The following is a 115343-nucleotide window of genomic DNA, read 5'->3' on the forward strand; positions in this document are numbered from 1 at the left end:
TGCAGGGGGTCTGTGTTGAGGATGACGGGTCCCTGGCTGTGGGCGGTGCGACAACCCATGCCACGGTGGCGCGCGAGGCCGCCGCGTCGTATCCGGCGCTGGCAGCGCTGGCGGGGCAGATCGGGGATCCGGCGGTACGCAATCGTGGCACAATCGGTGGCTCGGTGGCAAATAACGACCCTGCGGCCTGTTATCCGGCCGGTGTGCTGGGGTCAGGCGCGACCATCGTGACGAATACGCGGCAGATCGCGGCGGATGATTTTTTCCAAGGCATGTTCACCACAGCGCTGGAGGACGACGAGATCATCACCGGCGTCCGCTTTCCGGTGCCGCAGGCGGCGAGTTATCAGAAGTTCCTGCAGCCTGCGTCTCGGTTTGCTTTGGTCGGCGTCTATCTGGCGCGGTTCGCGGATGGCGTACGGGTTGCCGTTACCGGTGCCAGCGAGGATGGCGTGTTCCGCTGGTCCGAGGCAGAGCAGGCTCTGAACACAGAGTTCCGCACCGATGCGCTAATGGACCTGCGTATCAACCCCGCCAACATGATCGGCGATCTGCATGGCAGCAAAGAATACCGCGCACATCTCGTCAGCGTCATGACAAAACGCGCAATCCAAGCCTGCGCATAAATCATTCAAAAGCCCCGATAAAACGGGGCTTTTGTTACGACCCTAGCGTTATGGCATTTCCATTTGCGCTGATGCAAATCGCCGAAGGCTTTCCCTTTGCATTGGACAGCATATCCGTAATTTCTTCTGCAGTCGCATAGCAGAAAGCTGTAGACAAAGCATCGGCTATGGTCGCATCCGATGCTTCGACACTGACGGTTGACCACGCAGGTTTTTGCTCCCCTTTTGTGTTCACTATGTGCAGGTGATCCACCCCTAAGCGCATAGCGCCGGGGCTGGACGTCGCGACCGCGCGATCTTTGGGCCTGATGGTTTTCACGATCCCATGGGCTGGGTCCGAAATGCCAAGGGTCCATTGACGCCCAGAGGCGAAAAACTCGCCGATATTAACCAGAACTTCTGTCCAGCCTGAGCGGCGCAATTCTTGTGTGACTAGATCAGTCGCGAAGCCTTGCGCGATACCATTCAAAGTCACAGCTTGATTTTTGCCCAGAGTAACGCGATCTGACGACAAGCTAACGCGGTGCCAACCGACTTGTTCACGCGCTGTATCCAAGTCGTGCTTTCCAGCAGCGGCAGCAGCCCATAGCGGCTGAACAGTCGGGTCGAACCGGCCATCGGTGACCCGAAACATATCATCACAGGCTTTCAATACGGCGGTAAACTCAGGCTCGGGGTTCAGCAGAAACCCATGCGTATTCAACTGCGATACAGCAGATGCGGGGCGGTACAGGCTAAACAATGCTTCACACCGTTCCAACAGGGCCTGAACGCGTGCGATCGCGCGATCTGCTTCAGCAGGATCGCCATTGAACGTAAGGCTAACCTCCGCCCCCATGGCGTATCCTTGCCATCGGTTTGAACGCGCTGCTGCAGGGGTTGCAAGAGAAGCTGCGGAAATAGCCAAAAAGCGCCGACGGTTCATCATTCTGCGGCTACCTTTCTTGCCTGACGGCGCGCGGCGACGATCAAGGGCACGCAGCGTCTGCTATCATCATGAATTGCAACGCAATCCAAACACTGGAAACACTCATCGTATTGGATTTCCCCGGTCTTCTTAATCGCACCGTATTTGCATTTAACTTTGCACAATTGGCACGGAGACCCGCACTCCGCCCGCCGATCAATCCAGGCATGACCGCGGACCAACCCGCCAATCGCAAGAAGCGCCCCAAGCGGGCAGACGTAACGGCAAAACCCTTTGAACAGAACCATTCCCAGCAACAACCAGAATGCGGCATAAGCGACATAGTACCATTCGCGGACAAAGAAGGTCGTAACGGCGGTTTTGAATGGCTCAACCTCGGCAGCTTTGTCGATCTGGTCAGGGGCAATGAACACTACGCCAATTAGCCAGGCGAGAACTAGGTATTTCAGCCATTTCAGGCGATTGTCCCACACGACCGAAGGCTCAATCTGCTGCAATCGCAGGGCCTTGCCTATATGGTGCGCAAATTCCTGCATCGCACCAAACGGGCATAGCCAACCACAAAACAGCCCCCTGCCCCAGGCAACCAACCCAACCAGCGTCACGGCCCAGATCAACAGCGAAAAGGGATCGTATAGCAGGAAGGCAAAACTGCCGCCCTCGAGCGCCGTGCGCAATGTACCAAGCGCAGTTACGATAGATAGCTGCCCTTGGCCCCACCACCCGACAAACCCAACAACAAAGGCCAGAACGCCAAGCCGGAGAGGCGTAAACAAAGGTTGGGCAGCCAGCGCATTCATACGGAAGCCCAAGCCGACCAAAATTGCGGCTAAAACCGCTGAAAGGACAATCAAGTCACCTTGGCGGTTTCGCAACGCTTCTAGCCAGGGAGGAGCCGGTTTGATCTGAACAGGGCGATCGAAAAACCGCTCGGGGGTTGCGTGCGAAACCTCTAACGTCACAGACCCGGTTTCGGGCTGAAACATCCCATGTTCACGGACAGCGAGGATTTTCAGAACCCATTCACGCGATGGATCAAAACCCAAACGCCTGTCGGTGCGTAAGATCATCGCCGTACCATCGGGCATCCCATCGGCCAGATCCACCAGCAGATCTGCATCCCGCAATGCCACCGGCAAACCGTCTTGTTCGGCTGATATCCAATCGGGTGCCGTGTTGCGAACAAAGTCTTCGCTGACCAGACCGTGACGAGCGGTTTCGATCAAAAGGATCGGTTCATCATGATCTGAAATCTCCAGAAAGTTCTGGAGTTCATCAAAACTGCCCTCGGACAATGCGGCGCGCGCGATGGACTTTGGCCCCAGATCGACAACCCAAAGATCAAGATAAGCTTCGTCGGGATAGTCCTGCGCTTCGGGATCATCGTCCTCCCACAATGTATCTTTGAACAAGGCGTCTACTTCGGCATTCGTGATGACCTTGTGGGTCGCGATACCCTGCTTAACCAAATCATCCCAGCTCAGCGCCTCATCATAATCCGCTTTTGGGAAAGCGGGCGGAGCTGTCGCCAACCCCTGCATCTTTTCGCGTGCAACGGCGAGAGCGGCGCCCATAACGGATTCGTGGGCAATACGAACGCTCGCCGTCGCCTTGGTGACCCCGTCGAGGTAAACAAGCTGTGATCCCGATGCAGCATCTCCGTAAGGTGTGCCCACTACGATCGAGTCCGAAATCGACAATCCTCCGTACTGCTCAAAGTACTTGTGGAAAGGGGCCTGACCCAACCCCGATACAAATATCGGCTCGTTGTGTTCGATCAGTTGGACGTCCAGAAACCGGCCCTCAAGGTCAAGGACGACCAGCATGTTTATCGGTGCTCCGGAAAAACCCGGCAGGGGCGCTAAAGGCTCTGTTTCAAAGACATATCCAGCTTCGATCCCACCTGAGTTCAACAGAGCGTACACGCCGTTTTCGTTCAGTAACTCCCCCAAGGAGAATGGCGCACGAACATAAGGTTCGATCCGCTCACGCGGCAATGGTTCGGCAACTGCCATGAGGCTGCCCAGAACCAAAAGGATCATTGCAAGGATCGCGCGCATGCTCGCGAGATTATAATTCCGACTTGCCAGCGAACATTCGACAAAAGTCCTAGCCAGCCTATCTACGACCTCAAGGTGGTTGACGCAGCAAACAATCGGAATGAAACTACGCCAAATATCGTACGACCAAAGCAGCATTTTCCGAAACTGACGCGGCTTGTACGTTTTATGTTAACGCCAGTCATTAAAGGGAGGCATCTATGACCTGGAGCACACCAAAGCTGAAAGAAGTAAATTGCGGCATGGAGATCAACATGTATTCTCCGTCCGAGGACGAAGGCCGCGAGCACGAGCGCGACCTGTTCTGATCAATTAATCTCAGCGGAGGCCCGAGGTGCATTTTCTGGTTCTTGGGGCTTCTGCCGGCGGTGGATTACCGCAATGGAATTGTGGTTGCCGGAATTGCGAGGATGCCCGAAACGGGGTTATTTCGCCTTCCGGTCAATCGTCGTTGGCAGTATCGCCTGATGGCGAGCGATGGAGCGTTCTGAACGCTTCGCCTGATATCCGGCAGCAGATGCTGGACAATCCCAAACTTCACCCTCGTACCCTGCGAGACACACCAGTTGCGTCAGTTTTGCTGACGAACGGGGACATCGACCATATCGCGGGGTTGCTTAGCCTTCGCGAACAAACGCCGTTTTCATTGTTTGCAACGGGCGACATTCTGAATGTTCTGGCTGAAAACCGTATCTTCGACGCCGTGAACCGCGAGAAAGTTTCCCGTTCAAGAATTACCCTTGATCAGGATTTCGAATTGCAGGACGGCCTGACAGCTCGCATCTTCGCAGTGCCGGGAAAGGTGCCTTTGTTCATGGAAGGTGACACTGTCGAAACCGATTTGATTGGTGAGCAGACGGTTGGCGTACGCCTGACCACTGGCGACAAGGTCGCCTATTACATTCCCGGTTGCGCCCAAGTCACCCCCGAGCTGCTGACGCAGGTGGCCGATGCGGACCAGTTGTTCTTTGACGGCACGCTTTGGGATGACGATGAGATGATCCGATCTGGCACAGGTGTAAAGACTGGGCAGAGAATGGGCCATATTTCCGTAAGCGGTCCCGACGGCTCCATTGAACGTCTTGCGGGTCTCAAGGCTGCAAAGACATTCATCCACATCAACAACACGAATCCAATGCTGCAACCAAATGGGCCCGAACGCGCGTTTGTGGAAAACGCGGGCTGGGACATCGCCTATGACGGGCAGGAGATCATGATATGACGCGCGAAACTCTGGAAGCTCGTTTGCGCCAGATCGGAGACGAGCGCTATCATGACAAACATCCTTTTCATCATCGCTTGCACAGCGGTCAGTGCACGCCCGATCAGGTTCGCGCCTGGGTCGTAAACCGCTGGGCCTATCAGGCGGCGATCCCGATGAAGGACGCGGCCTTTATGTCGCGCTGTACCGATCCTGAAATACGCCGCGAATGGCGTTCCCGGATCGAAGATCACGATGGCGGAACGGACTCTGGCGGCGGCATCAGGCGATGGTTGAAACTGGCCGAAGCGGTTGGTTTGGATCCCGACTATGTCGCGTCAGGCCGGGGTGTGCTGCCAGCAACTCAATTTGCTGTGGATGCCTATATCCACTATGTGCGCGACAAACCTCTCTTACAGGCGGTTGCGTCTTCACTGACCGAACTGTTCGCGCCCAAGATCCATGAACAGCGGATCGAAGGATTGTTGGCCCACTATGACTTTGCCAATGCCGACAGCTTGTCCTATTTCCGCAAACGTTTGACCGAAGCGCCAAAAGACGTGGCATATGGGCTGAACTGGGTGTTGGACCATGCCGATACCGCTGAAAAAGAAGATATGGCCTGCGAGGCGCTGATCTTTAAAACAAACGTGCTTTGGGCCCAGTTAGACGCCCTTTGGTCTGCGTACGTGGAACCTGGCCGTGTTCCGCCAGGTGCATGGACACCAGGGGAAGGCATGTTATGAGCTTGGCTTTCTCGGATACAGATCGCCCTTATCTGCCACGCGGCGTTCGCATTGAGAAAGACACGGTCCGCGACCGCACCGTTTTGATGGCCCCTGAAAAGGTCATCGAGTTAGACGATATAGGCATTGCGATCCTCTCACGCGTCGACGGCAAGGCTGGCTTCGGCGATATCGTTGGTGACCTTGCCACGACCTATGGTGCACCGACTGATGTGATCGAAAAAGATGTGCAACAGTTTCTGCAGGCATTGCGTGGTCGCCTTTACGTTATGGTGAACGCATGACGATTGCGCCCCCTATCGCCATGCTGGCGGAACTAACGCATCGCTGCCCCCTCAGCTGCCCGTATTGCAGCAATCCGGTCGAATTGGAGCGCAAGAATACGGAACTGAGCACGGATGTCTGGAAAGACGTATTTTCGCAAGCACGAGAACTGGGCATCCTGCAATTGCACTTATCAGGCGGCGAACCCGCCTCGCGCAGAGATCTGGAAGACCTGACGCAACACGCCGCTCAGATTGGGCTGTACACCAACCTCATTACTTCGGGTGTAGGATTAACGCCGAAACGTCTGGACCAACTCGAAGAGGCAGGGCTGGATCACGTCCAATTGTCGCTGCAAGGTACCAATGCGGATTTGGCCGACCGCATAGGCGGTTACCGGGGCGGATTCGATCGCAAGATGATCGTCGCCAAGGAAATCCGTGATCGGGGTATTCCGCTGACCCTGAACGCTGTCATGCACCGCCACAATCTGGACGATCTGGACCGCACCATAGAAATGGCTGTCGAACTTGGGGCCAGACGGTTGGAAGTGGCCTGCGTCCAGTTCCATGGTTGGGCATTGAAAAACCGCGCGACACTGCTGCCGTCGCGCGAACAGACAATAGCCGTAAAGGACAAAGTGGCTGAAGCCGCGCAAAGGCTGCTAGGTGTGATGGCCTTCGATTTTGTCCCACCAGACTACTACGCCGATTTTCCCAAGGCCTGTATGGGGGGCTGGGCCTCAACAGGTTTGAATGTAACGCCCAATGGAACGGTCTTACCCTGCCACGCGGCCCAAACGTTGACGCACCTGAATTTCCAGACAGTTCTGGACGCAAGCCTCAAAGACATCTGGTACGACAGCGAAGCCTTCAACGCCTATCGCGGAACGGATTGGATGCCGGAACCCTGCCAAAGCTGCGACCGACGGGACATCGATTTCGGAGGCTGCCGTTGTCAGGCACTTGCATTGGCAGGCGATGCATCCGCAACCGACCCGGTGTGCCGAAAGTCACCACATCACGAACAGGTCCGAGCCATACTAGACGACGAACCGGCACGTGCGCCCGACACCTTTGTGTATCGAAAGTTAGATACCGCCGCACAATAAACGCTTTGCGTTTTCCGCGTTGGTTTAGCCACCCAAATGTATCACTTCATTGTCGTTCGTCCGCACTCTCGGACGATCTGTGCGGGTTTTTGAACGCTCCGGCATGTGGTTCGCGGCCAAGATGCCGATACTGGTGGCAATCAAAAACCAACTGGAGTGTCCCCAATGAAACACCTCTTTACGGCCGCTGTCGTCGCCGTCGCATTCGCTGCACCTGCCGCCGCGCAAGAAATCGCGGACATGAGCGATCTGGAATTCGCGCATATCGCCTATACTGCCGACAATATTGATATCCGTTACGCGCATTTGGCGCTGGCAATTTCTGAAAACCCAGAGATCCACGAGTTTGCCAATACGATGATCCGCGATCACACAGCGGTAAACGCTGCAGCTTTGGGATTGCTGGAAAAGCTTGGTGCGACAGCGCAAGACAATGCGTTCAGCCAAACACTGAATGAAAATGCCGAAGAGATCATAAACAAGCTGTCACAGCTACGTGGTGCAGAATTCGACGAGGCGTACGCTGCGAATGAATTGGCATATCACCAGGCGGTAAACGATCTGGTTGAAAACGCTATGATCCCGAATATCGACAACGCCGAGGTGAAGGCGCTGTTCGTTCAGGGTTTGGAGATTTTCAAAGCGCATGAAGGCCATGCCGAAATGATGGTCGAGGCATTGAATTAATGTCCCGGCTGGTGTCACGTCGTGGTGTCGTGACCGGAGCGGCTGCATCAGCAGCCGCTTTTTCGCTGCAGGTACGACCTGCGAAAGCGACAACCACGCATAAGGTTTCGATACGTCGTTTCGTTTACGAACCATCGCATCTGACGGTGCAGGTGGGTGATCGGATCAGATGGACCAATTTCGATATCGCCCCCCACACAGCCACGGCTGATGCGTTCGGTTGGGACACGCTTGAGTTGGTGCAGAACCAAAGCGCCGAAATAGAGGTCCGCGAAGGGATGGAAACGAGATATTTCTGTGCCTTTCACCCTCACATGAAAGGCTCACTCGAGGTTGTTTGAACTGCGGGTGCGAGATTGTTTCGCCTGAGGGCAGAGCTACTGTCGCCAACACGGCGGCCTTCTGCCTTTAACCTACCACGCAACTTGTCTCGTTGCACGGAAGCCAGACTGAACCGGTTGCGTAGGAACCTTAAATCGGGCCGGCACGTCCACAAGACGACCGGCCCGATATGTTTAGAAATGCGCAGACTTGCTGCCTGCCAGTTTTTCGACAGGAGGTGCAAACCGGGTCAGATCAATGCCGTCGACCGCAGATTTGTACTCGTCGATGTTTGGCGTGCGCCCAAGGATGGCAGACAGAACAACCACAGGCGTCGAAGCCAACAGGGATTCCCCTTTTTTGTCCGCAGAGTCTTCAACGACACGGCCTTGGAACAATCTGGTAGACGTGGCCAGAACGGTATCGCCCTTGGCCGCTTTTTCCTGATTACCCATGCACAGGTTGCAACCGGGACGCTCAAGGTAGAGGATATTTTCGTACTCGGTACGCGCTGCGGTTTTTGGGAACATGTCATCGAACTCAAAGCCCGAATATTCCTGCAACGTGTCCCATTCGCCCTCTTCTTTCAACTCATCGATGATGTTGTAAGTCGGGGCTGCAACGACCAGCGGAGCTTTGAACTCGACCTTGCCGTTTTTCTTTTCGAGGTTTTTCAGCATCTGAGACACGATGATCAGGTCACCTTTGTGAACCATACAGGAGCCGACAAACCCCAGATCAACCTTCTTGTCGCCACCGTAATAAGAAACCGGACGGATCGTATCATGGGTATACCGTTTGGATACGTCGGCGTTATTGACATCCGGGTCCGCGATCATCGGCTCATTGATCTCATCCAGATCAACGACAACCTCGGCAAAGTACTTGGCATTGTCATCAGGCGTCAGCGCGGGAACTTCACCCGACTTAATCTGGGCGATGCGCGCATCCGCACGGTCGATCAGGCCTTGCAGCGTCTTGGCCTCATTCTCCATACCTTTGTCGATCATGATCTGAATGCGGCTTTTGGCGATCTCAAGAGATTCCACAAGCGTCTCGTCCTGCGAGATACAGATCGAGGCCTTTGCCTTCATCTCGGCCGTCCAGTCGGTAAAGGTGAACGCCTGATCCGCCAGTAGGGTACCGATATGAACTTCGATGATGCGCCCTTGGAACACGTTGTCACCAAATTGCTTGAGCATCTGGGCCTGCGTCGCGTGGACCACGTCACGGAAATCCATATGATCGGCCATCTTACCTTTGAAGGTCACCTTGACGGATTCTGGTATGGGCATCGTCGCCTCACCCGTGGCAAGCGCCAATGCAACGGTCCCCGAGTCCGCGCCGAACGCCACACCTTTTGACATACGGGTGTGCGAGTCACCGCCGATGATGATCGCCCGGTCGTCGACAGTAATATCGTTCAGAACCTTGTGGATCACATCCGTCATTGCGTGATATTCGCCCTTGGGGTCGCGCGCCGTGATCAGGCCGAAATTGTTCATGAAGGACATCAGACGTGGAATGTTCGCCTGTGCTTTCTTGTCCCAGACCGACGCTGTGTGACACCCTGATTGGTACGCCCCATCTACAGTCGGAGAGATCACTGTCGCCGCCATCGCCTCAAGCTCTTGCGACGTCATCAAACCGGTCGTGTCCTGCGAACCCACGATGTTCACCTTGACCCGCACATCGGAACCCGCGTGCAGCACTTTGCCGTCTGTCACGCCCACGGCGTTGCGGTTGAATATCTTTTCAACCGCAGTAAGGCCCTGACCTTCGAGGCTGATTTCCTTTGATGGCGCAAAGGCCGATTTCAACTCGATCCCGAGGGTCTGAGAGGCAAACGTCTGAAGTTTCTTGCCGAAAACGATGGCATAGGATCCACCAGCCTTGATGAACTCCAGCTTTTGCGGAGTGAAGGATGACGCAACATCAACCAACTCGTTCTTACCGCCCGCGTCATACAGCTTTTTGTCCGCCGTATTAATGGTCATGACCGTGCCGGTCTCGACCGAGTATTTCTGCTCGAGGATCGGGCTGTCATCGTTGTTCAGGATCGGATTACCTTCGGAATCCACCTTTTTCACCCAATTCTTCAAGTCGATCCCGATACCGCCTGTCACGCCGACCGTGGTCAAAAAGATCGGAGAAATGCCGTTGGTCCCAGCCACAATCGGCGCGATGTTGACGAAGGGGACATAGGGACTGGCTTGCTTACCCGTCCAAAGCGCCACGTTATTCACCCCTGACATCCGTGACGACCCAACGCCCATGGTGCCTTTTTCAGCAATCAGCATTACGCGTTTGTCGGGATGCTGCAGTTTCAGCGCTTCAATTTCTTGCTGTGCCTTTTCCGAGATAAAGCACTTACCATGCAGTTCCCGGTCCGAGCGCGAGTGCGCCTGGTTACCCGGCGACAACAGGTCGGTCGAAATATCACCTTCGGCCGCGACGTAAGTCACGACTTTGATTTCTTCTTCAATGTCGGGCAGTTTCGTAAAGAACTCCGCCTTGGCGTAGCTTTCCAAAACGTCCTTTGCGATCGGGTTTCCTGCCTCAAAGGCTGATTTCAACCGGTCGGTATCTGCATCATACAAAAAGACCTGAGTCTTCAACACTTCGGCCGCTTGCGCCGCGATATCTGCGCCATCCCCCAAAGCCAGGTCCAGCAGAACTTCAACCGAAGGGCCGCCTTTCATATGTGAAAGCAATTCGAACGCAAATTCGGTCGAAATCTCTGCAACATCAGCCTCGCCCAAGATGATCTCTTTCAGGAAGGCGGCTTTTTCTCCCGCGGCGCTCGTGGTGCCGGGCAAGGTGTTGTAGATGAAAAACTGCAGAGAGCCTTCGCGATGCGGATTGCCGGCATCTTTGATCTGGGCAACAATCTCTTTGACCAGCGCACCATCATCAATTGGCTTGGGGTGCAGACCCTGCTCTTTGCGCGTTTCGATTTCAGTAAGATAGTCTGTGTAAAGGCTCATGGCGACCCCGACGAGTAAGCGTTGAACGAAGCGAGCAAACCGGCGGTAATAGGCCTGTGGCGACCGTCCGGATCCTCTTTGTATGCCGCGGTATACTATTTGCGCACACAGATCAATACACCTTTGGGCCAGTTTGGTCGCTAACGTTTCAGAAGGATGTGATCTTTATGGATGGCTGGCGACTTCAAATCGCCGCACCCCTGCTCAACTTAGGCCAAACCGCGCCACGAGGAACGAGGCAATGGCATTCTTGTCGAAATGTTCTCCTGCAATTGAAGAACGGTTGTTTTCAATGCTTCAATCACCAGTTCGCGCCGATTATCGATCAAAGCCGCTGAAAAATGCGGGATCGTCAAAGCAGCGATAACCGTCTTACCAGCGACATGACGGATAGGTGCTGATATTTCACTGATGGCATTGCTCTCAGGGCTATCGAGCGAGATTATCCCCTGCTGCGCGCAAAGCGCGGCCTGGTCGGAAAAACTGTTCAAGGCGTCCGGGTTTTCACCCGGCACCAACCTTTCCAGATAGGCGAACCGATCTTTGGCAGAGTCGATTTCCGACAGAAAACACGCGCCCACAGAGGTCGGATAGATTTGGTTCGTATAACCAACCTGAACGTTGACCCCATAGTTCTGAGGGGATGCCACGCTGTTAATGACAGTCAACTTGCCTGCATTACCGGGCGCCCAAAGATGGTTTGACAAGTCGGTCTCTTCGGCCAAGCGCTGCATGTACGGATCAGCCAGTTCAGCAAGCTTGCTGTTATCCGTCCGTTCACCACCCAGCAAAGCAAGCTTTCCCGTCAGCTTGAACAGATCGCCTTCCTGACGCTCAATATAGCCTCGCTCTTCCAGAACAATCATCATGCGGAAGATCTCGTTTTTCGATCGCCCGATACCTTGCGCCAGTTGCGAGAGTGTGGGTGAGACATCCGACAAAGACAGGAATTCCAGAATATCCAACCCCTTTTCCAACGCAGGGGCCGAGTATTTCTGAAGTTTCGTCTTTTGCTCGGACATCCAGTCACCCTCTTGCGTCAGCTTTCTCAGAAAAAGCAGCAGGGGCGCAAGCCCCTGCGTACTCGGCCAGCCATCCCGACAGGGAGGAGAAAGATCGCCGGCCTTGCCCGTTTACTTCAGACCATTCTTTTCAAGAACAGCGTCGGCATTTGCCGAGGTGATCGCCTCGGTTCCCATCACAACAGATTTCGGAACTTCCTCACCTTTGAGGTGCTTGAGAGCCTGACGCAGGCCTTCGGCGCCCGGAGTTGGGTACAGGAAGGTTGCCGACAGCTCACCATTGGCGACCCAGGTTACGCCTTCGCCAGGCAATGCATCGACGCCGATGAACATGATGTCATCTGCACGGCCCGCGTCCTTGGCCGCCAGATAGGCGCCATAGGCCATCGGATCGTTGTGGCCGTAAACCATAGTGATGTCTTCATAGTTCCGCAGGGCGGTCGACATGATGTCATAGGCCTGATCCTGCTTCCAGTCACCCGACTGCTGATCCAGCAGGAAGGTCACGCCTTCTTCGCCTTCAAAGGCTTCGTGGAAACCGTTAGCACGGTCATGTGCTGCCTGCGTGCCCAGGCCGCCCCAGATTTCAACGATCGTTCCTTTGGCAGCCCCTGCGCCACCCAGCTGTTCCAGAGCGAATTTGCCCGCCTCACGACCGATCAGTTCGTTGTCTCCGCCGACCCACTGAACGAATTTGTCGGTGTCCACATTGCGGTCCAGAACAAAGACGGGGATGCCCGCGTCGGTTGCCTGCTCGACCACACCGGTCAGACCAGCGGATTCCTTGGGCGAGATCAGGATCGCGTCTACTTCCTGACGGATAAAGTTCTCAACATCCGCAACCTGCTTTTCGGTGCGGTCATTTGCGTCTGCGATGATCAGCTCGACATTATCGTGCAGGTCGGCCTCAGCCCGCAGGTCTTTGTTGAACTGGACGCGCCAGGGCTCAACGGTGGTCACCTGCGAGAAACCGATCACATAGTTGTCTGCAGCCAGCACCATTGAGGCCGAAAACGAAGTTGCAAGCGCGGTGGCAGCCATCAGGCTCTTGCCAAATGTTCTTCTTTTCATAGTTTACTCCTTAGTCATGATGCGGGTTTTTACGAATTCCCGCGTTCTGATTGCGCTCTGACCTTGGTCCGCCAAGATTTAAGGTCAGAGCCTCCTCCCTCTGCCCAGGCGCTCTTTCGCCATGACAAAGATCTCTTCAAATCGCCCTTCCTGAAGCAGGACGGCGACCACGATGATGATGCCTTTCAGCACCAGCTGCGTGTTGCTGTCGATGTTGTTGAGTTGCAGGATGTTGCTGAGGAAGCCGAAAATCAGCACGCCCACAAACGTTCCCATAATCGCGCCACGGCCACCCATCAGGCTAGTACCGCCGATGACCACCGCTGCGATTGCGTCCAGTTCCAGCCCAAGGCCCGCATCCGGTTTCCCTTGCCGGAACTGCGCCACATAGAGCACCCCGGCCAATGCCGAGAGTCCCCCGGCCAGCGCATAGGTGATGATCTTGTTGCGGCCTACATTGATGCCTGCCAGACGCGCGGCCTCTTCATTGCCGCCAATGGCCATGAGATAGCTGCCAAAGGTGGTAAAGCGGGTAATCAGGAAGAAGATCAACAAGACCGCAAGAAAGAACAGGCCGGGCACAGGCAGGACGCCCCATAGCAATTGACGCAGCACTTCGAAATTCTCGGTTGCGTTGCTGCCGGTATAGACCGGATAAACTGCCGTATCCTGACCGGCGATGACCCGCGCCAAACCCAGCGCGCCCACCATCATAGCCAGCGTCACGATAAAGGGCTGCAACCGGCCATAGACGATCAGCGCGCCATTTACCGTACCCATCACAGCACCGATGCAGGGCACCACGATCAGTACCGCCAGAACGCCAAATTTGGGCATCACCTGACCGGCCAGCCAAACCATCACGCCGATGGCGATTGCCGCTGCGACAAGGCGGCTCAACATCCGCGACGGCGCACTTGTTGTGGCTGCGGTGTCAGAGGTGCGGTTCAGGTTGCTTTGCACGAAATAGATCAGGGCCGCGATGGCCACAAACAGCACGATCCCGGTGGCAGGCACGCCGAAATAGCTGGCAGCGGTCCAACCTTCTTGCGTCAACAACATGGCGCAGATCACCGTGCCCAAGGCCATGACCGACCCAACCGACAGGTCAATCCCCGCGATGAAAATCACCATCGTCATGCCCACGGCCACAATCCCCGTGACCGAGACCTGACGCAGAATATCCGTCAGATTGCCCAAGGACAGGAAGATATTGTTGCCCTTGGACGAGACTGGCGAGGTCAGTGCGCCAAATAGGATCAGCGCAAAAAGACCCCAGTAAAGCTTGGTCTTGTTCAGCAGGCGCATGAACATCGCATAGCCTTGATGTTCCGGTTTCGCTGTCTGGCTGTTGGGTTCCATAACGGTCATGTCTTTTCTCTGGTTGGGCCGGGGCAGTTAGCGGAACTGCATCGCCAGGGCCTTGATTGAATCTACGGTCATCTCATCGCGGGACAGTTCTCCGGCCAACTGCCCTTCGCACAGCACGATCATGCGATCACAAACGGCCATGAATTCGGACAACTCAGAACTGGCAAACAGAACCGAGATCCCCTGATCAGCCAGTCGCCCGACCAGATCGTAAATCTCATCCTTGGCACCGATATCGATCCCGCGAGTGGGCTCATCCAACAGCAGCACCCGGGGTTCCGTGGCCAGCCACTTTCCCAGAACCACTTTCTGCTGGTTCCCGCCACTCAGCTTTCCGACCGGATGTTCAGGACCGGTGGCTGCTACTTTCAGTGTTTCTATGGCTTTCAATGCCTGCTTGCGTTGCTCGGCTTCTGAGTACCGACCGAACCGGGACTGCAATGGCATCAAGGGCAGCGCAACATTCGAAGAGATCGACCGGTCAAGGATCAGACCGTTTCCTTTTCGATCTTCTGTAATCAACGCAAGCCCATTGCGGACACCGTCCTGCGGACGCACAGGGCGTAAAGGACGCCCTTCCAAAGTCAGTGACCCCTGATAGCTGCCACCACGGGCACCAAAAAGCGTTTCCAGCAATTCTGTCCGGCCTGCACCCAGCAACCCACCAACGCCAAGCACTTCACCCCGTTTCAGGTCAAATGAGACGTCATCCAAAACCTTGCGACGGTCACTCCAGGCTGTCAGGTTTGCTACGTTCAGAACGACTTCGTCCGTGGCTGGGTTCTGTCTGGCGACCGGATTAATCTCGACCGTGCGGCCAACCATCATGCGGATCAAGTCGTCCGGCGTTGTTTCCGTCGCCAGTCGTGTTCCGATCAAATCGCCATCACGCAGAACCGTAACACGGTCGGAAATCTCAAAAACTTCGTCCATGCGGTGTGAGATGTAGACGACAGCAACGCCCTGCAGCGCCAGATCACGCACCACTTCCATCAGAATATCTGCTTCGGCCTGGGATAATGCCGAAGTCGGCTCGTCCATGATCAACAGCCGTGCGTTCATTAGCAGGGCGCGGGCAATTTCGACCAATTGCTGTTCGCCGACCCTAAGATCTTTGACCGGCGTGTCGATATCCAACGTGAACCCAAAACGCGACAGCGCCTTTTGCGCTTTGTCACGAAGGGCTTTGCGATCAATGAACGTGCCAAATTTCCGGGGCTCATGCCCCAGCAGAACATTCTCGGCGACCGTCATCTCGGGGATCAGGCTCAGTTCCTGATGCATGATGACGATGCCGTGCTGTTCTGCATCACGAGGTGCGCTGAATTCGACCGTCTCGCCATCTATCTGGAACGCGCCAAAGGTCGGCTTTTGCACGCCGCTGATGATCTTGACCAGCGTACTTTTGCCCGCCCCGTTTTCACCCATGAGGGTGTGAATTTCACCGCCTTCGATGGCGAGGTTCACGTCGCGCAGGACCGAAACGCCCGAAAAAGACATGCCGATCCCATTGAGAGACAGGGAAATCTGGCTTTCGGTACCGTGCTTCGCCCGCAGAGCCGATTGCTTGACAGTCATTACAGCGCCTCCCCACGCCATTTTCAAAACGAGTCTCCTCAAACTCGTTTCATATACAAAACCATTCCCACAGATAAATCGTCAAGGTTTTTTTATAAGTGGTGATTTGTGCATTTGATGAACAGCCATTTGGACACCGGCGCGGTGTGAGAATGGCAGATCGTCTTCTTAACCACATTGGCCAGATAGGTGTCTGTAATTGCTGTATTAAATTTGAAGGATATTGATCTGCGGGCACGGAATCAAACCGACCTTCCCGTTGCCTCAACACGCATTGTGGAACGTCACTGCCCCAAGCCTAGCCGGTTTCATATGTGCAACAGCCCGCCAGTGAAACGCTAACCCGATTCCATCAAGAGACCAGCGGCCGGGGTTTGGCTTTGAAAGGTGCGCAGGACAGGTTTGGCCTACATCACCTGACCCGGATTAAGCCTGAATATAGCCCTAGGGAACAGCGCGCATCCGGTGGGTTTTCATCCCTATTAATCGTCGGCCTCGGTTGTCACCAATTCAATCTTTTCACTACCACAATCTCCTTACGTTACAAAAATTTGTATTTAGTTTTTTTTGGTAACATAATATGGTGCAAGAGGGATTGAGGAGGACATGACCATGTACGCGCAAATGGTGCAGTCAGCAGGAAGCGGTGTTCAATCGCGTGAGGATATGAGCGCACAGGATCGTGCCTTTCAGGATCGCGTTGATCGGGGCGACAAGATTGAGCCCAAGGATTATATGCCCGACGCCTACCGCAAGACCCTGATCCGTCAGATTGGGCAGCATGCGCATTCCGAAATCGTTGGCCAACTGCCCGAAGGAAACTGGATCACGCGCGCCCCGACACTCGAGCGGAAAGCAAATCTGCTTGCCAAAGTGCAGGACGAGGCAGGACACGGTCTTTACCTGTATTGCGCCGCGGAAACTCTGGGGGTCAGCCGGGATGAACTGGTCGACATGTTGCATTCCGAGCGTATGAAATACTCGTCAATCTTCAATTACCCCACACTGACATGGGCGGATATGGGTGCTGTCGGTTGGTTGGTGGACGGCGCGGCCATTATGAATCAGGTGCCGTTACAGAGAACCTCATATGGTCCCTACGCCCGCGCGATGGTCCGCATCTGCAAGGAAGAAAGCTTTCACCAACGCCAAGGCTATCACATCATGATCAAGATGGCGAAAGAGGGCACCGCCGACCAAAAACGCATGGCACAAGACGCTTTGAACCGGTTTTGGTACCCTGCCCTCATGATGTTTGGCCCGTCCGACAAAGACAGCGTGCATTCAGCGCAATCCATGGCTTGGAAAATCAAGATCAACACAAATGACGAGCTTCGGCAAAAATTTGTGGATGAAACAGTGCCACAGGCCGAGTTTCTTGGGCTGACAATCCCGGATGCTGACCTGCGGTGGAACGATGAAACCGGGCATTACGATTATAGTGAGCCCGACTGGTCCGAGTTCTACCAAGTCATCTCGGGCAATGGTCCTTGCAATTCCGAACGCCTAACGGCGCGGCGCAAAGCATGGGACGATGGCGCATGGGTGCGCGAGGCCATGCTGGCACATGCGCGAAAATCCCGCAAACAAACCCACGCAGCAGAGTAATTTAATGACGCATGAAAATGAATGGCCCCTTTGGGAGGTCTTTATTCGGGGGCAGCACGGCATGAGCCATCGGCATGTGGGGTCGCTCCATGCTGCGGACGCGGCCCATGCCATCCGCAACGCGCGCGACGTTTATACCCGTCGGAATGAGGGCGTCAGCATCTGGGTGGTCGAGGCTGCAAAAATCACAGCCTCCAGCCCATCTGACAAAGGCCCCTTGTTTGATCCGGCGCGTGACAAAGTTTACAGGCACCCAACATTTTACGACATTCCCGACGAAGTTGGAAAAATGTGATGGCCGACAATCCTTTGTTCCAATTCCTTTTGCGGCAGGGCGACAACACGTTGGTCTTGGGGCATCGCACGTCCGAATGGTGCGGCGTTGCGCCGATACTGGAAGAAGACATTGCCCTCGCGAACATGGCGCTGGATCTCATCGGTCAAACGCAAATGTGGCTTGGATACGCGGGTGAGGTCGAAGGTCTGGGGCGGACCGCAGATGATCTGGCCTTTTTGCGCGACGTTTACGACTTTAAGAATCTTTTGATGCTCGAAGTGCCAAATGGTGATTTTGGCCGTACCCAGATGCGGCAGTTTTTCTTTGATGCCTTTCAGGTGCCGTGGTTGACCCACCTGCAGGAGTCATCGGATGTTCGTGTCGCAGAAATCGCCGCCAAGTGTTTGAAAGAGGCTTTGTACCATCTGGATCGCTCGTCCCAAACTGTGATCGCGCTGGGAGACGGAACAGCAGAGAGCAACGCGCGCATGGCAGATGCATTGGCGTATCTTTGGCCATACAGCGGTGAAGTTTTCGTAGACGACGAAACGGATCATGCAATGGCGCAAGCGCAGATCGCTCCTTTGCCGTCTGAATTACGTGAAGCTTGGCTGGATACCGTTAACAAGGTTCTGACCGAAGCGTGCCTGACGTTGCCTGAAGATGTTTACGTACAAACCGGTGGGCGCACTGGATTTCGCCATACAGAACATCTGGGCCATATGCTGGCGGTTATGCAAACCCTGCAACGGTCTTATCCCGGTGCGACGTGGTAGACGCGATGGCGATCACCCAGACACAGGTGTGGGATTTGCTGGACACGATACCTGACCCCGAAATCCCGGTGATTTCGGTCGTTGACCTAGGCGTTGTGCGAGATGTGTCGATCTCCCAGGATCAGGTGACGGTTACAATCACGCCGACATACTCGGGCTGCCCTGCAATGTCTGTTATCGCTATGGACATTCAAACCGCGCTGGAAAGGAACGGCATCCTAAATCCCAAGATCAAAACGCGTATCGCTCCGGCTTGGACGACGGACTGGCTATCGAACAAAGGACGTGCGCGACTGGAAGAATATGGGATAGCGCCGCCGCAACCAGCGGGAGGCCCCTCTCGGTGCCCAATTTGCAAGTCTGTTCAGATCGAAAAGATTAGCCAGTTTGGGTCCACTCCGTGCAAGGCTCAATGGCGGTGTCAGGACTGCCTTGAACCCTTTGACTATTTCAAATGCATTTGAGGTCCGCCCCAATGGCCAAGTTTCAACCTTTGAAAGTGACTCATATCCATAAGACAATCCGCGACGCTGTCGTTGTGACCTTGTCGCCGGAAAAGGCCGAAGACTTTCAATTTGCACCGGGCCAGTACCTGACTTTCAAACGCCATTTCGACGGGGAAGAACTGCGGCGATCTTATTCCATCTGCGCTGCCCCACATGAAGGCATTTTGCAGGTTGGCATCAAAAGCGTCGATGGCGGTGCTTTTTCAACTTGGGCCAATACCGAGTTGCAAGTGGGCGATGTCATGGATGCCATGCCGCCGATGGGGAACTTTCACGCTGCTGCAGAGGTCGACGCGCCCCATTACCTGGCTTTCGCTGGCGGGTCAGGCATTACACCCGTGCTTTCAATCCTGAAGACGGCTTTGTCCGAGGATTCTACCGCCCGCTTCACACTGATCTATGCCAATCGAACACCAAATACGATCATGTTCCGAGAGGAACTTGAGGACCTAAAGAACCAATATTTGCATCGCCTGAATATCGTTCACATTCTGGAAGATGACAGTCAGGAGATCGACCTGTTCAAAGGCCGCGTCGATGGCGAAAAATGCGCGGCTCTGTTTCAGAATTGGATCGACATAAACTCAGTCTCTATGGCCTATATCTGCGGGCCTGAACCTATGATGTTAGCGATTTCACAAGCGTTGAAAGACCACGGCCTGACGAAAGATCAAATCCGTTTCGAATTGTTCGCCTCGTCGCAGCCCGGGCGCACGAAAAACCGTGCCGCATCAAAATCCGGCGGCGAAAGCGGTACCAAAGCACGTGTCACATTGGGTGGTGTGCGGCGCAACTTCACCATTCCGAAAGACACCAGCCTGCTCGAGGCTGCGCTGGCGGAAAACCTTGACGCGCCGCACGCCTGCAAAGCCGGAGTATGCTCGACATGCAAGGCGCGCGTGCTGGAAGGTGAAGTTGAAATGGTCAACAACCATGCCCTCGAAGACTATGAGGTCGAGGCGGGATTTGTGCTGACTTGCCAGTGTTTTCCGGTGTCAGACAGAGTTGTCTGGGACTATGACGAAGCCGGTCATTAATCCACAATCTGCGTGCCGGGCAACCCCGACACGGTCAGCCGGGCGATTACTTGGGCATAGCGTTCGCGATCCGCGCGTGTCGCCTTTGGGTGCCACATGTAATACCAATTCAGCATCCCGAATACAGACATGGTGACTTCGCGCAGTAGCTGAGGGTTTTGACGCAACCGCCCGCCGCTAATTGCGTCCAACAGGTCACTCATCTGGGCAACCATTTTCTTCTGATATGCCTTCAGAGTTATTTGCATCGCTTCGGGCAGTAGCGACAACCCTTCGGTCTGAATTGTGTGTTCGTAATCCATGCCTTCATAGGCCAGCAGGTACTCGCGCAGAACGATATGCAATTGGTCCTCGGGCTGTTTCCCTTCCAGGTCGACTTCGGTAACACGTGTCGCCAATTCGGAAAGATATGTGTTCAGAATGTCGAACAGCAGCGCTTCTTTGCTGTCATAGTAATGGTAGATGTTTGCCTTCGAGATACCGGCACCTTTCGCCACCTGATTCATAGAAGCACGGGCTATTCCTTCGTGGGCAAAGACATTGGCCGCAACCGCGAGGATGCTCTGCCGTTTTTGTTCGTGGTCTTTTGCGATCGTCCGCGCCACAGGTTTACTCCTTCGGCCTGTTGTCTATGACACGACGAGCCTTACCCTGACTGCGCTCGACACTACCGGGTATGCCCACATCGACGGTAGCGCCAACGCCAATTGTATCTTTGATCTTTTGGGACAAGACACCCGCCAAGGCTTGCCTGGCCTCGGCCGTTGCAGCGCCGCTTTCGGCCTCTACATGGATCGTCATCACGTCCATACGCCCTGCTCGATCCAGTGCAATCTGGAAGTAAGGCGCAAGGTCGGGGGTCGCCAGAACCAATTCCTCTATTTGAGTTGGGAAAACATTCACTCCGCGCAGGATCATCATATCGTCTGACCGACCAGTAATCTTTTCCATCCGTCGCATTGAACGTGCCGTGCCGGGAAGCAGCCGTGTCAAATCGCGGGTACGATAGCGTACCATCGGCAGGCCTTCTTTGGTGAGTGTGGTAAAAACCAACTCACCCATTTCACCATCCGGCAAAACCTCTCCGGTGTTGGGGTCGATGATCTCGGGGTAGAAATGATCTTCCCATACATGCAGCCCGTCTTTGGTTTCAACGCATTCGTTGGCAACACCCGGACCCATGATTTCGGACAGCCCGTAAATATCGACGGCGTGCATATCGAACGCCTCTTCGACCTCGACCCGCATTGCGTTTGTCCACGGCTCGGCCCCGAATATGCCAACCTCAAGGGAGCATTCGCGCGGGTCCAGACCCGCTGCGTGAAACTGTTCGAGAATATTCAGCATATAAGATGGCGTGACCATGATGGTGCTTGGTTTAAAGTCATGTATCAGCAAGACCTGACGCTCTGTCATCCCGCCTGAAACAGGAACGACGGAGCAGTTCAGATGCTCGGCACCGTAATGTGCGCCAAGGCCGCCAGTGAACAAACCATACCCATATGCAACATGCACCATGTCACCCGGCCTTGTCCCGCTGGCGCGCATTGAACGCGCGACAAGATGCGCCCAATTCTCAATATCTGTGCGTGTGTAACCCACCACCGTTGGTTTACCCGTGGTCCCCGAAGATGCATGAACGCGCACAATTTGTTCGCGCGGCACGGCGAACAAGCCAAATGGATAGTTGGCTCTTAGATCGTCCTTGTGGGTGAACGGAAACTTGGCGAGATCTTCGAGGGAATTCAGATCATCCGGATGCACGCCCGCGGCATCAAATCTTTCTCGGTAGAATGGTACGTTCTCATAGGCATGCCGCAACGACCATTGAAGCCGCTTTAACTGCAAGGCACGGATTTCATCAATGGATGCAATTTCGATCGGGTCCAAGTCTTCACGTGCTGGCGTTAGATCTTTCATGAGCCCCTCCCTTGTTCATCAAAAAGATGCCCGCGCACCGCACGCGAGCAACCGCGAAATTCAGCGATCAGGTCTTTGTCCTGATTGACGACGGTCACGTCATAGATGCCGTTGCGACCCCTGAGACTGACCTCGGTCGCAGTAGCAATAAGCTGGTCCCCCGGCCTTGCTGGCGCGACGTAGGTGATTGCGTTGTGATGCGCGACCGTCGACTGATTTCGACTATTGCAGGCAAAAGCAAACGCAGTATCCGCCAGCATGAAAATTACGCCACCGTGGCAGATCCCATGCCCATTCGTGTGTCGCTTCTCAACGACCAGAGAGAGTTGCGCATGCCCCTCATCCACATTTTCCATCTTTAGCCCAAGTGCCGGACTTGCGCTGTCTTTGTTCCACATTGCCTGAGCTGCGCGTTCTGCCCGTTCCTTCGGTGTCATTTCACCGCCCCGTGAATTTTGGCGGGCGCTTTCGCAAAAACGCTGCAACCCCCTCAGCGTAGTCGGCGCTTTCGCCACAGGTTTTCTGGAACCGGGCCTCAAGCTCCAATTGTTCATCCAGATCGTTTTCGGTTGCTGCGTGAATAGCGGTTTTGATATGCGACAGGCCCAATGTCGGACCCTGCGCCAGCTTCTCAGTCAAAGCACGCGCGTCTGTCATCAGGTCAGCAGCAGAGGTGCATTTCCAGATCAAACCCCAGTCTTCTGCTTTTTGCGCCGATAGGGGCTCGGCCGTCATAGCAAGCGCCTTTGCCCGTGCCTCTCCCAACCGCTGTGTCAGCACCCAGGTACCGCCGGAATCCGGGATCAGCCCCACTTTGGCAAAGGACTGCACGAACTTGGCGGTGTCCGCCGCCAGTACAATATCGCAGGCCAACGCTATGTTCGCCCCTGCCCCCGCAGCAACACCGTTCACCGCACAAATCACCGGCGCGTTGAACGACCTGATTTGCCGGATCAAAGGGTTGTAGTACCGTGTCATCGACAGGCTAAGGTCAGGCGGCCCATCCATCTTAGATGGATCACGGTCACCCAGGTCCTGCCCGGCGCAAAAACCGCGACCCGCCCCTGTGATCAAAACCGCCCGCGCCTCTTCTTCTTTCGCCTGCGTCAGCGCGTCCCGAAGGGCCAGATGCATCTCATCATTAAAGCTGTTCAGCTTTTCAGGTCGGTTCAAGGTCACTTCGACCCAACCCGCGTGTCTCGCGACAAGAACTGTGTTCGACACTATAATCTCCTTGAAATCTCGCGGCCCTAAAACTAAACATTTCATAAACCGACCGGTAGGTCAATTAATCGATACCGACCATCAGTCGCGCGTTGGAGGAGATGTCACATGACGATAAAACAGGTTGAAAGCTTCGTAGCTGGGCACTGGATAAATAGTGACGATTCTGCGCGCGACATTTTCTCGGCAGTGACAGGAGAGCGCATCGCGCGGGCCGGGAACAGCGCCCTCGACGTCGACGCGATGCTTCAATTTGCGCGCCAGAAAGGCGGACCGGCCTTGCGCGCCATGACGTTTCACGACCGTGCGCGCATGCTCAAAGCCTTGGCATTGCACATCAAAGAGCACAGGCAAGCACTTTATGAGATATCGTTCGCGACCGGCGCGACACAAAAAGATCATCTGATCGATATCGACGGCGGGATTGGCACCATGCTGGTTTTCGCCAGCAAAGGTCGGCGCGAAATGCCGGATGACACTATCTATCTAGACGGTGAAGTCGAGCAATTGTCGCGAAAGGGCACGTTTCTGGGCCAACATATCTGCACGTCACTGACAGGGGTTGCCGTTCACATCAACGCGTTCAACTTCCCGGTCTGGGGTATGCTGGAAAAGCTGGCCCCGACACTGTTGGCCGGTGTTCCGGCGATTGTAAAACCAGCCACTGCCACCTGCTATGTGACAGAGCTTTGCTTCAGGATAATGCTCGATAGCGGTTTGTTGCCCGAAGGCGCGGTACAACTGGTTTCGGGCGATTTGGGTCCGTTGTTGGACCATGTGGGTCCACAGGATGTGGTCAGCTTTACCGGTTCTGCCCAAACGGCCACACGCCTACGCAGCACACCCAACCTGCTGCAAAACGCAACCCGGTTCATTGCGGAACAAGACAGCTTGAACGCTTCTATTCTAGGACCGGATGCCAAACCCGGAACGGCAGAATTTGATCTGTTCATAAAGGAAGTCATAAAAGAAATGACCGCGAAAGCCGGGCAAAAATGCACGGCCATTCGTCGGATTCTTACCCCCCAGGAACAAACTGAGGCGGTTATTGATGCCCTGCGGACAAAACTCAGCAAAATCGTAATCGGAGATCCTCGCGCTGACACCACACAGATGGGGGCCCTCGTTTCGTTGTCCCAAAAACGTGATGTTTTGGAGAAGGCCAATTTGATAGGACAAGAGGCCGAGCGTGTTTTTGGCGATCACGACGCCTTCGCGCTGGAAGGCGTGGACGCTGACAAAGGGGCCTTTGTGCCACCGATGCTGTATTACTGCGCAAATCCGGATGCCGCGACGCATGTGCATCAGATCGAAGCCTTCGGCCCTTTATCCACAATCATGCCATACGGCGACTTGGACCATGCATTGGAGCTTGCGAATAAAGGTGGCGGCAGTCTGGTGACCTCCGTCATTACCAATGACACGGATACCGCCCGCGAGATCGCGATCAAGGCTGGCGCGTATCACGGTCGTTTGTATTTCAACAACCGCACATCAATGGATGAAAGCACCGGTCACGGAACTCCGCTACCGCACATGGTCCATGGCGGCCCCGGTCGCGCGGGCGGTGGCGAAGAAATGGGCGGAGTGCGCGGTGTAATGCACTATATGCAGCGAACGGCCGTTCAGGGCAGCCCGGATATCTTAACCCGCATTGGCCAGAAATGGGTGCCGGGTTCTGCTGAAATCACACATGATGCCCACCCATTCACGCGCAGGTTTCAGGAATTGGAAATCGGGGAAACACTACTGACCGAGTCGCGAGAGATTTCAATTCAGGATATTGAGACCTTTGCGCATTTCACCGGCGATACGTTCTATGCCCATATGGATGAAGACGCCGCCGCCCGTAACCCTTTTTTCCCCGGCCGCGTCGCCCATGGATATTTACTGCTGAGCTTTGCGGCAGGGCTTTTTGTCCAACCGGATGAAGGTCCGGTTTTGGCCAACACAGGTTTGGACAACCTGCGTTTCCTGAAACCCGTTCAGGCGGGTGACAGTATTCGCGTTCGGTTGACGGTCATGGCCAAGACGCCACGCAATCAGGAATACGGTGAAATCCGTTGGCATGTTGCGATTAGAAACCAACATGAAGAAATAGCCGCCGAATACGAGCTTTTGACCATGAACGCCTGCTAAAAGGTGCAAAAACGTATTTCCCGTGGCCACGCAGCACGCGGCCGTGGTATCGAAAGGTCCAGCCCTGAAAATCGCCAATGGGAAAGACCTGACGTTGAATGCAGCAGAGACCTTGATTGACGACCTCAGCGCACTGGAACCGATCAAGACGTGGTCGCTGATTGTCACGCTTTTCGGTGACCTGAACGGAAAAGACATCACCGGTAAAGAGCTTACACTGCTGCTGGGACGGGTCGGCATTAAGACCGAGGCCATAAGGGTTGCTCTTCATCGTCTCAGGAAAGACGGGTGGATCGAATCCACAAAATCGGGGCGCGAGGTTTCTTATCGTTTGTCCTCTTATGGGTTTGCCGAAACGCGGGCAGCGTATGAAGACGTATATCGCCGGGACGTCAAATTTCCTGAAGGGTGGCAGCTGTTTCTGCTACGTCCCGACACAGCGCCCCCCGACAGTTCCATCGCGCTGGACCGTTCTGTGGTGATGGCGCCAATCCAATCGGTCGCAGCTGATCACGACAGGCTCGGGCTATGTTTCAAAGGTCCGAATCTACCAACCTGGCTAACCGACCAGATCGCACCCCAGCGCACATTGTCATTGGCACAAAAGCTACACGACCTATGTGAAACCCGCGTTCATGACCTACCGCCCCTTTCGCAAGCTGCCGCGCGTCTACTGATGCTCCATCACTGGCGGAAAATCGCGCTGCGTGATGCCAACTGGGCCCATATTTCATTGGTACCGGATGGAGCTTTGGCCAAGTGCCACACGCACATAACGGGCATGTTGCACGACTTGCCGAAGTTGTCGCCCGCCGCGTTCGCCTCAGAAAACGGGACATGATCCCGAAAAAGGCGATGACTTTGTGTAACCGGCTCTTGATTGGTATTTCATCGTCCATTGCGGCATCTTTCACCGACCAGTAAGAATATCGGATGGATAGTAGGCTCGCGACCAAGGTGACTGCGTGACGGATAGTATAGTTTCAAAGCTGCGCGGAATGTTCACCGCGACATTACTGATTGCGCCTTTGCCGGCTTTGGCACAGCCGGATGTCCTTGTACTTGGCGATAGCCAGATATCTTTCGGTGCCGGCAAGGAATACGTCAAGTTCTTCGAACAGCTTCCGGATCGGTGCGAGATGACACCTGAGCGGACAAAACTGCTGGAAAAACTGGGCGCACGACAAACGGCTGCAATTGGTGTGCGATCAACGTCGTTGCAATCCTGGACATCAACCAGCGGTGCGACACGGGGCGCAATCTGCGACGTAGATAAGAAATTTGGCGTGAACGCGGGGGCCTATGGCATAGACGGCAACCCGGATCGTGTCTTCATTCAGATCGGCAAGGGCGCGTCCTATCAATTCTGCAAACCAAAACAGACCGCGTTCGAGGCGATGTTTGCGGAAAACTATTATGATCCAGGCCTGCTTATTCTGACGTTCCTCGGAAATTCGGCCGACCGATGGGCAAACTCATCTGAGGCCGCAGAACAGGACGTGCGCCGGACCTTGGCCCAGGTTCCGGGCGATATGCCGTGCGTCTTTGTGTCAAGCGCACCGGTTTACCTGAAAAAAACAAACGACAAGCGTATGAAGGCGCAGACTCAGATCGCTCGCGCTTTTGAACGTGCCGACGCACAATGCAAAGTGGTCGAAGGATTCAACGCCGAAACACGCGCTGCCATCGAAGGAAAACCAAAGTTCTTTCGCCGCAACGATGCTGGACGGGTCAAAGACCCACATCATCCAAGCAACGCCGCGATCCGCCAGTTTCTGAACATAAACAACACGGCACTTTGCGATGCCATTTTCGCAGCACTGAAATAGAGAAACCGCATAAGGGGGGAAAGATGCAGTTTCTAAACAAGATCGCAGGGGTTTTGATCGCCCTGCTCATGTACGCTCCGTCAACCAGCGCGGAGGAGTTCGTTTCGCCTGAAATCCTGATAATCGGCGATAGTCAGATATCGTTTGGATCGGGTCCGGCGTTTTTGGAATTTTTTAGCAATATCAAAACGCACTGCAAACCGAACGCAGAACAAAAAGAACACCTTAAAAGGTTGGAAGAGATGCGTGTGGGCGTAATCGGGGTACGCTCCAGCTCGATCCATTCTTGGACGTCGCGTTCGGGTAAGGGCAAGGATACCATCTGCAAGGTCGATCCCAAATGGAAAGTTAACGCAGGTACCTACGGTTTCGTAAACAAGAACGGCAACAAGTATGTCCAGATCGGCGAAGGGCGTGACTACCAATTCTGCGCCCCCAAGACATCACCGCTCGAAGAGATGCTGCGCGAAGATTACTATGATCCGAAACTGATCCTGATGTCTTTTCTGGGAAATTCCGCCAAACGCTGGGCCAACAGCCCCGAGGCTGCCTTAAGCGATGTTCAAAAGCTTAAAACGCAACTCCCCCCGGACTTGCCGTGCATATTCATGACAACGGCACCCGCGTATAAAAAGAAGATCGTGGACCTGCGGCTTCGGGCGCAAAAGAACCTGATGGACGCTTTTAAAACATCGGGTTTGCGCTGCACATTCGTACCCGGTGCTACGCCAGAAACTGTTGCGGCCAATCAAGGAAATAAAGACTATTTCAGGCTGAACAAAAAAGGTTTGGTCAAAGATCCGTATCACCCGAACGAAGCCGCTGCGAAAAATTTTTTCGCACTTGAAATGGATCAAATCTGTAACGCGATCTTCACGCAGATCGCTCCGACCAAGGAACAAAGCTGAGGCGGTGACGGACCCCGATCGTGATTGTTTCTTAACTGAAAGTGATCAAAAAACACGCCCCGTCATCGGTTGGGGCGAGAGACAAAGTGCCGCCTACAGCCTCTAAGGTGGCGATGACGATATTGAGCCCCATGCCGGTGCCACCGCTGTTTCGGCGTGTCGTGAAAAAGGGTTCGAATACTTTACCAGCATTTCCTTCGCTGATGCCCGCTCCGTTGTCTTTGATTTGAAGCGTCGGGTTCTTCCCGTCAAAGCTTGTTCCAAGAACAATTTCGGTAGCACCGTGTTGCAGCGCGTTTTCGAACAAATGCGTTAAAATGATCCGCAAGGTTTGTTCGGCAATCGGCAGACTTTGCCCACCGTTTTCGACTCGGATCTCCAGATCGGGGAAAGCCTCAGACATCGGGTCGACTATATCCATCAACGATACAGTACCCGTCAAAGCGCGCTGGTCGGCAAGGCTAAAGGCGCGCATATTGGCCAACAAATCTTCCATCCGCTTGCCGCCCTTGTCGACAGTATCCAGCAATTTCTGGCGCTGCGTCGACGAAAGGTCATCATCGCGCAACAACTCGGTCGCGCCTTTAAGCGCCGTCAGAGGCGACTTTAATTCGTGGGTCACATGCGCTGTGTAGGTCTTGAGAGCCGTTTGCTTGCCTTGCAAACGCTCGGTCAGCGACTTGAAGCTTTGACCAAGCTCCTCGATCTCACGCGTTCCAAGATGGGCGGGTGGCTCCCAAGGGGTGTCCCCGTACCCTGCGATTTGACTTTGCCTGCTCAGATCTTTGATCGGGCGCGTAATAAACCGCCAAAAGACATAGCCAATCAAAGCGGTGGACAACGCCACAAAAGCCGCAGCCTTCGCGAGATTAAAACGTTCGCCATAGAGAAATCTGAAAATGTGGTTCGGTGTTCGGCTCAGATATACTGCTCCGATCAGTTTCTTTTCCACGAATACCGGCATGGCTACAAAAACCCGAACCCGCGCGGCTCGGCTCAGGGTATAAACAAAAGGGGTCCTGTCTTCCCTCAAACGGGTTCGTGCAACCGACGCGGTATCGCCGTCAAGCGCCCTGCGCACTTCCCTGACATGTGCAAGGTTCGTGCCCGTTTCTGCAGTTCCGGCGAAAACATTGCCTTCGGGATCGAGGAACCTGTATCCGGCAAGAGTTTTCTCTTGGGCCCCGTTGGCCATTCGAGACAGCACTTGCGCAATATCCCCGTAGACCGCAGCGGGCTGCGCGTTTACCGGTTTCGCATCTGGCCGCGGTGGCAAGACAGTGCCACGGTTGATGGACAAAGACGGGAACACGGCCTCCTCTACAGATATCGCGCCCTGAGCCTGCGGCGGCGACCCGGCAGCCTCTTGGTACAACTCGGCAAATGCCGAGGACATGACGGCCGCCTGGGATAACAGGCTTTCTTCTGTTTGCTGCACCAGTTGGCTGTCGTAAAATCGGAACAAGACCAAGCCTGCAAATGGCAGACATAGAACGATTGCCAACACCAGCAAAACGATTGTCCAGAGCCGCGGCCGCCACCTTGGCTTTAGCCTGTTTCGCATGCACCCATCCTCAGACCCACTCCGTGGACTGTTACGATCCCCTCGGCGCAACCAGCTTGTGATAACTTGGCGCGAAGATTTCGGACGTGGCTGTCTATTGTGCGATCCGACACATGAATGTTGTAGCCGTACAAAGCGTCAATCAGCTGGCTTCTGGACAGGACATGATCTGGTCGCGCCATAAGCGTTGCGAGCAAGCGAAACTCAGATCCGGTTAATGGGATCTGTTGGTTCTGAAACTGACATTGGTGCCGCTCTACGTCCAAGCTAAGAACGCCTTTTACAAGAACCGCTTCTTCCTTTTGAACAGCGGCCAGGCTTCGCTTTAGGATTGCCTTGATCCGAGCCACCAACTCGCGTGGTGAAAAGGGTTTTGTCAGGTAATCATCCGCCCCGATTTCTAAACCGACGACCCGGTCTACTTCATCATCACGTGCGGTCAGAAACAAAATCGGCACCTCTGAGGACTTTCGAATGTTCCGGCAGACCTCAAGCCCGTCCTTTTCGGGCAGGCCAATATCCAGCACGATCAGGTCTGGTTTTTCCTGCTGCGCAGCGTTCAGCGCCTCAAGCCCATCACAGGCAAAAAGGGTATCAAATCCTGCTTTTTGAACCGCTAACCCAGTGATTTCACGAATATCCGGATCATCATCAACAATGAGAATGCGAGCGGGCATCAAATGGTGTCCTTCAATTGTGCTGCTGATAATAGGCTTGGATACGCCATCTGCGGAAGCCCCATTCGCGCCAGTTCGTGATCGCGTCTTTGGCAACCTTATATTGCATCCAGTCACCGCAAACTTGCTGACCTGTCTTAACTTCAAACGCGTGAATTGCGGGATAGGCGTCGGCACCCAGCACGCAAATATAGGCCGTATCGCGTTCCGCTAACGTTTCTCCATGTCTAAGGTTATGGCTGGCGATGAGTTGGGCAAAGTTCACGAAACAACAAAGGTACAAGGTAACACCAAGGGCGAAAAGACAGCGGCGTACCAACCACGCATTGCTAAGGCCGCGATGGATTTGCACCGCGGTCAGCATCAGCCCAACAAAGACAAGCCCCATCCAAATGAAAGCCGCCACCCGCAGGTAGGTCAGAGCGTAAGCTTCGACGTATAGTTGCAGCCGGACGGCTGCAGTCACGACCAGAAACAGGTTTTGTCCGAGCCACAGAAATACCAAGAGCCGCAAAAGCCGATCCGCGCCAATCATCCGATGTGTTGCTATGGCAAACACACCCGCCAATAACGCGGTGACGACCAAAGGGTATGCACCGCGATGGGCATAGGACGCGTAGCTCATCCCTTCGGGAAGCGAGACACCCCCCGTCAAAACGCCCAAATCCATAACCGATTGCACCAGAAACATTAGGTTGAACAAAACCAACGAGTTACGAACTGAGACCGGGTTCACCAGAAAATCCACTCTACCCGGCCCTACCCTTTCAACAGCAGCGCGTTTTACAACTGGGCCCAGCCAGCTTTTGCTCAGGTTCAGGTAGGGCCAGAGCCATGATGCGAACGCGCACCAAAACACTAGACGCAACCAAAACTCCGGCTCGAATATGCGAGCCAAGTCCAATTCAGCAAACATGTTTTCAAGAACCGGATTGGCCTCTGCCAAAAGCAGTAGAAACACCGCGCCCACTAGACAAGGTAAGGCCAGATGTGAAAGCGTGCCTCGAAAACCTGCCCCCAAGTCCGTTTTCGAGGTTTCAGCCATAGCGAACCGCCCCAGCAGGAAGGCCCCGACCGTCGGCAGATACAAAGCCGTTCGCAACAATAGTCTTTCGGTCAGCTCATGTCGGTAAACCAACCATGTTGCCATACTGGCCAAACCACCCAAGCTGAAAAGCACAGACAAAAACTGCAGGTCGATGCAGAGCGGCACGTTGCTTAGCGTTGCAAACGCCATTGCGCCGACGGCCTCACGCACAGATGGCCTTGGCGACTTTACCGCTAGGATCGCGACAGACAGCAGCAACATAAATACTGCAATAGAAACGCCCAACGGTTGATGCCAGAATAACCAATCTGCAACCGCAACCAAGGCCGCAAGTAGTGGTATCTTATGTTGCATCCGAAGAGACGCAATAGCCGAAGAGCTATCTCGGGAACCGTTTGTAATTGACGCGGGATGCTCGCCCGATGTCTCCAACCACCATCCGTCGAGTCTTATGCGGTCAGGTACGCCCTGAATAACCAGTTTCTGCCCCATTACACTTTCTCCTGCTTGCGCTTTTCTTGCCCACAGTCTGAGCAAAGCGCATGCAAGTTTAGGCTGCTATGTTGGCAGCTGATCAGAGCCTTTTGTGCAGATTTGGTGCAGGGACGGAATTACCGTGCGAGCGGTCTAGGGATTGTCACCGGAATACCGGCCCTGCACCCATTAATGGGTCAAGACCGCGTGTCCAACGCATGACGCCAGTCATTCCACCCCCCATCCACCGAGGACGGAGCTGCATGCCAATGTGGCATGGGTTCTCCGGTGGCGGGGTCTTTGGCGGGGATGGGCAGCATCATGATACGTTTGCAGGCGCGTTTGTAGTCTTCCTCGGTCAGGAACTCTTCCTGAATGTCATCCCAATCACGACCATCCGGATAACCGCCGCACATGTGAATGTCCGCCGACTGTCCAATCATCTCATGGCTGACCCCTGCCGGCATGACAATCACGTCCCCGGCCTCGATACGTACCTTGGACCAACCACCCTCGCCTACGGATATGCTGAATTCCATCCATCCGCGCGCGCAACCCAAACACTCATGTGTTGTCGAATGGAAATGGGCATATTCGTAGACACCGGGATAATCCCAGTTGTTCGACCAGCCGTTGGATCGAAAACGATCCTTGATCGCATCGGCTCCGCCTCCGGGAACAGCGTTTCGATGCACAAGAAGCGGAAATCGACTGTTGGGGATCATCCCCTCAGGTTTCGAAGTGTAAGTTTCAGTTGTAATCGACATGATTGTCACCCTCCCTGAAGCTGAACCACGTTGGTATACGCCGTCTCATCAGGCATGCCGGGACGGCCATTTGTCAATCTTGAGTCCTTTTATTAGACCAGCCGATTTATCCAAAAACTTCGACTTTCCGTCACTCCGAACAGACTATCCGCGGTAGCGCGCGGTGCTGTTTCGCAGAACGACATCATGCTTGATCGTTATGCTTTTTTCGCCAGAGAACTGCCCAGACATGAGTTCCAACAGAAGCTGCATTGCGCGCTTACCCATCTCTTTCCGGAACTGGTGAACCGTCGTTAGCGCTGGAGACAGCACTCCTGCAAAGCTGATATCATCAAACCCGGCGACCGAAATATCATCAGGCACGGAAACCCCACTTTCCTTAAATCTCGAAATGGCTCCAATCGCTGACTCGTCGTTGGCGCAGGTGATAGCGCTTGGTCGATCAGGTTGGCTCAAGACAGCATCTGCCGCCTCAGCACCCGCTTCCAAGGTAAATCCACAGGGATAGCAGGCAATCTCATGCGCCAGGCCCGCCTGCTGCATCGCCTGTTCGTAGCCTTCCCTGCGCAGTGACGACAGAATATTGTGTTCCGGGCCCACAAAGTGCGCGATTTTTCGATGCCCCAATTCGATCAGATGGTTCGTGACCTCCATAGCAGCACTTAGGTTATCGGTTCCAACATGAGGCACGCCAGAGCCGGGGATAAATTCTGAAATGGTAACCAGAGGGAGGTCGGCGATTTCCTCCTGAGAAATCGGAAGAACGCCATTCATCAGCAATGCGCCGTCGGCCCGTCCGTTCCGCATATACCCAAGCAAGTCCTGAACACGTCTGGCATCCCCGTTGGTGTTCCCGATCAGGATTGTATATTTCGCCTCGGTCGCAGCATCTTCTATGCCTGACAGAATCTCAGAGAAAAACGGGTTCGCAATATCCGGCAGCACAACAAGTATCGTGCCGGACCTGCTTTGCCGCAGCATCTGAGCCGCGGTATTGGCGCGATAGCCCGTGCGCGCGACTGCATCGAACACAAGGGTGCGCGTCGCTTCGGATACGACGTCGGGATTCTGCAAAGCACGACTGACCGTTGCCGTGGAAACATTTGCAATCCGGGCAACATCAGAAATCGTCGGTCTTTTTTTCGTCAATGGTTTCATCGTGTTCAGTTCATAGCACTTTCCCAGCTGCGATGTAATCCTTTACATAAGAAATGTAATCCTTTACATTCACTAATCATCACCTTTGAAGGCATTGCCCCAAAGGATCGAAGACGGGGGGAGAATGCGGTTAGGCGTCAATCTTTTATGCGCAACCGGCTTTGTGGAGGAGTCCCACAAACCACTGCTAGAAACAGCTAAGTCAGCTGGATTTGATGGCGTGGAAATTCCCGTTTTAGAAGGAAAGCCGGATCACTACGCCCGCCTTGCAATAGTTCTGGACGAACTTGGGCTGGCGCGGACCTGCACCGCAATTGTCCCTTCACCAGATGCAGACCCAACCCACGAAGACCCGCAAGTCAACCAACGGGGCCGCGAACATCTGGATTGGATTGTCGATTGCGCGACCGCCCTTGGCGCTGAGACAATCGGCGGTCCCTTTCACGCCCCAATCGGGCATTTTACCGGCAGTGGCCCAACACGGGACGAATGGCAGCGCGGCGCGCAAGCACATCACGCCATGTCGGAAAAGGCGGCAGCACAAGGCATCAAGCTTGCGCTTGAGCCTTTGAACAGGTTCGAAACCCATTTTCTGAACACCGCGCAACAAGCCTCAGACTATTGCGACATGGTTGATCATCCTGCGTTCGGCATCATGTACGACACCTTTCATTCTCATATCGAAGAGAAAAGCCAAACTCAGGCCATCGCAGCGCTGTCTGGCAAGATCAATGTGCTCCACGTGTCCGAAAATGATCGGGGTACGCCGGGAACCGGGCAAATTGATTTTCCAACCATCATGGGCTGCATCAAACAAACAGGCTTTGACGGCTGGGTCGTGATGGAAGCCTTCGGTTCCGGCGTTCCCGAGATTGCCGCTGCGACCCGCATCTGGCGCCCAATGTTTGATACCCATGAACAGCTTTTCACCGACAGCGCGCAATTCATTAGACGCTGCTGGAGGGACGCATGACGCAGGACATCCTGTTTGAGATGCGCGGGATCACCAAAGAGTTTCCGGGGATCAAGGCACTGGATGATGTCACCTTTGACTGCAAAGCCGGAGAGGTGCATGCGCTGGCCGGAGAAAACGGGGCAGGCAAATCCACGTTGATGAAGGTTTTGTCCGGCGTCTATCAGGCAGAGCACGGCGATATTTTTCTGCGCGGGCAGAAAGTGCGGTTCAACCACCCATCCGATTCTCTGGCCCAGGGGGTCAGTGTGATTTACCAGGAATTCTCTCTGCTACCGGACCGCACGGTCGCGCAGAACATCTTTTTAGGCCGTGAGCCTTTGAAGCGAGGGTTTCTGGATCACGTCACGATGCGCGATGAAACCACGCGCGTTCTGCGCAAGTTCGGAAACAAGCACAAATTCGACGCAGACACGCTGGTCGGATCGTTGGATGTGGCCCAACAACAATTGGTCGAGATAGCCAAGGCGCTTTCATTGGATGCGCAGGTCATCGTAATGGATGAGCCCACAGCCGCCTTGAACGACAGCGAATGCGAGTTGCTGTTCGATCTGGTCGACGACCTGCGGGATCACGGTCATTCGATTGTTTATATTACCCACCGCATGCGTGAAATCCGGCGCTTGGCAAATCGGGTTACGGTCATCAAGGACGGCAAGGTTGCCGCCCATTTCGATGATGTCCCCGAGACCGATCAAATCGTCCACGCAATGGTCGGCCGAGAGTTGGGGCAGTTCTATCCTGACCCCGCCCTGCCCGATGAAATCGGTGAGCCCGTCTTAAGCGTGCGCGGCGGTGCAAATGCCAAACTCAGCGAGATTGATCTTGATCTTCGCGCAGGGGAAATTACCGGATTTGCCGGAGTTCAGGGCGCGGGCCGCACAGCTCTGGCTATGGCCTTGTTTGGTGCTGAGCCCTTTGAAACCGGCGAAATCAAGTTGAACGGCAACGCGCTTACAGTGTCATCGCCGCGACAAGCTGCCAAGGCAGGTATCGCCATGTTACCGGGGGATCGCAAAGCCGAAGGTCTTTCGCTGATGCAATCCGTGCGCGATAACGCGCTGCTGTCCGCCAGGGCGTTTTCAAAGCTTTTGGGAAATCCATTCAAAACCGAGTTCGGTCAGGAAAAGGATTTCGATGCGGCTTTGGATGCTTTGGACACCCGAGCCGCCAGTTATGACGTCGAAATTCAGTCGCTATCCGGCGGCAACCAGCAAAAAACGATCGTTGCGCGATGGTTGGCCCTGAAGCCAGATGTCCTGATCTTTGTCGAACCCACGCGCGGGATCGATGTGAACACAAAAGCAGGTATCTACGCACAGATGCGGCGCCTCGCACGGGATGGCGCCGCTGTAATGATGATTTCATCCGATCTGCCCGAGGTTTTGGGTGTCTCAGACCGTGTCTTGGTCATGAGTGACGGCCAGATCGTGGCAGAGTTTCCACGTGGCGCATCCGAAGCCGAGGTAATGCTTGCCGCAACCGAAGCTCATGAAGCGTTGGGGGCGGCGTGAGCATGTTCAAGAAATCCAACCTTATTGGTTTCGCACCGTTTTTCTTGCTGCTTGCTGCCTTCGCGACTTATGTGGTCGTCGCCTTGATCACAGACCAGACCCAGTACCTGAGCTCTGAAAATCTAATTGGGTTACTTGGCCGTTCAATCGCGTTGGGGATCACCGCCGTAGGCCAGACCTTTGCTATCCTGATCGCCTCTATTGATCTGAGCGTCGCCAATTTGATTTCCGTATCGGCTGTTTTGGCTTCGTATATTATGTCTGGCGATCCATCCATGATCCTGCCTGCCATCGCGGTTGTTTTGACGGTAGGCGCTCTGGTCGGGTTGGTAAATGGCTTGGTCATCACTCAACTAGAAGTCAATCCACTGATCGCAACGCTGGGGATGGCGTTACTGCTGCAAGGATTGCTCAGCGCTTCGTTCAACAATTTTGCCGGTGAGGTGCCCGCCGAGTTTCAGGTGTTTGCTTATGGCGAAATCGGCGGCATTTCGATCAGCCTTCTGTTTCTGATCGGCCTGACGATCGTCGCGTGGGGTTTTTTGAAATTCACGCGCGCCGGGTCCAACATCTACTCGGTCGGTGGCAATCCCGAAGCGTCGAAGCTTGCAGGCATGCGAACCACCCGCGTGGTCATCATGGCTCATGTAATCTGTTCGCTTTGCGCAACAGTCGCGGGGTTGTACTTGGCCAGCAGGTTGCGCTCAGGCGCACCGTGGATCGGCCGCGATGGTGTTTACGATCTGGAATCCATTGCCGTCGTCGTAATCGGAGGAACCGCTTTATCAGGTGGACGCGGTGGCGTTTGGGGAACCCTCATGGGCGTGATGATCTTTTCGCTGATCGACTCGATCTTCAATCTGGCGGGCGTTGACGCCTTTGCCAAACAGATCCTTCGCGGACTCATCATTGTTGCAGCCGTTGCCCTTTACGCGGCCCGCTCGCGGAGGATCGAGGCATGAGCCGTCTGAGACAGATCAACCCTGTCTTTATCGTCCTGGCCTTGTTGCTGATCGCAGTGGCCATTCTGTCTCCGCATTTCCTGCAGCCGACCGGGTACATGAACTTTCTCAAAAGGGCTGCCCCTATTGCCATTCTGGCTGTCGGGCAACTTTTCGTCATCAATTCCGGCGGCTTCGACCTTTCTGCCGGTGCTCTGGTGACCCTCACCGTCATCGGCAGCTCTATTCTGCTTGATGGCAATGCCGAGGCGACCTGGTGGGTGATTATCGCGATGTTCGCCATTGGGATCGTTGTCGGCACGGTCAACGCATTGGTCGTTTCCTACCTCAAGGTGCCGTCGATCATCGCCACACTGGGCATGATGATTTCACTTAGCGGTATTGCACTGACCTGGTCCGGTGGCGCTCCGCGCGGGTATCTGCCTGAGAATTTCCGGATTTTTGGCCGCATGCTGATCAGGGACGTGCCGCTGATAAAGATCTTGCCGGTCGCTGTCATCGTCTTGATCATCGTCTGCACGATCTTGTGGTGGCTGATGCATCGCACCAATTACGGCAAACAACTTGTGGCAATGGGCGACAATCCCTATTCCGCCCGGCTTGCTGGGGTTCCGCTTGTACGCACCCGTGTCATCGCATTCTGCGTCTCATCTATTAGTGCAGTGTTAGCCGGTATCTTGTTGGGCGGTTTCGCAGGGGTGTCCACGGATGTCGGCACCGGACTTGAATTGCAGGCCATTACAGCCGCCGTGATCGGCGGCGCACAGCTACTGGGTGGCCGCGGGACAGTTGGTGCGACTGTAGCCGGAGCTTTGGTTCTGCAGACCATATTCACCCTGCTTAATATTTTAGGCTTTCCAAAACCTATTCGCGACGTGGTCCAAGGATTGATCCTGATATCCGCCGTCGCATTGGCCAGCTACCGGCGGCGAAAGTCGGGCTCGTAGCCAGCTCATTTCATAGGAAGACTAACCCAGAGGAGGAAAAAATGACATTCAACAAACTTACATTGGTGGCCGCGCTTGCGTCGATGACAGCGCTGCCCGCGCAGGCGCAGAATTTTGACGACCCGGTCGAATTCGCTGCGCAAAAAGCAATGCTGGAGAGCACGCCTAACGGGTCTGCCGAAACACCTTGGCTGCAGTATTTTGGTGACGAGCTGGCCGATACATCCGCGTTCAAAAAGGATGGCCCACACACGATCTGTTTTTCGAATGCCGGTGTTAACAACCCTTGGCGTGTGGTCGGCTGGAATACGATGCAAGCCGAAGTTGAACTGCACGACAACATTGCCGACTTCATCGTGACCGACGCAGAGGGTTCGGACGATAAGCAGATCGCCGACATCGACGACCTGTTGGCCGGAGGATCATGCGACGTATTGATCGTGTCGCCAAACACCACAGCTGCCCTGACCCCCGCAGTGGAACGTGCCTGCGAACAATTGCCGGTTATCGTGTTCGACCGCGGTGTGAATACGGATTGCCCTGTCACCTTTATCAAACCTGTTGGCGGCTATGGCTTTGGCATTCAGTCAGGGCAGTTCATTGCCGACAACGCCCCTGCCGGATCCGATGTTCTGATGCTACGCATCCTGCCCGGCGTTGACGTTCTGGAAACGCGTTACTCTGCCGCCAAACGCATCCTTGAAGAGGCTGGCATGAACATCGTTGGCGCCGAATTTACAGATGGTGACCGGGCGAAAACCAAGGCGATCGTCGAGGATTATCTGCAACGCAACGGCCAGCTTGGGGCTGTATGGATGGATGCGGGCGCAACATCGGTGGCCGCCATCGAAGCATTCGAGGATATGGGCTTTGAAACCCCGATCGTAACAGGCGAAGACCAGCAGGACTTTTTGCAGAAATGGCAGTCCGAAGGGTTGAATACGATTGCTCCGACATACCCGACCTACCAGTGGCGCACGCCTATTCTTGCGGCGCTAAGCGTTCTGGACGGCGAAGCAATCCCCGGACCGGCCTGGAACCTGCCGCAACCTGCGATCACAAACGACAATCTGGCCGATTTCGTGAACCCATCGATGCCCCCGCTGCACTATGCGGCCTGCGGATGTGAGGGTATGCCAGACTATCCAGCCCGCTGGGGTGGAAAATAATCTGACCCAATCACCGGGCCACGACTTGTGCGTGGCCCGGACCCCCCATTTGTTTTAACTTCGGAGGCCGCCATGCCCGGGTCCATCAAAGGTCCTGCGATCTTTCTTGCGCAATTTGCAGGGGACGACGCACCATTCAACTCGCTTGATGCCATTGCCAAATGGGCCGGAAAGCTGGGGTATACAGGCATTCAGGTTCCAAGTTGGGACAGTCGGTTCATAGATTTGAACAAGGCCGCCGAAAGCCGAGATTATTGTGATGAACTGCTTGGCACCTGCGCCCAACATGGCGTCAAAATCACCGAACTTTCAACCCACCTGCAAGGGCAACTGGTGGCTGTGCATCCCGCTTACGACCCCCAGTTCGACGGGTTTGCCCCGCCGGAACTGGCCGGAAATCCAGCCGGGCGCCAAGCATGGGCCGTGGACCAGGTCACAAAAGCCGCGCGGGCGTCACGAAATATGGGGTTGGATGTATCTGTTTCGTTCACCGGTGCCTTGGCTTTTCCGTTTCTCTACCCTTGGCCACAGCGTCCTGCAGGTCTGATTGAAGAGGCGTTTGCCGAACTGGCAAAACGGTGGAAACCAATTCTGGATGCCTATGACGAACAGGGCGTAGATATAGGGTACGAACTGCATCCCGGCGAGGATGTGTTCGACGGTGCGACGTTCGAAATGTTTCTTGACGCGCTCAACGGGCACCCCCGGTGTCAGATAAACTATGACCCTTCGCATTTCCTGCTGCAACAGTTGGACTACCTGTCTTTCATCGACATCTATCACGAGCGTATTTGCGCGTTTCACGTCAAAGACGCCGAATTCAACCCGGACGGTCGACAAGGCGTTTACTCAGGGTATCAGCCCTGGCTAACCCGCGCGGGCCGCTTCCGGTCTTTGGGAGACGGACAGGTTGATTTCTCGGGCATCTTTTCAAGGCTCGCCACTCACGGCTATGAAGGTTGGGCAGTACTGGAATGGGAATGCTGTCTTAAACACCCCGAAGCAGGTGCCGCCGAAGGCGCGCCCTTTATTCGCAATCACATCATCCCTGTGACAGACAAAGCGTTTGACGATTTTGCAGGCGGTGAAACGGACCGTGCCACGTTGCAAAAGCTTTTGGGAATATCGAAATGAGCAATCCGATTAAACTTGGTATGGTAGGCGGCGGCGAAGGCGCGTTCATAGGCGGGGTCCACCGAATTGCAGCCCGGCTTGATGGCCAGTTCGAGCTCGTGGCAGGTGCATTTTCATCCGATCCTGAAAAATCACGCCGGTCAGGCGCAGAGTTGGGGATTGATGCCGACCGGTGCTACGACAGCTACTCCGAAATGGCCGAGGCGGAAGCCAAACGCCCTAACGGCATTCAGGCGGTATCGATCGTGACCCCAAACCACATGCACCTGCCCGTTGCACAGGTTTTCATGGACGCTGGCATCCATGTGATATGCGACAAGCCGTTGACCACCGATCTGGCTTCGGCCCAAGCCTTCGCAGCCAGACAGGCGCAATCGAATGCCTTGTTCATTCTGACCCATAACTATCCGGGCACACCTATGGTCCGTCAGGCCAAGGAAATGGTTGCAGACGGAATGATCGGGAAATTGCGCCATGTGCAGGTGGAATATGTTCAGGATTGGCTAACCGAACCATCCGCCGTCGACAACAAACAGGCCGCATGGCGAACCGATCCCACCCGATCCGGCAAAGGCGGATCAATCGGCGACATTGGGACCCACGCCTACCAATTGACGAATTTCGTCACCGGTCAACGTGCCTCGTCGCTCTGCGCTGATCTCACATCATTCGTGCCGGGTCGGAAAGTTGACGACAATGCCGCCATCCTGCTGCGGTTTGACAGCGGTGCAAAAGGGATGATCTGGGTCAGCCAAGTGGCCCCCGGCAATGAGAATGGTCTGAGTATTCGTGTTTACGGCGACAAAGGCGGTCTTGAGTGGCGTCAGGAGGACCCCAATTATCTTTGGTATACGCCCTTCGGCAAACCAAAACAGCTGCTGACCCGGGGCGGGGCAGGTGCGACCGACGCAGCAAACGCGGTGTCCCGTACGCCCGGCGGACATCCAGAGGGTTATTTGGAAGCTTTTGCAACAATTTACGCAAACGCAGCGACGGCCATACGATCACACAGCTCAGGGCACGACGCGGACCCCGCGCTTGGCCTTACAAGCCTAGAGGATGGTGTGCACGGGATGGCCTTTATCGACGCCTGCATTCGGTCGTCAGAGGGCGGTGCGATTTGGCAAACGCTTGAAACGGGTTCCTGAACATACGTGTAAATTCGCTGCGCCAGCCAGCTCATCACCAGATCGCACGTTTCAATTCGATTTAGCGATTTGAGAGATACGTCGGAACTTCTTTCGATATGCCGCTGGAGACAATCCTGTCCCGCGTTTGAACACCCGCCGGAACGAAGCTGGGTCATCATATCCAACGGATACCCCGACATCGTCGTTCGACATTTGATCGGTTTCCAGCATTTGCTTTGCTTCTTCCACACGCAGGGCCTGAACGTATTCGATTGGTGCAAAGCCGGTCGCCGCACGAAACCTGCGCGAAAAGGTACGAGAGTTCAAACCCGAACGTTCGACCATTTTCTCAACCGGTTTGGCGGAAGCATAGTGTTCTGCGATCCAAACCTGACAATCCGATATCGGGCCGTCATTCGACTCCATCGGGCGGGTCATTACTGAATAGGGTGACTGGCCCTCTGAATGCCCGCTGATAAGGAATACCTTGGCCGTCTCGATCGCCGTCTTATAGCCGCAGTACCTTGCGATCAAATAAACGGTCAAATCATGCCACGCACTCACGCCACCCGCTGTAACGATACGGTCGCTTTCAGCCGCAAGACATAAGATGGACTCGTTTCTGAACTGGATTTTTGGAAAATGACGCTGAAACATGTCGCGGTAAGCCCAGTGCGCGGTGGCTTCGTGCCCGTCCAACAAGCCGGATTCAGCCAATAGCAACGACCCCGAACACACTGACGTAATAAGCGCGCCGGACATGTGCATACGCTTTAGCCACTCAATCTCGCGCGGGTATCGACCTTTCGGCACATCGTAGATCGAGGTGTACATGTCGCAGACCACCACGGCATCTGCATCGTCGACCTGCCCCATAGCTTGATGCGGCTCAACCGGGACATTGCCAATGCAATGAAACGGTTTTCCGTCCGCCGATACGATCCGGACGTCCAGCAATTCATCCCCGGGTGATCCATTGACCATGTCGGGATAAACCGCACCGGCAGATAGCAGAACGTCATACAGACCATAAAGGACAGACGCAGAAGTTTCCGGCGCCGCCAACAGCGCGATTACGGGTTTTCTATTCTGTGTCATTGGCCCCTCCCGTCATAATCGGCGCGGTTTTGTCCTATTTGCCATATTCGAATGTCTATTATGCCACTCGGTTGGCAAAATCGCCACTGATCCACAAGGTGTCGACGGTTTATGGTTGGGAATACTTTTGGTGAGGATTGAAAAATGGATGACGCAAGCACCCAACACAGACCAGAATTAAAAGGTATCCAGGGCACAGTTTTGGTGCCGGGCTCGGAAGGCTACGATCAGGCCCGCTCCGTCTGGAATGCCATGATCGACAGGCATCCAGCCGTCATAGTTCAATGTCACGGCAAAGACGACGTCGTGACGGCGATCAACTACGCGCGCAAAAATGACTTACCTATTTCGATCCGGGCGGGGGGCCACAACGTTGCCGGTCACGCTGTCTGCGATGATGGGCTTATGCTGGATCTAAGCCCAATGCGGAATGTCACCATAGACACTGAAAACCGCATTGCATCTGTCCAGGGTGGCGCATTGTGGAAAGACGTCGACACTGCCAGCCAACCACATGGATTGGCGACACCCGGCGGATTGATCTCTGACACTGGCGTTGCCGGGCTGACCCTATCCGGCGGCATTGGTTGGTTGCGGGCCAAACACGGGCTATCTATCGACAACCTCGTCGCCGCCGAAGTGGTCACGGCAGACGGTCAAGTACGCCGGGCCAGCCCAGAGGAAAACCCTGATTTGTTATGGGCGCTCAAAGGGGGTGGTGGCAATTTTGGCGTGGTTACCAATTTTGAGTTTGCCCTGCATCCGTTCGGCCCAGAAGTCATGTTTGCCGCGCCAATTTATGCCATTGAGGATGGGCCAGCACCAATTCGCGCGTGGCGGGACCTGATGCGCCAACATGGGGATCTTGTCGGGTCTCTTTGCGAGTTCTCGACTGCAGCGGGCGAGGACTATCCCAAAAATGCACAGGGCAAACGCGTATACACGCTAGCCTGCGTCTACAACGGCGACGCGGCCGAGGGTGAGGCTGTTCTGAAACCTCTGCGTGAGTTTGAAAACCTTGTTACCGACTTCTCGGGTCGCATGAGCTATTACGACGTTCAGCAGCTATTTGACACTTTGATGCCCGCAGGGGAATTCCGATGCTATTGGAAAGCCCGATATCTGACCGACTTGTCAGATGAGATGATCGACCTTGCAATGCAAAATGCTATGGCTGCACCCTCGGATGCTTCGATCTCATCCCTGTGGAACTTTGGTGGGGCAACAGCGCAAGTTGCGGCTGACGCCAGCGCCTTTGGTGACCGGTCGATGGGGTGGATGTACTCGCTGGATGGGGTTTGGTCAGAACCCGATGAGGACGCCAGCAACATAGCATGGGCGCGCGCGGGATGGGACAGTGCGGCTGAGCACGGACACCATGGGCGTGCCTACCTTAACTTCCCCGGCCACGGAGAGGATGGCGATGCGTTAATTCGCGCCACATTCGGTCCGAACTACCAACGTCTTGTAGACATCAAAACCAAATACGACCCGGAGAACCGGTTCAGGTTCAATCAGAACATCCGACCACAGGCTTGACGTCTGCGGATCTAGGGCCGGAACGAGTTGCTACCGGCCTTAGACAAAAAACGAGACCCACTTTGCGGGCGACCCTTCTTTCTAATCATCATGATTATTGAGACGCCCGCATTAATTTAACGCCCTGTTAACTGGCCGCCGCCAACAAGGATGCGTTGCCCCCAGCCGCTGTCGTGTCGATACAGACATGACGTTCCAGATAGCACCTTTCGCCGAAGTCCTCGTCATTGATTAGCGGGATCAATGCACCATCGCGCTGTGCAAGTGCTTTGCGGATACTACGCAGCTCAGCCTCTTGCGCCCAGCTGACGACCGCATCGAACCCGGTAAGTTCGGTTAGATTTTCAGGGGCGAGTTGCCCATCGACAGCAAGCTCACCACTCGCACCCGGAGCGACAACCACTGCGGTGCAGCCATGCGCCCGGGCAATTTCGCTTTGCGCCCGCGCCGCTTCCAGCGTTGGGCCAAGACACAGATAGACACCGCGCCCGTAGGTGGACAGAATATTGGATTCGCCCGTCGGCCCTGGAAGCTCTTGCCGTTTCAAAGCTTTGCGCGCTGGTCGCGGCGCCTTAACAATTGCGGCTTGAACGGCTTGGGGGTCGGCTGGCGTCGACGGACCAGCCTGAAGCGCGCAAACCGTTGGCTGAGCAAACCGTTTTACATAAGATGGGCCGCCCGCTTTGGGCCCGGTGCCCGACAAACCTTCGCCACCGAAGGGTTGAGACCCAACAATCGCACCAATCTGGTTGCGGTTGATATACATGTTCCCCACGTTCAATTGTGACGTCACCTGTTCGATCCGGTCATCAATTCGAGAGTGCATCCCAAAGGTCAAACCAAACCCCGTTGCGTTGATAGCTGCAACTACGGCATCCAATTCGGACGCCTTGTATGTCGCGACGTGCATGACCGGGCCAAACACCTCTTTTTCAAGGTCGGCAATGCCATTGACGCGCAGCACAGTCGGCGCGATGAACGTGCCGCCTTCTGGTGCGGTCAGTTGTTTCAGAACACGGCCCTTCCCCCGCGCATGCTCAATGTATTCCGCGATTTCACGATGCGCGCCCTCGTTGATCACCGGACCAACATCGGTGTCCATATTCCATGGATTTCCAACAACCAGCTCATCCATTGCACCATAGAGCATCTCCAGGAACGGCTCGGCCACGTCTTCCTGAACATAAAGCAGACGCAAGGCCGAACACCGTTGACCTGCCGACTGAAAGGCCGAGGCCACGATATCCTTGATCGCCTGTTCCGGCAGAGCCGTTGAGTCCACAATCATTGCGTTCAAGCCACCGGTTTCTGCAATCAGCGGCGCGTCTGGCGCGATACGCTCGACCATAGCGCGGTTGATGGTTTGGGCGGTGTTTGTCGACCCGGTGAAACAAACCCCCTTGATCCGCGGGTCCGCGGTGAGGCGCGCGCCAACAACCGAACCCCGACCCGGCAAAAGCTGTAACGCGGTTTCAGGCACGCCAGCTTCATGCATCAATCTGACCGCAATTGTCGCCGTTATCGCCGTTGGATCAGCAGGTTTCGCAACAACCCCGTTGCCAGCCGCCAATGCAGCAGAAATCTGACCCGTGAAAATGGCCAACGGAAAATTCCACGGAGAAATACAGGTCACGATACCACGCGCGGGGTTCGACAGTTCCGTGCCCCGCACCGCATAGTACCGCAAGAAATCGACCGCTTCCCGAAGCTCGGCGATCGCATCCATAGGCGTTTTACCGGCCTCGCGCGTCAATGCTGCAAACAGCTCTCCGAAATTTGCCTCATACAAATCCGCCGCGCGGAATAGAATATCCGCCCGGTTTCGCGCGTCAGCATCCCAGGTCGCAGCACTCGTTAACGCCGCTTCAACATCTTCTACCGAAGCTTCGGCCACGACGCCCACTTTGTCACTGTGATCAGCCGGGTTGATCACGGGACGCTCTGTGTTTTGGGTCGGTTCCCCCACAATCAGGGGATGGACCATCCAGAAATGCGTTTGAAACGGTCCCCGTGCTTTTTCGATCTCATACAGGTCGTCGAGATCGTGTAAATCCCACCCCTTGGAGTTCGGACGTTCGGCCCCATAGATTTCGCTTGGCAAACGAACAGCAGCATTTGACTTGCCAACCTCCAACATTTCGAAAGGGTCTGCCGCGACGATTTCTGGGGCAACTGAAACGTCTACAATCTGGTTCACAAAGGATGAGTTGGCTCCGTTTTCCAACAAACGCCTTACCAAATAAGCCAACAGGTCCCGATGCGCGCCGACCGGTGCATAGATCCGGCACCGCGTCCCGCTGCCCTTCAATACGATATCGTGCAGGCTTTCCCCCATTCCGTGCAGGCGCTGGAATTCAAAGGCACGCTTGTCTTCTGCCATCTCAAGGATCGCAGCCACGGTATGAGCATTATGCGTCGCAAACTGTGGGTAAACCCGATCCGTCATGCGCAGTAGTTTTCGGGCACAGCAGATATAGGACACGTCGGTTGCAGCCTTACGCGTGTAGACGGGAAAACCCGACAAGCCTTCGACCTGCGCGCGTTTGATCTCGGTATCCCAATAGGCGCCTTTCACCAGACGAACCATGATCTTTCGATCCAACTCCGTCGCCAAGGCATGCAACCAATCCAAAACGAACGGTGCCCGTTTACCGTAGGCCTGCACCACGACACCAAAGCCGTCCCAACCTGCCAAAGATGGATCACGTAGCACGGCCTCGATCACATCGAGCGACAAGTCCAACCGGTCCGCTTCTTCGGCATCAATGTTCAACCCCATGTTGGCGTCTTTCGCCTGCCGGGCCAATTGCAGGGTAAGCGGCACAAGCTCTTCCATTACGCGCGCCTTCTGGCCGACTTCGTAGCGGGGATGCAGCGCGGAGAGCTTGATGGAAATACCCGGGTTTTCACGAATGTCCTGTGAACGGCACACGCGGGCCAACTTGGCGATCGCGTCCGAGTACGCCTCCATGAACGCCTTTGCGTCCCGTGCGGTCAACGCCGCTTCTCCCAGCATGTCATAGGAATAGGTGTAACCCGCGGCCTCTTGCTTGCTGCCTCTTTTTACAGCCTCTTCAATGGTTTGACCCAGGACGAATTGCGCGCCCATCTCTTTCATCGCCCGGGCTACAGCGACGCGTATCACAGGCTCTCCCAAACGCTTCACGGCCCCTTTCAGAGTGGCAACAACGCCCGTCCCATCCTGCAGAACCTTACCTGTCAGCATCAACGCCCACGTCGATGCATTCACCAAAGAGGACGACGACTGACCCAAGTGCTGCCCCCATTCGGAAGGCGCGATTTTGTCTTCGATCAGCGCATCAATTGTGTCGGCATCCGGTACCCGCAACAACGCTTCGGCGAGACACATCAATGCCACGCCTTCATTCGTGGACAACCCGTATTCCGCCAGGAAAACCTCCATAAGACCAGGATCGCTGTGATTGCGGATCGACCGAACAAGGTCTGCCGCGCGGTTCTTGACCACTGCCCGCTCGGCGGCGCTCATCGCGTTTGTTTTGGTCAGATCACTTAGAACGTCTGCTTCGTCTCTGAGGTGATTGCGGCGAAGGTCAATGCGAAGGTCGCTCAGCTTGGACATGATGTAGATCTCACAGGTTCCGTTTCGGCTAATTCTAGCAAAAACAAGAAAGTCTTGTTGACTATTTTCATGCCCCATGCGACCCACTATTCCCTAAATTACCCAAGTAATAAGACCTATTTCCATGAAAATAGAAAAATCCAGTCATCTTGACCGGCATGACATCGAAATCCTCCAAGTTCTAAGTCGCGAAGGCCGACTGCCTGTTACAGAGTTGTCCGCGCGTGTTGGACTATCGAAAACCCCGTGCCAGGTTCGCATGAAGAGGTTGATTGCCGATGGTTACATTCAAGGCTTCCGAGCGGTCCTCGACCCTTCGAAACTGGGTATCGAGCAGGTCGTGTTCGTGGAAGTCCGCCTGAAAAAGACGACCGAAGAGGCATTGACCGAATTTAATTCCGCCGTTCAGAAAGTGCTGGAAATTGAACAATGCCACATGATCGCCGGCGCATTTGACTACCTGTTGAAACTAAGAACCAAGGACATGCGAACATACCGCGAGGTTCTGGGGCGCGTCGTCTCAACTCTGCCCCATGTGGACAGCACTTCGACACATGTCTCAATGCAATCGGTAAAAGATGTTTCGATATAAGGGAACCAGCCCATTGCCACGGGTCGGCAAGGGTATATCCAGATATAAAGCAGACTAAGGCTAAAGCCCGCATGGACGTTTCGCCCAAGCGGATTGCGTAAAACGCCGTGTGAATTCCGGTTAAGTGCACGCCGACTAGTGGCCGACGCGCAAAAATTCGGCTTCGGGTCGGCAGCGACGATGCGCTGCCTTAGGGATCAGGCGATGGACTTTGCTGCGCCCAAAAGACCGTGATGCAATGATGCCGCTGACGAGCGGGGCCCGATGATAGCCAATCGATCCTCAGCCAGTTTCCAAAGAAATACACCAAGGTGTTCTGCCGTAGTACGAATTGCGGCGCCAGGCTCCATCGTACGGACCGGGGCGTTGCTCAGTCGTTCGAACAAGTCACACAGGGCTGCACCCTGCACGTCGAAGCGGCACCAGCCATCGGTTTGTTCGACCACCGAGGCGCTGTCGCCCAAGACGGCCTTCAATTCGGAAGCCAGCAATTCGTGGCTGTGATGGGACGCGGTGATCATCCACTGATCCGGGCCCGTCCAGAAGGCGGCATAGTCTGCGGCCTCGGCGGATTGGCCGACACCTGGCAGGGTCAGACCGATCTTGTCGGCCAGCGCCTTTTGCACGGCATCCGCCTGATCGTTGCGCGCCGCGACCGAGGCCAACGCCTGATCCACGACCTCGGTGATAGTGATCGTGCCGACGGTGTCGGTGCGCGGCGTGTCGCCGCCCAGCGGTGTGATGGGTTTCAGTTTATGCACGAAGCTTCTCCCCTTCCGGGTCCACGAAATGAGCGCTGACAATCTCGACCATGACTTCCTGGCCTTCCAGCGGGTTCACCAGACGCAGCTTTTCACCCATCCGGTCCGAGCCGCCTTTGACAAAAGCCAGCCCGATTGAGCTTTGCAGGATCGGCGAATAGGCGGCCGAGGTGACATAGCCCTGATCATGGGCCGCATCGACCGGCCCGGTGGCGTTCATCAGATGGCCGCCCGCAGGCACGCTGTCCTTGGCGTCTACCGGTTTGAGACCGACCAGCGCCAGCGCATCAGGGGTGTTCATCCCCTCACGACGGCTGAGAACATTGCCGATACAGTCCTTCTTGGTGCTGACCATACGCGCCATGCCAAGGTTCAGAGCCGTGGTCGTACCGTTCAGCTCATTGCCGGTCGCATGACCCTTTTCGATCCGCATGACGCCCAAGGCTTCGGTGCCATAGGGCATCACGTCGAACTCTTCGCCCGCCTCCATCAGCGCGCGCATCAGCCCGTCGCCGTAACGTGTGGGCACCGCGATCTCATAGGCCAACTCGCCCGAGAACGAGATGCGGAACAGCCGCGCCCGCAGACCGCCGCAGACGGTGACCTCACCACAGCCCATGAAGGGGAACGCCTCGTTCGAGATGTCGAACTCGGGGTCCACGATCTTTTGCAGCAGCTTGCGGCTGTTGGGACCGGCCACGGCATATTGCGCCCAGGCTTCGGTGGTCGAGATCAGCTGTACGTCCATATCCGGGCACAAGCATTGGCGCACGAATTCCATGTTGCGATAGACCAGAACCGCGTTGGCGGTGGTGGTGGTCACGACAAAATGGTCCTCGGCAAACCGCGCGGCGGTGCCGTCGTCATAGGCAATGCCATCCTCGCGCAGCATCAGGCCATAACGGACCTTGCCCACCGGCAGTTTCGCAAAGGCGTTTGAATAGACCATGTTCAGGAACGCAGCAGCATCCGCGCCCTGCACATCAATCTTGCCCAGCGTGGTCACGTCACACACACCGACCGAGTTTCGGGTCTGCAGAACCTCGCGATCCACCGATTGCCGCCAATGGGTTTCGCCCTTGCGCGGGAACCATTGGGCACGCAGCCAGTTGCCGACCTCGACAAACACGGCACCCTGTTCCTCGGCCCATTTGTGGCTGGGCGTCAGGCGGGTCGGGTGGAAATCCTTGCCCACCGCGCGGCCACCGAACGCACCCATCGCCACCGGCGTATAGGGCGGGCGGAAGATGGTCGTGCCGGTTTCGGGGATGGATTTGCCGGTCAGCTCGGCCATCACTGCCAGCGCGCCCACGTTCGAGGTTTTGCCCTGATCCGTGGCCATGCCCAGCGTGGTATAGCGCTTCAGGTGCTCGACCGAGGTAAAGTTCTCTTGGTGCGCCAGCTTGACGTCCTTGACGGTCACGTCGTTCTGGTAATCCAGCCACGCGCGCTTTGCGCCTTTGACGTGCCAGAACGGGCTGATCGAGACCGGCGCATCTGCCGCAGCGGGCAGATCGGCGGGGGATGCGGTGATCCCCAGATCACCCAGCGCAGTTACAGCCGCAGCCGCGCCACCTAGCAACGCCGCTTCGGTGGTCATCTCACCCTTGGCCGCGCCGGCAACGATCTGACCAACGGGCAGGCCGTCACCCGGAACAAAGGCGTGGATGTCCGCGTTCCAGACCGGGCGACCGCGCTGATGGCAGGTCAGGCCCAGGTTCGGGTTCCAGCCGCCGGACATTGCCAGAGCTTCACAATACAGGTCCGTTGTGTACCCTTTCGCGGTCCGCACCTGAACCGAGGTCAAACCGAGACGGCCCGAGGTGTTGATGATCTCGGCCCCTTTCAGAACCTCGGTACCTTCGACATCCGCAGCATCTGGGCGCGTATCGACAATGGCGGGCACCTTGACGCCCTGCGCCATCAGATCGCGCGCCGTCTGGTGCGCGTGGTCGTTATTGGCAAAGACCACAACCGATTGCGCGGGCGTTGCCGCCCAGCGGTTGGCATAGGCCCGCACCGCGCCGGCCAGCAGGATACCGGGCCGGTCGTTGTTTTCGAACGCGATGGGGCGTTCGATGGCCCCGGTCGCGATCAGCGCACGTTTGGAATAGATGCGCCACAGGGTCTGACGCGGCTTGTCCGCTTCGGGCGCAATCAGGTGGTCCCCGTTGCGTTCGACCGCCCCATAAATGCCGTGGTCATAGGCCCCGAACACGGTCGTGCGCGGCATGACCCGCACGTTATTCATCGACGCCAGCTCACCCAGCGCCTGAGAGACCCAATCCGCGCCAGAGATATCGGCCAGCGCGCCGGTCTCGGCAATCAGACGACCGCCCATGCGGAAATCTTCATCGGCGATAATGACCTGTGCACCCGCGCGCCCAGCTGTCAGCGCCGCCGCCAGACCGGTTGGACCCGCACCGATGATCAGCAGGTCGCAATGCAGGAAGCCCTTGTCATAATGATCGGGATCATCCTGACCGGTCAGGCTGCCCAGACCGGCGGCTTTGCGGATGATGGGCTCATACAGCTTTTCCCAGAACGCCTTGGGCCACATGAATGTCTTGTAGTAAAACCCTGCGGTCAGGAAGTTCGAGAACCGGTCGTTGATCGCCATGAAATCGCGTTCCAGCGACGGCCAGCGGTTCTGCGAATTGGCGCTTAGCCCCTCATACAGCTCAGCCACGGTGGCACGAGTGTTGGGTTCCTGCCGCCCACCCGAGCGCAGCTCGACCAGCGCGTTCGGTTCCTCGCTGCCCGCGGTCAGCGGGCCGCGCGGGCGGTGGTATTTGAACGACCGGCCCATCAGGCGCACACCATTGGCCAGCAGGGCCGAGGCCAGCGTGTCGCCCTGATAGCCCTGATAGGATTTGCCGTCGAAAGTGAAACTCAGGCTGGCGTCACGGTTGATCAGCCCGCCGTTCAGACGATTGCTTTGCGTCATTGTTCTGCCTTTCTGGCCGCCTTGGCGACATCGCGCGCCAGTTCGACATTCAGAATTTCATGCGTCAGCGTGTTACGCGTGACCACCAGCCACGACCGGTCACCCTGTTCGTGATACCAAAGCTCACGGTGTTCCCCCGCAGGGTTGTCGCGCAGGTAGAGATAGTCGTGAAACGCTTGCGCTGCGTCTTCGGCCTGCCAGTCGGGGCGGTTGATCAAGGTCGCGTCACCCAGATAGGTGAATTCCTGTGCGTCGCGCGGACCAAGGAGAGGATGATTGATCAGCATGCTTCCACCTCTGCCCCTTTGTGAATGATGTTGATGTCCCGCACCCGCTGCATCCATTTGGCGCGCAGGTCCTCGCTTGTGGCACCGATGTCATAGGCCGGTGTCGCCAGCGGTTTGCAGGCCGTCACGTTGATTACGACAAAACCCGAAAACTCGGGCTCAAGATCGGGCCAGCGGTTGGTGTAAACCGGGCGCAGCGACGGATAGCGCGGATTGTCGCGCGGTACATAGGTCGCCTCACCCTGAATAAGCAGACCACGACGGGTCAGAATGTCTACGAAATTCACCTCGATCTGCGGGCGTACCGCGATGTTGGCCAGTGTATCCGGCGAGCGAATTTCAGCGAAACTGATCGTGGTGTCGTCATGAACCACGAATGTTCCTTTGGGCGATACGTTCGGATTCCCTTCAGCATCGGCAGTGGCAACAAAGCCCAGATGCCAATGTTCGATCAGATCACGTGCAAACTTATTGATCATGGCCTTGTTCCTTAGTGCAGGTTCGGTTGGGCGCCCTGCCCTTTTTCGTCAATCATGTGCCCGGTCATGAACCGGTCCAGCCGGTAGGCAGTCGCGGTTTCATGCGGACGGTCGGTTTTCAGAAGATGAGCAAAGCAATAGCCAGACGCGGGCGTGGCCTTGAACCCGCCATAGCACCAGCCGCCATTGAAAAAGAGCCCATCAATATGCGTCTTGTCGATAAAGGGTGAGCCGTCCATGGACATATCCATGATCCCACCCCAGCTGCGCAGCAAACGCGCACGACCCAACGCTGGGATCAATGACATACCACTTTCGATCACATCCTCGACCACTGGCAGATTCCCACGTTGGGCATAGGTGTTGTACATGTCGATGTCGCCGCCAAAGACCAGCCCGCCCTTGTCGGACTGGCTGCAATAGAAGTGACCCGCACCATAAGTGATGACGCCCGGAATAAACGGCTTGAGCCCCTCGGACACGAACGCCTGCAACACATGGCTTTCGATGGGCAGCCGCATCCCGGCCTTCTCCATCACGCGGCTGGAACTGCCCGCAACCGCAACACCGACCTTTTTAGCGCCGATGAACCCGCGGCTTGTATCCACGCCCAGGATCTTGCCGTTTTCAATGCGGAAACCCGTCACTTCGCAGTTCTGGATGATATCCACGCCGCGCATATCCGCACCGCGCGCGTATCCCCATGCCACCGCATCGTGGCGCACGGTACCGCCGCGACGGTGCAGCAGGCCACCTTTGATCGGGAACCGGGCGTCGTCGAAATTCAGGAACGGATACATGGCGCGAACGCCTTCGGGATCCAGAAGCTCGGCGTCCGATCCGTTCAGGATCATCGCATTGCCCCGCCGCCGCGCCGCATCGCGCTGCGCATCGGTGTGGACGAGGTTCAGAATACCGCGCTGGCTGACCATCGCGTTGTAATTGAAGTCCTGTTCCAGATTTTCCCACAGCTTCAGCGAGAACTCATAGAACGGCTCATTCCCGTCCAGCAGATAGTTCGAGCGGATAATCGTCGTGTTCCGGCCCACGTTACCGCCACCGATCCAGCCCTTTTCCAAAACGGCAATCCGCGCCTCACCAAATTCCTTGGCCAGGTAATACGCCGTCGCCAAACCATGACCACCACCGCCAACAATCACATAGTCATAGGAATCCGCAGGTGCAGGGTCGCGCCATTGCGGACCCCAGCCTTTGTGGCCGGTTATCGCCTCTTTGAAAAGTCGCAGCGCCGAGTATCGCATGAGGGCTCCTATTGGTTGCTGATGATAATCTACGCAACCGAGCCCAGATTCTTCAGCGTCGGATTCGGACAGAAACAACGCCGGAACCGACAAATATCGGGTTCCCGGGTCCAAAAATATGGAGCTGAACAAACGCTGCGTTCAGAACGGGCACCCCAATGGGGCCGGTCTGGCACCGACATGCATGCATAGAACGCTCAGCCCGCAAGGTGTGGATCAGTCATCGTCCGTCAATCGCCAGACCTCTTGCTCGCCAAAACCGCGGATCGCTTTCGTTCCGGCTGTTTCCAGATTGAAACGATCCTTGAGCACCTGCGCGACCTCGTTCTGAACGGTGATTTCCATCGGCTCGGAAAACTCTTGCAGACGGGAAGCCAGATTTACCGCGGGCCCGAAGATGTCGTAGACATACTTTTGAATTCCAACGACCGAACCGACAACCGAACCCGATGACAGTCCAATGCGACAGCGCCATTGGTGCGGGTGGCTCAGGTTTCGGCGGTTTAGATAGCGGACAAAACGGATTGCTGTATTCGCGATGGCTTTGGCATGGTCAGGTGTGGGGTCGGGCAGACCGGCAACCGTGATATAGGCATCGCCAATCGTTTTGATGCGTTCGCATCCGAATTGCTCACCGATCCGGTCAAACGCACTGTAAATGTCGTTTAGCTCTGTCACCGTGACGCTCGGATCCTGTGAAGCAACCATGTCCGTGAACCCGACGAAATCCAACATCAACACAGACACCGGATCGTAAAGCTGGGGCGTCACCACGCCGAAGGTCTTAAATTCCTCGTAGACAGATCGCGGCATGAGGTTCAGCAGCAGCTTTTCGACCTGCTCTTTTTCACGCTTAAGCTCGCGCGTATTGCGCTCCACCATCATCGAATAGGAATCGATCATGGTTTCCAACTCTTTGATGCGGGTGATATTCTGGCACACAAGAACCAGCACATCATCATGCGCCACGGTGAAATCCAGCGCGATCACCAGTGTCCGGCGTTTTTTCTTGAAACTAATTTCAGAGGTGTAACTCCCACTTTCCAACAGGTTTTGCCGGACCGCGCTTATATCCAAGTCCGGGAAAAGCTGCGGCAACTGGGTTGGCTGATCTTCGTTGCTGAACCAATCTTCGAATGTGTCGTTGCGAAACCCGAACTGAAGAGTTTCGCGGTCCAACAGGGCGACACCCACACCAATCGCGCGCAGCAGTTGTTCATTGATAGCTTCGATAGTCATAAGTTACCCAACAATCAAAGGACGACGTTTGCCGAATTCTGCAACGACGGCTTCAACGTCCTCAATATCCAGGCTGTGTTTGTGCAAAGCGTCCCGCAAAACGGCCTCGAGCTCATCGAAATGCGCGTCACTGATATCCAGATGAGAATGCAGCTGACGCAGTTGGTTATCTGTGTATGACGCGGGTCCACCAAGCAACGAAGCGACAAATTTGGTCTGGTGATCGACCATCCGCGTCATGTCTATGTCGTCGAAAAATGGACCAACCTCATCGTTGTCCAAAAGGATGTCATAAAACGAGATCACGATCTTACTGATCTTCGAAAACCCGCCGTATTTCTCGTAAAGTGTGCGTTCAGCCATGATCTTACCCTTTAAAACTATAACTTATTCCAGATTTTGCCGACCTGTGTTGCCCCGGTTCACGATGTCCCCGGGGCAGTTTTTTCTCAACCGTTTCAGCGGCGCTCGGCTACGATTTCTGCATACTCGGACGCGAGGCACAATGTGTCACCTGTCGAGACGTCAAACTTGGCGACAAGTGTCATTATGTCGTCCTGCAAGGCTTCCTTCCCGACTACATCCAGCGCTTCAAAGGCCTTGTGCATAGGACCATAGAAAGTCCGGAAGTACTCCAAAAAATGTTCGGCGGAACGGTAGCGGAACATAAAGTTCTTCCGTTGGAACGAGCGCACATCGCAGTTGGCTCCAAACGCCTCATCCACCCAATCACGGTCCCCCCAAAGCGCTGGAGAGCTCACGCCTGCAGGCGGCGGCACATGCCGTCCGATTGTCTTGAAAAGCTGGCCAACAAAGCTCTGCGGTGTCCAGTTGGCCATCCCGATCTTGCCGCCCGGCACCACCATGCGCTGAAGTTCAGCTGCAGCTTGCTGTTGGTTGGGCGTGAACATCACACCAAAGGTAGAGACGACAGCGTCGAAGGAATGATCCTGAAATGGAAGGTTCTCGGCGTCGGCGACCTTATAAGTAACAAATAGACCTTCGGCATGCGCACGCTTTTGACTGGCCTCTAACAGGGCCTCGACGTAGTCGGTTGACGTGACATCACAGAAACGTCTTGCGCAGGCCAGTGTGACATTGCCGTTTCCTGCCGCCACATCCAGAACTTTGGCACCGGGTTGCAGGTCCATCGCCTCGGCCAGCTCTTCGCCGGTGATTTGTAGCGTGACGCCGACCTTACTGTAGTCGCCCGATCCCCAAGCCACATTTTGCTTGGCCTTGATCGCGGTGAAATCGGTTGTCGCGTCGATTGATGTTTGAATGCCCATGTTTTCAATCCTTTGAGTTTGTTACCGGAATTCGCCGGTATTGGGTTTCGTTAATTATCGAGTTCTTTTCGTTATGCAGCGGCTTGGCTTGGCCAGCTGAACTTCGCCACAGGTCGTTCGACCCCAGCGATATGTTCAAAGATTCTGGAATTGACCCAGCTTGGCTGGAAAACCGGCGCCATGTGTCCAAGTTCAGGAAGCAAAGCGATCCTTGAATTTGGCAGCGCCTTTGCGATGGCAGCCGAAACATGCTGTGTGATTTCCGGAGACTCCAACCCCATCATCACCAATACCGGCATCTCAAGCTTGCTCAGATCACTCAGCGTCCAGGTTTCAGCGAAACCGTTCGCGAAATCAGCCATGATCGACGAAATCATCCCCGCAAATTTCCATTTGGCCGCGGTGGGAAGACCGCTCCAGAAGCCCCGACCGTTCCAGAAATCCAGGAAATGTTTCATCCCGTCCGCAGCCTCGCCGGTGGCAGCGGCCGCGGTCACCTGCGCAGAAACAAGCTGAATTTGCTGAAACAGACGTTTGTCCGCATCATTGCCGTTTTTCAGAACGTGAAAGGCTGCGGGTTCATAGAGCGTCAGGCTTTTGACCAGATCAGGGCGCATCAATGCAACCTTGATCGCGATACCACCGCCGTTTGAATGGCCCACAAGATGAACAGCGCGTCCCAGGTTTTCAATTTCCCGGATAACCGAGGTCGCGGAAATTGCGGCCCCTTTCTGCGTCGCATCACCTGTCAAAGGCGCTTTGCCGTAGCCAGGCAGATCGAAAGCATGGACCTTAAAACGGCCTTCCAGCTCTGCTTTCAGCTGGCGCCACTGGCCGCTGTTCGACGCGGAAGAATGCAATGCGACGATCGGTGCATTGTCTGCTTCGGAAGATCTAAATGGAATAGTCATTGGATTTACCCATTTGCGTTTTGAATGGGTAAAATCTGACTTTTCATTGTTTCAGGGCGATGTCTTTTGGGGGCGTTTAATGTTTCATTTGTACTATGTGAAGCAGGTCACACAGCCATGAAAGCGCTTAGAAAATATAAAGAATCTGCAATCGGAAATCTTGGCTCATTTCTGGCCTGAAACAATTGAAACGTTTGGGCGATAAATACGAAAAGCACTGCAACACAAGGCGGCGAACAGCACGAGACATACAACACAAGCCGTTACGCGCAGGACGCAGCGCTTGATGGTTTGTGGCGAAAGTCGCTTGGTTTGTACTTTAGAAATCGCGCAGGTTTTAGCAGCAGGTGATAGACTTGCGTCTGAAGAGCGCGTTTATTTTGGATCGTAAAGATAGCCGATCCCACGAACGGTTCTGATAACCTCGGGCTTCTCGGGGTTCGTTTCCAGTTTTCGGCGCAGGCGCGAAATCCGGATATCTATGCTCCGGTCAAAAGGGTCCCATGAGCGGTCATGGGCCTGTTCCAACAGTTGATCCCTGTTCAAAACGCGCCCTTTGTTTTCGGCGAAAACCTTCAACAGGCTGTATTCCATCGCTGTCAGTTGAATCTCAGACCCGTCCGACGCCAAGAGTTTGGCGCCCTCCAGGTCCAGCGTGCAATCACCGAATACAGCAGTCTGACCTTCTGATTTTTCAGGGCTTGCGTCATTATTGATCGCACTACGCCGGATAACAGCTTTTATGCGTGCCTCTAGCTCACGTAGGTCAACGGGTTTGCCCAGGTAGTCATCTGCTCCCATTTCCAAACCGATGATCCTGTCCACCACGTCGCCCGCCGCGGTCAACATAATGACAGGTGTCGTGTTTTCGGGACGCAGAGACCTTAGAATGGAAAGACCATCTTCCTTGGGCATGTTGATGTCCATAATCATGACATCCACCGTATCGGCTGCAATAATCTGCCGAAGCTCCTGCCCGCCCGAAACCGCCGAAACCTTGTAACCCCGTTTGCCCAGGTATTCCTGCAGCATATCGCGCACATCGACCTCGTCGTCACAAACCAGGATATGAGTTTCTTGGTTATCCATCTGCTGTGTCCTTCTGGTCGGCGATGAGTTGCCCGACAAGTTGTCTGAGTTCAAAGGGTGAAACGGGTTTCTCAAGGTAAGGCAGGCCAGATTCTCTGAGCAAAGTCAGAGAGCTCTTTCCCATGGTGTCCCCGGTGACATAGGCGGTTCTGGCCAACATCTCCGGCAAATGGCTTTTCAGTGTTTCGTAGATACGGCGGCCATCAACGCCCGGCATGTTCAGATCACTGATAAGCGCGTCATATTTGTTCTTCAAAAGGCGGCGGAGGGCTTCTTCACCAGAGGTTACAAACTCAACGTCAAAGCCTTCTTTGCGCAGAATTTCGGCGTTCAGCTCGCCGACGTCGGCCTCGTCATCGACAACAAGTATCTTGCGGTTTTCAACCGGTGGAACCTGTGCCGCGGGTTCTTCCGGGTCAGGCTTTTGCCCCATCGCAATGGGCAATAAAATTCGGAAACAGGTTCCCACGCCATCGTTGGGATCCAACCTGATCTGCCCGCCATGCGAAAGAATGATGCGGTGACAGAAGGCCAGACCAATACCCGTTCCCTCGCCCACGTCCTTGGTCGTGAAAAACGGCTCAAAGATACGGGCGCGAATGGCTTTGGGAATGCCGGGGCCATTGTCCTTGACCTGCACTTCAACCATTTCGCTGTCCGGTTTAGCCGAGGCGGACAATTCTATCAGATCACCTTTGCCCGAGGCGTTCATGGCCTGTTCAGCATTGATAATCAGGTTGATAACAACCTGCGTAATCTGATCCGCGTCTGCCGCAATGCGCGGCAGTCCAGTTGGCAGGTTTTGCCGGATCGTGATGTCGCTTGTCTTTCGTCCGTATCCAACGACGTCAGCGGCGGTTTCGATCACACCGACCAGATCAACCTGTTCGATCTTGCTGGGTTTCTGACGCGCCATCGCCAGAAAGGTCTTGACGATTTTGGCACAGCGCTCAGCCGCGCTGCTGATCTTTTCGATCCGGACCATCAGATCGGGATCGGCGATCTCTTCCTTCAGCATCAGGGAATGACCGACGACAACGGAAAGTGGGTTATTCAACTCATGCGCCACACCGGCCAACAGCTCACCCAAGGCCGACATCTTCTCATTCTGGAAAAGCAGTTCTCGCTGGCTTGAAAGTTCTTCCTCGATCGCCAGTTCGTCTGTCAAATCCCGCGTATTCGAGATGATGACTTCTTCGCCGTTGAATTCGATCAGCCGAGAGGAATCCGATGCCCAGAATTTTCGCCCGTTGGCATCAACGAACTCAACCCGACGGTCCTTGAGCGACCCAGCTGCGCGAAGCTCTTTCAGGTATCGTTCGCGTTCCGTTGGGTCGGCATAGTATGACTTCGAACTCGAGGCGTCCCCAAAAAGCGCTTTGATCTCAGGCGTCGCAAACAAAACTTCGCCCGTCTCGGCATTCGTCATGTTGATCGCTGCGGGATACGAGGCCATGACCTGCCGGATCAAAGCATCGGCCTCTTTTTGCACGGTCAAATCGACAATGCTGGTAACGATGACCTCTTCACCCTTGTAATCGATAAGTTGCGAGGAAATGGATGCTGGGAACGCCTTGCCATCAGCGTTCAAAAGGTCGAGCTTATAGTCATCGACGCGACCGTCCGCCAATAGCACCGTTATAAAGTCGGCTCGTTCTTCGGGGTTGAGGTAATGCTCTTTTGCGGACTTTGATGGCCCGAACATCTGCAAGGCAGCCGGGGTCCGGTAAAGAATCTGGCCATCACCAACACGTGCCATGGTCACAATAGCAGAGCTGGAATCCAGCACTTTTCGGATCAGCAGGTCGCCGTCACGTTCTTCGTTTTCGGCTCGTTTTCTTTCAGTTATGTCTTCTCGCGTGACAACAAAACCGCCCAATTTGGTCGGATGGACCGAGACCAGATACGTTCGACCGTCTGTCTCTGTGAGTTCATAATCCTGAATAAACTCAATGCCATTGGCGAGACGATCAGAAACCCATTTCTCTTCATTTCCGATTGCCCCGGCGTAAATACCCCGGCGCGCGGTCTCACGCATGAGGATTTCCCAGTCCAAACCCGGCTTTAGCAGATCAGCGACGCCCTTATTCATGTCTGCATAGCGCTGATTGAACATCACAAGGCGGCGATCATCGTCGTAAAGGGCAAAACCTTCTTTCAAGGACTCAATAGCGTCGCGCAGCAAATCTCGCGCTCTTTCGATTTCTGCAAAATCGTTCGCCATATCCTTGGTCATCCCGAATTTCTAAAACGCGCGTGTTTCAAAGCTATTTCAAAACGTAAATCTCGTGTTTCAATTGTTTCACAAGACTTCTTTTTGAGCCAGTCATACAGGTGGCACAGAGAACTTAGTCAACGGGATGATTGACCAAGCAGATCGTGAAAACGCTGTAACGCCTAAAGGCGAAAGCTTTCAAACACTACTTTTTGTCAGTGCTTGCGACCGCTCGCCAGCCTTGCGCCGGCGGGTTTTCAAGCAACTCCTTGGCGCGTGTCTTCATGACGACCGAGGCCGGATCCCCACCACGCTCATGATCAGCAGCTTCAAAAGCTTTGACTGCCTCTTCAAACCGACCCGCCCGGTAATACGCCAGACCCTGCTCGTAAGAGCCAATCCAAGTATGTCCGCCGTCAAACGCATCCGCCATAGCGATCAGCTCATAAACGATCAGCTCTTCTGAACGACCAAAGACGGTCAAAGTGTCCAGCTCACGCACGATAATCGTTTCGGCCGCCTCATGCCGCGTCTCAGGTCCGATCAGGATTTGAGAACCATAGTCCTTATTGGCACCTTCCAGACGGCTGGCAACGTTCACCACATCACCGATCGCGGTATAGTTCAGACGTTGCTCAGACCCGATATTCCCCACCAGCGCTTCACCGCTGTTCAAGCCGATCCTGACACGAAGGGGATTGCCCGCCTCATCTACAATTCCGGCTTCGTCCACGGCGGTGACAAGGTCCAGTGCTGCCCGGCAGGCGTTCTCAGCATGATGAACATCTTTGCGCGGCGCCCCCCAGAACGCCATCACTGCATCGCCCATGAATTTGTCGATTGTTCCATCATGCCGCGTAATAGCTGCCGATGCCGCGCTGAAAAACGGTTCCATCAGCTGGACGATTTGAGGTCCGAGTTTTTCGGACAGTCCCGTGAAGCCGGTGACATCGCAAAACAGCACCGATATCTGCTTCATATCCCCGCCGGGCTGCGTCTTGATACCTTCGGCAACCAGCATTCGAACAAGATCGGTCGGCACGTATTTGCGGAACGCCGACAGGCCTGCTGCCATGCTGGCGGTCGCTGCAGACAGATTGGCCAGTTCCGACAGGTTGGACGGTCTGCGCGAGATACGTTCAACGTCAAATCGTTCAATCCGGCCAAGGTCTTCGGCAATGCGCGCAAGCGGGTTGGCGACCACGCGGCGGACCAGCCAAATCGCAGAACTAATCGCAAGAACAACCACGCCAATCAGAATGTAAAGGAGGTTGATCAACGTCTCATCAATGCCGGAAAGGAACGCAGATTCCGGGATAACTGTGGCCACCCGCCATCCGTAAAAGCCCAAGGGTGTCAGGGCGACAGCATAGGGCACGTCATCTATCACGACCCGCTTTGTCTGACTGCCTGAAACCTTGGTCTTGGGATCGCCCAGTAAAGTCTCACCCGAGATCATAGCGACTTCGTAGAGCTCACCCTCACCCATCCGGGCAGGTGTCACCTCGTCCGCTTCCGCATCTGGTACCGCGATCACCTTGCCATTTGCATCGAGAATAAAGGCAGCACCAAATTCGCCCGGATGCAAGGTCGCCAGGAACCGCGAGATCCGGTCCGTTTCAATTGCAACTGCCAAAACACCCTGCCGTGTACGGTTTACGTCAACAGGCCCGGCAAAGGCATACACCGTCTTATCACTGCCCGGCAGATCGCGCGCTTCGATCCATCCCTGGGAATTCAGGCCCATGAAGTTTCCAAACCACGCATGGTCACGCGGGTCATAATCGGTTTCGGAAAAAGACCGTTCTTCGAACTGAATATCCCCGGGAATGAAGATGTAGCGATCCGTGCGCAACTTCCGGTCATGGATGTTTTCGTCGATTTCTATCATCTCAAGCCCGCCATCACCCAAACGGTGCGAGGCGAAAAAGTTCCCGTCGGGCCAACCGAAGAACATCCACGAGATACTCGGTTGAGCCTGCAATTGAGACAGAAAGACAAACTCGCGTTTATCCGCCTCGCGCGTTTCGATCACGTTCTGCACAAAGATTGTTCGCACGGCTGCCCACGCTGCCTCGGCAGACCTGAGCGATGCGCCGACTTCTATGCGGACCGTGTTCGCAATCTGGCTGTTGATCTCAGCCGCCAACATACGGCTGTTATCACGCGCAGTTGTCCACCAAAGGGAATGAACAATGAACGTTGAAACACCGATAGAAAACGCAACCAGAATTGAAACAGCGATGCCTACGCTGACTCGCATGAAAGCTCCGCGAAAAACGACAGATGCGCCAGTATTGAAGTGAGCCGACAGAGAGAGCAAAGGTTACTTTGCCGCAGGCCGAAAATCTCACGCAACTGTTAGGTTACGTCAACAATCTTAGCGCTAACCTCGATGGAAAAGCACTCGGGGAGGTCTTTTCCTAACGATTTCAGATAGGTCTGCGTCGCATGTGCAGTCCATATCTTACAGATTGAAACGCAGCTGAAGGCCAGTTTTTGCACAAGCAAAAACCGGCCAACTCAACCGCCAATAGCCTTGTCTATAGCCCACTTATGCGGGTCGCGTCCACGCGACACCGGGCCCAAGAGTATACCCCCAAGGCAGCCCTGCATTCCGCCAACCGTTCAAAGCCCTTACTCCGTTTGCGTCGCGGTCGCCTTCGAACCCTTCCACGAGGTTCCAGACATTCGTATAGCCCGCTTGAATTAGCTGACGCGCAGCGACGGCTGATCGCGCGCCGGATCGGCAGGTTACGAAGATTGCTGCGTCTTTTGTTTTTCCGCTTGTTTCAAGCAATGCATTGAATTCCTGTACGACATTGGGGTTATTGACCATTCGGTACTGCCCACTGTTGGGATCAACCGTATGGGTCACAATTGCCAAGGGGATGATCTTGTCCAGACCTTGTGGGTGCCCAACGAACGAAATCTCGACAGGGTCGCGCACATCAACGAACAGAATGTCCGGATTTCGGCGCAATGCGGCGTGGGCGTCATGCGGCGTCAAGTACAACCCAAGCGGGGTGCGCTGTCGGTCTTTCAGCTTTGCCGGATCAACCGCTGTGTTGATCTGACTTGCTGCTACCGCGATTGTTGCAGGCCCCGCCAAGGCACCTGCAACACCTAACTTAAGAACCGCGCGACGAGACGGGCCAAGTGCTCCATTCATCGTCCGGCCTCCTTGTCAGTGCAAAGGCCCAGCATCGCATAGATCGGACAGAATTTGACAAAGGCCGTCACGACCAAAATCGCCCCCAGCCAACCCCAAATACCGATTGTGCCAGTAACCGAAAGAAGGATCAGTACGGACCCCAATATCAAGCGTGCCAGACGATCGAACGTTCCTACATTAGATGAGATTTGCATAATCGACTCTCCTCGTTTGTCTGAAGAGAGAGTCGCAGATTGCGGCCTGACTTAATGTGACGCGGTCACACAGTTTCGCGTCGGCTCAGCCGTTTTAGCGACACGATATCGTGAACGTGAATGACGCCCCGCTCCAGCCGAACCCATCCTCGCCGTTCGAAATCCTTGAGGATACGGGACATGACTTCACGCGCACTGCCAAGTTCTGTTGCGATGCGTTGGTGGGTTGTGTGAATCTCATTTTCTGTACTGCTTTGATCAACCAGCCATTGAGCCAGTTTCTGGTCCATACGATTGAGAAGCAGATCGTCAATAACCTCGGACATCTCTACAATGCGTTGCGAGAAAGCGGCGAAAACAGCAGCCCGGAAATCGGCATCTGCGGCCAGCAGCGCATTGAACCGTTCGCGTCCGATCGCCAGCGCAGTCACCTGCCCTTCGGCATAGCCGAAGCCAGAATAGGGCGTGTCGGCCAGCATACACGAGGTCGTCATAACGCAGCTATCGTGGGGTCCGACCCTGTATAAAACGACCGTGCGACCAGACGGCCCGGTTTGTTCCACCCGCACGACACCAGACAAGACGATCAGAAACACCTCGCCATAGGCGCCCGGGGCGAATAGTTCGGCGCCATCCGGGATATCCAAGCGGGTGCTCTCGCCCGCAAGCCGATCCAGAATGGCATCCGTCCAGTTATGCTCTGCCACAATCACGTCTCCGTTTCACCAGATACCGCTTAGCAGCAAACAAGTGCAGAGCAAAATCCCGTCTCACGACAACGCGAACAACAACGATCAGTTCATGGCAGGCTGAGCTTTGCCATCCGACCACCATCAACCGTATAGACCTGCCCGGTGATGAACCCACTTTCTTCGGCGGCCAAAAACGCGGCCAGTGCCGCAACCTCTTCCGGCTTACCAGTTCGGGCAACCGGATGGATTTTACCGATATCACGGCGGAACGCGTCCGGATCGGGCATGGAGTCGATAAAATCCAGGTTCAACTCTGTATCGATCCAGCCCGGCGCGATTGCATTGCAACGAATACCCTCGGCTCCGTGGTCCACGGCCACTGCGCGCGTCAAGCCATGTAATCCGGCTTTGGAGGCACAATAGGCGGCATGACCCGGATTGCTGCCCAACCCTTCAATCGAGCCGGTATTGACGATGCTGCCACGCGTTTTTCGCAAATGCGGCAAGGCGGCCTGAATCATCAGGAACGGCGCGGTCAGGTTAACCATAAGGTTTCTGTGCCAGTCCGACAGACCCATATCCTCGACGCGCGCTTCCTGCATCATCCCGGCGTTATTGACCAGCACGTCCAGTTGCCCGGCGCGGGCAATCACTTCGGCCACGACTTGCGCGGGCGAGGCTGGGTCAGTGAAATCGGCAGAGATCCCTTCGAACCGATCATCTGATCCACGTTGCGCTGTGAAAACGCTCGCGCCTTCGTTGGTCAGACGTTCTGCGATGGCTTGTCCAATGCCTGAACGACCACCGGTAACAAGCGCGACCTTGTTCTCAAACCGTCTCATGCGACCGGCTTTCCACCGTTGACCTCGACCAATGTGCCACACATGTAGCGGGCCGCATCGGAAGCCAAGAAAAGAACGACGTCTGCAATGTCATCCGGTTCTGCAATCCGGCCCAGTGGCACCGTTTGGCCCAACTCAGCCACGGCCTTATCGGGATCAAACCCCCGCTTTGCAAAGCCTGACCTCAACATGGGGGTGTTCACCTCATTGGGGCAAACGGCGTTGATGCGTATGCCCTGGTGCGCATGATCCATCCCCATACATTCCGTCAAAGACGCAATCGCCGCCTTGGTCATGCAGTAAAGCGCATGGTTCGGACCCGGAGCTTTACCACCCCAGCAAGACGCCGTGTTTACGATGGCTCCTCCTCCGGTTTCGGCCATCAAAGGGATTGCGGCGCGACAAATCCGAAACGGGGCCTCGACATTCACGCCCATGGACAGGGCCCAATCCGCGTCCGAGGTTTCGGTGACCGGGCCACGAGTGATAACGCCTGCATTGTTTATGACGATATCCAGCCCCCCCAATACCTGTTGCGCGTTAACGGCCAGTTGGTCGCTGTAGTTTGGATCCAGCAGATCACCCGGCAGGTGTGCCTCGGCCTCAATTCCGTCAGTGGACCGATCAGCGACAGCCACCTGCGCACCTTTTGCCCGCAGTTGTTTGACAATGGCCAGCCCGATACCCCCGGCCGCGCCAGTCACCAAGGCTTTCTTATCCTGAAACATGCTTACTCTTCCCAGCTTGCTACGGCCTGTCCCAGCAGGTCCCGGTTCATTGTAACGCCTAGGCCAGGTGCGTCGGGGGGCAGCACACCTCCGTCTTCGATGGGCGCGTCAAACGCTCCGGTCTGGATGGTCACCATATCGCGCGGGTCCAACACACAGCGCAGCAGACGTTCTGGAACTGTCGCACCCATATGGAAAATCGAAGCCGCGGACAGGGTCGAGCCGACCGTATCCTGTACGCTGATCGTCAAGCCCGCGGCACGGCAAATATCGCGGTGGCGACGCGCATGGGTCAGACCACCCGCTTTCGAGATCTTAAGGCCGATCCCATCCGCCACATCCAGCGCCACAAGTTTAGCTATGTCACCATCGTCCTGCGCCAACTCATCCAGAATGATCGGCACGTCACACCGCTGACGCAGCGAAAGGGTCTCGCGCCACGTGGCGCACGGCGCTTCGAGCACGAAATCCAAACCATCGGGCAGAGCGCGCAGCATTCGCAGTGCCGTTTCGGGGATCAGACCGCCATTGGCGTCGACAAGGAAATACTCACCCGGCTGACGATCCGCCAACGACGCAGCAATCCGTTCAGCATCCAGCGCCGGACCACCCTCAGAGTCCATAGCGCCCACCTTGATCGAATGACCCATGTAACCCTTGGCACGGTGCTCAGCGACGCGGGCGCGCATATCCTCGGGTGTTCCTGCGTAAATCGAACTAATCGCAGGCAGACGGTTACCCGTTGCGCCACCCAGCAGTTTGTACACTGGCAAGGCTACGGATTTACCGAACAGATCCCAACAGGCAAGATCAATCGCCGATTTGGCATGGTTGTGACCCAGCAAGGCCTCGTCCATTGCGTCATTGATCCGGTCGACGTCGCGCGGATCGCGGCCAATCAGATAGGGCGCGATCTCTTCGACACCTGCACGCGCGCCTTTTGCATGCGCTGCGATATAGTTGGGCCCAAACGGGGTGGACTCCCCCCAGCCTTCGGTTCCATCCTGCGCGGTTACGCACACGATGATACTGTCAAAACCCGTATAGATCCGCCCACCCGACAATTCGTAAGATCCACCGGCATAAGGCAGATGCAGTTCAAAAAGCTCGATTTTTTTTGTCTTCATGATGACACCCGCGGTGGGATCAGCACCAGCTGTCCTGTGTGTTTCTTGGCAAGAAAGTCTTCTTGCGCCGTGGCGATTTCATTAAGCGGATAAGTCTTGGCAACCACGGGGCGGATTTCCCCGGCTTCTATGTATTTCACGAGGTTTTCGAACACGATGTCTTCTTGGAACGTGCAACCAAACAATGTGAGGTCCTTGAGGTACAAGGTGCGCACATCAATCTCGCAGATCGGCCCCGCGATCGCTCCGGCGGTAGCATAACGCCCACCCCGACGCAGCACATCCAGCAAGCTGGGCCATTGCGGTCCTGCAACCATATCAACAACAACGTCTACCGACCCTTCGCCTAACTCAGCTACCAAATCTGCGTTTCGGTCCAGAATTTGATCGGCCCCCAGGGCACGGACGGCCTCGGCTTTTGCTGGGGAACACAAGGCGATGACATGCGCTCCGCGTCGTTTGGCCAGTTGGACAGCTGCCGAGCCTACCCCGCCCGAAGCCCCGGTGATCAGCACGGTTTCCGCGCCCAGGTTTGCCCGGTGCAGCATCCCTTCGGCTGTGGAATAGGCACAGGGGATTGCGGCAAGCTCCACATCGTCCCAATCACAGTTTACCGCGTGGGTTTCCTGCGCTGGGGCCACACAGAATTGCGCAAAACCGCCATCGCATTCGCTGCCGATGGTCCAGCATTCATAGGGGCGGTAATCGACGTAGGTACGCAGCATGTTTCGCACGATTACACGCTCACCAATTCGAGCCAGGTCTACGCCCTCTCCGACCGCGGCGACATAACCGCAGACGTCTGCTCCCTGAATGCGTGGGAAGGTTAACGGTGTACCGGACCAACTGGCATCCGCGTCATTGACCGTGTCAAAGCCCGAAGCACCGCCCTTGTTGGTGTCTTCGGTAACTGCCTTTGAATACCAGCCGATACGGGTGTTGATGTCGGTATTGTTGACACCTGCTGCAGCCACGCGGATCAACACCTCTCCGGCACGGGGCTGGGGGATTTGCACGTCCGTGCGGTACTCGAGCATTTCGATACCGCCATGGCCTGTAAGCTGAACAGCATGCATGGTTTCGGGGATCATCATGTTCTCCGTCAGAATGAGGCGACAGGCGCGCCGAATTTGGTTTCGTCGGGGGTAATGCCCAAACCCGGTCCGATTGGACGCTGAATATGACCACCTTCGATTTTGATCCCGTTCACCGGATCATAATTGCCCTCGATGTACGGCGCTGCGAGCCATGCGCCCTCCATCAGTGTTGGCCGAACGGTTGACGCGATCTGTGTGCAGGCGGCTGCGATGATATCTCCCCCCCAACTGTCATCGCATGTATGCGGCAGGTTTCGGGCTTCGCAGATGTCACGGAACGTGCGCATGTTCTGCAGGCCGCCTATCCGGGTTACTTTCATCCCGAACCCATCCACCAAACCTGTACCAGCGGCTGAGATGACGGTGTTCAGGTCGACGCTGTTTTCGTCCATATAGATACCGTGCGTGACCTGCGGGCGGATTTTCTGCAGATCCTGATACGTGTTGCAGGGCTGCTCCATGATAAAGGGAATTTCGGGGCACTCCCGGCTGACCCGCAGGGCATCACGGGTCGTCCATCCCCGGTTCCCGTCCACCGCCAGACGCATGCCTGTTCCGGCCAAAACCTCCCAGACTTTGCGAATGGTCTCGATGTCGATTTCAACCGGACGACCACCTACCTTGATCTGCAGACGCGGGTACCCTTCCTTTTGTTTCTCCTGCGCCAGTCGAGCGATATCATCAGGAGCACCAACGCCGGTTGCATAGTAGGATGGTACCTTGTCGGTAAGCGCACCCCCCAAAAGCTCAGCGACATTGACCCCCAGCTTTTTACCGATCAAGTCATGAGCGGCGATGTCAATCGCGGCCTTTGCATAGTTGTGGCCGTTCAGCAAACTGTTCATCGTTTGATGCAAGGACACCGGCCATAGGTCAGCGCCGATCAGACCCTTTGCCATTTGCGCCAAGGCAGCGCGGGCCCCTTCGGCATGTGCCTCGGCATAAGTTGGGCCAACGGGGCAGGTTTCACCCCAGCCGACGGTTCCGTCCGCATCCACCAGTTTGACCAGCGTCGTGTCCAACGCCCAAACTTCTGCATTCGCCATCGTGTAGGGCCCGTTCTTGACCGGCAAGTCATGGGCGTAGATGTGGATTTCCTTGATCTTCATTTCAGAACCTTTGTTGCGTTCCAGATATTCACAGTCAGTGGATATTAGCTTCGGCCAGCAGGGCACGGGCACAGCGCATCGTGGCATTTGTCGCGGGGCCGGCCCCTAGTAGCCGGGCACTTTCTGTCAGACCTTCGTGCAAGATGAACAATGCCTCAGACAGTACTTCGACATCACAGTCGGGGGCTACGCACAGCAGCCGCTTACGGAACATATCCCGGACATGTGCCTTGTGGCTGGTCACGGCCTCACGGATCGCATCGCTTTCAGGATAAGCGGCAAGTGCGTTGCGGAACAAACAGCCTGTGTTCGACACGCCATGCAACCAGTCTGACAGACGCACGAGAACATGAAGGACATGATCCGCGCCTTCACACCGATCACTCCCGATCCAATCCGAATAGGCTGCGTCGCGATGATCCAGTGCCCCAATCACCATGGCCTCGCGGCTGGGAAAGTACTTGTAGAGGGTGCGCAGGGATACATTGGCCCCTTCACGCAAGGCTTCGACCCCTTGCGTGGCAAACCCCATTTCCGAGAATTGCCGATCAAGGTTTTCCGCTATTTGGTACTGTGTGTCGGTCATGAACCAAGGGTAGAGCGATCGCTCTACCCATTCCCGACCAATTGCGACAAAGATTTTGATCTCACCGACAAAAAGGATGCTCACTGCAAGAATCGGCTACGCGGCAATTACGCACCCGCACGAACGATTAGCAGCAACCCACAACAATCTTGTCAGTGCCACTCAGCGTCCTGGATATTCATTGATTTTATCCGTGAATACAGCGTCGTTGGCTTGACCCCCAACAAAGCTGCGGCCCCCGAAGGGCCTGAGATACGCCCCTGTGTTTCGCGCAGGATCGAGACCAGGTTCAGACGCATAAGGTCCTGCATCTGCGCGTCGGTTCGAAAGGCCATGTTGGTCTGTCCGCCTTGGGCTGGTCCGGCAAGTTCGATCACAAGTTTCGCATCCTGCGAAACGATCGCAGCCCGTTCTATTACGTTGTGCAATTCACGCACATTTCCCGGCCAGTCATAAGCCTGAAGCTGCTGCACGCCTCGCTCGGTCAGAACGGGAACCGGGCGATTAAGACGACGGCAGGCGATCTTTAGAAGATGCGTTGCCAGTAACGGGATATCCTCTTGCCGGTCCCGCAGCGGCAGGCAATTGATGGGGAATACGTTTAGAAACAGATACAGGTCTTCGCGAATGACATCCGCCCGCCGCGCCTGCGCCTCGGACAGTGAAGTCGCGGCGATAACGCGAATGTCGATGGGCTTTTCGCGTGTGTCACCCAAGCGGGTTACTGTTCCGTTTTGCAAGGCAGCCAAAAGCTTGCCCTGAATCTCCAGCGGCAACTCTTCGACATCATCAATAAACAGCGTGCCACCATGGGCCAATTCCAGCTTGCCTGGCTTATCCCTTGTTGCGCCATTTGGCGCGCCGCGAACGTGACCAAACAGCTCGGCCTCGATTTCGTCCCTTGCAAGTGACCCGCATTTGAAGTGGATCAACGGTCGGCGTGCACGTGGGCTGGCCTTGTGGATTTCGGTAGCCACCAGCGACTTGCCGGTTCCCGTTTCCCCTGAGACAAGAACAGTGGCGTCAGTTTCAGCAACAAGGTCGATCCGCGTCACGATCTGTCGAATAGCCGGAGAGCTGCCTATAATGTCGTGATGCGCACGTTCCGACGTTATCGCCTCTTGTAGATAGGCGTTTTCCTGTTCCAGCCGATCCCGCAACGCTGCGACCTCATCCAACGCGTCCCGCAGTTTACGCTCATTTTCTTTTCGTTCGGTAATATCGCGGAAGATTACCACCGCTCCGGCCAGAACCTGTTGGTCGTAGATTGGCGTCGATACATATTCGACCCGGATCGGCTTACCATCCTTCCGCCAGAAGACTTCATCCTCGATCCTGTGCACCTGTTCAAATCGGAACGAACGATAGATAGGGCATTGCTGCGAAGGGTATATTTCGCCATTCAAATGGTGGTGGTGGATCATCGAGTGAATGTCTTTGCCCAACAAATCCTCGCTCGTCCACCCCAGCATTTCTTGCGCTGCGCGATTGACGAAGGTTGTCTTGCCTTCTGCGTTCACACCATAAATCCCTTCGCCAGCCGCGTTCAGGATCAGCTGGTTCTGTCGTTCAAGTTCGGCAAAGAACCCCTCGGTGCGTTGCCATTCCAGTATACCACCACGAAAGGCTTCGGCTGTTGCGGTCAGCTCTGCCCGCTGATCCAGCGCATCAAGGTCGGTGATCGTCATCATCAGCCAACCGGTTTTTCCACGTACCGGCCGCGCGCGAAGTTCTGATCGAATTGCCAGACCCTGAGCCGATGTCAGGGTCACATCTCGAGTCCAGCTTTCACATCGATGGTCTACCTCCTCGATGAAAACAATGAACTGCGGAAACGCCTCCTTCAGGTAAGACGAGAAAGCCTGCGGCGTCGCATTGGGAGAACCCGCCAGCAAATCAGCGGCGGGTCTGTTCCACTGAACGACCCGGTCAGACGTTGTGTCGAGAACCAGCGCAGCTTCGGGCATCGACTGCAAAACGGAATCAGGAGGCAAAAGATCCAAAGACATGCACCCAGTCTATCGGCAAGACGCAAAAGTGCGATACGAGATTTCGTAATTTACGATTTTTCGTAACCCTTACCGCTCAGTCAACCTTATAAGCGTCTGTTTCCGATGGGTTTTATAATGTGCACAAATTTTATGCCCCTACTATTTCTTAACGAATGCGGCTGCCACGATGATCGCAACTTCAATGCGAAAGGGCGTAGCCATGACGATAAAGAGCTTGGGAAATCCGTTTTCCGCGAAAACCGATCTGAGACACGGGGCCGATTGCGGCTGCGAGGGGTGTTTGTCGGGACATGGGCATGACAAAGATCATACCGAAGCGAAAATCATGACATCCGAGGAAATGACCGAACGCGTTGTCGAAAGCGCAATCGTGCGGTCTGTTTTTGGACAAAACGACATTAGCCGTCGCTCGTTCATGGGTATGCTGGGTGGCGGCACTGCCGCTGCTGCCCTTGCGTCCGTCTTCCCACTCGACGAAGCCAAGGCTGCCATTCTCGACAATCTGGGCACGCCGGAAAAAACCGACCTAAATATCGGGTTTGTTCCGATCACCTGCGCGACGCCGATTATCATGGCCCAGCCAATGGGCTTTTACGAACGTTACGGACTAAACGCCCAAGTCATCAAAACAGCCGGTTGGGCCGTGGCACGCGACAAATCGCTGTCCGGTGAATACGACGCCAGCCACATGCTAACCCCGATGCCACTTGCGATGACGCTGGGCGCCGGATCTGTGGCAACGCCTTACATCATGCCCGCGGTTGAGAACATCAACGGGCAGGCCATCGTGCTTTCGAATGAGCATCTGGACAAACGTGATCCGAAGCAGTGGAAAGGCTTCACCTTCGGCGTGCCGTTCGAATACTCGATGCACAACTTCCTTCTACGTTACTACGTGGCCGAGTTTGGTCTGGACCCAGACGTCGACATCCAAATCCGCGTTGTTCCGCCGCCAGAGATGGTTGCCAACCTGCGCGCCGGGAATCTCGACGGCTATCTGTCGCCCGACCCGTTCAACCAGCGGGCCGTCTGGGAAGGCATCGGTTTCATTCACACCCTGACCAAGGACATCTGGGAAGGCCACCCCTGCTGCGCCTTCGCCGCGCCGCTGAGCTTTGCGACCGAATTGCCCAACACATATGGCGCGCTTCTCAAGTCAATCATCGACGCCACCCAATTCGCGTCGAACCCAGACAATCGCAAAGATATCTCCGAAGCCATCGCACCGACAAATTACCTGAACCAGCCGGTTCCCGTGATCGAGCAGGTTCTGACCGGAACCTATGCTGACGGCCTCGGAGAAGTTCAGCAGGTACCCGATCGGATCGACTTTGACCCGTTCCCCTGGCATTCGATGGGCGTTTGGATCCTGACCCAGATGAAACGTTGGGGGTATATCGAAGGCGACGTGGACTACAAAGGTGTGGCTGAACAGGTCTATCTGGCGGCAGACGCTAAGAAGATCATGAATGACCTGGGATATGACGCCCCGGACGTGACTTACAAAACCCACACCATCATGGGCAAAACCTTCGATCCCAAAGACCCCGAAGGTTACGTCTCCAGCTTCGCGATCGGGAAAGCTTCGTAAATGTTGGACAACCTAACACTGAACCAACGGGCCGCGCTTTTGTCGGTGGTCATGTTGGTGGTCGGCCTCCTGATTTGGGAGGCCGCAATCCCCGCTCAGAAAGCGGCCGGAGAGCTGACGGAATACGAACGCCTGACCGGTGGCGGAGCACAGAAAGCCGGTGTTCCCCCCCCAAGCCAGGTGCTTGCCAAAGCGTGGGAGCAGCTGTCGAACCCATTCTATGATGCCGGCCCCAATGACAAGGGGATCGGCATTCAAATTGGATACTCGATCTATCGCGTCCTGACCGGCTATCTTATGGCCGCATTGGTGGCGATCCCGTTGGGCTTTCTGATCGGCATGAGTCAGGTCGCCTACAAGGCCTTCAACCCATTCATACAGGTTCTACGCCCGATTTCCCCGCTGGCATGGATGCCACTGGCGCTTTTCATCATTCAGGACAGTGAGGCCAGTGCGATATTCGTGATCTTCATATGTTCGATCTGGCCAATGCTGATCAACACAGCATTCGGTGTCGCCGGTGTAAGACAGGATTGGGTTAACGTTGCGCGCACACACGAGCTTGGACCGCTCCGTACGGCGTTCACCGTGATACTGCCTGCAGCCGCGCCAACCATTATCACTGGGATGCGCATTTCGATCGGTATCGCCTGGCTGGTGATCGTCGCGGCAGAAATGCTCGTGGGTGGCACAGGTATTGGCTACTATGTCTGGAACGAGTGGAACAACCTCGACCTGACCTCAGTCATCTTTTCAATCCTCATGATCGGCGTCGTCGGAATGCTGCTGGACTCGGCCTTTGCCTACCTGCAACGCGCCGTGGCCTATGCCGAATAAGGAGCAGCATCATGAGTAAGCCGTTTCTCAATATCGAGTTGCTGACCCAGCAGTTCCCCGACGGTCAGGGCGGAACCCTGACCGTTTTCGAAAACGCCAGCTTTGGCATCGAAAAGGGCGAGTTCGTCTGCATCCTCGGCCATTCCGGCTGTGGCAAGTCGACGATCATGAACATTCTGGCGGGGTTGGCTGAGCCCACTTCGGGCGTGGTCAAAATGGACGGGTTCGAAGTGTCTGGCCCCTCGCTGGACCGGGGCGTGGTTTTCCAGAACTATTCATTGCTACCCTGGCTGTCCGCATTGAAGAATGTAACTTTCGGTGTCAAAGCGCGCTATCCGGATTGGCCAGCGGCCAAGGTAGACGCCCACGCCCGCGAGTTTTTGGCCAAAGTCGGACTGGAAGGCGATGTCGTACATCGCAAACCCAGCCAACTTTCAGGTGGGATGCGTCAGCGTGTTTCGATCGCGCGGGCGTTTGCCAATCAGCCAAAACTTCTGCTGCTGGACGAGCCGTTCGGCGCGTTGGATGCCCTGACACGCGGCACCATTCAGGATGAATTGCTCAAGGTATGGGGCGAGACCGAGCAGACTGTGTTCATGATCACCCATGACATCGACGAAGCAATCCTGTTGGCCGATCGCATCCTGCTTATGACCAATGGACCGTTTGCTCGCGTTGCTGAATCGGTCGAAATCACCATCCCAAGACCGCGCAGCCGAACCGAGATTGTCGAGCATCCGAACTATTATGCCATCCGCAATCACCTTGTGCAGTTCCTCGGACAACGCTCGAAAGAACTGGCCGGGCAAGCCAGCGACGGCGCTGCTCAAATGCCGGAATCGGTTGCGATTGATCACACCGAGCCTGCCGCGGCTTCTAACGAACAAAACCCACAACTGCGCGCCGTCAACGACTGACCGGTTCGGCGCGTCAACACATCAAGATCAAAAAGGAGGACCCCCTATGAAAGATACACTTGAGCTACCCACGATGATGACAAAAGAAGACGTAACCCTGATGATCCTGTCGGCCAAGAAACAAGCTGGCCTGACGTGGGAAGGGATCGCCGAGAAAATCGACATGTCGCCGGTTTGGACGCATTCTGCCTGCATGGGCATGAACGCTTTCCCCAAAGACAAGGCCGAAGCCCTCGTCGCAGCAATGGGCCTGCCGCAAGAGGCGGCTGGTGTGCTGGAAGAGCCGCCGACAAAGGTGTGGGAACAAAGTGTTCCAACCGACCCCTGCATTTATCGGTTTTACGAAATCGTCGGTGTATACGGCCCAACCCTGAAAGCCCTGATCGAAGAGAAATTCGGAACGGGCATCATGTCGGCAATTGATTTCGACATGCAGGTCACCCGCGTTCCGCATGAAAAGGGTGATCGGGTCAAGGTCGAAATGTCGGGCAAGTACCTGTCATACAATTCCTGGTAAAACCGCAAGAACTATGTTGCGACGGTATTAGCAAGGTTTAGGCGACGCTGAATAAAAACAGCCTTTGCTTGAACGCCGCACGCATCGTCGCAACATTCATCCCGTTTAGCCTCAGGAACACATGGGCACTGAACCTGGATTACTTCCCGTCAAACATGTCCGCCAAGGGCACACCGCGTTGGACGCATTCACGTAAAGGTCCGCTGGGTTTCCAGACGACTTCATCCTCTTTCGCAAAGTCTTCCAGTCTGGCCAGAACCTTATCCAAACCGAAGTCATCAGCGTAGTGCAGCAACCCTCCGCGCCAGCGGGGAAATCCGTATCCCGACACCGTAACCAGATCGACGTCGCTGGCTGATTTGGCGATACCTTCCTCAAGGATGCTGACGGCTTCGTTGATCATTGCAAAAATCAGCCGTTCACGAATTTCGTCCGGCGAAAAGTCGCGGCGCGTGACTTTGGCGAAATGGGCTTCTTCAATGGCCAGATCGGCGACAATCGGGTCCTCAACTTTGCCACCACCACCCGGATATCGGTACCACCCTGCCCCAGCTTTTTTGCCAAGCTTGCCCAGCTCGATCATGCGATCCGCAATGAGGATATATCGCCGGTTTGGATCGCGGGTCGCGTCCTGACGGCGGCGATTGGAATAGGCAATATCAAGACCAGATAGATCCTGCGCTTCATACGGACCCATTGCGTACCCGAATTCGACCATGGCCTCGTCGATCTCCCAAGGGGTGGACCCCTCAAGCAAAACGGTGTCGGCTGCCTCGCGGTAGCGGGCCAGAATTCGGTTTCCTATGAAGCCGTCACATACACCCGAAAGAACCGGGACCTTGCGCAATCGCTTCGCCAGCGCAAACCCGGTGGCCAAGGCCCGTTCGCCGGTCGCCCCTCCCTGCACGATTTCCAGCAACTTCGTGATATGGGCAGGCGCGAAAAAGTGCAGCCCCAACACGCGGGAAGGATCGTCCAGCCCCGCTGAGATAATATCGACGTCGAGATAAGACGTATTCGTGGCAAGGATGGCATTGGATGGAAGATTCGATTGCATCACGGCAAAGATGTCTTTTTTGACAACCATGTCTTCGTAAGCTGCCTCGATCGCCAGACTCGCCTGAGAAGCGTCACCATAGTTCGACGACGCCTTGAACCGGCCCCGTTGATCAGAAGCTTCAGCTTCAGAAATCAGACCACGCTTGACGCTGCCGTCGATGACGCGTTCGACATTTTTCTGCGCGCGCGTGACGCCGTCTGCATCCGTCTCCAATAATGTGACGCGAACACCTGCGTTCAACAGAGCATAGGCGATACCCGAACCCATGGTGCCACCCCCGACAACCGCCACGTGATCCAAAGGCGCAGGTTGCGTCGTCAACCCTGCCGGCGCCCGCGCGCCGCGTTCGGCGAAGAAAATGTGACGCAAGGCCCGCGCCTGTGGACCTTGCCGCAACTCAAGAAATGCCGCGCGTTCCCTGGCCATCCCCTCTGTCAAACGAGTCTTAGCCGACAGCGCGACCAGATCAACGGCCCGTTCCAGAGCGAGCTGGAGTGCTGCTTTGCTGCGCACTGCCTGACGAGCCTGTTCTAAAACATCCTCATCAAGCTCAGGCTGCTCCAACTGCCCGACACGCGAAGACAGCTCTATGGTTCCCAGATCCAAGTATTGCGCCGTGTGAACGGGATCATCTGCGACCCAATCGACCAACATCAAGGCTTCGGCGCGTTCGGCCGTTACCGGTTTTCCGGTCGAGATCAACTCAAGCGCAGCCTTCATTCCAACCAAACGCGGCAGCCTTTGGGTGCCACCAGCGCCAGGCACAACGCCCAGCGTGACTTCGGGCAATCCGATACTGGCCCCGGGCTTCGCGATACGATACCGGCACGCCAGTGCCAGCTCACACCCCCCGCCCAAGGCCGCTCCGGTTATCGCGGCCACCCACGGCGTTTCGCACAGCTCAATCCGGTTGACGATGTCCGGCAGATGCGGTGCTACGGGGGGCGCATCGAACTCTTTCGCGTCTGCACCCGCGGCAAAAACGCGCTCGGAACCGTGCAGGACAATGCGGGACAGGTCATGTTGCACCTCGGCCCAATCCAATGCATCCATAAGACCCTGACGCACGCTCAAACCAATCGCATTGACGGGTGGGTTGTTCAGCTTGACGAACCCAACCGCGCCGTCGCGCCAGAACTCCACACTCATCAGGTATTCCTTTTTGCGTTATAATTCATGCGCTGCAAGCCATCGGGTTGCCCCGCGTCAAACCTCGAGCAGCCGGTTCTCTTGAATGATCGCAATCAAGTCATCCAAAGAGGTTTCAAGAGACGTCAGCGAAGTATCCAACATATAACCTGCCCGAGCATAGAGGGCTTCGCGGCTGGTCAGAATGGATGTCAATTGTTCCATCGCATCGGCATTACCCTGCATCGGACGTTCATCCCCTTGGGCGCGCACCCGATCCATATGCTCTTGCGGCGTGGCCTTCAGCCAGATCGTGTGAAAATTCGACAGCAGCTTGTTGAACGTCTCAGGCTCGGAAACGATCCCACCCGCAACAGCCAGGATCATCCGGTCATAGTTTTCTATCACCCGGTCCAGCGAACCCGCCTCAAGCTTGCGATAGCCCTCTTGACCATAGAGGGCGAGGATCTCGTCGATCGGCATCCCTCCGTGTAAGGCAATCTCTTTATTTAATTCGAGAAAAGGGACGTTCAGATGATCTGCAGCCATCTTTCCAAGCGTTGATTTACCTGCCCCACGCAGACCGATCAGACAAATCCGCTCAGCCCGCCCGATTTGGTCGCTACCTGGCGCGAGGGTACGTAAAACAAGATCACGGGTTTCACTGTCAGCCGCAGAAAACAGTTCTGCAACACGCAGACTGGCCGAGTTCCACGGGTCTTCTTCGCCGACAAACCACTCAATCTTATGGTCCAGCGAATGCGCGATCCGTTTGAGCAAACCAATCGAGATATTGCCGGTTCCAGCCTCAAGCTGTGCCAGATAGCGCTGCGATACGCCGGATGTTTCAGACAGAATGCGGCGCGAAATCCCTTTGCGTTCTCGGGCGCTTCGTACTCTTTCACCAACCTGTATCATCAGGGCGGATATGGCCCGCTCCATCTCGGACTCAGTATCTATCTGGGTCGAGACGCCCCCAAAGGTTGTGATTTCTGCCATATTTTCCGCAATCCCGAATGTGTACAATAATGCACATTACTTATGCCAAAGCAAAAAGGGAATTGGTTATGTGTCAGACTGACCGGCGTCACTTAGATAGGGTTTCAGCAAGTCTTGGATGTCCGTCGGCGGCTTACATTTCTTGAAAGCGTCAGCCACAATAAATACGCTGACGGTCTGTGCGGAAAAGCAAAGTTTACCGTCTTGCTCACCGTCCACCCGGAACGTAATCGAAGACGTGCCCAAGCGGCTTGGCCAGACATGGCAGATCAAACGGTGCCGCGGCGTGACAGGCGACAGAAAGTCCATCTCGAGCCGCACGAAAGGTGTGCCGACGTTACGATCCAGTTCAAGCTGGTACCATCCCTGCCCCAGATGGTCTTCCCACCAGGCGTTAATGGCATCCAGAGTGAACCACGGCAGGCGTCCTGTATACGCAATCCGCGCAGGGTCGCAATCGCCCCATGTCACGCGAATATTGTGCTGATAGGCCGACGCCGGGCGTTCTGACATCTTAGTAAGTTTCAACGTGGTAACGCCCGTCCTCGCGCATCTGGTCCCGCAATTCCTTCCAATTCTGACCAGCACTTGTTGCGATTTCGGTAAAGGCGCTCTCGACCCCGTCTTCCATGTCGCGCAGGCCGCAAATATAGACATAGCAGTTCGGGTCGCGCAGCATTTCAGCGACCGCGTCCTGCTCCTTCAGCATTCGGTCCTGAACATATTCCTTTTCCTGCCCATCCTGTCGGCTGAAGACCAGATGCTGTTTCAACAGGCTTGAAGGAACTTTTTGCAACGGGCCGAAATAGGGCAAGCTGTCCGGGGTACGTGCGCCGAAGAACATCGTCATGCCGCCATGAATCGTTCCAACCTTGCGCTGTCGCCGCATCGTAAAGGCGCGCATCGGGGCGGAACCTGTACCCGTGCAGATCATCAAAATCCGCGCGTCCGGATCATCAGGCAACAGGAAGGTGGCTCCGAACGGTCCGGTCACATTTACAGTATCACCGGTCTTCAGGTCGCAGACATAGTTCGAGCACACACCCAGCTCTTCGCGTTTCACCGTCAGAGATATATTGTTAAATCCCGGACGCTCTCCGTCACGTGGGCTTGAAACGGAATAGAGCCGAGGCAGGTGCGGTGCGTCGTCACCATCGGTACCCGGCGGGATGATCCCGATGGATTGACCTTCCAGAACGGGCATCGGATGCCCTTGAAAGTCCAGAATGATATGGCGCACGTCACTGTCTGCACCTTCCGCGGTCAGCCGGTAGTTTCCCTGAACAACGGCCTGAACCGGTTTGCCCAGATTATAGAGGTTGATCGTTGGCTTTGATGCGGTAGCGGGCGCTTTGGGTTTTCCGCCGGTCCCTTTGTGCGCCTCGGCCAAAAGTGCGGCCATTGCGTCATCCAGCGCCTCAATACCCGTATCTGCATCCGGCGTTCCCAGATCTGCCTGTTCTGGCAGTTCTTCCCACGAGTACTGATCTTCGAGCGAGTATGGCTCGTTAACCACACGCCATTCGTCGATCGATCCAGTTGGGCAAACTGGAATGCAATCCATGCAGAAATTGCAGAGGTCCGCGTTCACCACAACGTTGTTGTCATCATGCTCAATGGCCTGAACGGGACAGGTCATTTCACACGTATAACAGCGGATACAAATCTCGGGGTCGATCAGGTGCTGTTTGACGGGCTTGTTCATGCCTTGCGTTGCCCCGTGACAATGGCAGGAACAGTCATGACATCAATGATCGCCGCGCACAGCCCTGTGCAGCTTGTGCAACCGATGCAATTGGCGCGGATCATCGGCCTGTCATAGAAGGTTTCCGGCTTCGCGCTGCGTTGAATTGGTCGTTCTGCGGACATTTTTCAATCTCCCTCACAAAGGTCGAAAGCAGAAGGCCAGAGGGCCTTCTGCGCATTTTCTCACGCCATGTGGAGTTTCACATACTCGAAATCGCCGGGCTTGTTGTCGATGCCAACCTTCGGCGCAGAAATCCAACCTGCGTATTTGCCGGGTTCATAGCATGGAACCATCAGAGACTGGATGTAAGCGCCGTCTTCTTTGGTCGGCAACCATTTGTCGACATTCGCAGCCCAATCCGCTTCCGAGATGATGTCGCCCTCTGGGTTTGCCTTGATTGCAGCAAAAACTCCGATTTGACGATGGAACGCCTCGTGGGGCAGCGACAGAGTAAAGTCTATGCCGGCCTTTTCGATGATCTTGTTCCAGCGTCCGACACCACCCGACGCATCGCGAACATAATCGTCGCGCAGCCGCATGTTGATTGCGGTTAGCGCTGGCACATCCTGACTGATGATCTTGCCGTCGACGATGCTTTTGACCGCGTAAGTGTCTTGCTGCAACTGATGGTCATCATCAATGCGGTTTTCCATGTAACGACCTTTAATACCCGCGTTGAACGCGTTGGCGGCATTGGTCGATACCTCCTGCCCGAACAGATCCAGAGACAGCGTGTAATGCAAATTCAGTTTTTTCTGGATCGTCGGCAAGTCGATGACACCCAGGTCACGTACTTTTCCGATGTCATACGGATCGGTCAAACCTGCTTCGTTCATGGCCTCGCAGGTGCGCTGCACAATCCGGCTGACACCCGTTTCACCGACAAACATATGATGTGCTTCTTCGGTCAGCATGAAGCGACATGTCCGGCTAAGCGGGTCAAAGCCCGATTGCGCCAGGCTTTCCAACTGCATCTTGCCGTCCCGATCGGTAAAGTAGGTGAACATGAAGAAAGACAACCAATCTGGCGTCTCTTCGTTGAAGGCCCCAAGCATACGCGGTGCCTCATCCGAGCCTGAAGACCGGATCAAAAGATCATCCGCCTCTTCGCGGCCATCCTTACCAAAGTACTTTTGCAGCAGGTAAACCATGGCCCACAGGTGGCGGCCCTCTTCGACGTTCACCTGAAACAGGTTGCGCATGTCATACAGCGACGGCGCGGTCAGACCAAGAAAGCGCTGCTGTTCGACCGAGCCCGGCTCAGTATCGCCCTGAATAACGATCAGGCGCTTGAGCATGTTGCGATATTCGCCAGGAACTTCTTGCCAAGCCTTCTCGCCCTTGTGCTCGCCCATCGGAATGATGCGCTCTTCGACCTGCGGGGCCAGCAGGACGCCCCAGCGGTATTCCGGCATTTTCACGTAGTCGAACTTGGCCCAGCCCTTGGGATCAACACTGACAGCCGTACGCAAGTAAACCATCGATTCCTGAAAGTTCTGCGGGATCAGCTTGTTCCACCAGTCGATGTAACCGGGGTGCCATTTTTCAAGCGCTTTCAAAACTTTACGGTCCTGGCTCAGGCCAACATTGTTGGGGATCTGTGTGTCGTAACTTACGTTAATGACGTCAAGCATACCATTCTCCTGCTGAAGGTTCGGGCGGAAGCGATCAAACGCGCTCCATGTTGTAGTCGCCTCGCACGCCGGTACCGTAGCGCTGCAAAGCGCCATCGGGCCCGACCGCGTTTGGCCGGTTGAATATCCAGTTCTGCCAGGCGGTGAGACGCCCGAAGATGCGGGTTTCCATCGTTTCGGGACCGGCGAAACGCAAATTCGCCTCCATCCCGGTCATCGCGTCCGGGCTGAACGACGCACGTTCTTCTTCGAAGATGCGAATTTCGTCTTCCCAGTCGATATCGTCCAAAATCATCGTCACGAGGCCAAGCTTATCGGCTTGTTCGGCTTCGAGGGCTTCGTGTTTTTGCGCTTTCGCCTGTTCAGTCGCTTCCGGGTTGCCCCAAAACCGCGTTTCCAGTCGGGTCAGGTCATTACCCATAGGCAAGGGACCAAAGTTGGCGTCTGTTAAGGTAACTGTCGCGATAGGACGATTGTCGCCTTCAAACTCGTCCTCCATCATATAGGTCCGGTCCACGGCCCACAGGATTTCAGCCAGAATGCCGGTGAAACATGAACCGTGCTCGACCAAGGCCGACATCGACCGTGACGTGACATCAATCCGTTTCAACAAGCGTTTCCAGTAATGCAGAACTTCGTTGGCAAGCCAATTGTCGCGATTACACAGCAACAGCGCCTCATGCGCCTGAAACAGGTCCGGATCACCCTGAGTGCGGAAGACAAGCAGGCCCAGTTCCATCTCGTTCAGGCGCAGATGCAAAATGGCGTCATCCAATTCACGAGCGAGACGCAGCAAATAGGCTTGGTCCCCTTGCGCGGTAAACGCGCCCATATCCGCAGGCGCTTCGGTATCTGGGCCGCTAATCGTTACCGTCGCTTTTCGGCCTTTTCTGTCAACAGACACTTCGACCAAGCTGTAGGATATTGAACCATCCTCGCTGACGGTTTTGTCCAACGGCCGCAAAGTCACGCCACGGACACCTTCGGGTTTTGACATCCCTTCGGCGAATTCACGAGCACGTTCTTGTACTGTCGCGTCGAATTTCGAGTTTGGAACGACCTCGTCAACAAGTCGCCACTCCTTGGCGCGCTTGCCTTTGACACCTTCTTCGGTCGAGCAAAAAATATCTGCCAGATCGCGCCGAACTTTCCGCTTGTCCGTCACACGTGTCAGCCCGCCCGTACCTGGAAGAACAGCCAGCAACGGAACTTCGGGCAATGCAACCGAAGATGAGCTGTCATCCGTCAGCATGATATGATTGCAGGCCAGCGCTAATTCGTAACCGCCGCCCGCACAAGCGCCTTTGACTGCGGCAATATATTTCTGGCCACTGTCCTGTTCGGCGGCTTCAAAGGTATTTCGCGTTTCGTTCGTGAATTTGCAGAAGTTCACCTTATGGCTATGTGCTGCTCCACCCAACATGCGGATATTCGCCCCGGCGCAGAACACTTTGTCTTTGCCGGATTGCATGATCACAACTTTGACCTCGGGGTGCTCGAAACGCATGCGCTGGACAATGTCGGCAAGCTCAATGTCCACACCCAAATCGTAGGAGTTAAGTTTCAACTGATAGCCGTCGAACAGGCCCTCATTTTCGTCCACATCCATTATGAGGTTGGCGATCGGGCCATCATATTCGACACGCCAATGGCGATATTTCGATGGATCAGTCTGAAAGTCGATGACCTTGGTCATGAGGCGCTCCTGTCGTCTGAAGTGCAGAATAGTGCGCGTGTATGGGTGAGTAAAGAAATATGTGCATGATATTACACTTTCCACCCAATGATCGCGCTTATTTGTTATGTATTGCCAGCGTTAATGCATTATATTGCATTTTCATGTGCGATACCCAAAACATCTCGACCCGCACGGTCGACGGCTTCGCGCAATAATTGGTCCGACAGTGCCATAAGCCGTTCAGTGGCCTGATCACGGCCCATCTTGGCCTTCAGTCCAGCATTCGCGCGCTGTATGATTGCCTGCACCATCAAACGCTCGGGCGAGTTTGGCGGGCAGGCCAACCACACGGCTTCCAAGACCTCATGCGCTTCCCAGAAATAACCATCCTTGAGAAAAGCCAAACCGGCGGCCCAGGCCTGAGTTTCATTTAGGCGGTCCGCTGGAAGATCCTGAAGATTGGTTTTGAACCGATCAAACAATCCTTCGGGATGCCGAGGCGTTTGCCCTGGCACATATGCATATGGAGGCCGCCAGTCGCTGGTCATGCAGGAATAGGCATTGCGCGCTCAAGCCGTTCAAGCCGATGCGTGAACTCGGCAATCGCTGCAATGGTCGCATCAGGCTGGTCACGATGTGGCGCATGTTTGCAATTTGGCAAAATGGCTGTCTCAACCGGCGCATAGCTGCGGGTTTCGATCTCTGTAATCTGGGCAACGGTTCCGTACTGGTCATCGCTCCCCTGCACGGCAAGGGTCGGTATCCGAAGATAGTCGATGACATCTGCAACATTCCAGTCACGAAAATCCGGGTTTAGCCACGCATCGCACCAGCCGTGGAAGGTTGCAGTTGCATCGCGGTGGTACCAACCAAGGCGATCGGACAATTCCCCGCGGTCAAATGCTTCACGCGCCGCCTTGATGGATGCCAGGCTAACCTCTTCTACGAAAAAGTGCGGTGCCATCAGGATCAAACCACGCACCCGCGTGTCAGAAACGGATCCGGCATAGATCGCAGCAATCGTCGCGCCGTCCGAATGGCCAAGCAGGACGCCCCGCTTAAATCCGACCTTGTCCAGTACATGAGGCAACACCTGCTGCGCCTCAACCGTCATGTAGTCAAGGGGGCGCGGCAGACTTGCGGGATCTGATTGGCCATATCCCGCGCGTGAATATGCCAGAACTCCAAACCCGGTCGCTGCAGCTACTTGTGACGGAAAATCGCGCCACATGGCGACGCAGCCCAGACCCTCGTGCAACATGATTATTGTTGGTGCTACCTCTGGTGACGGACCCCACATGCTGTATTCCAAACTGGTGCCGTCAACCTCGACCCGTGCGTTGCCGCCGTCTTGCCAACTCATGCCGTATCCCTCAGTTTAAAGCGCTGGATTTTACCCGTCGCCGTTTTCGGCAGGTCATCGACAACATCAATCCAGCGCGGGTACTTCCACTTGCCGATCCTGTCTTTCACAAATTCCCTAAGATCGCCGATTGCGTCTGCAGTCTGCCCGTCCTTGAGCACAACGAATGCTTTGGGCTTATCCAATCCCTGCGCGTCCGGCTGGGCCACAATCGCGGCCTCCAGAATGGCGGGATGTTCGATCAGAACCTGCTCTACTTCGAAGGGACTGACCCAAATACCCGACACTTTGAACATATCATCCGTGCGTCCACAATAGATATAGCGCCCGTCGGAAGAGCGTTCATATTTGTCGCCGGTCCGGGTCCAGTGACCCTCAAAAGTGTCACGGGACTTTTCGCGCCTGTTCCAGTAGCTTTCCGCCGCTGAGGGCCCCGAGACCAGCAACTCGCCAACCTCTCCATCCGCGACGACTTCACCGTCTTCACCGACCAGCCGAACGTCATAGCCCGGCACCGCGGTGCCCGAGGTACCGTAAACGATGTCACCGGGGCGATTGGACAAGAAGATGTGCAGCATTTCGGTCGAGCCGACACCGTCCACAATCTCTGTGCCCACGTGTTTCTCCCACGACTCGCCGACCTCGCGCGGCAGCGCTTCTCCGGCAGAGGTGCATAAACGCAAGTTCGTGCTCACATCCCCACCCCGGCCTTCGAGATACGCATTTAGGGCGGCAAAGAACGTGGGCACACCGCAGAATATCGTCGGAGATTGGTTTTCAATGATATCGAACGCGATATCTGGCAAAGGCCGCCCCGCCAGCAAAACTGTCGACGCCCCAACCGACAGTGGAAAGGTCAATCCATTGCCCAAGCCATATGCGAAAAACAGCTTGGCCACCGAGAAAACGACATCGTCTTCACGCAAACCCAAAACCTGCGCACTGAAAGTGTCAGCCGTGGCCTTCAAACTGGAATGGACGTGCCGCACCCCCTTGGGCAGGCCGGTCGAACCCGATGAATACAGCCAGAATGCAGTCTCATCTGCCAGCGCTTCGACCGCAGGCATCGGCTTAGCCCCATTTACAAAGTCAGCGTAGTCGATCGTTCCACCCGGAGCGTCACCGATCACAACAACGTTGCGCAGAAAGGCATTGTCACGAACAGCGGGCTCGACAGTTTTCCACAGTGCGGCCGAAACAATCAGTGTGGTCGCACGGCTGTCATTCAGGGTCGCTGCATAAACCGAGCTGGACAACAACGTGTTCATTGGCACCGGGATGGCACCTGCCTTGATCGCGCCCCAGAACACCACCGGAAACTCAATCTGATCCAACACGATCATAGCCACACGTTCTTCGCGACGCACACCATGCTGCGTCAGAGCCCCTGCAAAGACAGCGCTTTGATCCGCGAGTTCACCATAGGTCAGCGTGCGGCACTGTCCATCAGCCTCGCGAAAGGCGACCTTGTCGCCGCGCCCTTCGTCGATATGTCGGTCGACAAACCAAAGAGCTGCGTTTTGATTTTCTGACACGGGTTCCTCCTCCCCTCGGCAGACCAGTTACTTGCCGGTAAATTCGATGGCCCCGTCGGGCAAAAGGTACAGCACGTAAGCGTCCCCTCCTTCGACCGTCGGATGGTGGTCTGAACCGGGGCCGTAGACGTACCAGCCTTCGCCCTTGCCATCGAATTGCGGTGCTCCGTCCAACGGAAAGACCGCGCCGATCTCGCCAGTTGTGTGCACGTGATGTGGGCCACGGACGTCTTTCATTCGCACAACATCAACGCTGAACTCGCCCGCGATCTCACCGGGCTTGATGGCGCGGCCGTAACGGATGCCTCCGGCTTCGCGCGCCATGAGCCAGCCTTCGGCCTCTCCCTCACTGCACAGCGCCGCCAGTTTTTTGAATGTGGCCGAGGATGGTGGATAGGTGCGGTTCAGCATGGCCTCAAGCTCGGCGTCCAGTGCATGTCCTGCGATATCCTGCCCAATCTGGTCGAGCACCTGAATAAAGTCTTGCTTTGGCATTGGCGTCCTCTGGCTGAGCTGTCTGTGCGTTATATTGCATCACTTAAATCAGAGTCTGCAACATGGTTTTTATTTTTTATGCACTTTCATGCACAATCGTGAAGATGTCAGCCAAATGGGATCAGGAACAACGTGATTGCCGGGAACACCACCAGAATGATTACGCGGATGATGTCCGAGCCCACAAAGAACAAAACTGCCTTGTAGGTTTCAAGCATGCCCGTGGTTTTATCCATGGCGTTGATGACAAACAGATTCATACCGACAGGCGGCGTAATCAGCCCGACCTCAACCACGATCAAAACCAGTATCCCAAACCAGATCGCTGTCCGTTCTTCCGCAATTCGGTCAGCCATTCCCTGAGTAACGCGGATGCCGATCTCTTTTTGCAGGTCCCGACTGATTTCAGCACCTGACGCGATCAGAGCTTCGACTTCGGCCTTGATTTCCGGCGCTATGTCCGCGGCACCTGCCAAGGCAGCGCGTGCTGCATCATGTTGCATCGCGATCAAATCGACGAGACCGAAGTCCAGAACGGAAATAACAGGATAGAAGATTGGTATGGTCAGCAGGATCATGCTGAAGCTGTCCATCACGCAACCAAGGATAAGGTAGAATACGAGGATCAGCGCCAGAATGGCCCACGGGCTGAACCCTTTGCTCAGGACAAAATTCGCCAATTCCTGCGGGACATTCGTCAGCGCCAAAAACCCATTGTAAAAACCGGCACCAAGAATGATGAAAAAGATCATCGCTGTCGACTTGGCGGTTGTGATGATACTGTCTTTAAAGGTTGCAATCGTCAGCCCGCCATTGGCCAACGCGATCAGGCCGGTACCCGCAGCACCAACTGCTGCACCTTCGGTGGGTGTAAACCATCCGGCATAGATCCCGCCGACGACACCGCCGAACACCAAGAGCACAGGCCATACGTCCAGCAACAAACGAAAGCGTTCCCGATATGGAACTGGCGCGCGCGTTCCGGCGCTGCCGGGGTGAAGACGCACGTAAATCGAGACAGCGATCACGTAGCCCAACGCTGCCATAATACCGGGAATGAAAGCCGCCAGAAACAGCTTGGCGATGTTCTGCTCGGTCAGGATCGCATAGATCACCAACACGACTGAAGGAGGGATCAGAATACCCAGCGTCCCTCCCGCCGCGAGCGTCGCGGTTGAAAACCCACCCGCATATCCGTATCGGCGCAACTCTGGCAAGGCGACACGACCCATTGTTGCAGCCGTTGCCAGCGAAGATCCGCAGATTGCACCAAACCCGGCACACGCGCCAATCGCGGCCATTGCGACGCCACCCTTGCGGTGTCCCAAAAACCCCTCAGCTGCTTTGAACAGCGCCGTAGACATGCCCCCAAGCGTTGCGAAATAACCCATCAACAGGAACATCGGCACGATGGACAAAGAGTAGCTTGAGAACGTCGAATAGGTTTCCGATTTAAGTCGTCCCAGCGGAATATCCGGATTGCCGGTTACCAAAACGATCCCCACCAGACCAGTGACGAACATGGCCAACCCGATCGGGACCCGAGCGAAGATCAGAAAAAGCAGGGCAGGAAAAGATAGCAACCCGATAGCGAGATCGCTCACAACAGTATTTCCTTTCCAGACACGCATTCACGGATGCGGACGCTCGCCATATAGATACCGACAATTGCGGCAACCACTGCCGCGCAAAGGCTGGCGGCGTACCCCCACCAGACGGGGAATTGCAGGATAAAAGTGTTCTCGCCAAACCGAAGTTTGGACATCATGCCCCCAAAGAGCTGCACCGCAATAAGCACCAACACCGCCGCAAACACGATTTCGATCACCATCTGCAGGGCGCGATTGAACCGCGGAGACAGCTTTGAGGTAAAGATATCCACCACAGCATGCCCAGAATTCAGCTGGCACAGAGGCAAAAACGCGAAGATGGAAAAGGCGACGCCGGCCTCGACGATCTCAAAATCGCCATTGATGGGCCCGACGCCCAGCCCAAGCGCCCATTCCGAAAAGCCCGGCATCACCTGCCCAAGCCAGCCATGCAAAAGCGTGTTCAACGACCGACCAAGAACTGAAACACAGATCAACACGATCAGAACGGTAAGAACGACGCCCCCAATCAGCGCCATACCACGCGCTAGTTTTTCAATGTGTCGGTGCATGTCCCCTCCGCCTGCAATGCCAGGCCGCGCGCATCAAAAAAGCCGCGCGACACAACCAAGTGCCGCGCGACCGGTTCCGTTCAGGCTTAGCTGCCGTATTCGGACATCAACGCCTTGGCACGGTCGATCAGGGCCTGACCGTCAATGCCCTTTTCTTTCATTTCCGCCAACCATGCTGAGTAAACAGGCTGTGCCGCCTCGGCCCACACCGCCGATTGTTCGGCATCCAGCGTGACAACGTTATTACCCCGATCCAATGCAATCTCACGCGCTGGTTCGTCATATGCTTGCTGCACTTCGCCAGCGAACATCGAGAATTCCAGCCCCGAGTGTTTGTCGACAACTGCCTTCAGGTCATCAGGCAGCGCGTTGTACTTGTCCTTGTTCATCGCCAGAACAAAGGTGACCGTATACATCATCGGACCCGTGAATTCGGTGTGGTTTTCAACCAACTCTGGAACTTTCAGCGCTTTGGTCACCTCCCACGGGATGGTGGTACCGTCGATTACTCCTTTGGACAATGCCTCGGGCACCGCAGGGACGGGCATACCTACTGGCGTTGCACCTAAGGTGCTCAGCAGCGAATTGACCTGACGCGATGCACCGCGGATTTTCATGCCGTTGAAGTCGTCGGGTGTCAGCACCTCTTTGTTGGCATGGATCATGCCGGGACCATGCACCCAACCGCCCAGAACTTTAACATCCGAAAACTCACGTGCTGCGATGTCTTCTTCCAGCAGAGTCCAGAATGCGGCGGATGCGGGTTTGGCGTCGTTCACAAGAAACGGCAGCTCAAACACTTCGGTCGACGGGAAACGGCCAGGTGTATAGCCGATCACGTTCCAGGTGATGTCGATCACACCATCAATAACCTGGTCCAGCAGCTCTGGCGGCTTGCCGCCCAGTTGCATCGAAGGATAACGCGTAATCTCAATTCGACCGTCAGAGTCTGCCTCGATCTTGTCAGCCCAGACATCAATAATCTGTGCCGGAATCGTCGCCTGCGCCGGCAAAAAGCTTTGCAGGTTGAACTCATATTCTGCGGCCGTAGCCGAAGTGCCGAAACCAAGTGCGAGGGCACTGAAGGCCCCCATCAGCGTTCGTGAGATATACATTGTTTCCTCCTCTGCATTTTATATCTTGATGCGATTTAATGCATGACGTGCACAATATCGCAACTTTTTTATCCGTTTTGCGAACCCGCACACAGAACTTTGACGTCGATTTGATGCCGGTTCCTGTTTTCAAGCAAGGGCCAGTTTCGGATCGACCCTGTGTTCTTAGCGTTTTACCACCCCTTTTCCCTGCGCGTTGCCAAACGGTAGCGGCAGTGTAATCTTGCTTGCAATTGGATCGGGAGGATCAATTGCGCACTCAAGTCGTTGTGATCGGAGGCGGACCGTCAGGCTTGCTTCTGTCTCAGCTCCTGTATGTACATGGGATCGACAGCGTTGTTCTGGAACGCAGAACCAAAGACTACGTCTTGGGCCGTATCCGTGCCGGCGTATTGGAAAAAGGATTTGTCGACCTTATGGAGCAGGCCGGTGTTGCCGAACGTCTGCGCAGCGAAGGTTTCAAGCACAATGGGACCCTGATCGCAGCAGGGGACACCAGTTTTCGAGTGGATTTCCAAGCCCTGACCGGAACACCCGTCGTCGTCTACGGACAAACTGAGGTGACCCGCGATCTGTACGACGCGCGAGAAGCCGCAGGCGGGACGTCGATCTTCAATACAGAAAACGTGACAATCCATGACGCGGATTCCGATCAGCCATTCGTGACCTTTACCGTTGATGGTCACGAACAAAGAATCGACGCCGATTTCGTCGCGGGCTGCGATGGGTTCCACGGAGTGAGCCGCCAGACCATCCCACTGACCATCCGTCGTGAGTACGAAAAGATATACCCATTTGGATGGCTTGGCATCCTGTCCGAAACGCCCCCGGTGCATGAAGAACTGATATACGCCTCATCCCAGCGCGGGTTTGCGCTGTGTTCAATGCGCAATGAGAATCTGAGCCGTTATTACATTCAATGTTCTCTTTCCGATTCCCCCGAAGATTGGACCGACACGGCATTTTGGGCGGAACTGAAACGGCGAATTCCGGGCGCCTATGCCGAAAGCCTGATCACCGGACCTTCTATCGAGAAATCAATTGCCCCGCTGCGATCCTTCGTCACCGAACCAATGCGTTGGGGTCGGCTGTTTCTGTGTGGGGACGCCGCGCATATCGTTCCGCCAACAGGCGCAAAAGGATTGAATACGGCTGCGTCAGACGTTCATTACCTGCTGAACGCGCTACGTGACTTCTATGAGACTGGCTCACACAAAGGGATAGACGCCTATTCCGAAAGAGCACTTGCGCGCATTTGGAAAGCAGAGCGGTTCAGCTGGTGGTTTTCATCACTGCTGCACCGTTTCCCAGATCAATCGGAATTTGACCTGAAAATGCAACGCGCGGAGATTGATTTCCTGCGCACAAACATGTCCGCACAACAAGCCATGGCCGAAAACTATGTCGGATTACCATATTGATGCGTGGCACAAAGGAAAGATTATGACCGATCGATACTCAAAAGGAATGGCAGTCCGGCGGCGGGTCTTGGGGGACGCGCATGTCGATCGCGCTCAGGCACAGGCATCCGACTTTGATGCGCCGTTCCAGAACATGATCACCGAAGGTGCTTGGGGCACGCTATGGGCGGACGACACGATCTCGGCGCGCGAACGCTCCATGATTACGCTGGCCCTGCTGGCAGCAACGCGCAACTTCGACGAGATACCAATGCATGTCCGGGCCTGCGCCAACACCGGCGCTTCAAAAGCCGACATCATGCAGGCTTTTATGCACGCAGCCGTCTATGCTGGCGTACCTTGCGCTAACAGGGCAATTAAAATGGCCAAGGCAACCTTGGCCGAGATCGAGGATGATGCTGTATGACCCAGCCAAAGGATTTATTCCAGCGCGACCGCGAATGGCATCCGCCAGCTTATGCGCAGGCCTACAAAACAAGCCTAACCCGATCCCCTTCAAACGCACTTTTGTCAATCGATACGACGACCAGCGAGTTGAGCGGTCCGACTTTTGGGCATCGAGAAATCGACCCCTTGGACAACGACCTACTGCGAAACTACGCCAAGACGGGCGATCCGATCGGTGAACGCATCCTGTTGCATGGGCGTGTTCTGGATGAAAACGCGCGCCCCGTACCAAATACTCTGGTCGAGATCTGGCAAGCGAATGCCGGCGGGCGATACCGACATAAAAAGGATACCTATCTCGCCGCGCTTGACCCGAATTTTGGCGGGTGTGGGCGCACACTTACTGACGAAAACGGCTACTATATCTTCAGAACGATCAAACCGGGCGCCTACCCGTGGCGCAACTGGGTGAATAGCTGGCGACCGGCGCATATCCATGTCTCGGTCTTTGGCACTAGCTTTGCTCAACGCCTGATCACACAGCTTTATTTTGAAGGCGATCCCCTGATCGCCAAATGCCCGATCGTGAACACGATCCCCGATCAACGGGCCATTGATCAACTGGTTGCAGCGCTTGATATGAATGCAACGATCCCCTTCGACAGCATTGCCTACAAATTCGACATCATTCTACGCGGCCATCGTTCGACCTATTTTGAAAATCGGCCCGAGGGGAACTGACCATGGTTCAAAAACTCGATTACCTCAAAGAGACTCCTTCTCAGACTGCGGGGCCTTATGTTCACATCGGGCTAGCACCGGGCGAGGCGGGGTTTGACGTGTATACACATGAACTGGGTCGGGACATCGCAGGGCCCAATGCAGCGGGCGAGCGGATTACTATTCGCGGCCTCGTTTGGGATGGAACTGGAACACCCGTGAAAGATGTTTTGATCGAGACTTGGCAGGCGAATGCTGCCGGAACATACCCGGGGCAAGGCGCAGTTGAGGAAGGATTTCATGGCTGGGGTCGAGTCACGCCCGATTTCGAAACCGGAGAATGGTCGTTTGAAACGATAAAACCGGGGCCAGTCACAGATCGCGCAAAGGGTCTTATGGCGCCTCATATCAACCTGCTTTTGCTTGCGCGGGGGATCAATGTCGGCCTGAACACGCGTCTCTATTTTTCCGACGAAGCCGATGCCAACGCATCAGATCCGGTTTTGAACCAGATTGAGCAACCTGCTCGGCGGGCCACCCTAGTCGCGGAAAAAGAAGCTGACGGGTACCGGTTCGACATCCGACTGCAAGGCCAGAATGAGACGGTGTTTCTGGATGTCTGAACGCGCGACGAATACCCCGTGCATCATATGTGTTGCAATTACCGGCTCGGTTCCCACCAAAGCCGACAACCCGGCCGTCCCGATCACTGTCGCTGAACAGATCGAAAGCACCCATGCCGCATTCGAAGCAGGTGCCGCGATTGCGCATTGCCATGTGCGCGACGATGACGGAAAACCCACGTCTGACCCCGAGCGCTTTGCTGCTTTGAAAGAGGGCATCGAAAAACACTGTCCGGGCATGATTGTTCAATTATCGACCGGAGGGCGGTCAGGTGCCGGGCAAGCGCGCGGCGGCATGCTGCCTCTTGCACCGGACATGGCCTCTTTATCAGTGGGCTCGAACAATTTTCCAACGCGGGTGTATGAAAACCCACCTGATCTGGTTGAATGGCTTGCCGGAGAAATGGTAAAATACGACATCAAGCCAGAGATCGAAGCATTCGACCTGTCCCACATCCTGAAAGCAGCACAAATGTATCGGGACGGACAAATAAAGGACGTTCCCTATGTCCAATTCGTCATGGGCGTGAAAAACGCGATGCCCGTCGATCGCGAGGTGTTCGACTTTTATGTGAAAACTGTGCATCGCCTACTGGGGGATGTACCTTGGTGTGCCGCCGGGATCGGGCGCAACCAGATCGTTTTGAACGAATGGTCCATTGCTGCGGGCGGTCATGCACGAACCGGCCTTGAGGATAACGTCCGACTGGATCGCGATACACTGGCCCCTTCGAATGCCGCACTGGTCAGACGAACGGTGGAAATCTGTGAAAACCACTCGCGCCCTGTCGCAAGCGTTTCTCAAACCCGAGATATACTGGGCCTACGCAAGGTCGATACGTAATGCAGCGCGCATGTCTTCTGAGAGCATAGAGGTATGAGCGACGTTTTCGATCACCCGTGGTTGTCTGGCTTGTTTGGTGACACAGAGGCTGACGCAATCTGGTCTGCCCACAGATCCCTTGCGCATATGTTGGCATTCGAAGCCGCCTATTCTCGCGGCCTTGGTGCAATCGGCAAGGTTCCCGTTGAAACAGCACAGGCCGCTGCGGCTTGGATTGAACAAGCAAAACCCAGCATCGAAGCGTTGAAAACAGGCGCGTCATCAGATGGCCTGCCGGTTCCGGCGTTGGTCCACGAACTCAGGCGCGATGCAGGCCCTCTGGCCGAGGCGCTTCACACCGGCACGACATCGCAAGATGTCATGGACACGGCGCTTGCACTCTGCCTGAAGGATATGTCGGATCTTTTGTCGACGCGCCTGACGAAACTTGGCGCAGATCTGGATCACCTCAAACAGAGCTTCGGTCACACAACCATAATGGGACGGACCCGAATGCAGGCGGCGCTTCCGATAAAGGCAGAACACAGGATCGCCTCTTGGCAGGACCCAATACGCCGCCATCAAACCCGACTGGAACAACTGCGCCCTCGCGTCGAATGCGTGCAACTTGGCGGCGCAGTCGGCGATAACCAAGCCATAGGGTCCAAACACCCGGACCTTGCAAACCAAATCGCATCCGACCTTGACCTGCATGTACCTGACCAAAACTGGCAAACAACGCGTGGAGGATTGGTGGAATACGCGGGGCTTCTTTCAATGATCTCCGGTTCGCTGGGCAAAATGGGACAGGATATCTGCCTGATGGCACAACAGGGAATAGATGAGGTCACGCTGACGGGTGGCGGCACATCGTCCGCAATGCCGCATAAACAGAACCCTATATTGGCCGAGCTTCTCGTTACGCTGGCAAGGTATAACGCGACACAGGTATCTGCGATGCATCACGCAATGGTACATGAACAGGAGCGGTCCGGAAGCGCTTGGGCGTTGGAATGGATGATCCTGCCCAATATGGCGAAGGCGACTGCGCGCTCATTGTCAGCCGCAATTGATCTTTGTGCACGCGTGTCCTCGATCAATGGTTCCCAGAACTGAACCCAATCGCAAATCGCCGGAAATCGTAGGGTTGTTCGAAACGCAGATTTCATCGAAAGATCGTCCTTTCCCAATCAAGGTCAAGGGTTCTCGTGGATCAACGCACACGAATGCACTAACAATCAAACTGGGCTAGCCCACTGCGGCGGCTCGCGTTTCTGGAACGACCAACAATCTGGATTGCCAATGCCAATCGACCTGTCTGTCGAGCACAAACTTGCAGCGCCTCCACGGGTCAAACGTCGCACACTGCGCGTTATCGGAACAGATGTGACCTTGTTGGAAAACGTCCGTCAAATGGCGATGGCGGATCTGCAATTCGATATCGAATATGAATCCCTGGACTTTCTGACTTGTCAGCGTCGGGCCGCAACGCATCCAGAACACTATGATATTTACGAGCAGTGCTTCCACAACCTCGACATCGTCTGGTATTGGGGCGCACTTCAACCGATTGATACGCAGCGTATTGCTGAATGGGACAACATTGGCGATCTGTCCAAACTGGGTGGTGTCAGCAAATACATGCGGCAAGGATACGGGGACGCCCCTGTACGCAAGCTGTACGTCCAGCCTGACGGGGTGATCGGACAGCAGCCTATGCAGTTTATATCAATGCTGCCTACTGCACATAACGTAGACTCGTTTGGGTACGACCGCCGCGTATTTGGCGAAGAGGGCTCAGAAGGTTCAAGCTGGGCATGGTTGCTGGACAAGCGCGCCAAGGGACGGATTGCAATCGTCGACGAACCCGCAATTGGTCTGTTCGACGTGGCACTGGCCGCCGAGGCCAGCGGTGATCTCAGCTTTGCAGACATCGGCAATATGACCGTCGATGAGATAGACAGCCTGATGGCGCTTCTGGAAACTCTCAGGCAGCAGGGTTTCTTTTGCGACAGCTGGAAATCCGCTCAGGACGCCGAGGCTTTGCTGCATGCTGAAAAAGTTGCGGCCCAAAGCATGTGGTCACCGTCCTATGGCAACCTTGGCCCGATGGAGCCGCATTTTGTCGAAAGTGTCCCGCGCGAAGGGTATCGTGCCTGGCATGGTGGCGCATCACTTGCGCGCCACCTTACCGGTACCAAGCTGGGCATGGCCTACGAGTACCTGAATTGGTGGCTGACGGGCAAAGCGGGTGCCGTTATGGCCAGACAGGGTTATTACATGACCGTCCCGGAGAAAACGCGCGAGTATCTGTCCGAGGATGAATGGGATTACTGGTACGACGGTCAGATCGCCCGATCAGACCTTGTTGGCACCAACGGTCAGACAGTTGTTCGCAAAGGAAGCCGCCGCGCAGGTGGCGCGTATCACGAACGGGTCAGCCGAATTGCGCTGTGGAACACGGTCATGGATGAATACAACTATGCCGCCCGCGCCTGGAACCGATTTATCTCGTCTATCCGAGAGGGCAGGTCATGAGCAAATCAGCCGGCTTGCGCGGGCAGGAACCGCTTTATGAAGTTATCAGCGACATTCTCAGACGGAATATACAATCCGGACGCCTCCCCCGTGGTTTGGTTCTGATCGAGGGGCCAATCGCAAAGGTTATGCTGACCAGCCGCGCGCCCGTCCAGGTCGCACTGCGCAAGCTGCATGAAGAAGGGTTGATCCACCGCTTTCGCGGCCGTGGATATCTGGTCGGGCAAGCCGATCTGGAACCTATCCGCCGACCAATTGACGAGTTTCAGTTGGATATACCCGACCGATCCAGAACGTCACTGGCTGTGCGCGGTACTTGGATGCGCGTCTATGATCAGGTCGAGGCGGATGTTGCAGCCTGCCAGGTCTTTGGTGAATTCCGTTTGATCGAAACCGAACTTGCCGATTTTCTCGGCGTCAGCCGTACCGTAGCCCGCGATGTGCTTAGCCGGTTGAATGAACGCGGTCTGATCCGCAAGGGCGCGTCGTCTCACTGGCTGGCCGGCCCACTGACGGCACGGGTTTTACGTGAAAAATACCAGTTGCGCGCCATCGTTGAGCCGGCCGCCCTGACCCTGGCCGCTGATTTCATCGAACCCGCCGAGATTAACAAAGTGCGCGACCAGATTCGTCAGGGACTGACACGAGAGACGACCGCCTACGAAGCGGCCTTTCAGAAGCACTGCCTCGAAAGGGCCCCGAATGCCGCTTTGGTTGACATGATACGCAACAACCGACTGCTGCTGTCTTCCGTTAACGAAGCCCTGAACCGGCTGGGTCTGCCGGCAGACCACGTCGCGGTTGACCAATATCGTATCCTCTTTGATCTTATCGGATCTCGCCAGATCACCGCTGCAGCAGAGTACCTGAAAGAGCATCTGCGCCTCTTGGCAGACAAGAATGTAGCCCGCCTGAAGATCGTCGCGCTTGTCCCCGAAGCAGAAGCGATTCCGAGATACCTGTCGCCACTATAAATGACTCAAGTACCCAAAACTCATTTTACAAATTAGTGATAACGCCTTTTCGTGGCGTTTTTCTGATTTTTTTATTAATTATTTTTTAGAAAATGATTATTGACCCATCTTTTTTTGCAAACTTTCATACGAAGTACGTTTTAAGAGGCTGCAAATTGTGGCCCCGCTGAACCGTTTGGTTTGAGGGGGCACCGATATCGCAAAGCTGTGTGCGGCCTGAATACCTTGTGGGGAAGTGAATGGGTCAGACAGATTCCATCTTCAGGCTGGACGGTGTCTCGCGGCACTTCGGTGACTTGACCGCGTTGGACGACATTTCGTTTGAAGCTACACAGAACGAATACATCTCTTTGCTAGGGCCATCGGGCTCGGGCAAGACAACCCTGCTGCGTGTAATGGCCGGGTTTGAAAAGCCCGACACAGGCCGCATTCATTTTCTGGGTCAGGACATCACTGATCTTCCGGCGCACAAACGCGGGATCGGGTTTGTATTCCAGAATTTCGCTCTATTCCCTCATCTGACCGTCTTTGAAAACATCGCGTTCGGCCTGCGCAATGGCGTCGAAGATGTTCCGGACGCGGAAACAGACGCACGCGTCACCGAAATGATCGGCCTTGTGGGACTGGAGGGTCTGGAAGACCGCGTTCCCGATCAGATTTCCGGTGGTCAAAAACAACGTGTCGCGTTGGCCCGCACGCTGGTGATGCAACCAAAACTGGTGCTGCTGGATGAACCGTTGGGCGCGCTGGACGCCAATTTGCGCGGTCGGATGCAGACCGAATTGCGCCAGATCCGCGAACGGCTCGACGTCACCTTTTTGCACGTCACCGGAAGCGAGACCGAAGCCCTGGCTATGGGCGACACGATCGCGGTGCTGGATCAGGGTCGGATCATCCAGTCCGGAACGCCAGAAGACATTCATGACACGCCGGCAAGCTCGGACGTCGCATTGTTCCTGAACCGCTTTAATCTGTTTGACGGAACGCTGGACGCTGGACAATTTCACGGCCCGTTCGGAACCGTTCAGGTCGCAGACGCATGCCACAACGCCAAAGACGTCTACGCCATCCGCTATGACCGCACCAAAGCATTCCGAAAAGGGGAAGAGCTGCCCGGTCCCGCCCTGCCCGCACGCTATCTGGCCAGTGAATACCTTGGGTCTTCTGTGATCTCGTTCTTTGAAACGGAGGATCACAAACAGGTCGAAATAGACCACCACCTTAGCTTTGGCGAACCTGACGAATACGAGGTCGGTCAGGATTACGTTCTGTCCTGGAACCCCGAGCACGCCATCGTCTTTGGCAAGGAGGCCGCAGCATGAGCGCCGCCTCCTCTGACCGTAACGCCTTTACCGGATGGCTGCTGGCGCCGGGCGTGTTCTGGATGATCTTGTTCCTGGTCGCGCCGATCATGATGATCGTCTATGTGTCGTTTTGGACCCAGACGACATTTGCCATCAACTCGACGCTGACACTGGATAGCTGGAAGAACTTCTTCAGCTCTGAGGCTTATGTCGGCGCGCTCTGGACGACGCTGCGGCTATGGCTGATCGTTTTGGCACTGACCTTCATCATCGGCTACCCAGCGGCGCTGTTCGTGGGGCTTCTGGTCAAAAGCAAGACGGTTTCGACCGTGTTACTGGTGCTGTGCGTCATCCCGTTCTGGACGTCGTTCCTGATCCGCGTGCTGGCGTGGAGGCCAATGCTGGGCAAAGAAGGCGCGATTAACATCATCCTGCAAAAGCTGGGTCTGATCGACAGTCCGATCGAAGTTCTGCTGTTCTCGGAACTGTCCGTGATCATCGGCATGACACAGATCTACGTGGTGTTCATGGTCGGTCCGATTGCCTTCATGCTGGGCCGCATCGACCGCAATATCATCGAGGCCGCGCGCGATCTTGGCGCGGGTTTTGGTCGCATCTTCTGGAAGATCATCTTCCCGCTCAGCCTGCCGGGTGTGGTCGTTGGCGCAATTTTTGTCAGCGTGATGGTTCTGGGTGAATTCGCAACCTCGGGCGCGCTGTCGGGGCGCAAGGTGAACCTGCTGGGCAACATCATCGTCACGCAGGTGGGTTCGCTCAAATGGGCGATGGCCTCGGTCGTGGGCGTCATCCTGACCATCCTTCTGGGCATCGTCGTGGCCGGTTTCCTGCGCATCGTCGACCTTAAAAGCGAGTTGTGATCATGGAATCCAAGGTTCTCAAACCCATTCTCGCTGTCTATGTCGCCGGGTTCATCCTGTTCCTCTATGGCCCGTTCATCGTGCTGGGCATCCTGTCGTTCCAGCAAGGCCCCGAAGGCGGGCCGCAATTTCCGATCATCGAATGGTCGACCTACTGGTATAAACACCTGTTCGGCCTGACCCCACCCTCGCGCATTGCGCCCCTGCCTGTGGGTGAGGCGTTGCTGCGGTCACTGACGCTGGCCTTCATGACGATGGTCACGGCTACGGTGCTGGGCGTCATGGCCGCCCAAGCCTTCCGCCGCCGGTTCAAGGGCGCGGGTCTGGTGTTCTACCTCATCGTACTGGGTATGATGGTGCCGGGTGTTCTGACCGGGCTGGGCACCTCGCTGCTCGCCAACAATGTCGTCGGGATCGAGCGCCACTGGTGGACCACCGCCTTTGTCGCCCATGTGGTCTACACCTTCCCGTTCGCGTTTCTGGTGATGCTGGCGATCCTCAACCGCTTTGACGGCTCGGTGGAAGAAGCCGCCTGGTCGCTGGGGGTCCCCCCTGCGCGGACTTTCCGCAAAGTGACATTTCCGCTGATCTTTCCGGGCGTCCTGTCCGCCATGCTGTTTGCTTTCACACTCAGCTTCGATGAATTCCCACGCACGTTGTTTGCATCAGGTCGGGATCAGACCTTGCCGCTGGCAATCTACGGTACGTTCTCGGTCGAGATTCATCCCAACATCTTTGCCTTTGGTGTGATGACAACGCTGTTCTCATTCTCGCTGCTGGCTGTTTACGGCATCCTCATGGGCCTCAGCGTGCGCCGCGCCAAAAAGATCGCGATGCAGGAGGACATCTCGTGAGTGTCGCCGTCGTCACAGGTGCAGGGTCTGGTATCGGGCAGGCCATTGCCAAGAAACTGGCAAGCGATGGCTACAAGGTGCTGGTCAACGACTTCGATGCCAGCGCCGCTCAGGAAACAGTGGCACAAATCGGCGCGGCAGCTATCGCCCATCATGGCGACGTATCCGATCCGGCGGATGTGGTGGATATGATCGTCCAATGCAACAAGGCGTTCGGTGCTCCGACGCATCTGGTGAACAATGCCGGGCACGTGCATCAAGCCAACTTCGCCAAACTGTCGCTGGAAGACTTCGATCGCATGATTGCCGTGCATCTGCGCGGGACTTTTCTGTGCACCAAGGCCGTTTTTCACGAAATGTTAAGCGCGGGGAAAGGCTGCGTGGTCAATGTGGCCTCGCAACTGGGGCAAATCGGTGGTGTTGAGCTGGTGCACTATTCGGCGGCCAAGGCGGGCATCATCGGCATGACTAAGGCGCTTGCGCGCGAGGTGTCAGCAGACGGCATACGCGTCAACGCCGTTGCACCTGGCCCGATCAACACGCCCCTGGTGCGCGCATTGTCGCCCGACTGGCAGGCGGCAAAGGCGGCTGAACTGCCGCTGGGCCATTTTGGTGAACCTGCTGATGTGGCTGACACGGTGGCGTTCCTGTGTTCCGACGCGGCACGCCTTTATGTCGGCCAGACCCTCTGCCCCAATTCAGGAGACGTGATGCTATGAGCAAGACCGTATTCATCACCGGAGGCGGCATCGGCATTGGCCGCGCCTGCGCGCTGGCCTTTGCTGCGCAGGGTGACACCGTGATCGTGACGGATGTGCTTGAGGCCGAAGGCCGCGCGGTGGTGTCCGAGATCGAAAAAGCGGGTGGGACTGCTGAATTCCACGTGCTGGATGTACGCGATACGGCCCGTTCGGATGCGGTGATCGCAGATGTTCAGGCGCGCCACGGCGCAATCGACACAATCGTCGCCAATGCAGGTATCGCCCACCGCGTACCTCTGGACAAGCTGAGCGATGAGAAATGGGACCACACCTTTGACATTGACCTCAAGGGCATGTTCCGAGTGATCCGCCCTGCACTGACGGACATGCGCGCGCATGGTTCAGGCAGCATCGTCTGCCTGTCCTCGATCATGGGTGTGGCTTATGGCTGGGACGAACATGTCCATTATTCCTCGGCCAAGGCTGGGGTGGTGGGTCTTGTGCGCGGGCTGGCCGTGGAACTGGCGCGTGACGGCATTCGCGTGAACGGCGTCGCGCCCGGATATATCCGCACCGCACAACTTCTTTCCGAAGAACACTCGCTGGGTCCTGCAGGGGCCGAGACAGCGGGCGAGAACATTCCCATGGGACGGATCGGTGAACCCGACGATATCGCGGATGTCGTTGTTTTCCTTGCCTCAAACGGGGCGCGTTACCTCACCGGACAAGTGATTGCTGTAGATGGTGGCCTGTTGGTCGGACGGTACTGAATACAGCGGGGCCAGCGGCCCCAAACAGAAGAATAAGACACACGACCGCAACACGGAGTAAACTGAGATGAGTACATATTCACGACGGAAATTCCTTCAGACAACCGCAGGCGGCGCTGCGCTGGCTGCGGGCGGGATGCCATTCCTTGGCGCGCAGCAAGCCTTTGCCGCGAACCTTGGCAATCAGGAATTGCGCACCGTAGGCCTGTCAGTGACGGTTCAGGAACGCATCCTGAACGACTTTCAGGAAAAATCGGGTGTAGGGTCGGTCAACGGCAAGGCTGATATCTTCCCCAACACCCAGACCGAGATTCTGTCGGGCACCGACGCCTATGACTGCTGGGAGATCATCGGCGAACGCCTGGCCGCGATGGTGGCCACTGACAAGCTGGCCCCGGTCGCTGCGTCCGACTTGAAAAACTGGTCGGGCATTCGTGACACGTTCACCACGGCCTCGGATCGCTGGGATCGCAACCGCCAGATCGTCGGACAGATTTGGGAGGATGACAGCCAGACACGCCTGAACATGGTGCCGACGGTCTACAACTACGACTCGATCGGCTACCGCCCTGATCTGGTAGACGCCGAAGAAGCCTCGACCTGGGCGGCGCTGTTTGATCCCAAGTTCAAGGGCAAAACGGGCCTGAACGTTGACCCGCTGATCGCATTTGGCCAGGCCATTCTGGCAATGAATGCGCTGGGATTGCTTGAAGTTGAAAACCCCGGCAACCCGGATGCCGGAGCCATCGAAGAGGCGTCAAAATTCCTGATCGCCAAAAAGAAAGAAGGCCAGTTCCGTGCCCTGTGGGGTGACTTTGGTGAACTGGTGAACCTGCTCGCGTCGGGTGAGATGGTGATCGCGGATGCGTGGCAGCCTGCGGTGATGGCGGTCAAGGCGCAGGGGGTCGAATGCTCTTATGCGACGATGAAAGAAGGCTATCGCGGCTGGTCCATCGGGGTGTCCCCGCTCAAGACCTCGCCCAACCTCGAAGCGGTCACGGCCTATGCTGATTACTGGCTATCCGGCCCGCCAGCGATTGCAGTGTCGGAACAGGGTTACTATTCGCCCACCGTCAACGTCAAAGAGGTCATGGACCCAGACAAGTACGCCTTCTGGTACGAGGGCAAGCCTTGGGTCGGCGCGACCGAGCGCGGCATCAAAGAAGGTGATCTGCGCGATGGTGGCTCGCTCGAAACTCGCGCGGCGAACGTGGCCTACTGGCACCAGTGGCCGGATGAGTACGACCTGCTGATCCAGAAATGGGACGAGTTCCTGTCCGCCTAACTCAACACTGGTTCAGCCGGGTCTGACCGGCTGAACCCCCTTCCCGCCTTTCAAGAAATCAAATCAAAAGGGTGCGACGTCCTTGGCTTACGATCTGCAACTCAAAAACGTTGGCAAAGTCTATGATAACGGCACGCCTGCCGTCATCGACTTCAACCTCGACGTTGAAAAAGGCGAGTTTATCGCTTTTCTCGGACCGTCGGGCTGCGGCAAGTCAACGACGCTGCGGATGATTTCTGGGTTCGAAAGCGTCACATCCGGCGACCTTTTGATCCGAGGCCAACGGGTCAATGACCAGCCCCCGGAAAAGCGCCCGACATCAATGATTTTCCAGAACTACGCGCTGTTCCCGCACATGAACGTGCGGCAGAACGTTCGGTTCGGGCTTGAGGTCAAAGGCCTTCCGAAACCCGAAGCTGATCGCAAAGTCGATGGCATTCTGGACAAACTCGGGCTTCTGGATATCTCGGAAATGCCGACCAGCCGTCTGTCCGGTGGTCAGCGTCAGCGGATTGCTTTGGCACGGTCTTTGGTCGTAGAACCCGATATTTTGCTGCTGGACGAACCCCTCGGCGCGTTGGATGCCAATCTTCGAAAAAGCATCCAGAACGAATTGAAGCTCTTGCAGCGCGAACTTGGAATTACCTTCGTGTTCGTAACCCATGCCCAATCCGAAGCTTTGGCGCTGTCGGACCGGATCATCGTGATGAATGCAGGTCGGGTTGAACAGATCAGCCCCCCGCACGAGCTGTACACCCGCCCCACCAGCGAGTTTGTCGCGCGCTTTATCGGGTCGAACACCATTATTCCCGGCACCGTAACTGCGACCGAAGGTCAAACAATTACACTCGACACGCCCTTCGGCGCAATTTCCGGCACCAACCGCATCGACGTCGCCCATACCAAGGGCGAAAAGATGAGCATCGTGCTGCCCGCTGAAGCCGTTGAGTTGATCCCCGGCGAAACCGACGAAGCCGAACTGCGCGGCACCTTTGGTTCGAACATCATCCCCTGCCAGATCGAACGTCTGCAAGTCATCGGCCACATCATGCAGATGCTGGTCCGGCTAGAGAATGGCGCGACGATCAACACCGAAGGCCATGTGGACAAGTATCGCGGACGCCTGTCCGTTGGGGCCTCGGCCTATGTGGCCTGGCACGCCAGCGGCGCAACGATGATCGCGTGATGGGGCCTGTATGAGATGAGCAATCTGACCATCACTCAAATGGCCGCAGACCTGCAGGCTGGGCAAACAGACCCCGTCGCCCTGCTGGAAGGTGTCTTTGACAGGCTATCCGATCATAATGATCCGGCGCTGTTTATCGACCTTCTGAAAGACCGTGCGCAAGCCGAGGCCGAGGCCTCACACCTGCGTTGGCGTACAGGCATTCCGATCAGCCCGATGGATGGCATACCCACCGCGTGGAAGGATTTGTTCGATCTCAGAGGTCGCGTCACCACTGCCGGGTCTGTTGTACTGAAATCAAACCCTGCAGCCAAAGCCGATGCAGCGATTGTTTCGCGCGCGGCCAGCGCCGGAATGACTTCGGTCGGCACCGTCAACATGACAGAGTTCGCGTATTCCGGCATCGGGCTGAACCCACATTATGGAACGCCGCGCAACATACATGCCGACAAAGACAGCCCGCGCAGCCCCGGCGGCTCATCCTCGGGGTCAGGCGCTGTCGTCGCCGCAGGGGTCGTGCCGGTTTCGATGGGTTCTGACACCGGGGGTTCGGTGCGTATCCCGGCCTCGTTCAACGGCGTGGTCGGATACAAACCTTCAATGGGGCGATATCCGATGGACGGCGTATTTCCCCTCGCCCCGTCACTGGACACAATTGGGCCGCTCGCGAACAGTGTAGCCGATTGCGTGCTGGTCGATACCGTCTTGCGCGGTCATCTTCGGCCTCAGATCAATCCTGCGGAATTGTACAAGCTAAACTTCGTCATTCCGGATGAGGTTTTGTTCGATGACGCAAGCCAGGATGTCTTGGACCGCTTTGACGCTGCCGTTGCAAGGTTGGAACGCGCAGGCGCGCGTGTCTCACGCATCTCATTGCCGCAGTTGCAGCACATTCTGGATCTTATGTCACAGCATGGGTTCTTGGCCGGGGCCGAGGCCCTTGCGATTCACAAAGACCGGGTGAACGGCCCCGAAGCCGCGCAAATGGATGCCCGCGTCGTGCGCCGTGTTCTGCAAGCCAGCCCCATGACCGCAGTAGATCTGGTTGTGCTGCAACAGGCCCGCGCACGCCTGATGGCAGAAACCGCGGCCACTATTGGCGGCTGCATTGTGCTTTGCCCGACAACCGCAACAACCGCGATGGAGATCGCCCCACTTGAGGCCGATCAGGATGTGTTTTTCGAACACAACGGCCTGACACTGCGCAACACGTCGCTTGGCAATTTCCTGGACTGGCCCGGTGTGTCCATCCCCAACGGAACGGATCGGAACGGTATGCCCACGGGATTATTGCTGTCCGCGCCTCATGGTCAGGACCATGCCGTTCTTTCGGCGGCATTGGCGACCGAGAGCATCATACGAGGCTGATTCATCCCCAGAATTTGGAAACTTTGAGAACACAGAGGAGAAGTATCATGACAAAGAAAATCCTATGCGCCTTCGGGACGGATATCGACTCCGTCGCGGGCCAGATCGGCTCATATGGCGGAGGAGATTCTCCCAATGACATTCAGCGCGGCATCTTCGCAACTGAAGTCGGCATTCCCCGTCTATTGCGCCTGTTCAAGAAGTACGACATGCGCACCTCGTTCTTCATTCCTGGTCATTCGCTTGAGACATTTCCAAAGGAAATGGACATGATCATCGAAGCGGGCCACGAAATCGGTGCGCATGGTTATATGCATGAAAATCCGGTGGCCATGACGCCCACTCAGGAAGAAGACGTACTGGTCAAATCCATCGAACTGATCAAGGGCCTGACCGGCGAAGCGCCCAAAGGCTATGTGGCGCCCTGGTGGGAGATGTCGAACGTCACCGCCGCGCTGCTGGGCAAATACGGGTTCTCGTATGACCACAGCCAAAGCTATCGCGACTTCCAGCCCTTCTATGCCCGTGTCGGCGACGAGTGGAACGTGATCGACTATTCGAAAACCGCCGGCGAATGGATGCACCCACTGAAACACGGCAAGGAAATCGATCTCGTGGATATCGGGGCCAACTGGTATGTGGATGACCTGCCGCCGATGATGTTCATCAAGAACGCACCCAACAGCCACGGTTTCGTCAATCCGCGCGACATCGAAGAGATGTGGAAGGATCAGTTCGACTGGGTCTACCGTGAAATGGACTACGGCATTTTCCCGATCACCATTCACCCCGATGTTGCCGGTCGCCCACAGGTGCTGCTGATGCTCGAGCGTCTGATCGACCACATCAACAGCCATTCGGGTGTTGAGTGGGTGGACTTTAACACCATCGCCGATGACTTCCGCGCGCGTTTCCCCTTCGACAGTGACAAACGCCCCGAGGTCATCTGACCCGAACATGGCCAGAGGGGTCGTCCCTCTGGCACACCCTCCAAGGAGAACACGTGATGTGCAGCGCCTGTGGGTTCCCCACCAGACCAGGTCATTGGACAGATGCCGGGGCTGATGCTTCCGGCGACAAGCTGCAGTTGAAGTTTCGCCGCGCCAACATCCTGAACAAGATCCTGAACAGCTATGGCCTTTCTGTACATGACGATGGCCGCATTCCCGGCATCCAGTTACGGGCGCTGACAGGCCGCACCGTCATCGTACCCGACCTTGAGGCTGTATGGTCCGAAGCCGAAGCACAGACCGGAGCGCCACTTGATCCCCTTGACGCTCGGTTTTTAGGTGCGGCTGCCTGAATGTCAGGGGTGGGTTCCTCCAACGATTCCAGAATACGGCTGACTATTCTGGGAGGTTATCTGGGATCTGGCAAAACAACTTGGCTACGTCATCAGTTGTTTCAAGGACGGTTCGGACGCGCCCACATCCTTGTCAACGAAGCAGCAGAAACCCCGGTGGACGACACCCTGTTGCAGCAGCACGCCAGTGGCATGACCCTTCTGGCCGGTGGATGCGCCTGTTGTGTCGGGAAAGCCGATCTGATCAGCTCACTCCGCCAGATTTGCAACACGCGTAGTCAAACAGCATCAGACCAGCAACGGTTAGAAAAAATAGTGCTGGAAACCAGCGGGTTGGCCGATCCCGCTGCGATAGCGGCAGCGATACAAACTGACCCGATGCTGGTTCATCACATCCTTCTGGATGAAATCATCGTGTTGGCGGACGCAGTCAACATTGTCCATCAGCTTGGGACCGAACATCTGGGCCGGGCTCAGATCGAAGCCGCCGACCGCATCATTCTGACTAAGATCGATGCGCAATTGCCCGGAGCATACAGTGCAGTGCACGCAACGCTGACGCAATTAAATCCCGGTGCGGATATCTCGGCCGCAATCAAAGGCGAAGACGCGACACCTTCGATTGATCCCAGCGCTCAGCCTATCGCCATTCCTGCTTTGGCCGAGCTGTCCAACCTACCAGCGATCGAACCCACCCGACTAAGGATTGATGCCAGTGTCGACTGGGCCGCCTTTTCGGTCTGGCTATCGGCTTTGCTACATGCCCGCGGCCATGACATTGTCCGGGTTAAAGGTGTGTTCGACACGCCAGCTGGCTATCTGTTGCTGCAAGGCGTGCGCAATTCAGTTCAGGCCCCGGAAATTTTGCCAGCATCGTCCACCCAGCGGGCCAATGAGATCGTGTTCATTGGCCGCAACTTCGCGAAAGAAGACCTCGCAAAGTCGCTTGGATACTTTTCGCTCAGCGCAGGGTGACGGCCTTTGCCACCGTGCTAGCCCAAATGCGTTCGAATTTCGCGCAACATATCTTTCCGCGCTTTGCGTGCCGCTAAGGCTTGTTCCATATCAACCTGTTTGAACTTAACCGGCGTATGCGGCTGCAGTTGACCGATCAGGTCCATATCTGCCGATATGATCGCCCCCAGGGTAAAATACCCACCACCTGACACCGCATCACGGTGCAGCACGATTGGCTCTAGCCCGCCCGGCACCTGGATCGAGCCGTAGGAATAACAGCCATCCACGATATTGGACGGATCAGCCCCGGCACCAAATGGTTGTTCCCGGTCTACAAACTCCAGCGCTTGCCCCCCCTTAAAGCGATAGCCCATCCGGTCGGCCTCGGGCGCGACGGCCCAGTCATCGGCAAAAAAGCCCTGCTGCGCCTTCTCGGTCAGCCGATGCCAGTAAAGTCCCGGCAGAACGCGTAACTCAGCTGGCGAGCCTGGCCCGCGGCGCAGGGGTTCGGGAATGCTGAACCCGGGCTCGATCAGTTCGGCCTCTCCGACCGGGAGCATGTCGCCAGCCTGAATCGCGCGCCCGTCGATCCCGCCTAGTGCCCCAATGGGATAGGTTGACCGGCTGCCAAGCGCCGGCGGCGTGTCGATCCCGCCGCTAATCGCGATATAGGCCCGCGCGCCGGACTTGAGGAAATCAAAGCTAAGGGTTTGTCCCTTTTTGACCGGGAACGCCGTCCATGTCGGCTGCGGGGTGCCATCGACCTTGGGCGGCAGTTCCGCACCCGTTACCGCGACCAGCGCATCCTGCATGAACTCGATTTCGGGGCCCATGAACACCACTTCCAACCCCGCCGCCCCTTCAGGATTGCCGACCAACATATTGGCACAACGCAGCGCAAAACGATCCATCGCCCCACCGATGGGAATGCCCAGATGGAAATAGCCGGGGCGTCCAAGGTCCTGAATAGAGGTCGACAGGCCGGGAGAGAGTATCTTAAGCGTCATTGAGGGCCTCCATCAGCTTGGCATTGGTACCGGTCATGTCGGCGTTGAATGCGTCCAGATCGAAATCGACCTGAGCGATGCGCGGGGCATAGGTGCCGGCTTCGACCTCGGTCAGAATGTGGTCATATTCGGCACGGTCGATGGGCTTCCATTTGACGATGTCGCCGGGTTTGAAGAACACCATGAAGTCCTTCAGATAGCTAACCTGCTGGGTGGGATCGAAAATGGTCATCGGGGTGATCCCGAACATCTGGTACCCCCCTGCCCCGCGCACCGAATAGATGCACGAAAAACACCCGCCATACCCGACGGTCTGTTTGGGCGTATCCGTACGGGGGCGCAGGTATTTAGGAACCTGCAATTGCTTATCACGGTCGACCAGTTGGTACAAAAACGGCAGCCCCGCCACGAACCCTACCATGGACACGAACCAGGGTTGCGAATGGTGGGCTTCGATAAACGCCTCCGCACTGTCATAGCCGTTGATACGCGCGGCATAGTCCAAATCAGTGCCGTCCGGGTCCTGATGGCGTTCGCGGAACCGCATCAAAGTCTCATGCGTCCAAGGGTCCTGATAGTACACAGGGATTTCGATGATCCGCGTTTTCAGCCGTTTCTCGGCGTCTTCGGCCTTGTGCTCCAGATTCTTGATCTGCTCCATCATCTGATCCGGGCTGATCACGTCAGGGTCGAACTTGACCTGAAACGATGCGTTGGCGGGGCAGATTTCAGTCACCCCGTCGATTTGCGCATCGCGCACCGCGTTGCTCATGGACAGGGATTTGAAGAAGGCGTCCAACGACATCTCATCATCCATCTCGACATAGATGTGTTCGTCGCCACCATAGGTGTAACGTGTCTTCATGCTGCGTCTCCTTGGTTAGGCCGGTACGGTCAGGTTGCCCGCGCCCAGCCACGGTTCGAGCCATTGGGTGTGGATTCGGTCCGCCAGCACATTGGCATCAGCGGCCAGCGCCCGGTGTAGGGGAATAGTGGTTTTCAGCCCCTCAAGCGTCAGATCATCCAGCGCCGCGGCCAGCTTTGCGATGGCATCCGCGCGTGTGGGTGCGTGGACGATCAGCTTGCCCAGCAACGAGTCATAAAAGGGCGGGATCTGGTAGCCCTCGTACAGAAAATGGTCGAAGCGGACGCCGTCACCCTCGGGCAGTCGCATCCGGCCGACCTGACCGGGGAATGGCATGAATTGCAGTGCCGGGTCTTCTGCGTTAATGCGCACTTCGATGGCATGTCCGTTGCGGCTGATCTGGTCCTGCGTGACCGAAAGAGGCTCGCCCCCAGATACCCGGATCATTTCCTGCACCAGATCCAGCCCAGTGATCATCTCGGTCACAGGGTGCTCGACCTGAATGCGCGTGTTCATTTCGATGAAAAAGAATTCGTTGGTGGCACTGTCATACAGGTATTCCAGCGTACCTGCGCCGACATAGTTGACCGATTTCGCCAACGCGACAGCGGACGCGCACAACCTGTCGCGGGTTGCGTCGTCCAGACAGACCGCCCCGGCCTCTTCCCACACTTTCTGGCGGCGGCGCTGCATCGAGCATTCGCGTTCAAAGCAATGCACTGCGTCGGTGCCATCACCAAGGATCTGCACCTCGATATGGCGGGGCGCGGTGATGGCCCGTTCCAGATACAAACCACCATCACCAAAGGCCGCCTGCGCCTCGGCCTGTGCCTGCGGGGCCATCTGCGCCAGTTCTTCGGCATTTTGGGCGACACGGATACCTTTGCCTCCACCCCCGGCCGAGGCCTTGATCATCACCGGGTAGCCGATCTGATCGGCTATGGACAAAGCCTCTTCAGGCGTAGCAATTCGACCCTTGGAGCCTAGCACAACAGGCACCCCGGCGGCTTGCGCAGCCTGTCGGGCCGAGACCTTGTCGCCCATGCGATCAATTGTGTCGGCAGAAGGGCCAACAAAGCGCATCCCGGCGCCCTCGACCGCGCGGACGAAATCCGCGTTTTCGGCCAGAAACCCGTAACCGGGGTGTACCGCATCGGCGTTGCAGGCGGTGGCTGCCTGCACCAGTGCGTCGATGTTCAGGTAAGATTGCGCCGCCTGCGCGGGGCCGACGCAAACGCTTTCATCCGCCATGCACACGGCCAACATGTCAGCATCCGCCTCGGAATGCGCCTGTATCGTGTGAACACCCAAACCTTGCGCAGCACGAATGATGCGCACGGCAATCTCACCCCGATTGGCGATGAACAAACGTCTGATGGGCATGGGCTTAACCGTCCACTTCCGCCAACGTCTGACCCGCCGTCACCGCCGCCTCGTTTTCGACGGCATACCCGGCAAAGGTTCCGGTTGCATCAGACTTAATCTCGATGAAGGTCTTCATGACCTCGACCAGCCCGATCACGTCCCCAACGGCCACTGTATCCCCCTTGGCCTTATAGACAGGAGCATCAGGTGAAGCTTGGGTATAGAATGTTCCGGGCACGGGCGATTTGATCTCTGCCATCGGGTATCTCCTACATGTCGATTAAAGCGTCGCGGCGATTTCGCCGGCGGTTGCGATCCGAATTCCGTTATCAGTCAGGCCTTTGCGAATGGCGCGCCCCATCTCGAGCGCGCCGGGCGTATCTGAGTGGAAGCAGATCGATTCAAATTCGATCTGCATCTCGTCGCCCTCGACCGTCGTAACCATGCCAGTCTTGCAGGCCTTGACGCATTTCTCGGCGACCTGTGAAAGATCGGGGCGCCCGACCTTTCGGGCGAAAACGATGGATCCGCTGTTGTCATAATCCCTGTCCGCGAAGAACTCGCGAATGACCGGATGACCGGCGCGTTTCGCGGCGGCATAGGTTTTCGAAATGCCCATGCAGAACAGCGGTGCATCCGGGCAGATGGCCTGCAACGTGTCGACCAGAGCTTGCGACAGGTCTTCGTTCACCGCCGCCTCCATATACAGCGCGCCATGCGGTTTCACGTGCTGAAGCGGCGCGCCGTGACGGCGGCCAAATTCCCGCACAGCACCGATCTGGTAGACCACGTCATTGATCAACTCAGCCGAATCCATGTTGATATAACGACGCCCAAAACCGCGCAGATCCGCATAGCCTGGATGCGCACCCAACCCGACACCATGGGTCTGCGCCAGCTTGGCCATCCGGTCGATGGAATTGGGGTCGCCCGCATGAAAACCCGCGGCCACATTGGCCGAGCTGATGATCTCCATGATTTTATCTTCGGGGGCATCACCCAATACCCAATGGCCGAACCCTTCGCCCATATCGCAGTTCAGATCGACGATATCTCGCATCCATCAAGCCCCCTGTTGTGACGTACACGGGCATCATTCGCAATTTGCAAGAAATTGGTATTTCTTTTTTTCGCTCATACATTATCACTATTTTCGATAATTACTCCGAGTGGCTTTGTTATGAATTTCAAGCATCTGAAATACTTCGTCGCCACGGCCGAAACCGGGCAGGTCAGCCGTGCTGCCAAGCTTTTGTCGATTTCCCAATCCGCAGTAACGGGCGCGATCCGAGAGCTGGAGACTATTCTAGGCGCGACTCTGTTCGTCAGGCGCGCGCAGGGAATGGTGATGACCGAAGCCGGACAGCAATTCCTGCATTCAGCGCGTGATATTTTGGAAAGGCTTGACGCGGCCCGAGTTCTGGATCAGCGCGACTCCGATATTTCCGGTGTTATCAGATTGGCCGCGACCTATACGGTGATCGGGTATTTCCTGCCCTACCATTTAGGACGACTGACCCAGCTTTACCCTGCCCTGGACATTCAGATCGTCGAGTTGAACCGACAAAGTATCGAGCAGCAATTGGTCACCGGTCAAATTGATATGGCCGTCGCGCTGACCTCAAACATTCAAAACCCGGCTCTAGAGACAATTACCTTGTTGAAATCACAGCGCAGGCTGTGGCTGCCCACAGGGCACCCCCTTGCACATGAAGACCCCGTTTCACTGCAGGATATTGCCCGCGAGCCCTATGTCATGCTGACGGTGGACGAGGCAGCACATACCAGCATGAAATATTGGAACGCCCACAACTGCGCGCCCGATATCAAGCTACGCACCTCGTCCGTTGAAGCCGTACGGTCAATGGTCGCCAACGGGCACGGCGTTACGATCTTGTCGGACATGGTTTACCGCCCATGGTCACTAGAGGGACGGCGGATCGAGACAGTCCAGACCAGCGTGGACATTCCAACCATGGATGTAGGCATGGCGTTTCGCAAACAAGCCCAACACTCTGACGCAACGCGTGTTTTGAGGGACTATTTCACCAACTCATTCCTGTCACCTAAACCCGCGTTTTGACCATGCTTGCAGTCTGCCGCCTTTCTTGCGACCAATACCTGCAATGATTGTTGGTCTCGGGCTTGTCGCGCCCTTTTTCGTCTACATTCTGGCTGGCGTAGCTGCGGAAAAGCTTCTCAGGCATTCGTCAGAGGGGCAAAAGTGGCTGGACGCTTTCGTGTTTTACGTTGCCTTGCCGGCACTGCTGTTTCAATCAGTGCGTCATCTTCCGCCCGGATCATCCAACATCATTGGTTTTCTGGCGCTCACGACCTTGGCGACTGGGTTGATGTTTCTATTCGGCTGGTGGGTCGGTCGGATTACTAAGGCCAAGGAACATGCGGCAGTCTACGGTCTATCTGCAAGCTATTCGAACATAGGGTACATGGGGCCTACTCTGACCGTCGCAGTCCTCGGCCCGGCGGCAGGGGCTCCGGCGGCCTTTATCTTTTGTGCCGACGTCCTTCTGATCTTTACGATCTGGCCGGCCATGATCAGCGCCGACGGGTTTTCCATTAAGGGCTTGTTCAAGTCGTTAGGCAAAGTAGTGCGGCATCCATTTATCCTGGCCACTCTTGCAGGCCTAGCAT

The 115343-nt window shown here is 55.8% G+C and carries 110 protein-coding genes (1 of these 110 running past the window's edge); 51 read left to right on the top strand and 59 right to left on the bottom strand.

Annotation, left to right across the window (positions count from 1 at the left end; genetic code table 11):
• The coding region (locus tag ACR0DG_RS11425) for an FAD binding domain-containing protein (RefSeq protein WP_480707160.1) at positions 1–626 on the top strand (626 nt) is incomplete at its 5' end.
• 34 nt (positions 627–660) lie between these two features.
• Here the strand turns inward: ACR0DG_RS11425 and ACR0DG_RS11430 are convergent.
• Together ACR0DG_RS11430 and ACR0DG_RS11435 are read right to left on the bottom strand one after the other, a co-directional pair.
• The gene (locus ACR0DG_RS11430; protein WP_480697266.1) at positions 661–1464 is read right to left on the bottom strand and encodes an FAD:protein FMN transferase; all 804 of its coding nucleotides are present in this window, start codon (positions 1462–1464) and stop codon (positions 661–663) included.
• 86 nt (positions 1465–1550) lie between these two features.
• Positions 1551–3614 carry a 4Fe-4S binding protein gene (locus ACR0DG_RS11435; RefSeq protein ID WP_480697264.1) on the bottom strand — a complete coding sequence of 688 codons (2064 nt, stop codon included), beginning with the start codon at positions 3612–3614 and terminating at the stop codon, positions 1551–1553.
• Positions 3615–3814: 200 nt separating this feature from the next.
• Between ACR0DG_RS11435 and pqqA the strand changes: the two genes are divergently transcribed.
• The 7 genes from pqqA to ACR0DG_RS11470 all read left to right on the top strand — a co-directional run bounded on the left by pqqA (position 3815) and on the right by ACR0DG_RS11470 (position 7964).
• Complete coding sequence (gene pqqA, locus ACR0DG_RS11440) at positions 3815–3922, top strand: pyrroloquinoline quinone precursor peptide PqqA (RefSeq protein ID WP_170537497.1); 108 nt, start codon at positions 3815–3817, stop codon at positions 3920–3922.
• 26 nt (positions 3923–3948) lie between these two features.
• Positions 3949–4836, top strand: coding sequence for a pyrroloquinoline quinone biosynthesis protein PqqB (gene pqqB / locus ACR0DG_RS11445; RefSeq protein WP_480697261.1), 888 nt, complete (start codon positions 3949–3951; stop codon positions 4834–4836).
• Positions 4833–5561: a pyrroloquinoline-quinone synthase PqqC gene (pqqC, locus tag ACR0DG_RS11450; RefSeq protein ID WP_480697259.1), complete on the top strand. Its 729-nt coding sequence runs from the start codon at positions 4833–4835 to the stop codon at positions 5559–5561. Before pqqB ends, pqqC begins: the two co-directional genes overlap by 4 nt.
• Positions 5558–5845, top strand: coding sequence for a pyrroloquinoline quinone biosynthesis peptide chaperone PqqD (gene pqqD, locus ACR0DG_RS11455; protein ID WP_480697258.1), 288 nt, complete (start codon positions 5558–5560; stop codon positions 5843–5845). The genes pqqC and pqqD overlap by 4 nt, the downstream gene beginning before the upstream one ends.
• A complete protein-coding gene (gene pqqE / locus ACR0DG_RS11460; protein WP_480697256.1) occupies positions 5842–6936 on the top strand; it encodes a pyrroloquinoline quinone biosynthesis protein PqqE in 1095 nt (364 codons plus the stop codon). The genes pqqD and pqqE overlap by 4 nt, the downstream gene beginning before the upstream one ends.
• A gap of 165 nt (positions 6937–7101) precedes the next feature.
• On the top strand, positions 7102–7623 hold the full coding sequence (locus tag ACR0DG_RS11465) for a DUF4142 domain-containing protein (RefSeq protein WP_480697254.1): 522 nt from the start codon (positions 7102–7104) through the stop codon (positions 7621–7623).
• A complete protein-coding gene (locus ACR0DG_RS11470; protein WP_480697253.1) occupies positions 7623–7964 on the top strand; it encodes a cupredoxin domain-containing protein in 342 nt (113 codons plus the stop codon). The genes ACR0DG_RS11465 and ACR0DG_RS11470 overlap by 1 nt, the downstream gene beginning before the upstream one ends.
• Before the next feature lie 174 nt (positions 7965–8138).
• Here ACR0DG_RS11470 and ACR0DG_RS11475 read toward each other — a convergent pair whose 3' ends face one another.
• The 5 genes from ACR0DG_RS11475 to ACR0DG_RS11495 all read right to left on the bottom strand — a co-directional run bounded on the left by ACR0DG_RS11475 (position 8139) and on the right by ACR0DG_RS11495 (position 15973).
• On the bottom strand, positions 8139–10931 hold the full coding sequence (locus ACR0DG_RS11475; RefSeq protein ID WP_480697251.1) for a bifunctional aconitate hydratase 2/2-methylisocitrate dehydratase: 2793 nt from the start codon (positions 10929–10931) through the stop codon (positions 8139–8141).
• A 209-nt stretch (positions 10932–11140) separates the two neighbouring features.
• Entirely contained in the window at positions 11141–11953 is an 813-nt protein-coding gene (locus tag ACR0DG_RS11480) for an IclR family transcriptional regulator (RefSeq protein ID WP_480697249.1), read from the bottom strand.
• 111 nt (positions 11954–12064) lie between these two features.
• On the bottom strand, positions 12065–13024 hold the full coding sequence (locus ACR0DG_RS11485) for a substrate-binding domain-containing protein (protein WP_480697247.1): 960 nt from the start codon (positions 13022–13024) through the stop codon (positions 12065–12067).
• A gap of 84 nt (positions 13025–13108) precedes the next feature.
• Positions 13109–14395: an ABC transporter permease gene (locus ACR0DG_RS11490; RefSeq protein ID WP_480697245.1), complete on the bottom strand. Its 1287-nt coding sequence runs from the start codon at positions 14393–14395 to the stop codon at positions 13109–13111.
• Positions 14396–14422: 27 nt separating this feature from the next.
• Positions 14423–15973, bottom strand: coding sequence for a sugar ABC transporter ATP-binding protein (locus ACR0DG_RS11495; protein WP_480697243.1), 1551 nt, complete (start codon positions 15971–15973; stop codon positions 14423–14425).
• A 612-nt stretch (positions 15974–16585) separates the two neighbouring features.
• On the opposite strand from ACR0DG_RS11495, the gene paaA reads away from it, so the two are divergent.
• Genes paaA through ACR0DG_RS11520 form a run of 5 tightly spaced genes read left to right on the top strand, consistent with a single transcriptional unit; the run spans position 16586 to position 20177 of the window.
• A complete protein-coding gene (gene paaA / locus ACR0DG_RS11500) occupies positions 16586–17581 on the top strand; it encodes a 1,2-phenylacetyl-CoA epoxidase subunit PaaA (RefSeq protein ID WP_480697284.1) in 996 nt (331 codons plus the stop codon).
• 4 nt (positions 17582–17585) lie between these two features.
• On the top strand, positions 17586–17876 hold the full coding sequence (paaB, locus tag ACR0DG_RS11505; RefSeq protein WP_480697241.1) for a 1,2-phenylacetyl-CoA epoxidase subunit PaaB: 291 nt from the start codon (positions 17586–17588) through the stop codon (positions 17874–17876).
• Positions 17876–18634, top strand: coding sequence for a 1,2-phenylacetyl-CoA epoxidase subunit PaaC (gene paaC / locus ACR0DG_RS11510; protein WP_480697239.1), 759 nt, complete (start codon positions 17876–17878; stop codon positions 18632–18634). Before paaB ends, paaC begins: the two co-directional genes overlap by 1 nt.
• Before the next feature lie 5 nt (positions 18635–18639).
• Positions 18640–19098, top strand: a complete 459-nt coding sequence (gene paaD, locus ACR0DG_RS11515) for a 1,2-phenylacetyl-CoA epoxidase subunit PaaD (protein WP_480697237.1) — start codon at positions 18640–18642, stop codon at positions 19096–19098.
• A gap of 11 nt (positions 19099–19109) precedes the next feature.
• Positions 19110–20177 (top strand): 2Fe-2S iron-sulfur cluster-binding protein, encoded by a 1068-nt coding sequence (locus ACR0DG_RS11520; RefSeq protein ID WP_480697235.1) that lies wholly within the window; start codon positions 19110–19112, stop codon positions 20175–20177.
• On the opposite strand, the gene ACR0DG_RS11525 is transcribed toward ACR0DG_RS11520, so the two are convergent.
• Genes ACR0DG_RS11525 through paaG form a run of 4 tightly spaced genes read right to left on the bottom strand, consistent with a single transcriptional unit; the run spans position 20174 to position 23321 of the window.
• A complete protein-coding gene (locus ACR0DG_RS11525) occupies positions 20174–20782 on the bottom strand; it encodes a TetR/AcrR family transcriptional regulator (protein ID WP_480697233.1) in 609 nt (202 codons plus the stop codon). The genes ACR0DG_RS11520 and ACR0DG_RS11525 overlap by 4 nt on opposite strands.
• 4 nt (positions 20783–20786) lie before the next feature.
• Positions 20787–22097 (bottom strand): phenylacetate--CoA ligase PaaK, encoded by a 1311-nt coding sequence (gene paaK / locus ACR0DG_RS11530; protein WP_480697231.1) that lies wholly within the window; start codon positions 22095–22097, stop codon positions 20787–20789.
• Positions 22094–22534 carry a hydroxyphenylacetyl-CoA thioesterase PaaI gene (gene paaI, locus ACR0DG_RS11535; RefSeq protein ID WP_480697229.1) on the bottom strand — a complete coding sequence of 147 codons (441 nt, stop codon included), beginning with the start codon at positions 22532–22534 and terminating at the stop codon, positions 22094–22096. Before paaI ends, paaK begins: the two co-directional genes overlap by 4 nt.
• A gap of 1 nt (position 22535) precedes the next feature.
• Positions 22536–23321 carry a 2-(1,2-epoxy-1,2-dihydrophenyl)acetyl-CoA isomerase PaaG gene (gene paaG / locus ACR0DG_RS11540; RefSeq protein ID WP_480697227.1) on the bottom strand — a complete coding sequence of 262 codons (786 nt, stop codon included), beginning with the start codon at positions 23319–23321 and terminating at the stop codon, positions 22536–22538.
• A gap of 108 nt (positions 23322–23429) precedes the next feature.
• On the opposite strand from paaG, the gene paaZ reads away from it, so the two are divergent.
• The 4 genes from paaZ (at position 23430) to ACR0DG_RS11560 (ending at position 28197) form a co-directional block, all read left to right on the top strand.
• The gene (paaZ, locus tag ACR0DG_RS11545) at positions 23430–25460 is read left to right on the top strand and encodes a phenylacetic acid degradation bifunctional protein PaaZ (protein ID WP_480697225.1); all 2031 of its coding nucleotides are present in this window, start codon (positions 23430–23432) and stop codon (positions 25458–25460) included.
• A 22-nt stretch (positions 25461–25482) separates the two neighbouring features.
• Positions 25483–26301 carry a hypothetical protein gene (locus ACR0DG_RS11550; RefSeq protein WP_480707162.1) on the top strand — a complete coding sequence of 273 codons (819 nt, stop codon included), beginning with the start codon at positions 25483–25485 and terminating at the stop codon, positions 26299–26301.
• Between the two features lie 124 nt (positions 26302–26425).
• Positions 26426–27289: an SGNH/GDSL hydrolase family protein gene (locus ACR0DG_RS11555; protein WP_480697221.1), complete on the top strand. Its 864-nt coding sequence runs from the start codon at positions 26426–26428 to the stop codon at positions 27287–27289.
• 23 nt (positions 27290–27312) lie between these two features.
• Positions 27313–28197, top strand: a complete 885-nt coding sequence (locus ACR0DG_RS11560) for an SGNH/GDSL hydrolase family protein (protein ID WP_480697219.1) — start codon at positions 27313–27315, stop codon at positions 28195–28197.
• Between the two features lie 31 nt (positions 28198–28228).
• On the opposite strand, the gene ACR0DG_RS11565 is transcribed toward ACR0DG_RS11560, so the two are convergent.
• The 5 genes from ACR0DG_RS11565 to ACR0DG_RS11585 all read right to left on the bottom strand — a co-directional run bounded on the left by ACR0DG_RS11565 (position 28229) and on the right by ACR0DG_RS11585 (position 33876).
• Positions 28229–29761: a HAMP domain-containing sensor histidine kinase gene (locus ACR0DG_RS11565; protein WP_480697217.1), complete on the bottom strand. Its 1533-nt coding sequence runs from the start codon at positions 29759–29761 to the stop codon at positions 28229–28231.
• Positions 29746–30438, bottom strand: coding sequence for a response regulator transcription factor (locus ACR0DG_RS11570; protein WP_480697215.1), 693 nt, complete (start codon positions 30436–30438; stop codon positions 29746–29748). Before ACR0DG_RS11570 ends, ACR0DG_RS11565 begins: the two co-directional genes overlap by 16 nt.
• A gap of 13 nt (positions 30439–30451) precedes the next feature.
• A complete protein-coding gene (locus ACR0DG_RS11575; RefSeq protein WP_480697213.1) occupies positions 30452–31978 on the bottom strand; it encodes a DUF4153 domain-containing protein in 1527 nt (508 codons plus the stop codon).
• A gap of 179 nt (positions 31979–32157) precedes the next feature.
• Positions 32158–32727, bottom strand: a complete 570-nt coding sequence (locus tag ACR0DG_RS11580; RefSeq protein ID WP_480697211.1) for a hypothetical protein — start codon at positions 32725–32727, stop codon at positions 32158–32160.
• 144 nt (positions 32728–32871) lie between these two features.
• Positions 32872–33876, bottom strand: a complete 1005-nt coding sequence (locus ACR0DG_RS11585) for a LacI family DNA-binding transcriptional regulator (protein WP_480697209.1) — start codon at positions 33874–33876, stop codon at positions 32872–32874.
• 133 nt (positions 33877–34009) lie between these two features.
• Here ACR0DG_RS11585 and ACR0DG_RS11590 point away from each other — a divergent pair, with 133 nt between their 5' ends.
• The 7 genes from ACR0DG_RS11590 to ACR0DG_RS11620 all read left to right on the top strand — a co-directional run bounded on the left by ACR0DG_RS11590 (position 34010) and on the right by ACR0DG_RS11620 (position 41732).
• Positions 34010–34858 (top strand): sugar phosphate isomerase/epimerase family protein, encoded by an 849-nt coding sequence (locus ACR0DG_RS11590; RefSeq protein ID WP_480697207.1) that lies wholly within the window; start codon positions 34010–34012, stop codon positions 34856–34858.
• Positions 34855–36372, top strand: coding sequence for a sugar ABC transporter ATP-binding protein (locus ACR0DG_RS11595; RefSeq protein WP_480697205.1), 1518 nt, complete (start codon positions 34855–34857; stop codon positions 36370–36372). The genes ACR0DG_RS11590 and ACR0DG_RS11595 overlap by 4 nt, the downstream gene beginning before the upstream one ends.
• 2 nt (positions 36373–36374) lie before the next feature.
• Positions 36375–37334 carry an ABC transporter permease gene (locus ACR0DG_RS11600; RefSeq protein WP_480697203.1) on the top strand — a complete coding sequence of 320 codons (960 nt, stop codon included), beginning with the start codon at positions 36375–36377 and terminating at the stop codon, positions 37332–37334.
• Entirely contained in the window at positions 37331–38281 is a 951-nt protein-coding gene (locus tag ACR0DG_RS11605; protein WP_480697201.1) for an ABC transporter permease, read from the top strand. Before ACR0DG_RS11600 ends, ACR0DG_RS11605 begins: the two co-directional genes overlap by 4 nt.
• A 41-nt stretch (positions 38282–38322) precedes the next feature.
• The gene (locus ACR0DG_RS11610; RefSeq protein ID WP_480697199.1) at positions 38323–39450 is read left to right on the top strand and encodes a substrate-binding domain-containing protein; all 1128 of its coding nucleotides are present in this window, start codon (positions 38323–38325) and stop codon (positions 39448–39450) included.
• Between the two features lie 72 nt (positions 39451–39522).
• Complete coding sequence (locus tag ACR0DG_RS11615) at positions 39523–40584, top strand: sugar phosphate isomerase/epimerase family protein (RefSeq protein WP_480697197.1); 1062 nt, start codon at positions 39523–39525, stop codon at positions 40582–40584.
• Positions 40581–41732 carry a Gfo/Idh/MocA family protein gene (locus tag ACR0DG_RS11620; protein WP_480697195.1) on the top strand — a complete coding sequence of 384 codons (1152 nt, stop codon included), beginning with the start codon at positions 40581–40583 and terminating at the stop codon, positions 41730–41732. Before ACR0DG_RS11615 ends, ACR0DG_RS11620 begins: the two co-directional genes overlap by 4 nt.
• Positions 41733–41783: 51 nt before the next feature.
• On the opposite strand, the gene ACR0DG_RS11625 is transcribed toward ACR0DG_RS11620, so the two are convergent.
• A complete protein-coding gene (locus ACR0DG_RS11625; protein WP_480697193.1) occupies positions 41784–42812 on the bottom strand; it encodes a GlxA family transcriptional regulator in 1029 nt (342 codons plus the stop codon).
• A gap of 144 nt (positions 42813–42956) precedes the next feature.
• Here ACR0DG_RS11625 and ACR0DG_RS11630 point away from each other — a divergent pair, with 144 nt between their 5' ends.
• Positions 42957–44351 (top strand): FAD-binding oxidoreductase, encoded by a 1395-nt coding sequence (locus ACR0DG_RS11630; protein ID WP_480697191.1) that lies wholly within the window; start codon positions 42957–42959, stop codon positions 44349–44351.
• A 127-nt stretch (positions 44352–44478) separates the two neighbouring features.
• Here the strand turns inward: ACR0DG_RS11630 and putA are convergent, their stop codons facing one another.
• Complete coding sequence (gene putA, locus ACR0DG_RS11635) at positions 44479–47952, bottom strand: bifunctional proline dehydrogenase/L-glutamate gamma-semialdehyde dehydrogenase PutA (protein ID WP_480697189.1); 3474 nt, start codon at positions 47950–47952, stop codon at positions 44479–44481.
• Positions 47953–48076: 124 nt separating this feature from the next.
• Here putA and ACR0DG_RS11640 point away from each other — a divergent pair, with 124 nt between their 5' ends.
• A complete protein-coding gene (locus ACR0DG_RS11640; RefSeq protein WP_480697187.1) occupies positions 48077–48544 on the top strand; it encodes an Lrp/AsnC ligand binding domain-containing protein in 468 nt (155 codons plus the stop codon).
• A gap of 197 nt (positions 48545–48741) precedes the next feature.
• Here the strand turns inward: ACR0DG_RS11640 and ACR0DG_RS11645 are convergent, their stop codons facing one another.
• The 22 genes from ACR0DG_RS11645 to ACR0DG_RS11750 all read right to left on the bottom strand — a co-directional run bounded on the left by ACR0DG_RS11645 (position 48742) and on the right by ACR0DG_RS11750 (position 72582).
• Entirely contained in the window at positions 48742–49305 is a 564-nt protein-coding gene (locus tag ACR0DG_RS11645) for a sarcosine oxidase subunit gamma (RefSeq protein WP_480697185.1), read from the bottom strand.
• The gene (locus tag ACR0DG_RS11650) at positions 49298–52252 is read right to left on the bottom strand and encodes a sarcosine oxidase subunit alpha family protein (protein WP_480697183.1); all 2955 of its coding nucleotides are present in this window, start codon (positions 52250–52252) and stop codon (positions 49298–49300) included. The genes ACR0DG_RS11645 and ACR0DG_RS11650 overlap by 8 nt, the downstream gene beginning before the upstream one ends.
• Positions 52249–52539, bottom strand: a complete 291-nt coding sequence (locus tag ACR0DG_RS11655) for a sarcosine oxidase subunit delta (protein ID WP_480654488.1) — start codon at positions 52537–52539, stop codon at positions 52249–52251. The genes ACR0DG_RS11650 and ACR0DG_RS11655 overlap by 4 nt, the downstream gene beginning before the upstream one ends.
• Positions 52533–53018, bottom strand: coding sequence for a pyridoxamine 5'-phosphate oxidase family protein (locus tag ACR0DG_RS11660; protein ID WP_480697181.1), 486 nt, complete (start codon positions 53016–53018; stop codon positions 52533–52535). The genes ACR0DG_RS11655 and ACR0DG_RS11660 overlap by 7 nt, the downstream gene beginning before the upstream one ends.
• 11 nt (positions 53019–53029) lie before the next feature.
• On the bottom strand, positions 53030–54280 hold the full coding sequence (locus tag ACR0DG_RS11665) for a sarcosine oxidase subunit beta family protein (protein WP_480697179.1): 1251 nt from the start codon (positions 54278–54280) through the stop codon (positions 53030–53032).
• A gap of 216 nt (positions 54281–54496) precedes the next feature.
• On the bottom strand, positions 54497–55519 hold the full coding sequence (locus ACR0DG_RS11670; RefSeq protein ID WP_480697177.1) for an adenylate/guanylate cyclase domain-containing protein: 1023 nt from the start codon (positions 55517–55519) through the stop codon (positions 54497–54499).
• 3 nt (positions 55520–55522) lie between these two features.
• Positions 55523–55882: a group I truncated hemoglobin gene (locus ACR0DG_RS11675; RefSeq protein ID WP_480697175.1), complete on the bottom strand. Its 360-nt coding sequence runs from the start codon at positions 55880–55882 to the stop codon at positions 55523–55525.
• 95 nt (positions 55883–55977) lie between these two features.
• On the bottom strand, positions 55978–56808 hold the full coding sequence (locus ACR0DG_RS11680; RefSeq protein WP_480697173.1) for a class I SAM-dependent methyltransferase: 831 nt from the start codon (positions 56806–56808) through the stop codon (positions 55978–55980).
• Between the two features lie 71 nt (positions 56809–56879).
• Positions 56880–57719, bottom strand: coding sequence for an alpha/beta fold hydrolase (locus ACR0DG_RS11685; protein WP_480697171.1), 840 nt, complete (start codon positions 57717–57719; stop codon positions 56880–56882).
• Positions 57720–58094: 375 nt separating this feature from the next.
• On the bottom strand, positions 58095–58808 hold the full coding sequence (locus tag ACR0DG_RS11690; protein ID WP_480697169.1) for a response regulator: 714 nt from the start codon (positions 58806–58808) through the stop codon (positions 58095–58097).
• Positions 58801–61044 carry a hybrid sensor histidine kinase/response regulator gene (locus tag ACR0DG_RS11695; RefSeq protein ID WP_480697167.1) on the bottom strand — a complete coding sequence of 748 codons (2244 nt, stop codon included), beginning with the start codon at positions 61042–61044 and terminating at the stop codon, positions 58801–58803. The genes ACR0DG_RS11690 and ACR0DG_RS11695 overlap by 8 nt, the downstream gene beginning before the upstream one ends.
• Positions 61045–61228: 184 nt before the next feature.
• A complete protein-coding gene (locus ACR0DG_RS11700; RefSeq protein WP_480697165.1) occupies positions 61229–63286 on the bottom strand; it encodes an adenylate/guanylate cyclase domain-containing protein in 2058 nt (685 codons plus the stop codon).
• A 291-nt stretch (positions 63287–63577) separates the two neighbouring features.
• Entirely contained in the window at positions 63578–64195 is a 618-nt protein-coding gene (locus ACR0DG_RS11705) for a rhodanese-like domain-containing protein (RefSeq protein ID WP_480697163.1), read from the bottom strand.
• On the bottom strand, positions 64192–64392 hold the full coding sequence (locus ACR0DG_RS11710; protein WP_480697161.1) for a YgaP family membrane protein: 201 nt from the start codon (positions 64390–64392) through the stop codon (positions 64192–64194). The genes ACR0DG_RS11705 and ACR0DG_RS11710 overlap by 4 nt, the downstream gene beginning before the upstream one ends.
• A 65-nt stretch (positions 64393–64457) precedes the next feature.
• Complete coding sequence (locus ACR0DG_RS11715; RefSeq protein WP_480697159.1) at positions 64458–65099, bottom strand: Crp/Fnr family transcriptional regulator; 642 nt, start codon at positions 65097–65099, stop codon at positions 64458–64460.
• Positions 65100–65191: 92 nt separating this feature from the next.
• Positions 65192–65926 (bottom strand): SDR family NAD(P)-dependent oxidoreductase, encoded by a 735-nt coding sequence (locus ACR0DG_RS11720; RefSeq protein ID WP_480697157.1) that lies wholly within the window; start codon positions 65924–65926, stop codon positions 65192–65194.
• Entirely contained in the window at positions 65923–66654 is a 732-nt protein-coding gene (locus tag ACR0DG_RS11725; RefSeq protein ID WP_480697155.1) for an SDR family NAD(P)-dependent oxidoreductase, read from the bottom strand. Before ACR0DG_RS11725 ends, ACR0DG_RS11720 begins: the two co-directional genes overlap by 4 nt.
• A gap of 2 nt (positions 66655–66656) precedes the next feature.
• The gene (locus ACR0DG_RS11730) at positions 66657–67781 is read right to left on the bottom strand and encodes a mandelate racemase/muconate lactonizing enzyme family protein (protein ID WP_480697153.1); all 1125 of its coding nucleotides are present in this window, start codon (positions 67779–67781) and stop codon (positions 66657–66659) included.
• On the bottom strand, positions 67778–68872 hold the full coding sequence (locus ACR0DG_RS11735; RefSeq protein ID WP_480697151.1) for an alcohol dehydrogenase family protein: 1095 nt from the start codon (positions 68870–68872) through the stop codon (positions 67778–67780). Before ACR0DG_RS11735 ends, ACR0DG_RS11730 begins: the two co-directional genes overlap by 4 nt.
• Before the next feature lie 11 nt (positions 68873–68883).
• Complete coding sequence (locus tag ACR0DG_RS11740; RefSeq protein WP_480697149.1) at positions 68884–69987, bottom strand: mandelate racemase/muconate lactonizing enzyme family protein; 1104 nt, start codon at positions 69985–69987, stop codon at positions 68884–68886.
• A 34-nt stretch (positions 69988–70021) separates the two neighbouring features.
• Positions 70022–70657, bottom strand: coding sequence for a TetR/AcrR family transcriptional regulator (locus tag ACR0DG_RS11745; protein WP_480697147.1), 636 nt, complete (start codon positions 70655–70657; stop codon positions 70022–70024).
• Between the two features lie 68 nt (positions 70658–70725).
• Entirely contained in the window at positions 70726–72582 is a 1857-nt protein-coding gene (locus tag ACR0DG_RS11750; RefSeq protein ID WP_480697145.1) for a sigma 54-interacting transcriptional regulator, read from the bottom strand.
• A gap of 202 nt (positions 72583–72784) precedes the next feature.
• Between ACR0DG_RS11750 and ACR0DG_RS11755 the strand changes: the two genes are divergently transcribed.
• From ACR0DG_RS11755 to cynS, 4 genes are read left to right on the top strand one after another with little or no spacing between them, the layout of a single operon-like run.
• The gene (locus tag ACR0DG_RS11755; RefSeq protein ID WP_480697143.1) at positions 72785–74176 is read left to right on the top strand and encodes a CmpA/NrtA family ABC transporter substrate-binding protein; all 1392 of its coding nucleotides are present in this window, start codon (positions 72785–72787) and stop codon (positions 74174–74176) included.
• Positions 74177–75013 (top strand): nitrate ABC transporter permease, encoded by an 837-nt coding sequence (gene ntrB / locus ACR0DG_RS11760; protein ID WP_480697141.1) that lies wholly within the window; start codon positions 74177–74179, stop codon positions 75011–75013.
• 11 nt (positions 75014–75024) lie between these two features.
• Positions 75025–75930: an ABC transporter ATP-binding protein gene (locus ACR0DG_RS11765; RefSeq protein ID WP_480697139.1), complete on the top strand. Its 906-nt coding sequence runs from the start codon at positions 75025–75027 to the stop codon at positions 75928–75930.
• Between the two features lie 46 nt (positions 75931–75976).
• Positions 75977–76447 carry a cyanase gene (gene cynS, locus ACR0DG_RS11770; protein WP_480697138.1) on the top strand — a complete coding sequence of 157 codons (471 nt, stop codon included), beginning with the start codon at positions 75977–75979 and terminating at the stop codon, positions 76445–76447.
• A gap of 139 nt (positions 76448–76586) precedes the next feature.
• Here cynS and ACR0DG_RS11775 read toward each other — a convergent pair whose 3' ends face one another.
• The 14 genes from ACR0DG_RS11775 to ACR0DG_RS11840 all read right to left on the bottom strand — a co-directional run bounded on the left by ACR0DG_RS11775 (position 76587) and on the right by ACR0DG_RS11840 (position 91362).
• Entirely contained in the window at positions 76587–78656 is a 2070-nt protein-coding gene (locus ACR0DG_RS11775; RefSeq protein WP_480697136.1) for a 3-hydroxyacyl-CoA dehydrogenase NAD-binding domain-containing protein, read from the bottom strand.
• Positions 78657–78713: 57 nt separating this feature from the next.
• Positions 78714–79634: a helix-turn-helix transcriptional regulator gene (locus ACR0DG_RS11780; RefSeq protein ID WP_480697135.1), complete on the bottom strand. Its 921-nt coding sequence runs from the start codon at positions 79632–79634 to the stop codon at positions 78714–78716.
• Positions 79635–79700: 66 nt separating this feature from the next.
• On the bottom strand, positions 79701–80147 hold the full coding sequence (locus ACR0DG_RS11785; protein WP_480697133.1) for an acyl-CoA thioesterase: 447 nt from the start codon (positions 80145–80147) through the stop codon (positions 79701–79703).
• 1 nt (position 80148) lies between these two features.
• Complete coding sequence (gene boxA, locus ACR0DG_RS11790; RefSeq protein WP_480697131.1) at positions 80149–81339, bottom strand: benzoyl-CoA 2,3-epoxidase subunit BoxA; 1191 nt, start codon at positions 81337–81339, stop codon at positions 80149–80151.
• On the bottom strand, positions 81336–81503 hold the full coding sequence (locus ACR0DG_RS11795; protein WP_480697129.1) for a hypothetical protein: 168 nt from the start codon (positions 81501–81503) through the stop codon (positions 81336–81338). The genes boxA and ACR0DG_RS11795 overlap by 4 nt, the downstream gene beginning before the upstream one ends.
• 60 nt (positions 81504–81563) lie before the next feature.
• Complete coding sequence (gene boxB / locus ACR0DG_RS11800; protein ID WP_480697127.1) at positions 81564–83015, bottom strand: benzoyl-CoA 2,3-epoxidase subunit BoxB; 1452 nt, start codon at positions 83013–83015, stop codon at positions 81564–81566.
• Positions 83016–83049: 34 nt separating this feature from the next.
• Positions 83050–84711 carry a 2,3-epoxybenzoyl-CoA dihydrolase gene (boxC, locus tag ACR0DG_RS11805; protein ID WP_480697125.1) on the bottom strand — a complete coding sequence of 554 codons (1662 nt, stop codon included), beginning with the start codon at positions 84709–84711 and terminating at the stop codon, positions 83050–83052.
• A 128-nt stretch (positions 84712–84839) separates the two neighbouring features.
• Entirely contained in the window at positions 84840–85241 is a 402-nt protein-coding gene (locus ACR0DG_RS11810; protein WP_480697123.1) for a DUF309 domain-containing protein, read from the bottom strand.
• On the bottom strand, positions 85238–86056 hold the full coding sequence (locus ACR0DG_RS11815) for an alpha/beta fold hydrolase (protein ID WP_480697121.1): 819 nt from the start codon (positions 86054–86056) through the stop codon (positions 85238–85240). The genes ACR0DG_RS11810 and ACR0DG_RS11815 overlap by 4 nt, the downstream gene beginning before the upstream one ends.
• A complete protein-coding gene (locus tag ACR0DG_RS11820) occupies positions 86053–87591 on the bottom strand; it encodes a benzoate-CoA ligase family protein (protein WP_480697119.1) in 1539 nt (512 codons plus the stop codon). Before ACR0DG_RS11820 ends, ACR0DG_RS11815 begins: the two co-directional genes overlap by 4 nt.
• 27 nt (positions 87592–87618) lie before the next feature.
• Positions 87619–88086 (bottom strand): 4-hydroxylaminobenzoate lyase, encoded by a 468-nt coding sequence (locus tag ACR0DG_RS11825; RefSeq protein ID WP_480697117.1) that lies wholly within the window; start codon positions 88084–88086, stop codon positions 87619–87621.
• Positions 88087–88193: 107 nt separating this feature from the next.
• Entirely contained in the window at positions 88194–89690 is a 1497-nt protein-coding gene (locus ACR0DG_RS11830) for a TRAP transporter large permease (RefSeq protein ID WP_480697115.1), read from the bottom strand.
• Positions 89687–90247: a TRAP transporter small permease gene (locus ACR0DG_RS11835; protein WP_480697113.1), complete on the bottom strand. Its 561-nt coding sequence runs from the start codon at positions 90245–90247 to the stop codon at positions 89687–89689. The genes ACR0DG_RS11830 and ACR0DG_RS11835 overlap by 4 nt, the downstream gene beginning before the upstream one ends.
• 86 nt (positions 90248–90333) lie before the next feature.
• Entirely contained in the window at positions 90334–91362 is a 1029-nt protein-coding gene (locus ACR0DG_RS11840) for a TRAP transporter substrate-binding protein (protein ID WP_480697112.1), read from the bottom strand.
• Positions 91363–91613: 251 nt separating this feature from the next.
• Between ACR0DG_RS11840 and pobA the strand changes: the two genes are divergently transcribed.
• From pobA to ACR0DG_RS11935, 19 genes are all read left to right on the top strand, one after another.
• Positions 91614–92783, top strand: coding sequence for a 4-hydroxybenzoate 3-monooxygenase (gene pobA, locus ACR0DG_RS11845; RefSeq protein ID WP_480697110.1), 1170 nt, complete (start codon positions 91614–91616; stop codon positions 92781–92783).
• 22 nt (positions 92784–92805) lie between these two features.
• The gene (pcaC, locus tag ACR0DG_RS11850; RefSeq protein WP_480697108.1) at positions 92806–93189 is read left to right on the top strand and encodes a 4-carboxymuconolactone decarboxylase; all 384 of its coding nucleotides are present in this window, start codon (positions 92806–92808) and stop codon (positions 93187–93189) included.
• The gene (pcaH, locus tag ACR0DG_RS11855; RefSeq protein WP_480697106.1) at positions 93186–93911 is read left to right on the top strand and encodes a protocatechuate 3,4-dioxygenase subunit beta; all 726 of its coding nucleotides are present in this window, start codon (positions 93186–93188) and stop codon (positions 93909–93911) included. The genes pcaC and pcaH overlap by 4 nt, the downstream gene beginning before the upstream one ends.
• Positions 93912–93913: 2 nt before the next feature.
• Positions 93914–94513 carry a protocatechuate 3,4-dioxygenase subunit alpha gene (gene pcaG, locus ACR0DG_RS11860; RefSeq protein ID WP_480697104.1) on the top strand — a complete coding sequence of 200 codons (600 nt, stop codon included), beginning with the start codon at positions 93914–93916 and terminating at the stop codon, positions 94511–94513.
• Positions 94506–95357, top strand: coding sequence for a 3-oxoadipate:acetyl-CoA acetyltransferase (locus ACR0DG_RS11865; RefSeq protein ID WP_480697102.1), 852 nt, complete (start codon positions 94506–94508; stop codon positions 95355–95357). The genes pcaG and ACR0DG_RS11865 overlap by 8 nt, the downstream gene beginning before the upstream one ends.
• A 33-nt stretch (positions 95358–95390) precedes the next feature.
• The gene (locus tag ACR0DG_RS11870) at positions 95391–96452 is read left to right on the top strand and encodes a 3-carboxy-cis,cis-muconate cycloisomerase (RefSeq protein WP_480697100.1); all 1062 of its coding nucleotides are present in this window, start codon (positions 95391–95393) and stop codon (positions 96450–96452) included.
• Between the two features lie 186 nt (positions 96453–96638).
• Positions 96639–97874, top strand: a complete 1236-nt coding sequence (locus tag ACR0DG_RS11875) for an ABC transporter substrate-binding protein (protein ID WP_480697098.1) — start codon at positions 96639–96641, stop codon at positions 97872–97874.
• Positions 97871–98848: a GntR family transcriptional regulator gene (locus ACR0DG_RS11880; RefSeq protein ID WP_480697096.1), complete on the top strand. Its 978-nt coding sequence runs from the start codon at positions 97871–97873 to the stop codon at positions 98846–98848. Before ACR0DG_RS11875 ends, ACR0DG_RS11880 begins: the two co-directional genes overlap by 4 nt.
• Positions 98849–99087: 239 nt before the next feature.
• Entirely contained in the window at positions 99088–100170 is a 1083-nt protein-coding gene (locus ACR0DG_RS11885) for an ABC transporter ATP-binding protein (protein WP_480697094.1), read from the top strand.
• On the top strand, positions 100167–101030 hold the full coding sequence (locus ACR0DG_RS11890) for an ABC transporter permease (protein ID WP_480697092.1): 864 nt from the start codon (positions 100167–100169) through the stop codon (positions 101028–101030). Before ACR0DG_RS11885 ends, ACR0DG_RS11890 begins: the two co-directional genes overlap by 4 nt.
• Positions 101031–101032: 2 nt before the next feature.
• Positions 101033–101884 (top strand): ABC transporter permease, encoded by an 852-nt coding sequence (locus ACR0DG_RS11895; protein ID WP_480697090.1) that lies wholly within the window; start codon positions 101033–101035, stop codon positions 101882–101884.
• Entirely contained in the window at positions 101881–102603 is a 723-nt protein-coding gene (locus tag ACR0DG_RS11900) for an SDR family NAD(P)-dependent oxidoreductase (RefSeq protein WP_480697088.1), read from the top strand. The genes ACR0DG_RS11895 and ACR0DG_RS11900 overlap by 4 nt, the downstream gene beginning before the upstream one ends.
• Positions 102600–103355: an SDR family NAD(P)-dependent oxidoreductase gene (locus ACR0DG_RS11905; RefSeq protein WP_480697086.1), complete on the top strand. Its 756-nt coding sequence runs from the start codon at positions 102600–102602 to the stop codon at positions 103353–103355. Before ACR0DG_RS11900 ends, ACR0DG_RS11905 begins: the two co-directional genes overlap by 4 nt.
• A gap of 67 nt (positions 103356–103422) precedes the next feature.
• On the top strand, positions 103423–104640 hold the full coding sequence (locus tag ACR0DG_RS11910) for an ABC transporter substrate-binding protein (protein ID WP_480697085.1): 1218 nt from the start codon (positions 103423–103425) through the stop codon (positions 104638–104640).
• 82 nt (positions 104641–104722) lie between these two features.
• Complete coding sequence (locus tag ACR0DG_RS11915; protein WP_480697082.1) at positions 104723–105826, top strand: ABC transporter ATP-binding protein; 1104 nt, start codon at positions 104723–104725, stop codon at positions 105824–105826.
• Between the two features lie 15 nt (positions 105827–105841).
• Positions 105842–107194, top strand: a complete 1353-nt coding sequence (locus ACR0DG_RS11920; RefSeq protein ID WP_480697080.1) for an amidase — start codon at positions 105842–105844, stop codon at positions 107192–107194.
• A 47-nt stretch (positions 107195–107241) separates the two neighbouring features.
• Positions 107242–108144, top strand: a complete 903-nt coding sequence (locus ACR0DG_RS11925; protein WP_480697078.1) for a polysaccharide deacetylase family protein — start codon at positions 107242–107244, stop codon at positions 108142–108144.
• A gap of 56 nt (positions 108145–108200) precedes the next feature.
• Positions 108201–108497: a hypothetical protein gene (locus ACR0DG_RS11930; protein ID WP_480697076.1), complete on the top strand. Its 297-nt coding sequence runs from the start codon at positions 108201–108203 to the stop codon at positions 108495–108497.
• Positions 108498–109472: a CobW family GTP-binding protein gene (locus ACR0DG_RS11935; RefSeq protein WP_480697074.1), complete on the top strand. Its 975-nt coding sequence runs from the start codon at positions 108498–108500 to the stop codon at positions 109470–109472.
• 17 nt (positions 109473–109489) lie between these two features.
• On the opposite strand, the gene ACR0DG_RS11940 is transcribed toward ACR0DG_RS11935, so the two are convergent.
• From ACR0DG_RS11940 to ACR0DG_RS11960, 5 genes are read right to left on the bottom strand one after another with little or no spacing between them, the layout of a single operon-like run.
• Entirely contained in the window at positions 109490–110461 is a 972-nt protein-coding gene (locus ACR0DG_RS11940; RefSeq protein ID WP_480697072.1) for a 5-oxoprolinase subunit C family protein, read from the bottom strand.
• A complete protein-coding gene (locus tag ACR0DG_RS11945; RefSeq protein WP_480697070.1) occupies positions 110451–111326 on the bottom strand; it encodes a 5-oxoprolinase subunit B family protein in 876 nt (291 codons plus the stop codon). Before ACR0DG_RS11945 ends, ACR0DG_RS11940 begins: the two co-directional genes overlap by 11 nt.
• A gap of 15 nt (positions 111327–111341) precedes the next feature.
• Positions 111342–112709 (bottom strand): acetyl-CoA carboxylase biotin carboxylase subunit, encoded by a 1368-nt coding sequence (locus ACR0DG_RS11950; RefSeq protein WP_480697068.1) that lies wholly within the window; start codon positions 112707–112709, stop codon positions 111342–111344.
• A gap of 4 nt (positions 112710–112713) precedes the next feature.
• Complete coding sequence (locus ACR0DG_RS11955) at positions 112714–112950, bottom strand: acetyl-CoA carboxylase (RefSeq protein WP_480697066.1); 237 nt, start codon at positions 112948–112950, stop codon at positions 112714–112716.
• Positions 112951–112971: 21 nt separating this feature from the next.
• On the bottom strand, positions 112972–113751 hold the full coding sequence (locus tag ACR0DG_RS11960) for a 5-oxoprolinase subunit PxpA (RefSeq protein ID WP_480697064.1): 780 nt from the start codon (positions 113749–113751) through the stop codon (positions 112972–112974).
• A 120-nt stretch (positions 113752–113871) separates the two neighbouring features.
• Between ACR0DG_RS11960 and ACR0DG_RS11965 the strand changes: the two genes are divergently transcribed.
• Both ACR0DG_RS11965 and ACR0DG_RS11970 read left to right on the top strand, forming a co-directional pair.
• A complete protein-coding gene (locus ACR0DG_RS11965) occupies positions 113872–114774 on the top strand; it encodes a LysR family transcriptional regulator (RefSeq protein WP_480697062.1) in 903 nt (300 codons plus the stop codon).
• Between the two features lie 43 nt (positions 114775–114817).
• Positions 114818–115343: the 5' portion of an AEC family transporter gene (locus ACR0DG_RS11970; RefSeq protein WP_480697060.1), read on the top strand. 389 nt of this gene lie beyond the right edge of the window; only the first 526 of its 915 coding nucleotides appear in the window; its start codon is at positions 114818–114820; the stop codon falls past the right edge of the window.

This window comes from Ruegeria sp. BG8, from assembly GCF_056538325.1.

Coding starts and splice junctions, on each gene's coding strand:
- pqqD (WP_480697258.1), top strand. CDS start 5,558: ATGAGCTTGGCTTTCTCGGATACAGATCGCCCTTATCTGCCACGCGGC.
- paaK (WP_480697231.1), bottom strand. CDS start 22,097: ATGAAAGATCTAACGCCAGCACGTGAAGACTTGGACCCGATCGAAATT.
- ACR0DG_RS11625 (WP_480697193.1), bottom strand. CDS start 42,812: ATGACACAGAATAGAAAACCCGTAATCGCGCTGTTGGCGGCGCCGGAA.
- paaD (WP_480697237.1), top strand. CDS start 18,640: ATGGCGATCACCCAGACACAGGTGTGGGATTTGCTGGACACGATACCT.
- ACR0DG_RS11665 (WP_480697179.1), bottom strand. CDS start 54,280: ATGCGATACTCGGCGCTGCGACTTTTCAAAGAGGCGATAACCGGCCAC.
- pcaC (WP_480697108.1), top strand. CDS start 92,806: ATGACCGATCGATACTCAAAAGGAATGGCAGTCCGGCGGCGGGTCTTG.
- ACR0DG_RS11740 (WP_480697149.1), bottom strand. CDS start 69,987: ATGAAGATCAAGGAAATCCACATCTACGCCCATGACTTGCCGGTCAAG.
- ACR0DG_RS11670 (WP_480697177.1), bottom strand. CDS start 55,519: ATGACTATCGAAGCTATCAATGAACAACTGCTGCGCGCGATTGGTGTG.
- ACR0DG_RS11910 (WP_480697085.1), top strand. CDS start 103,423: ATGAGTACATATTCACGACGGAAATTCCTTCAGACAACCGCAGGCGGC.
- ACR0DG_RS11690 (WP_480697169.1), bottom strand. CDS start 58,808: ATGGATAACCAAGAAACTCATATCCTGGTTTGTGACGACGAGGTCGAT.
- ACR0DG_RS11765 (WP_480697139.1), top strand. CDS start 75,025: ATGAGTAAGCCGTTTCTCAATATCGAGTTGCTGACCCAGCAGTTCCCC.
- ACR0DG_RS11725 (WP_480697155.1), bottom strand. CDS start 66,654: ATGTTTCAGGATAAGAAAGCCTTGGTGACTGGCGCGGCCGGGGGTATC.
- ntrB (WP_480697141.1), top strand. CDS start 74,177: ATGTTGGACAACCTAACACTGAACCAACGGGCCGCGCTTTTGTCGGTG.
- paaA (WP_480697284.1), top strand. CDS start 16,586: ATGTACGCGCAAATGGTGCAGTCAGCAGGAAGCGGTGTTCAATCGCGT.
- ACR0DG_RS11615 (WP_480697197.1), top strand. CDS start 39,523: ATGCCCGGGTCCATCAAAGGTCCTGCGATCTTTCTTGCGCAATTTGCA.
- ACR0DG_RS11870 (WP_480697100.1), top strand. CDS start 95,391: ATGAGCGACGTTTTCGATCACCCGTGGTTGTCTGGCTTGTTTGGTGAC.
- ACR0DG_RS11610 (WP_480697199.1), top strand. CDS start 38,323: ATGACATTCAACAAACTTACATTGGTGGCCGCGCTTGCGTCGATGACA.
- ACR0DG_RS11730 (WP_480697153.1), bottom strand. CDS start 67,781: ATGAAGACAAAAAAAATCGAGCTTTTTGAACTGCATCTGCCTTATGCC.
- ACR0DG_RS11945 (WP_480697070.1), bottom strand. CDS start 111,326: ATGAAGACACGTTACACCTATGGTGGCGACGAACACATCTATGTCGAG.
- boxB (WP_480697127.1), bottom strand. CDS start 83,015: ATGCTTGACGTCATTAACGTAAGTTACGACACACAGATCCCCAACAAT.
- ACR0DG_RS11475 (WP_480697251.1), bottom strand. CDS start 10,931: ATGAGCCTTTACACAGACTATCTTACTGAAATCGAAACGCGCAAAGAG.
- ACR0DG_RS11815 (WP_480697121.1), bottom strand. CDS start 86,056: ATGAGTTGGCAAGACGGCGGCAACGCACGGGTCGAGGTTGACGGCACC.
- pcaH (WP_480697106.1), top strand. CDS start 93,186: ATGACCCAGCCAAAGGATTTATTCCAGCGCGACCGCGAATGGCATCCG.
- ACR0DG_RS11780 (WP_480697135.1), bottom strand. CDS start 79,634: ATGGCAGAAATCACAACCTTTGGGGGCGTCTCGACCCAGATAGATACT.
- ACR0DG_RS11705 (WP_480697163.1), bottom strand. CDS start 64,195: ATGAATGGAGCACTTGGCCCGTCTCGTCGCGCGGTTCTTAAGTTAGGT.
- paaB (WP_480697241.1), top strand. CDS start 17,586: ATGACGCATGAAAATGAATGGCCCCTTTGGGAGGTCTTTATTCGGGGG.
- ACR0DG_RS11570 (WP_480697215.1), bottom strand. CDS start 30,438: ATGCCCGCTCGCATTCTCATTGTTGATGATGATCCGGATATTCGTGAA.
- ACR0DG_RS11810 (WP_480697123.1), bottom strand. CDS start 85,241: ATGACCAGCGACTGGCGGCCTCCATATGCATATGTGCCAGGGCAAACG.
- pcaG (WP_480697104.1), top strand. CDS start 93,914: ATGGTTCAAAAACTCGATTACCTCAAAGAGACTCCTTCTCAGACTGCG.
- ACR0DG_RS11840 (WP_480697112.1), bottom strand. CDS start 91,362: ATGTATATCTCACGAACGCTGATGGGGGCCTTCAGTGCCCTCGCACTT.
- ACR0DG_RS11655 (WP_480654488.1), bottom strand. CDS start 52,539: ATGCTGATCAATCATCCTCTCCTTGGTCCGCGCGACGCACAGGAATTC.
- ACR0DG_RS11700 (WP_480697165.1), bottom strand. CDS start 63,286: ATGCGAGTCAGCGTAGGCATCGCTGTTTCAATTCTGGTTGCGTTTTCT.
- ACR0DG_RS11885 (WP_480697094.1), top strand. CDS start 99,088: ATGGGTCAGACAGATTCCATCTTCAGGCTGGACGGTGTCTCGCGGCAC.
- boxA (WP_480697131.1), bottom strand. CDS start 81,339: ATGAACAAGCCCGTCAAACAGCACCTGATCGACCCCGAGATTTGTATC.
- pqqE (WP_480697256.1), top strand. CDS start 5,842: ATGACGATTGCGCCCCCTATCGCCATGCTGGCGGAACTAACGCATCGC.
- ACR0DG_RS11965 (WP_480697062.1), top strand. CDS start 113,872: ATGAATTTCAAGCATCTGAAATACTTCGTCGCCACGGCCGAAACCGGG.
- ACR0DG_RS11565 (WP_480697217.1), bottom strand. CDS start 29,761: ATGCGAAACAGGCTAAAGCCAAGGTGGCGGCCGCGGCTCTGGACAATC.
- ACR0DG_RS11495 (WP_480697243.1), bottom strand. CDS start 15,973: ATGACTGTCAAGCAATCGGCTCTGCGGGCGAAGCACGGTACCGAAAGC.
- ACR0DG_RS11595 (WP_480697205.1), top strand. CDS start 34,855: ATGACGCAGGACATCCTGTTTGAGATGCGCGGGATCACCAAAGAGTTT.
- ACR0DG_RS11520 (WP_480697235.1), top strand. CDS start 19,110: ATGGCCAAGTTTCAACCTTTGAAAGTGACTCATATCCATAAGACAATC.
- pqqC (WP_480697259.1), top strand. CDS start 4,833: ATGACGCGCGAAACTCTGGAAGCTCGTTTGCGCCAGATCGGAGACGAG.
- ACR0DG_RS11795 (WP_480697129.1), bottom strand. CDS start 81,503: ATGTCCGCAGAACGACCAATTCAACGCAGCGCGAAGCCGGAAACCTTC.
- ACR0DG_RS11620 (WP_480697195.1), top strand. CDS start 40,581: ATGAGCAATCCGATTAAACTTGGTATGGTAGGCGGCGGCGAAGGCGCG.
- ACR0DG_RS11735 (WP_480697151.1), bottom strand. CDS start 68,872: ATGATCCCCGAAACCATGCATGCTGTTCAGCTTACAGGCCATGGCGGT.
- ACR0DG_RS11490 (WP_480697245.1), bottom strand. CDS start 14,395: ATGACCGTTATGGAACCCAACAGCCAGACAGCGAAACCGGAACATCAA.
- ACR0DG_RS11865 (WP_480697102.1), top strand. CDS start 94,506: ATGTCTGAACGCGCGACGAATACCCCGTGCATCATATGTGTTGCAATT.
- ACR0DG_RS11680 (WP_480697173.1), bottom strand. CDS start 56,808: ATGGGCATTCAAACATCAATCGACGCGACAACCGATTTCACCGCGATC.
- ACR0DG_RS11630 (WP_480697191.1), top strand. CDS start 42,957: ATGGATGACGCAAGCACCCAACACAGACCAGAATTAAAAGGTATCCAG.
- ACR0DG_RS11560 (WP_480697219.1), top strand. CDS start 27,313: ATGCAGTTTCTAAACAAGATCGCAGGGGTTTTGATCGCCCTGCTCATG.
- ACR0DG_RS11695 (WP_480697167.1), bottom strand. CDS start 61,044: ATGACCAAGGATATGGCGAACGATTTTGCAGAAATCGAAAGAGCGCGA.
- ACR0DG_RS11720 (WP_480697157.1), bottom strand. CDS start 65,926: ATGAGACGGTTTGAGAACAAGGTCGCGCTTGTTACCGGTGGTCGTTCA.
- ACR0DG_RS11710 (WP_480697161.1), bottom strand. CDS start 64,392: ATGCAAATCTCATCTAATGTAGGAACGTTCGATCGTCTGGCACGCTTG.
- ACR0DG_RS11465 (WP_480697254.1), top strand. CDS start 7,102: ATGAAACACCTCTTTACGGCCGCTGTCGTCGCCGTCGCATTCGCTGCA.
- ACR0DG_RS11835 (WP_480697113.1), bottom strand. CDS start 90,247: ATGCACCGACACATTGAAAAACTAGCGCGTGGTATGGCGCTGATTGGG.
- cynS (WP_480697138.1), top strand. CDS start 75,977: ATGAAAGATACACTTGAGCTACCCACGATGATGACAAAAGAAGACGTA.
- ACR0DG_RS11775 (WP_480697136.1), bottom strand. CDS start 78,656: ATGAGTGTGGAGTTCTGGCGCGACGGCGCGGTTGGGTTCGTCAAGCTG.
- ACR0DG_RS11485 (WP_480697247.1), bottom strand. CDS start 13,024: ATGAAAAGAAGAACATTTGGCAAGAGCCTGATGGCTGCCACCGCGCTT.
- ACR0DG_RS11935 (WP_480697074.1), top strand. CDS start 108,498: ATGTCAGGGGTGGGTTCCTCCAACGATTCCAGAATACGGCTGACTATT.
- ACR0DG_RS11590 (WP_480697207.1), top strand. CDS start 34,010: ATGCGGTTAGGCGTCAATCTTTTATGCGCAACCGGCTTTGTGGAGGAG.
- ACR0DG_RS11895 (WP_480697090.1), top strand. CDS start 101,033: ATGGAATCCAAGGTTCTCAAACCCATTCTCGCTGTCTATGTCGCCGGG.
- ACR0DG_RS11435 (WP_480697264.1), bottom strand. CDS start 3,614: ATGCGCGCGATCCTTGCAATGATCCTTTTGGTTCTGGGCAGCCTCATG.
- ACR0DG_RS11905 (WP_480697086.1), top strand. CDS start 102,600: ATGAGCAAGACCGTATTCATCACCGGAGGCGGCATCGGCATTGGCCGC.
- ACR0DG_RS11480 (WP_480697249.1), bottom strand. CDS start 11,953: ATGTCCGAGCAAAAGACGAAACTTCAGAAATACTCGGCCCCTGCGTTG.
- ACR0DG_RS11575 (WP_480697213.1), bottom strand. CDS start 31,978: ATGGGGCAGAAACTGGTTATTCAGGGCGTACCTGACCGCATAAGACTC.
- ACR0DG_RS11685 (WP_480697171.1), bottom strand. CDS start 57,719: ATGACTATTCCATTTAGATCTTCCGAAGCAGACAATGCACCGATCGTC.
- ACR0DG_RS11750 (WP_480697145.1), bottom strand. CDS start 72,582: ATGTCTTTGGATCTTTTGCCTCCTGATTCCGTTTTGCAGTCGATGCCC.
- ACR0DG_RS11955 (WP_480697066.1), bottom strand. CDS start 112,950: ATGGCAGAGATCAAATCGCCCGTGCCCGGAACATTCTATACCCAAGCT.
- pqqA (WP_170537497.1), top strand. CDS start 3,815: ATGACCTGGAGCACACCAAAGCTGAAAGAAGTAAATTGCGGCATGGAG.
- ACR0DG_RS11650 (WP_480697183.1), bottom strand. CDS start 52,252: ATGACGCAAAGCAATCGTCTGAACGGCGGGCTGATCAACCGTGACGCC.
- ACR0DG_RS11880 (WP_480697096.1), top strand. CDS start 97,871: ATGAGCAAATCAGCCGGCTTGCGCGGGCAGGAACCGCTTTATGAAGTT.
- ACR0DG_RS11605 (WP_480697201.1), top strand. CDS start 37,331: ATGAGCCGTCTGAGACAGATCAACCCTGTCTTTATCGTCCTGGCCTTG.
- ACR0DG_RS11580 (WP_480697211.1), bottom strand. CDS start 32,727: ATGTCGATTACAACTGAAACTTACACTTCGAAACCTGAGGGGATGATC.
- ACR0DG_RS11930 (WP_480697076.1), top strand. CDS start 108,201: ATGTGCAGCGCCTGTGGGTTCCCCACCAGACCAGGTCATTGGACAGAT.
- boxC (WP_480697125.1), bottom strand. CDS start 84,711: ATGACCAAGGTCATCGACTTTCAGACTGATCCATCGAAATATCGCCAT.
- ACR0DG_RS11660 (WP_480697181.1), bottom strand. CDS start 53,018: ATGATCAATAAGTTTGCACGTGATCTGATCGAACATTGGCATCTGGGC.
- ACR0DG_RS11675 (WP_480697175.1), bottom strand. CDS start 55,882: ATGGCTGAACGCACACTTTACGAGAAATACGGCGGGTTTTCGAAGATC.
- ACR0DG_RS11960 (WP_480697064.1), bottom strand. CDS start 113,751: ATGCGAGATATCGTCGATCTGAACTGCGATATGGGCGAAGGGTTCGGC.
- ACR0DG_RS11875 (WP_480697098.1), top strand. CDS start 96,639: ATGCCAATCGACCTGTCTGTCGAGCACAAACTTGCAGCGCCTCCACGG.
- ACR0DG_RS11920 (WP_480697080.1), top strand. CDS start 105,842: ATGAGCAATCTGACCATCACTCAAATGGCCGCAGACCTGCAGGCTGGG.
- putA (WP_480697189.1), bottom strand. CDS start 47,952: ATGTCCAAGCTGAGCGACCTTCGCATTGACCTTCGCCGCAATCACCTC.
- ACR0DG_RS11925 (WP_480697078.1), top strand. CDS start 107,242: ATGACAAAGAAAATCCTATGCGCCTTCGGGACGGATATCGACTCCGTC.
- ACR0DG_RS11600 (WP_480697203.1), top strand. CDS start 36,375: ATGTTCAAGAAATCCAACCTTATTGGTTTCGCACCGTTTTTCTTGCTG.
- paaI (WP_480697229.1), bottom strand. CDS start 22,534: ATGACACCGAAGGAACGGGCAGAACGCGCAGCTCAGGCAATGTGGAAC.
- ACR0DG_RS11755 (WP_480697143.1), top strand. CDS start 72,785: ATGACGATAAAGAGCTTGGGAAATCCGTTTTCCGCGAAAACCGATCTG.
- ACR0DG_RS11825 (WP_480697117.1), bottom strand. CDS start 88,086: ATGCCAAAGCAAGACTTTATTCAGGTGCTCGACCAGATTGGGCAGGAT.
- ACR0DG_RS11640 (WP_480697187.1), top strand. CDS start 48,077: ATGAAAATAGAAAAATCCAGTCATCTTGACCGGCATGACATCGAAATC.
- paaC (WP_480697239.1), top strand. CDS start 17,876: ATGGCCGACAATCCTTTGTTCCAATTCCTTTTGCGGCAGGGCGACAAC.
- ACR0DG_RS11940 (WP_480697072.1), bottom strand. CDS start 110,461: ATGACGCTTAAGATACTCTCTCCCGGCCTGTCGACCTCTATTCAGGAC.
- ACR0DG_RS11430 (WP_480697266.1), bottom strand. CDS start 1,464: ATGGGGGCGGAGGTTAGCCTTACGTTCAATGGCGATCCTGCTGAAGCA.
- ACR0DG_RS11890 (WP_480697092.1), top strand. CDS start 100,167: ATGAGCGCCGCCTCCTCTGACCGTAACGCCTTTACCGGATGGCTGCTG.
- ACR0DG_RS11785 (WP_480697133.1), bottom strand. CDS start 80,147: ATGTCAGAACGCCCGGCGTCGGCCTATCAGCACAATATTCGCGTGACA.
- ACR0DG_RS11470 (WP_480697253.1), top strand. CDS start 7,623: ATGTCCCGGCTGGTGTCACGTCGTGGTGTCGTGACCGGAGCGGCTGCA.
- ACR0DG_RS11950 (WP_480697068.1), bottom strand. CDS start 112,709: ATGCCCATCAGACGTTTGTTCATCGCCAATCGGGGTGAGATTGCCGTG.
- paaZ (WP_480697225.1), top strand. CDS start 23,430: ATGACGATAAAACAGGTTGAAAGCTTCGTAGCTGGGCACTGGATAAAT.